104 protein-coding genes, 1 tRNA gene and 1 other RNA gene are annotated in these 107,384 nt (G+C 45.9%); 83 read left to right on the top strand and 23 right to left on the bottom strand.

The genetic code is table 11. The features are described from left to right. The coding region (locus DXA57_RS11775) for a nucleotide sugar dehydrogenase (protein ID WP_117767576.1) at positions 1 to 1,085 on the bottom strand (1,085 nt) is incomplete at its 3' end. 280 nt (positions 1,086 to 1,365) lie between these two features. Here DXA57_RS11775 and DXA57_RS11770 point away from each other — a divergent pair. The 8 genes from DXA57_RS11770 (at position 1,366) to DXA57_RS11740 (ending at position 8,131) form a co-directional block, all read left to right on the top strand. Further along, entirely contained in the window at positions 1,366 to 2,622 is a 1,257-nt protein-coding gene (locus DXA57_RS11770; protein WP_117767570.1) for an AAA family ATPase, read from the top strand. Positions 2,623 to 2,625: 3 nt separating this feature from the next. Further along, the gene (locus DXA57_RS11765) at positions 2,626 to 3,276 is read left to right on the top strand and encodes an RloB family protein (protein ID WP_117767569.1); all 651 of its coding nucleotides are present in this window, start codon (positions 2,626 to 2,628) and stop codon (positions 3,274 to 3,276) included. Positions 3,277 to 3,305: 29 nt separating this feature from the next. Next, on the top strand, positions 3,306 to 4,295 hold the full coding sequence (locus DXA57_RS11760) for a hypothetical protein (RefSeq protein ID WP_117767568.1): 990 nt from the start codon (positions 3,306 to 3,308) through the stop codon (positions 4,293 to 4,295). 33 nt (positions 4,296 to 4,328) lie between these two features. Continuing rightward, positions 4,329 to 4,493 (top strand): hypothetical protein, encoded by a 165-nt coding sequence (locus DXA57_RS17230; protein WP_158571312.1) that lies wholly within the window; start codon positions 4,329 to 4,331, stop codon positions 4,491 to 4,493. Between the two features lie 195 nt (positions 4,494 to 4,688). Continuing rightward, complete coding sequence (locus tag DXA57_RS11755; protein ID WP_117767567.1) at positions 4,689 to 6,059, top strand: PIN domain-containing protein; 1,371 nt, start codon at positions 4,689 to 4,691, stop codon at positions 6,057 to 6,059. Positions 6,060 to 6,075: 16 nt separating this feature from the next. Further along, a complete protein-coding gene (locus DXA57_RS11750) occupies positions 6,076 to 6,288 on the top strand; it encodes a hypothetical protein (RefSeq protein ID WP_117767566.1) in 213 nt (70 codons plus the stop codon). Next, complete coding sequence (locus DXA57_RS11745; RefSeq protein WP_147345689.1) at positions 6,285 to 6,722, top strand: hypothetical protein; 438 nt, start codon at positions 6,285 to 6,287, stop codon at positions 6,720 to 6,722. The genes DXA57_RS11750 and DXA57_RS11745 overlap by 4 nt, the downstream gene beginning before the upstream one ends. Positions 6,723 to 6,913: 191 nt before the next feature. Then, complete coding sequence (locus DXA57_RS11740; protein ID WP_117767564.1) at positions 6,914 to 8,131, top strand: ATP-binding protein; 1,218 nt, start codon at positions 6,914 to 6,916, stop codon at positions 8,129 to 8,131. Positions 8,132 to 8,223: 92 nt separating this feature from the next. Here the strand turns inward: DXA57_RS11740 and DXA57_RS11735 are convergent, their stop codons facing one another. Then, the gene (locus DXA57_RS11735; protein WP_117767563.1) at positions 8,224 to 9,714 is read right to left on the bottom strand and encodes a nucleotide sugar dehydrogenase; all 1,491 of its coding nucleotides are present in this window, start codon (positions 9,712 to 9,714) and stop codon (positions 8,224 to 8,226) included. Between the two features lie 302 nt (positions 9,715 to 10,016). Here DXA57_RS11735 and DXA57_RS11730 point away from each other — a divergent pair, with 302 nt between their 5' ends. Beyond that, the gene (locus DXA57_RS11730; protein ID WP_243005782.1) at positions 10,017 to 10,589 is read left to right on the top strand and encodes a DJ-1/PfpI family protein; all 573 of its coding nucleotides are present in this window, start codon (positions 10,017 to 10,019) and stop codon (positions 10,587 to 10,589) included. 100 nt (positions 10,590 to 10,689) lie between these two features. Here the strand turns inward: DXA57_RS11730 and DXA57_RS11725 are convergent, their stop codons facing one another. After that, positions 10,690 to 13,122 carry a GH36-type glycosyl hydrolase domain-containing protein gene (locus DXA57_RS11725; RefSeq protein WP_117767562.1) on the bottom strand — a complete coding sequence of 811 codons (2,433 nt, stop codon included), beginning with the start codon at positions 13,120 to 13,122 and terminating at the stop codon, positions 10,690 to 10,692. A 214-nt stretch (positions 13,123 to 13,336) separates the two neighbouring features. Here DXA57_RS11725 and DXA57_RS11720 point away from each other — a divergent pair, with 214 nt between their 5' ends. Together DXA57_RS11720 and DXA57_RS11715 are read left to right on the top strand one after the other, a co-directional pair. Then, positions 13,337 to 14,356 (top strand): LacI family DNA-binding transcriptional regulator, encoded by a 1,020-nt coding sequence (locus DXA57_RS11720; RefSeq protein ID WP_117767561.1) that lies wholly within the window; start codon positions 13,337 to 13,339, stop codon positions 14,354 to 14,356. A gap of 37 nt (positions 14,357 to 14,393) precedes the next feature. Further along, positions 14,394 to 14,882: a dihydrofolate reductase gene (locus DXA57_RS11715; protein WP_117767560.1), complete on the top strand. Its 489-nt coding sequence runs from the start codon at positions 14,394 to 14,396 to the stop codon at positions 14,880 to 14,882. A gap of 43 nt (positions 14,883 to 14,925) precedes the next feature. On the opposite strand, the gene DXA57_RS11710 is transcribed toward DXA57_RS11715, so the two are convergent. The 3 genes from DXA57_RS11710 to DXA57_RS11700 all read right to left on the bottom strand — a co-directional run bounded on the left by DXA57_RS11710 (position 14,926) and on the right by DXA57_RS11700 (position 18,109). Next, positions 14,926 to 15,951 carry a branched-chain amino acid aminotransferase gene (locus DXA57_RS11710; RefSeq protein WP_117767559.1) on the bottom strand — a complete coding sequence of 342 codons (1,026 nt, stop codon included), beginning with the start codon at positions 15,949 to 15,951 and terminating at the stop codon, positions 14,926 to 14,928. 74 nt (positions 15,952 to 16,025) lie between these two features. Next, the gene (locus DXA57_RS11705; protein WP_117767558.1) at positions 16,026 to 17,375 is read right to left on the bottom strand and encodes a sensor histidine kinase; all 1,350 of its coding nucleotides are present in this window, start codon (positions 17,373 to 17,375) and stop codon (positions 16,026 to 16,028) included. A 2-nt stretch (positions 17,376 to 17,377) separates the two neighbouring features. Further along, positions 17,378 to 18,109 (bottom strand): LytR/AlgR family response regulator transcription factor, encoded by a 732-nt coding sequence (locus tag DXA57_RS11700; RefSeq protein WP_158571311.1) that lies wholly within the window; start codon positions 18,107 to 18,109, stop codon positions 17,378 to 17,380. Positions 18,110 to 18,278: 169 nt separating this feature from the next. Here DXA57_RS11700 and DXA57_RS11695 point away from each other — a divergent pair, with 169 nt between their 5' ends. The 37 genes from DXA57_RS11695 (at position 18,279) to glgA (ending at position 58,119) form a co-directional block, all read left to right on the top strand. Then, positions 18,279 to 19,016 (top strand): hypothetical protein, encoded by a 738-nt coding sequence (locus DXA57_RS11695; RefSeq protein WP_117767556.1) that lies wholly within the window; start codon positions 18,279 to 18,281, stop codon positions 19,014 to 19,016. A 105-nt stretch (positions 19,017 to 19,121) separates the two neighbouring features. Continuing rightward, complete coding sequence (gene ispG, locus DXA57_RS11690; RefSeq protein ID WP_330423257.1) at positions 19,122 to 20,192, top strand: flavodoxin-dependent (E)-4-hydroxy-3-methylbut-2-enyl-diphosphate synthase; 1,071 nt, start codon at positions 19,122 to 19,124, stop codon at positions 20,190 to 20,192. 8 nt (positions 20,193 to 20,200) lie between these two features. Further along, positions 20,201 to 24,763, top strand: coding sequence for a PolC-type DNA polymerase III (locus tag DXA57_RS11685; protein WP_117767554.1), 4,563 nt, complete (start codon positions 20,201 to 20,203; stop codon positions 24,761 to 24,763). Positions 24,764 to 24,776: 13 nt separating this feature from the next. After that, positions 24,777 to 25,994 (top strand): aminotransferase class I/II-fold pyridoxal phosphate-dependent enzyme, encoded by a 1,218-nt coding sequence (locus DXA57_RS11680; protein WP_117767553.1) that lies wholly within the window; start codon positions 24,777 to 24,779, stop codon positions 25,992 to 25,994. Between the two features lie 24 nt (positions 25,995 to 26,018). Further along, entirely contained in the window at positions 26,019 to 26,516 is a 498-nt protein-coding gene (locus DXA57_RS11675; RefSeq protein ID WP_117767552.1) for a YqeG family HAD IIIA-type phosphatase, read from the top strand. A gap of 147 nt (positions 26,517 to 26,663) precedes the next feature. After that, positions 26,664 to 27,221: an elongation factor P gene (gene efp, locus DXA57_RS11670; RefSeq protein WP_117767551.1), complete on the top strand. Its 558-nt coding sequence runs from the start codon at positions 26,664 to 26,666 to the stop codon at positions 27,219 to 27,221. A gap of 248 nt (positions 27,222 to 27,469) precedes the next feature. Continuing rightward, positions 27,470 to 28,234, top strand: coding sequence for a hypothetical protein (locus DXA57_RS11665; RefSeq protein WP_117767550.1), 765 nt, complete (start codon positions 27,470 to 27,472; stop codon positions 28,232 to 28,234). A gap of 295 nt (positions 28,235 to 28,529) precedes the next feature. Continuing rightward, complete coding sequence (locus DXA57_RS11660) at positions 28,530 to 29,414, top strand: DUF5688 family protein (protein WP_147345688.1); 885 nt, start codon at positions 28,530 to 28,532, stop codon at positions 29,412 to 29,414. 225 nt (positions 29,415 to 29,639) lie between these two features. Then, positions 29,640 to 29,712 (top strand) — tRNA-Arg (locus DXA57_RS11655). Between the two features lie 125 nt (positions 29,713 to 29,837). Continuing rightward, positions 29,838 to 30,842, top strand: coding sequence for an SH3 domain-containing protein (locus tag DXA57_RS11650; RefSeq protein ID WP_158571310.1), 1,005 nt, complete (start codon positions 29,838 to 29,840; stop codon positions 30,840 to 30,842). Between the two features lie 66 nt (positions 30,843 to 30,908). Further along, complete coding sequence (locus tag DXA57_RS11645; protein ID WP_243005781.1) at positions 30,909 to 31,733, top strand: pseudouridine synthase; 825 nt, start codon at positions 30,909 to 30,911, stop codon at positions 31,731 to 31,733. Further along, entirely contained in the window at positions 31,709 to 33,718 is a 2,010-nt protein-coding gene (ligA, locus tag DXA57_RS11640; RefSeq protein ID WP_117767546.1) for an NAD-dependent DNA ligase LigA, read from the top strand. The genes DXA57_RS11645 and ligA overlap by 25 nt, the downstream gene beginning before the upstream one ends. Further along, positions 33,696 to 35,309 (top strand): cardiolipin synthase, encoded by a 1,614-nt coding sequence (gene cls, locus DXA57_RS11635; protein WP_117767545.1) that lies wholly within the window; start codon positions 33,696 to 33,698, stop codon positions 35,307 to 35,309. The genes ligA and cls overlap by 23 nt, the downstream gene beginning before the upstream one ends. Before the next feature lie 83 nt (positions 35,310 to 35,392). Beyond that, a complete protein-coding gene (gene metA / locus DXA57_RS11630; RefSeq protein WP_117767544.1) occupies positions 35,393 to 36,328 on the top strand; it encodes a homoserine O-acetyltransferase MetA in 936 nt (311 codons plus the stop codon). 329 nt (positions 36,329 to 36,657) lie between these two features. Then, entirely contained in the window at positions 36,658 to 37,596 is a 939-nt protein-coding gene (gene arcC / locus DXA57_RS11625; RefSeq protein WP_117767543.1) for a carbamate kinase, read from the top strand. A gap of 993 nt (positions 37,597 to 38,589) precedes the next feature. Continuing rightward, positions 38,590 to 39,531, top strand: coding sequence for a stage III sporulation protein AA (gene spoIIIAA, locus DXA57_RS11620; protein ID WP_117767542.1), 942 nt, complete (start codon positions 38,590 to 38,592; stop codon positions 39,529 to 39,531). Then, positions 39,525 to 40,040: a stage III sporulation protein AB gene (locus DXA57_RS11615; protein WP_117767541.1), complete on the top strand. Its 516-nt coding sequence runs from the start codon at positions 39,525 to 39,527 to the stop codon at positions 40,038 to 40,040. Before spoIIIAA ends, DXA57_RS11615 begins: the two co-directional genes overlap by 7 nt. Positions 40,041 to 40,054: 14 nt before the next feature. Further along, on the top strand, positions 40,055 to 40,249 hold the full coding sequence (gene spoIIIAC / locus DXA57_RS11610; RefSeq protein ID WP_117767540.1) for a stage III sporulation protein AC: 195 nt from the start codon (positions 40,055 to 40,057) through the stop codon (positions 40,247 to 40,249). A gap of 14 nt (positions 40,250 to 40,263) precedes the next feature. Next, positions 40,264 to 40,656 carry a stage III sporulation AC/AD family protein gene (locus DXA57_RS11605; RefSeq protein ID WP_117767539.1) on the top strand — a complete coding sequence of 131 codons (393 nt, stop codon included), beginning with the start codon at positions 40,264 to 40,266 and terminating at the stop codon, positions 40,654 to 40,656. Beyond that, positions 40,653 to 41,795 carry a stage III sporulation protein AE gene (locus DXA57_RS11600; protein WP_117767538.1) on the top strand — a complete coding sequence of 381 codons (1,143 nt, stop codon included), beginning with the start codon at positions 40,653 to 40,655 and terminating at the stop codon, positions 41,793 to 41,795. The genes DXA57_RS11605 and DXA57_RS11600 overlap by 4 nt, the downstream gene beginning before the upstream one ends. Before the next feature lie 12 nt (positions 41,796 to 41,807). Next, positions 41,808 to 42,317, top strand: coding sequence for a stage III sporulation protein AF (locus DXA57_RS11595; protein ID WP_117767537.1), 510 nt, complete (start codon positions 41,808 to 41,810; stop codon positions 42,315 to 42,317). Then, a complete protein-coding gene (locus tag DXA57_RS11590; protein ID WP_117767536.1) occupies positions 42,314 to 42,865 on the top strand; it encodes a stage III sporulation protein AG in 552 nt (183 codons plus the stop codon). Before DXA57_RS11595 ends, DXA57_RS11590 begins: the two co-directional genes overlap by 4 nt. A gap of 13 nt (positions 42,866 to 42,878) precedes the next feature. Then, positions 42,879 to 43,550 (top strand): SpoIIIAH-like family protein, encoded by a 672-nt coding sequence (locus DXA57_RS11585; protein ID WP_117767535.1) that lies wholly within the window; start codon positions 42,879 to 42,881, stop codon positions 43,548 to 43,550. 127 nt (positions 43,551 to 43,677) lie between these two features. Continuing rightward, on the top strand, positions 43,678 to 45,267 hold the full coding sequence (locus tag DXA57_RS11580) for a peptide chain release factor 3 (protein WP_117767534.1): 1,590 nt from the start codon (positions 43,678 to 43,680) through the stop codon (positions 45,265 to 45,267). Positions 45,268 to 45,354: 87 nt separating this feature from the next. After that, complete coding sequence (locus tag DXA57_RS11575; RefSeq protein ID WP_117767533.1) at positions 45,355 to 45,738, top strand: Asp23/Gls24 family envelope stress response protein; 384 nt, start codon at positions 45,355 to 45,357, stop codon at positions 45,736 to 45,738. Between the two features lie 89 nt (positions 45,739 to 45,827). Further along, positions 45,828 to 46,235, top strand: coding sequence for a transcription antitermination factor NusB (gene nusB, locus DXA57_RS11570; RefSeq protein WP_199612724.1), 408 nt, complete (start codon positions 45,828 to 45,830; stop codon positions 46,233 to 46,235). After that, on the top strand, positions 46,232 to 47,446 hold the full coding sequence (xseA, locus tag DXA57_RS11565) for an exodeoxyribonuclease VII large subunit (protein WP_278309148.1): 1,215 nt from the start codon (positions 46,232 to 46,234) through the stop codon (positions 47,444 to 47,446). Before nusB ends, xseA begins: the two co-directional genes overlap by 4 nt. Then, positions 47,447 to 47,659, top strand: coding sequence for an exodeoxyribonuclease VII small subunit (gene xseB / locus DXA57_RS11560; RefSeq protein WP_117767532.1), 213 nt, complete (start codon positions 47,447 to 47,449; stop codon positions 47,657 to 47,659). It abuts the gene before it with no gap. Further along, positions 47,649 to 48,536 (top strand): polyprenyl synthetase family protein, encoded by an 888-nt coding sequence (locus DXA57_RS11555; protein ID WP_117767531.1) that lies wholly within the window; start codon positions 47,649 to 47,651, stop codon positions 48,534 to 48,536. The genes xseB and DXA57_RS11555 overlap by 11 nt, the downstream gene beginning before the upstream one ends. Positions 48,537 to 48,572: 36 nt before the next feature. Beyond that, positions 48,573 to 50,450: a 1-deoxy-D-xylulose-5-phosphate synthase gene (dxs, locus tag DXA57_RS11550; protein WP_117767530.1), complete on the top strand. Its 1,878-nt coding sequence runs from the start codon at positions 48,573 to 48,575 to the stop codon at positions 50,448 to 50,450. 21 nt (positions 50,451 to 50,471) lie between these two features. Then, complete coding sequence (locus DXA57_RS11545) at positions 50,472 to 51,281, top strand: TlyA family RNA methyltransferase (RefSeq protein WP_117767529.1); 810 nt, start codon at positions 50,472 to 50,474, stop codon at positions 51,279 to 51,281. 5 nt (positions 51,282 to 51,286) lie between these two features. Continuing rightward, positions 51,287 to 52,147 carry an NAD(+)/NADH kinase gene (locus tag DXA57_RS11540; protein ID WP_117767528.1) on the top strand — a complete coding sequence of 287 codons (861 nt, stop codon included), beginning with the start codon at positions 51,287 to 51,289 and terminating at the stop codon, positions 52,145 to 52,147. Positions 52,148 to 52,159: 12 nt separating this feature from the next. Beyond that, positions 52,160 to 52,621 carry an arginine repressor gene (argR, locus tag DXA57_RS11535; RefSeq protein WP_117767527.1) on the top strand — a complete coding sequence of 154 codons (462 nt, stop codon included), beginning with the start codon at positions 52,160 to 52,162 and terminating at the stop codon, positions 52,619 to 52,621. Positions 52,622 to 52,623: 2 nt separating this feature from the next. Beyond that, positions 52,624 to 54,300: a DNA repair protein RecN gene (gene recN / locus DXA57_RS11530; RefSeq protein WP_117767526.1), complete on the top strand. Its 1,677-nt coding sequence runs from the start codon at positions 52,624 to 52,626 to the stop codon at positions 54,298 to 54,300. 78 nt (positions 54,301 to 54,378) lie between these two features. Beyond that, a complete protein-coding gene (gene spoIVB, locus DXA57_RS11525) occupies positions 54,379 to 55,596 on the top strand; it encodes a SpoIVB peptidase (RefSeq protein WP_117767525.1) in 1,218 nt (405 codons plus the stop codon). Between the two features lie 204 nt (positions 55,597 to 55,800). Continuing rightward, positions 55,801 to 56,601, top strand: coding sequence for a sporulation transcription factor Spo0A (spo0A, locus tag DXA57_RS11520; RefSeq protein ID WP_117767524.1), 801 nt, complete (start codon positions 55,801 to 55,803; stop codon positions 56,599 to 56,601). Between the two features lie 75 nt (positions 56,602 to 56,676). Beyond that, positions 56,677 to 58,119: a glycogen synthase GlgA gene (gene glgA, locus DXA57_RS11515; RefSeq protein WP_117767523.1), complete on the top strand. Its 1,443-nt coding sequence runs from the start codon at positions 56,677 to 56,679 to the stop codon at positions 58,117 to 58,119. A gap of 85 nt (positions 58,120 to 58,204) precedes the next feature. Here glgA and DXA57_RS11510 read toward each other — a convergent pair whose 3' ends face one another. After that, complete coding sequence (locus DXA57_RS11510; RefSeq protein WP_117767522.1) at positions 58,205 to 58,921, bottom strand: N-acetylmuramoyl-L-alanine amidase family protein; 717 nt, start codon at positions 58,919 to 58,921, stop codon at positions 58,205 to 58,207. 78 nt (positions 58,922 to 58,999) lie between these two features. After that, positions 59,000 to 60,556, bottom strand: coding sequence for a polysaccharide biosynthesis protein (locus DXA57_RS11505; protein ID WP_117767521.1), 1,557 nt, complete (start codon positions 60,554 to 60,556; stop codon positions 59,000 to 59,002). Positions 60,557 to 60,687: 131 nt separating this feature from the next. Here DXA57_RS11505 and DXA57_RS11500 point away from each other — a divergent pair, with 131 nt between their 5' ends. The 3 genes from DXA57_RS11500 to nifU are packed head-to-tail and all read left to right on the top strand — an operon-like array spanning position 60,688 to position 62,819. Beyond that, positions 60,688 to 61,170 carry an RrF2 family transcriptional regulator gene (locus tag DXA57_RS11500; RefSeq protein ID WP_117767520.1) on the top strand — a complete coding sequence of 161 codons (483 nt, stop codon included), beginning with the start codon at positions 60,688 to 60,690 and terminating at the stop codon, positions 61,168 to 61,170. Further along, positions 61,167 to 62,348, top strand: coding sequence for a cysteine desulfurase NifS (gene nifS, locus DXA57_RS11495; protein ID WP_117767519.1), 1,182 nt, complete (start codon positions 61,167 to 61,169; stop codon positions 62,346 to 62,348). Before DXA57_RS11500 ends, nifS begins: the two co-directional genes overlap by 4 nt. Positions 62,349 to 62,375: 27 nt before the next feature. Next, positions 62,376 to 62,819: a Fe-S cluster assembly scaffold protein NifU gene (gene nifU / locus DXA57_RS11490; protein WP_117767518.1), complete on the top strand. Its 444-nt coding sequence runs from the start codon at positions 62,376 to 62,378 to the stop codon at positions 62,817 to 62,819. Positions 62,820 to 62,882: 63 nt separating this feature from the next. Here nifU and DXA57_RS11485 read toward each other — a convergent pair whose 3' ends face one another. Then, a complete protein-coding gene (locus DXA57_RS11485; RefSeq protein ID WP_117767517.1) occupies positions 62,883 to 63,692 on the bottom strand; it encodes a histidinol-phosphatase HisJ family protein in 810 nt (269 codons plus the stop codon). Positions 63,693 to 64,018: 326 nt separating this feature from the next. On the opposite strand from DXA57_RS11485, the gene gap reads away from it, so the two are divergent. The 14 genes from gap to ssrA all read left to right on the top strand — a co-directional run bounded on the left by gap (position 64,019) and on the right by ssrA (position 78,654). Then, positions 64,019 to 65,038: a type I glyceraldehyde-3-phosphate dehydrogenase gene (gene gap / locus DXA57_RS11480; RefSeq protein ID WP_117767516.1), complete on the top strand. Its 1,020-nt coding sequence runs from the start codon at positions 64,019 to 64,021 to the stop codon at positions 65,036 to 65,038. 93 nt (positions 65,039 to 65,131) lie between these two features. After that, positions 65,132 to 66,328 carry a phosphoglycerate kinase gene (locus DXA57_RS11475; protein ID WP_117767515.1) on the top strand — a complete coding sequence of 399 codons (1,197 nt, stop codon included), beginning with the start codon at positions 65,132 to 65,134 and terminating at the stop codon, positions 66,326 to 66,328. Between the two features lie 74 nt (positions 66,329 to 66,402). Next, positions 66,403 to 67,152, top strand: a complete 750-nt coding sequence (tpiA, locus tag DXA57_RS11470; RefSeq protein WP_117767514.1) for a triose-phosphate isomerase — start codon at positions 66,403 to 66,405, stop codon at positions 67,150 to 67,152. 139 nt (positions 67,153 to 67,291) lie between these two features. Beyond that, positions 67,292 to 68,713, top strand: a complete 1,422-nt coding sequence (locus DXA57_RS11465; RefSeq protein ID WP_117767513.1) for a TldD/PmbA family protein — start codon at positions 67,292 to 67,294, stop codon at positions 68,711 to 68,713. Then, entirely contained in the window at positions 68,713 to 69,984 is a 1,272-nt protein-coding gene (locus DXA57_RS11460; RefSeq protein WP_117767512.1) for a metallopeptidase TldD-related protein, read from the top strand. Before DXA57_RS11465 ends, DXA57_RS11460 begins: the two co-directional genes overlap by 1 nt. 80 nt (positions 69,985 to 70,064) lie before the next feature. After that, positions 70,065 to 71,354, top strand: a complete 1,290-nt coding sequence (locus DXA57_RS11455) for a homoserine dehydrogenase (protein ID WP_117767511.1) — start codon at positions 70,065 to 70,067, stop codon at positions 71,352 to 71,354. A gap of 241 nt (positions 71,355 to 71,595) precedes the next feature. Beyond that, the gene (gene gpmI, locus DXA57_RS11450; RefSeq protein ID WP_117767510.1) at positions 71,596 to 73,137 is read left to right on the top strand and encodes a 2,3-bisphosphoglycerate-independent phosphoglycerate mutase; all 1,542 of its coding nucleotides are present in this window, start codon (positions 71,596 to 71,598) and stop codon (positions 73,135 to 73,137) included. A 90-nt stretch (positions 73,138 to 73,227) separates the two neighbouring features. After that, on the top strand, positions 73,228 to 73,545 hold the full coding sequence (locus DXA57_RS11445; protein WP_158571309.1) for a DUF3837 family protein: 318 nt from the start codon (positions 73,228 to 73,230) through the stop codon (positions 73,543 to 73,545). Positions 73,546 to 73,580: 35 nt separating this feature from the next. Beyond that, the gene (eno, locus tag DXA57_RS11440; protein ID WP_117767508.1) at positions 73,581 to 74,891 is read left to right on the top strand and encodes a phosphopyruvate hydratase; all 1,311 of its coding nucleotides are present in this window, start codon (positions 73,581 to 73,583) and stop codon (positions 74,889 to 74,891) included. A 32-nt stretch (positions 74,892 to 74,923) separates the two neighbouring features. Continuing rightward, on the top strand, positions 74,924 to 75,160 hold the full coding sequence (secG, locus tag DXA57_RS11435; RefSeq protein ID WP_117767507.1) for a preprotein translocase subunit SecG: 237 nt from the start codon (positions 74,924 to 74,926) through the stop codon (positions 75,158 to 75,160). 107 nt (positions 75,161 to 75,267) lie between these two features. Continuing rightward, complete coding sequence (gene rnr, locus DXA57_RS11430; RefSeq protein WP_117767506.1) at positions 75,268 to 77,415, top strand: ribonuclease R; 2,148 nt, start codon at positions 75,268 to 75,270, stop codon at positions 77,413 to 77,415. 12 nt (positions 77,416 to 77,427) lie between these two features. Next, positions 77,428 to 77,895, top strand: coding sequence for an SsrA-binding protein SmpB (gene smpB / locus DXA57_RS11425; RefSeq protein ID WP_117767505.1), 468 nt, complete (start codon positions 77,428 to 77,430; stop codon positions 77,893 to 77,895). 30 nt (positions 77,896 to 77,925) lie between these two features. After that, the gene (locus DXA57_RS11420; protein WP_117767504.1) at positions 77,926 to 78,174 is read left to right on the top strand and encodes a kinase; all 249 of its coding nucleotides are present in this window, start codon (positions 77,926 to 77,928) and stop codon (positions 78,172 to 78,174) included. Positions 78,175 to 78,306: 132 nt separating this feature from the next. Continuing rightward, positions 78,307 to 78,654: a transfer-messenger RNA gene (gene ssrA / locus DXA57_RS11415) on the top strand. A 192-nt stretch (positions 78,655 to 78,846) separates the two neighbouring features. On the opposite strand, the gene DXA57_RS11410 is transcribed toward ssrA, so the two are convergent. After that, entirely contained in the window at positions 78,847 to 79,101 is a 255-nt protein-coding gene (locus DXA57_RS11410) for a hypothetical protein (RefSeq protein ID WP_117767503.1), read from the bottom strand. A 437-nt stretch (positions 79,102 to 79,538) separates the two neighbouring features. On the opposite strand from DXA57_RS11410, the gene DXA57_RS11405 reads away from it, so the two are divergent. Genes DXA57_RS11405 through DXA57_RS11390 form a run of 4 tightly spaced genes read left to right on the top strand, consistent with a single transcriptional unit; the run spans position 79,539 to position 83,785 of the window. Next, positions 79,539 to 80,744 (top strand): Ig-like domain-containing protein, encoded by a 1,206-nt coding sequence (locus tag DXA57_RS11405; protein WP_117767502.1) that lies wholly within the window; start codon positions 79,539 to 79,541, stop codon positions 80,742 to 80,744. A gap of 11 nt (positions 80,745 to 80,755) precedes the next feature. Then, positions 80,756 to 82,318, top strand: a complete 1,563-nt coding sequence (locus DXA57_RS11400; RefSeq protein WP_117767501.1) for a CpsB/CapC family capsule biosynthesis tyrosine phosphatase — start codon at positions 80,756 to 80,758, stop codon at positions 82,316 to 82,318. 45 nt (positions 82,319 to 82,363) lie between these two features. After that, positions 82,364 to 83,053, top strand: a complete 690-nt coding sequence (locus DXA57_RS11395; RefSeq protein ID WP_243005780.1) for a YveK family protein — start codon at positions 82,364 to 82,366, stop codon at positions 83,051 to 83,053. 12 nt (positions 83,054 to 83,065) lie between these two features. After that, entirely contained in the window at positions 83,066 to 83,785 is a 720-nt protein-coding gene (locus DXA57_RS11390; RefSeq protein WP_117767499.1) for a CpsD/CapB family tyrosine-protein kinase, read from the top strand. A gap of 56 nt (positions 83,786 to 83,841) precedes the next feature. Here the strand turns inward: DXA57_RS11390 and DXA57_RS11385 are convergent, their stop codons facing one another. Continuing rightward, positions 83,842 to 84,699 (bottom strand): quinate/shikimate dehydrogenase, encoded by an 858-nt coding sequence (locus tag DXA57_RS11385; RefSeq protein ID WP_117767498.1) that lies wholly within the window; start codon positions 84,697 to 84,699, stop codon positions 83,842 to 83,844. A 106-nt stretch (positions 84,700 to 84,805) separates the two neighbouring features. Then, positions 84,806 to 85,732 carry a serine hydrolase gene (locus DXA57_RS11380; RefSeq protein ID WP_158571308.1) on the bottom strand — a complete coding sequence of 309 codons (927 nt, stop codon included), beginning with the start codon at positions 85,730 to 85,732 and terminating at the stop codon, positions 84,806 to 84,808. Positions 85,733 to 85,961: 229 nt separating this feature from the next. Between DXA57_RS11380 and DXA57_RS11375 the strand changes: the two genes are divergently transcribed. Then, the gene (locus DXA57_RS11375; RefSeq protein WP_117767496.1) at positions 85,962 to 87,056 is read left to right on the top strand and encodes a phosphotransferase enzyme family protein; all 1,095 of its coding nucleotides are present in this window, start codon (positions 85,962 to 85,964) and stop codon (positions 87,054 to 87,056) included. Between the two features lie 56 nt (positions 87,057 to 87,112). Here the strand turns inward: DXA57_RS11375 and DXA57_RS11370 are convergent, their stop codons facing one another. Together DXA57_RS11370 and DXA57_RS11365 are read right to left on the bottom strand one after the other, a co-directional pair. Further along, entirely contained in the window at positions 87,113 to 87,844 is a 732-nt protein-coding gene (locus DXA57_RS11370) for a restriction endonuclease (RefSeq protein WP_243005779.1), read from the bottom strand. Continuing rightward, on the bottom strand, positions 87,841 to 88,140 hold the full coding sequence (locus tag DXA57_RS11365; protein WP_117767495.1) for a GNAT family acetyltransferase: 300 nt from the start codon (positions 88,138 to 88,140) through the stop codon (positions 87,841 to 87,843). Before DXA57_RS11365 ends, DXA57_RS11370 begins: the two co-directional genes overlap by 4 nt. 501 nt (positions 88,141 to 88,641) lie before the next feature. On the opposite strand from DXA57_RS11365, the gene DXA57_RS11360 reads away from it, so the two are divergent. Next, positions 88,642 to 94,770 carry a SpaA isopeptide-forming pilin-related protein gene (locus DXA57_RS11360; protein ID WP_117767494.1) on the top strand — a complete coding sequence of 2,043 codons (6,129 nt, stop codon included), beginning with the start codon at positions 88,642 to 88,644 and terminating at the stop codon, positions 94,768 to 94,770. A gap of 248 nt (positions 94,771 to 95,018) precedes the next feature. Further along, positions 95,019 to 95,570 carry a metallophosphoesterase gene (locus DXA57_RS11355; RefSeq protein ID WP_147345687.1) on the top strand — a complete coding sequence of 184 codons (552 nt, stop codon included), beginning with the start codon at positions 95,019 to 95,021 and terminating at the stop codon, positions 95,568 to 95,570. Between the two features lie 119 nt (positions 95,571 to 95,689). Here DXA57_RS11355 and DXA57_RS11350 read toward each other — a convergent pair whose 3' ends face one another. From DXA57_RS11350 to DXA57_RS11320, 7 genes are all read right to left on the bottom strand, one after another. Then, positions 95,690 to 96,289, bottom strand: coding sequence for a manganese catalase family protein (locus DXA57_RS11350; protein WP_117767492.1), 600 nt, complete (start codon positions 96,287 to 96,289; stop codon positions 95,690 to 95,692). Further along, a complete protein-coding gene (locus DXA57_RS11345) occupies positions 96,276 to 97,715 on the bottom strand; it encodes a recombinase family protein (RefSeq protein WP_117767491.1) in 1,440 nt (479 codons plus the stop codon). Before DXA57_RS11345 ends, DXA57_RS11350 begins: the two co-directional genes overlap by 14 nt. 245 nt (positions 97,716 to 97,960) lie before the next feature. Further along, on the bottom strand, positions 97,961 to 98,506 hold the full coding sequence (locus DXA57_RS11340; RefSeq protein ID WP_117767490.1) for a Uma2 family endonuclease: 546 nt from the start codon (positions 98,504 to 98,506) through the stop codon (positions 97,961 to 97,963). 186 nt (positions 98,507 to 98,692) lie between these two features. Then, on the bottom strand, positions 98,693 to 99,256 hold the full coding sequence (locus DXA57_RS11335; RefSeq protein WP_117767489.1) for a hypothetical protein: 564 nt from the start codon (positions 99,254 to 99,256) through the stop codon (positions 98,693 to 98,695). Positions 99,257 to 99,318: 62 nt separating this feature from the next. Beyond that, positions 99,319 to 100,374, bottom strand: coding sequence for a hypothetical protein (locus DXA57_RS11330; RefSeq protein WP_117767488.1), 1,056 nt, complete (start codon positions 100,372 to 100,374; stop codon positions 99,319 to 99,321). Between the two features lie 117 nt (positions 100,375 to 100,491). Then, complete coding sequence (locus DXA57_RS11325; protein WP_117767572.1) at positions 100,492 to 100,923, bottom strand: ImmA/IrrE family metallo-endopeptidase; 432 nt, start codon at positions 100,921 to 100,923, stop codon at positions 100,492 to 100,494. Positions 100,924 to 100,928: 5 nt separating this feature from the next. After that, complete coding sequence (locus DXA57_RS11320) at positions 100,929 to 101,366, bottom strand: helix-turn-helix domain-containing protein (RefSeq protein WP_117767487.1); 438 nt, start codon at positions 101,364 to 101,366, stop codon at positions 100,929 to 100,931. Positions 101,367 to 101,506: 140 nt separating this feature from the next. Here DXA57_RS11320 and DXA57_RS11315 point away from each other — a divergent pair, with 140 nt between their 5' ends. After that, entirely contained in the window at positions 101,507 to 101,743 is a 237-nt protein-coding gene (locus DXA57_RS11315) for a helix-turn-helix domain-containing protein (RefSeq protein ID WP_243005778.1), read from the top strand. Positions 101,744 to 101,819: 76 nt separating this feature from the next. Continuing rightward, entirely contained in the window at positions 101,820 to 102,005 is a 186-nt protein-coding gene (locus DXA57_RS11310) for a hypothetical protein (RefSeq protein ID WP_117767486.1), read from the top strand. 20 nt (positions 102,006 to 102,025) lie between these two features. Here DXA57_RS11310 and DXA57_RS11305 read toward each other — a convergent pair whose 3' ends face one another. Further along, the gene (locus DXA57_RS11305; protein ID WP_117767485.1) at positions 102,026 to 102,304 is read right to left on the bottom strand and encodes a hypothetical protein; all 279 of its coding nucleotides are present in this window, start codon (positions 102,302 to 102,304) and stop codon (positions 102,026 to 102,028) included. A 116-nt stretch (positions 102,305 to 102,420) separates the two neighbouring features. On the opposite strand from DXA57_RS11305, the gene DXA57_RS11300 reads away from it, so the two are divergent. Continuing rightward, the gene (locus tag DXA57_RS11300; RefSeq protein WP_117767484.1) at positions 102,421 to 102,690 is read left to right on the top strand and encodes a hypothetical protein; all 270 of its coding nucleotides are present in this window, start codon (positions 102,421 to 102,423) and stop codon (positions 102,688 to 102,690) included. Positions 102,691 to 102,705: 15 nt separating this feature from the next. On the opposite strand, the gene DXA57_RS11295 is transcribed toward DXA57_RS11300, so the two are convergent. Continuing rightward, the gene (locus DXA57_RS11295; RefSeq protein WP_117767483.1) at positions 102,706 to 103,110 is read right to left on the bottom strand and encodes a DUF2513 domain-containing protein; all 405 of its coding nucleotides are present in this window, start codon (positions 103,108 to 103,110) and stop codon (positions 102,706 to 102,708) included. A gap of 102 nt (positions 103,111 to 103,212) precedes the next feature. Between DXA57_RS11295 and DXA57_RS17225 the strand changes: the two genes are divergently transcribed. The 8 genes from DXA57_RS17225 to tnpA form a co-directional block, all read left to right on the top strand. Then, positions 103,213 to 103,386, top strand: a complete 174-nt coding sequence (locus DXA57_RS17225; protein ID WP_158571307.1) for a hypothetical protein — start codon at positions 103,213 to 103,215, stop codon at positions 103,384 to 103,386. Between the two features lie 31 nt (positions 103,387 to 103,417). Further along, on the top strand, positions 103,418 to 104,113 hold the full coding sequence (locus tag DXA57_RS11285; protein WP_117767481.1) for a BRO family protein: 696 nt from the start codon (positions 103,418 to 103,420) through the stop codon (positions 104,111 to 104,113). 390 nt (positions 104,114 to 104,503) lie between these two features. Continuing rightward, a complete protein-coding gene (locus tag DXA57_RS11280; RefSeq protein ID WP_117767480.1) occupies positions 104,504 to 104,722 on the top strand; it encodes a hypothetical protein in 219 nt (72 codons plus the stop codon). Next, complete coding sequence (locus DXA57_RS11275; protein WP_117767479.1) at positions 104,697 to 105,005, top strand: hypothetical protein; 309 nt, start codon at positions 104,697 to 104,699, stop codon at positions 105,003 to 105,005. The genes DXA57_RS11280 and DXA57_RS11275 overlap by 26 nt, the downstream gene beginning before the upstream one ends. Before the next feature lie 161 nt (positions 105,006 to 105,166). Then, complete coding sequence (locus DXA57_RS11270; RefSeq protein ID WP_117767478.1) at positions 105,167 to 105,937, top strand: rolling circle replication-associated protein; 771 nt, start codon at positions 105,167 to 105,169, stop codon at positions 105,935 to 105,937. Continuing rightward, positions 105,918 to 106,370: an RNase H family protein gene (locus DXA57_RS11265; protein WP_117767477.1), complete on the top strand. Its 453-nt coding sequence runs from the start codon at positions 105,918 to 105,920 to the stop codon at positions 106,368 to 106,370. Before DXA57_RS11270 ends, DXA57_RS11265 begins: the two co-directional genes overlap by 20 nt. Then, positions 106,358 to 106,726 (top strand): hypothetical protein, encoded by a 369-nt coding sequence (locus DXA57_RS11260; protein WP_243005777.1) that lies wholly within the window; start codon positions 106,358 to 106,360, stop codon positions 106,724 to 106,726. Before DXA57_RS11265 ends, DXA57_RS11260 begins: the two co-directional genes overlap by 13 nt. A gap of 326 nt (positions 106,727 to 107,052) precedes the next feature. Continuing rightward, the coding region (tnpA, locus tag DXA57_RS11255; RefSeq protein ID WP_117767475.1) for an IS200/IS605 family transposase at positions 107,053 to 107,384 on the top strand (332 nt) is incomplete at its 3' end.

Genomic DNA, 107,384 nt, shown 5'->3' with positions numbered 1-107,384 from the left:
GAAGCGGAATGGCGCTCCGTTCCTCTGGAACGGATGCGCAGTTCTTGCGTAATATGCACAGCCATCTGCAGAACACGATCTGCAATGAAATCCTTTCTTGTTCTGTTACTCTCAACGATGGCAGACATCATATTCTGAGGTACATCGTTATAGTTTGCAAGGAGCTGCTTGGTATCCTTTGGCAGGCAGTATCCGCCATAACCGAAGGAAGGGTTGTTGTAGTGTGTACCGATACGAGGATCAAGACAAACACCGTTGATAATCGCCTGTGTGTTCAGTCCCTTCATCTCTGCATAAGTGTCCAGCTCGTTGAAGTAGGATACACGAAGAGCAAGATAAGTGTTTGCAAACAGCTTGACAGCTTCTGCCTCGATGAATCCCATGAACAGAGTGTCGATACCTTCCTTAATCGCTCCCTGCTGCAGAAGTTCTGCGAAGGTATGAGAAGCAGCAACCAGACGTTCATCGGATTCATCTGTGGAGACGATGATTCTTGAAGGATACAGATTATCATACAGAGCCTTGGACTCACGCAGGAATTCCGGGCTGAAGATGATGTTCTTTGTGTTGTATTTCTTTCTGACACTTTCGGTATAACCAACCGGGATTGTGGACTTGATGACCATGATGGCATTCGGGTTTACCTTGAGAACCAGTTCGATGACAGCCTCAACTGCGGAAGTGTCGAAGTAATTCTTCTTGCTGTCGTAGTTGGTCGGAGCAGCGATAACAACATAATCAGCGTCTTTGTAAGCAGTTTCGCCGTCAAGAGTTGCGGTCAGATCCAGATCCTTTTCTGCCAGATACAGCTCAATATAATCATCCTGAATCGGAGATTTCTTGTTGTTGATGAGTTCTACTTTTTCCGGGATAATATCAACTGCAGTTACATGGTTGTGCTGTGCAAGAAGAGTAGCAAGGGACAGACCAACATATCCGGTACCGGCTACAGCAATGTTCATCGGCTCATGCTGTTTTTTCTCTCCTGTAGTACCATTTACAAACAGATCAGTTGGTTCAAAGCCCAATACTTCTCCAAGTGCCTCTAATTGCGGGATGGACGGCATGATGTTTACAGATTCCATGCGGCTGAGAAGTAAAATGTTTTGTTAGATCGCGAAGCGACTGCGTTCATGAGCAAGTAGCGAAGCGGATTGCGAATGTCCGCTTTACCGAATTTACTGAGGTCCTGATGAGTTAATTGGATAATGCATACCAGCCTCATTTTTTTGGTTTTCTTGTTAAAATTTTCAGAAACGGAATTGTATATACAGTTAAATGTGATAAGTTCTCATTTTAAAGTTGATTTTTAAAAGAAATTGAGTATAATAGTAATATAAGAAACATGAAAGGATGGAGTGTAATATGCTTATACAATTCAATTTTAGGAATTTTAACTCTTTTCGTGATGAAGCAACATTAGATTTATCAGCAGCAAAAATGACAGAGTTTTCAGAAAGAGTTGTCTCAGTGGGGGGTGAGAAGATCCTGCCTGTTGCAGCTGTATATGGTGCAAATGCAAGTGGAAAATCCAATGTCTATGGTGCATTCGAATATATGACAGACTATGTAGTAAATTCTTTTAAATATGGTGATGAGGTTAAGAATTTTGATGAAATCAGGCCACATCCGTTTATGTTTGATGTTGAATCAGAGCAGGCAGATACCAGCTTTGAAGTTTATTTTACAGTGTCGGGAGATAAAGCAGAGAAAAGCTATAATTATGGTTTCTGCGTTGGAAAAGAAGGAATTACAGAGGAGTGGTTAAACTATAAGGCTAAAACTGCGAGAACGTATAAATCTATTTTTTATCGTGATGAGAAGACCTTGGATTTAGCAGGAATCCCGAAAGCAAGTCGAGAGAATATTTCGGTTGCGTTGGAGAAGCAGGTTCTAATCGTATCATTGGGGGCAAAATTGCGAATTTCTAAGTGCAAACTGGTAAGAGATTGGTTTTTAAACAACGAATTTACAGATTTCGGAAATGCTGTAACGAATTTCTTTATGTCAAGAGTGCTCCCGGTAGGATTCGTGGATGACGAAAAGGTAAGAGAAAAGGTTGTTAAATTCTTTGCTTCATTTGATGAAACAATCAAGGGATTTGAAGTTACCAGACTTCCACAACAGGATGATTCAAAAGATGAGCATTATCAGATTGATGCTCTTCACAAAATGATTGGTTCGGATGAGCTTGCAAAAATTCCATTGCAGAATGAGTCTGCAGGAACATTAAAGATGTTTGCGTTGTATCCGGAACTGCAAGCGGTCTTAGACCAAGGAAGCGTATTCTTTATTGACGAATTAAATGCCAGATTGCATCCGCTTCTTGTTCGAAACTTCATATTGACTTTCTTAAATCCTGAAATCAACGTAAATCATGCACAGCTTGTATTTACGACACATGATACTTGGCAGCTGTCAAATCAGTTATTACGACGTGATGAGATTTGGTTCACAGAAAAGGATGTCAATGGATTGTCAACACTCTATTCACTAGCTGATTTCGTTGATGAAGATGGAGTAAGAATTAGAAAAGACGAAAGCTATGAAAAGAATTATCTTCTCGGAAAATATGGAGCGGTTCCATCCTTAAAGACAATCGATTTTTTTAAGGAGGAGTAGTCTATGGCAAGAAAAGATCGGATGGGAAACCGCAAGACCAGGGATCAACGTAGTAAACGAAGAGTTCCGGAAATGGGATATTATCTTGTGGTTACAGATACCGAAGCTACAGAGAGATGTTTCTTTGATGGGTTACATGATAGTCTTCCTGAGGACACGCAGAAAAAGCTTGTGATTAAGGTAGTGGAGACAAAGACACAGAACCTTATTCAAAAGTGTATAGAGCTGACTGCATACGAGGCACAGTATAGAATTCCGTGGATCGTTTTTGATCGAGACCAAGTAACAAATTTCAACAAAATTATTCAGGAAGCCGAAAAGGCAGGCATTCATGTCGGATGGTCGAATCCATGCTTTGAGATATGGATGTTTGCGTATTTTGGAAATATGCCGGCAATTCATGATTCATGGGTATGCTGCTCTAAGTTTGAAGAACTGTACAAGAATAAAACTGGACAGAGCTATTCTAAAGCAGATACAGATATGTATAAAAGATTGGTTGAGTGCGGTGAAGAAGAAAAAGCTTTGGCAGTAGCAGAGCAAAAATATCAGCAATGCCTAAGAGACGGAAAAACTATTCCATCGGAGATGTGTCCTGCTACGAGGGTACATGAACTGGTGGGAGAAATAAGGAGAAAGACATTAAAAATATGATGTAAGATTAACAAGAAGGTCGTGATAAAATGAACTACCACAGCAACGCCCTGGAAACGGTACAGTGGTCTCTGGAGATAGATCTGAAAAAAGACTTGGAGTCTTTCATGGAAAAACAGATGCGGAAAATGAATATCCCTCCATCCGGGACAAGAAGTATTATGTATGAATATTTCAATACGCAGAAGAGAGTGATCTTTGAGACTCCAAGAAAGGTTGTCTATTCCAGAGAATTTCAGTGCCCGGAGGAGTATCAGGAAGCTCTTTCGCAATTTGAACAGAGCGCCCGAGAGGGGAAAAACTTAAATGCATATCTGAGTGACCAGATCCGGAAACCAGAAAAATCGGACGATCTTCTGAATGACTGGAATATCTACCATTTTCATCTGACCAGGCGTTTTCGGGAGGATGGTTTTGCGAAGCGAAGTGATTATCAGATTTTCGCTTGGGTGACGGCTGACTGCATCTATATGATACAGATTTATCCGCACAGAGAAGAGTATCTGTATTGCAAGCAGGAAATGTTAAAAATCCTGGAGGAGAACTGGCCGGAGCTTTTGGAGATTTATAGATTTAAAGGAGTGACCTGTCTGACTGAGCAGTTGAATGATGCACAGTATGGAAAAATACGGGAAGTACATGTAACGTCGGGGGTTCAGCTTGGAGAAAATAAGGTATATGGCCTTATTGGAGGCGGTTATATGTCAGACGGTTCTTCAGGGGAGGCGGTTCGCCGGGAGCAGTTCTGGCATAATCGGTTAAAACTCTGTGAAATGGTGATAAGGGACAATATGCCGTTCATTTCCTCAGTGATCCACACGCAGCGTGGCCTGGAACCGCCGGTTTATAAATTTCAGCTGTTATGGATTTCGAATTCTGCAGACAGTCTCCGGCTGATCGAATGGAATTCACATATGGGAGTTGAGTGGTTTCCTAAGAAAGGAAAATTAAGAATTTTTACCATGGAAGAAGAACTGGATTTCGGAGGGGCATTCGAGGGAGGAATCCGGCTTCTATAAGAAGCAAATTTATGGGAGCGGCAGCAGTGTTTTATGGAAAAAGTAAAAGAATGGAACACAGCAGCGGAGGATGAACCGGACACGGATAAGGTTTTCTTTGATACAGGAAAATTCCGTGCGTTTGCCAAGGGCTTTATTCAAGAAACGAAGGATCTTTTGACAGAGGTAGAATTGGAGTCTGGTGCAGTAATTTTTTGATGGCAGTGTATAAGGTGATGAGTCGGAAAGCATGAGACAATCAGATGGCGAAAGATCGCGAAGCGACTGCGTTCATGAGCAAGTAGCGAAGCGGATTGCGAATGTCCGCTTTACACAAAACCACAATAGTCATAGAAAATGCAACTTTTTGATGGTAGTATGTAAGTATTACCATGAGGCTATGGAGGGTAAGAAATGATTTATATTTCACTGGATACAAATTTTTTGAATATTTCAAGATATAACAATCTGGAAAGATTTGAGCTGAATTCAGATTTTTATGAGATATATGATGTCTCAAAAAATAAGGAATGCATTGATAAATGTGAGGTGTTGCTTCCTGAACTGGTATACCGGGAATTGCTGCAGCATGAGATAGAAGCGTATCGAAAGATATACGATGCGGTAGAACAATATGCGATGCAGTTAAAAGATCTTTTTTCATATAATTTTCAGCACACTCCGGAACAATATGCCATTGAGCTTTCCAGACTGGCAGATCAGTATCTTACAAAGGAGAAGATTAAGATATTACCAGTTTGCAGTGATGATCAGTTCCTAAATATACTTGAAGCTTCTATAAAAAAGCAGCCTCCTTTTGAAGGGATAAAGGGGAAAGCGGATAAAGGATTTAAGGATGCTGTAATTTGGTTTTCTTTGATGGATTATGCGAAAGATCATCCTGGAAAGTATATTTTTGTGACAAAGGATAAGATTTTTCTGGATAATAAAAATAAACTTTATAATTCTTTTGAGGAAAAAACAAGGCAGAAGGTAACTTTTTATCGTGATCTGGAAGAAGTACGCCAAAATATTATAGAATTTTCTGCGAAAAGTGAATTGCAGGAAGTAGAAGTCTCTGTTCAGGAAAAAGAATGGGAAATCTATGATAAAGATCGGGTGATGATAAATACAGCCTGGACATTACCAGTGGTGAAAGCAGCAGGTCGGAATGAAGAACCCCATGCTTTGAAATATATCAATCATTGCATTCGTAATTATTATGAAGATGTAAAACAAGAATGGATTAGCTGGAAACAAGAGTTGGCAAAATCAGAAGAAACAACGACAGACGGTGAAAAAGAACCGTATTCTGACGGCATAGCTTTTGAAATCTTGCTAAATCAGGCATCGATTCTTTGTATTCGTTTTTCTCGGTATCGGTATACAGGCGGCTGGCATGGACTTCCAATATGGAATATCATGACATTTGATCTGTCTACAGGGCGGCAATTGGAACTGAAGGACGTGATGAATCTGTCAGAGGATAAGATATTTGAACTTGCTGCCAGAAGGCTGAAAGAAGAACAGGCTATATGTAAAAATACGAATAGAAGACCATATATAATGGAAGACTTTACTTTAAAATATTACCATAATAGCAGGGAGTTAAAATGGTTTGTGGATTTGAAGGGAGTACATATTTATTTTGATGTATATGAAGCGTCTTCTTATTCGGAAGGATTTATTGATATTCTGCTGAGTGATAGGGTATATAAAAAACAAGGAAAAGGAAAAATTCTGTTAAAATTGGAAAAAGAATTAAATTATGAGATAAGATCATAAATCTCATAAAGATAAGATGTCAGATTCAGCTTGTCAGGTATTGAGAAAAATGACCGGTGTTGGAGTGGATCATCAGCGATGTGAGAAATCAGCTGGAAGATTGAAAGTAGGGGGAGAAGCGTCAGAAGGAGTGGCAATTATGTGTAAAGCTATGGAAGATATGAGAAATGAAGCAGCAAAAGAAGCTGAAAGAATGAAAGCAATTCGTATGGCTCGTTTAAAGGAGTGACCAGTCTGACTGAGCAGTTGAATGATGCACAGTATGGAAACATACGGGAAGCACATATAACGTCGGGGGTTCAGCTTGGAGAAAATAAAGTATATGGTCTCATTGGCGGCGGTTATATGTCGGATGGTTCTTCGGGGGAAGCGGTTCGCCGGGAGCAGTTCTGGCATAACCGGTTAAAACTTTGTGAAATGGTGATAAGAGGCAATATGCCGTTCATTTCCTTAGTGACCCGAAGACAGCGTGGTCTGGAACCGCCGGCTTATCGATTTCAGCTGTTATGGATTTCGAATTCTGCAGATAGTCTCCGGCTGATTGAATGGAATTCTCATATGGGAGTCGAGTGGTTTCCTAAGAAAGGAAAATTAAGAATTCTCACTATGGAAGAAGAACTGGATTTCGGAGAAGCGTTTGAGGGAGGAATCCGGCTTCTGTAAGCAGCAAATCAACCCCAACGCATAACAACACCAAAAGGTACACGCCCCGAAAAGGGGCTGTGCCTCGCATCTGATATGTTTCTGAAATTGGAAAATATTAAGCTGAATAAAATAAAAGTTTCCGAAATGGGAAAATAATTTGATATTCTTCGTATAATATGCTATATTGAGGAAAAAGGAGGAATGCAGATATGGTTGAACGAAAAGAATATCTTGACCAGCTTTGGGCATGGAAAGACGAGCAGCAGATCAAGGTCGTGACCGGAATCCGCCGCTGTGGAAAATCTGTACTTCTGGAACAGTATCAGCAGAGACTCTTAGCGAATGGAGTCACACCAGAACAGATTATTTTCATCAATTTTGAAAATCTGGATTACGAACCTTTAAAAGATTATATGAAGCTGTACAATTACCTCAAAGAACGTTTGTGTGCAGATAAGATGACATACATCTTTTTGGATGAGGTTCAGGAAGTTCCATCATTCGAGAAAGTGGTTGACAGCCTTTATATCAGAGACCATGTGGACGTCTATATCACAGGCTCCAATGCATATATGCTGTCAAGTGAGCTTGCAACGCTTTTGTCAGGAAGGTACACAGAGATCAAGATGCTGCCGCTTTCTTTCCGTGAGTATATGGCGGTGACAGGTATGACAAAAGAGGAAGCTTTTGCAGAGTTTATGAAAACTGGTGGAATTCCGTATGTGGCAGTAATGAACCGCACGGATGAAAAAATAGATCAGTATTTAGAGGGAATCTACAATACCGTTATTGTAAAAGATATCGAGCAGCGGCAGGCAAGAAGAGAAAAAGAAGGTGGAAAACGAAAAATCACAGACATTGCGTTACTAAAGACAATTGCCAGGTATCTGGCAAGCGTTATCGGCAGCCCGGTGTCAATGAAAAGTATAACCGACTATCTGACCTCAGCGGGCAGAAAAGTATCCCAAAACACAGTCAGCGATTATGTGGAAGCACTGACAGAGTCTTTTATTTTTTATCCTGTGGAGCGGTTTGACATTGTGGGGAAGCAGCTCTTAAAGGTCAACAATAAGTTTTACATGGTAGATATGGGAATCAGAAACCACATTCTTCCGAGAAAACGATATGATCTTGGATTTACCATTGAGAACATTGTGTATCTTGAACTTTCACGAAGGGGCGGCAAAGTCAACATCGGAAAATATGGTTCTGCTGAGGTCGACTTTGTGACACAGAAGGAAGGTGTGCTTACCTATTATCAGGTAACTGCTGATATGACAGCGGAAGAAACCTTTGAGAGAGAGATGAGACCGCTGCGGAGCATTCAGGATAATTATGAAAAGATTGTTCTGACACTGGATCGTTTTTCACTCGGAAATTATGATGGCATAAAAGTTGTGAATGTCATCGACTGGCTTTTGGGATGATTCAAGTTTAGCATTTCACATTTCATTTTAGGGTTGGCTGAAGAGGTTGCTTACCGCCGGCTGGACCCCAATGCGCATGCCTGTCTGGCTGCTCAGTCGCGTTTGAAGATATCGCGGGTATATACTTTTTCGCTTACATCATCAAGGCAGCTGTCATAGCGGTTTGCAATGATGGTTTGGGAGATGTTTTTGAATTCTTTCAGATCTCCGATCACACGGCTTCCGTAGAAGGTCGATCCGGCAGGGAGTGTCGGCTCGTAAATGACAACGGTGGCGCCTTTGGCCTTGATCCGCTTCATGACGCCCTGGATGGAAGACTGGCGGAAGTTATCAGAGTTGGATTTCATTGTCAGTCGATATACGCCGATTATGCATTCTTTTTCCTGGTCCAGAGAATACTCGCCGCGGCTGAAGTAGTCGTAATAACCGGCCATATGCAATACCTGGTCTGCGATGAAGTCTTTACGCGTTCTGTTGGACTCAACAATGGCGGACATCATGTTCTGGGGAATATCCTGGAAGTTGGCAAGGAGCTGTTTCGTGTCTTTGGGTAAGCAGTATCCGCCATAACCAAAGGATGGATTGTTGTAGTGACTGCCGATACGGGGATCCAGGCAGACACCATCGATGATCTCCCGGGTGTTTAATCCCTTTGTTTCGGCATAGGTATCAAGCTCGTTGAAATAAGACACACGAAGAGCAAGGTAAGTGTTGGCGAAAAGTTTGACTGCTTCCGCTTCAGTGAAGCCCATGAAGAGGGTGTCGATATGTTCTTTAATGGCTCCCTGCTGAAGGAGAGAAGCAAAAATATGTGCTTTTTCAGAAGAATCCTCATCACAGGAAACGATGATACGTGAGGGATAAAGGTTATCATAGAGAGCCTTTGATTCACGGAGAAACTCGGGGCTGAAGATGAGGTTTTTTGTATTGAATTTTTTGCGGACGTTTTTTGTATAACCGACCGGAATGGTGGATTTGATGATTATCATCGCATTCGGGTTGGTTTTGGTGACAAGATCGATAACCGCTTCTACAGCGGAGCAGTCGAAGAAGTTTTTCCTGCTGTCGTAGTTGGTGGGTGCGGCAATGATAACGAAATCCGCATTTTTATATGCGCTTTCTCCGTCAAGAGTAGCCGTGAGGTCCAGTTCTTTTTCTGCAAGATATTTTTCGATGTAATCATCCTGAATGGGAGATTTTTTATGGTTGATCAGATCTACTTTTTCAGGGATGATATCGACAGCGGTTACATGGTTGTGCTGGGAAAGAAGAACCGCAAGAGACAGGCCGACATAGCCGGTTCCGGCAATGGCGATGTTATACTTTCTGGCTACAGAAACGTGTTCCTCGGTTCTTTCTGCTGCAGGGGCGTCATCAATGATGACATCTGTGATCTCGAAACCAAGTGCCTCGGCTAAAGCCTGGAGCTGATCAATGGTGGGAATGTATTCCTCGTTTTCTATCCGGCCGATCATGGAGCGGTTGATGCCGGTCATCTTGGAAAGCTGCTCCTGAGTGATTTTCTGTTCTTTTCTTTTTGCGTTGACAAGTTCAGCGATTAATTTTGTAGAAATTTTCTTCATGTTTACCTCCGATGGATCCTGAATGACGAAAATGTATGATATAGTAGAATTTTGTTAAAAATCAAAATGTTTCATTGATTGCAATATGCTTAATAGTATCATTTAGACATAGAAAAATCAATAGGAATAAGGGAAAAGAATAAAATTCTGTTTTTAGTAGCAAAATAGCATCTGCATAGATGAGAAAGCGGAAGACTGACACCTTGCTATTTATCTTTTCGGATGGTAAAATGAGGAGAGTGAATTTTTTTATAAAAAGAGATGTAAAGTTATAGTTAAAAAACAATTGGTGGAGGAGATGAATGATGGTAGTCAATATTTTTCTGTTTGATGATTTTGAAGTGATGGACGCTTTTGGACCGGCGGAGATTTTCGGGCAGGTGTCGGAGCGTTTTTACATACGTTATATTTCACTTCGTGGCGGTCTGATCACTGGAAAACAGGGTATAAAGGTGTGGACAGAACCGCTGAATCCGGCTGAGATCGAAGATATATTCCTGATACCGGGGGGAAAGGGAGTCAAGACATTTTTGCATACAGAAGAGGAAGGGCAGAAGTTATTAAAGCAGGCTGTGGAGGAAGCAGATTTCTGTTTGATGGTCCAGAATGCTTCTGCGATGCTGGCACGAACAGGGCTTCTCTTTCACCGGCAGGTGTGCGACTATACGTACAGTGAAAACTGGAAACGGATGTTTACCGTAGGAATTGATTATATCAATGGTGAAAAATGGATTTCTGACGGGAAGTATTATTCCTGCAGCAGCACGATGGCGGCACTGGATATGACACTGGCACTGATCAGTGATACACTGGATATCGATATCGCAGAAAAGATTGCGGAAGATATCGGGTATTCTTCCTGCTGTCTGGAATGACAGATTCTTTTAAATTGAAAAATACGAAAAAAACTGACATAAGAATCCCCCGCCGTTTGGTTAGTTCCGGTGGGGGATTTTTAAAGGAAAGGATGTTGCCTTACAGGATGATCTCGACCTGATACTGTTTCTTGGCCGGATCGTAGGGGATTACATGGCCTTCAATGGCCTTTCCGTCTACCAGGAAGGACTGGATGCCTTTCTGGGCGTGATCTTTGTTGGTGACTTTGATCTCGTAGGATGCACCTCTGTACTGACGGGTAACGGTGAAGCCTTCCATATCAGAGGGGATGCAGGGATCTACGGACAGTCCGTTCAGGGTAGGATAGATGCCCAGGATGTGCTGGGAAACATTGACAAAGGTCCAGGCTGCCGTACCGGTGAGCCAGCTGTTCTTCGCTTCGCCGAAGTTTCTGGCATCCTTTCCGGCTACCATCTGAGAGTAAACATAAGGCTCTGTCCGGTGGATCTCACTGATGTTTTCAATGTAGGCCGGGCAGGTCTTCTTATATACTTCGAAAGCACGGTCTCCGTGGCCGATGACAGTCTCGCCGATCGAGATCCAGGGATTGTTGTGACAGAAAATACCGGCATTTTCCTTGTATCCGGGCGGATAAGAGGAAATTTCACCCAGGTTGAGGTGATAGGTAGCATAAGGCGGCTGCTGAAGGACAACGCCGTATTTGGTGTCCAGCCGTTCTTTGACGGAGGCCATGGCTTTTTCTGCATAACCCTCCTTGACACCGACACCGGCCAGTACACAGAAGCCCTGGGGCTCGATGAAGATCTGACCTTCTTCACATTCCTTGGAACCGATCTTTTCACCGAATGCATCATAGGCACGAAGGAACCATTCGCCGTCCCAGCCTGCGGTGAGGATGGTCTGATACATGGTTTCGGAAGCCTGATAAGCCCGCTCTTTTTCTTCTGCATTGCCGAGGAGCTCGCACAGATCACCGTATTCCTTTGCATATTTGACAAACATGCCTGCGATGAAAACAGACTCTGCCTTGTGGCTCTCATAGTTGGCACAGGTCTGGAAAGATTCTCCCGGAGTATCGGAGAAGCAGTTCAGGTTCAGACAGTCGTTCCAGTCGGCACGGCCGATCAGAGGAAGTCCGTGAGGTCCGAGGTGTTCCAGTGTATAGTTGAAGGAACGTTTCAGATGCTCCATCAGGGGAGCAGCCAGTTCTTCTTTGTTGTCGAAGGGAACGTTTTCGGAGAGAAGAGAGGTGTCTCCGGTCTCTCTGACGTAAGCGGAGGCTGCGGCAATGAGCCACAAGGGGTCATCGTTGAAACCGCTTCCGACATCCAGATTTCCTTTTTTCGTAAGAGGCTGGTACTGGTGATAAGCACTGCCGTCCGGGAACTGGGTGGCTGCAATATCCAGGATCCTTTCTCTGGCCTTGTCCGGGATCAGATGGAGGAAACCGAGCAGATCCTGGCAGGAATCACGGAAGCCCATGCCGCGGCCGATTCCGGATTCGTAGTAGGAAGCGGAACGGGACATGTTGAAGGTGACCATGCATTGGTACTGGTTCCAGATGTTGACCATACGGTTGAGCTTTTCGTCCGGACTCTGTACGGTGAAACGGGAGAGGAGTCCGGTCCAGTATTTTTTCAGTTCTTCAAAAGCGGCGTCTGCCTTTTCTGCAGTATCGTAGCGGCTGATCATGGCAAGGGCAGGAGCTTTTTTTACGACACCTAAGGCTTCCCATTTGTCATCCTTGGGATTTTCGACATAGCCAAGGAGAAATACATAGGTTTTTGCTTCGCCCGGCTTTAAAGTGACCTTGAGATGATGGGAGCCGATGGGATACCAGCCGCTGGCTATGGAATTTTTGGATTCGCCGGCCAGGACAACATCGGGTCTGTCCGCACCGTTGTAAACGCCGAGGAAAGAGTCACGATCGGTATCAAAGCCATCCACCGGAGCGTTGACATGATAGATGGCATAGTGGTTGCGGCGTTCTCTGTATTCGGTCTTGTGGTAGATGGTGGAACCATGAACTTCCACTTCGCCGATGCTTAAGTTTCTCTGGTAGTTGGTCATGTCATCCATGGCGTTCCAGAGACAGAACTCCACATAAGAGAAGAGAGAAACCTGTTTTTCCTGATCGGAATCATTGGTCAGGGTCACACGGCTGATCTCGCAGCTGTCTTTTACGGGAACAAAAACAAGATCTTCGACTTTCAGACCGTTTTTCTCAGAAGTAAAGCGGGTATAGCCAAGACCGTGGCGGCACTCATAGGAGTCCAGCTCTGTTCTGGTGGGCTGCCAGCCGGGGTTCCAGACGGTATCACCGTCTTTGATGTAGAAGTAATGGCCGTTGCTGTCGAGCGGTACGGAATTGTAGCGGTAACGGGTCAGGCGGAGCAGCTTTGCGTCTTTATAAAAGCTGTATCCTCCGGAAGTATTGGAAACCAGAGAAAAGAAGCCGTCCATTCCCAGGTAGTTGATCCAGGGAAGCGGTGTTTTCGGTGTCTGGATGACATATTCTTTATTCACGTCGTCAAAATGTCCAAATTGCATGCGTTTTAATCTCCTTTCTGTTTTACGAAAACGATTAAGAATCTTAACTCCAAGTATAGTTGATGTATGGAAAATATGCAAGCGGGCAAAGAAAAAAACGGAAAAATTCACAAAAATGAACAAAAGATTTTGTGTATAAATCAGAACTTGCACAAAAACAAAAAACGCGATAATATATATACGAAAACGTTTAAGAGAGAAAGCAGGTGATGAAATGGCATCTTTGAAGGATATTGCCAGAGAACTTGGGGTATCGACCGCAACGGTGAGCAAAGCTTTGAACGATCTTCCTGACATCAGTGAGGAAACCAAACAGCTGGTGAGGGAGAAAGCAAAAGAGATGGGATATTTTCCCAATCTGGCAGCGAGAGCACTGAAGACACACAGAAGTTATAACATTGGCGTTCTTTGTGTAGATGATAAAAACAGTGCCCTGACGCATCCTTTTTTCTCAAGAGTACTGGAGAGCCTGAAATCCGAAGCGGAGGCGCAGGGATATGATATTACGTTCATCGGCCAGAGACTGGGGAAGGAAGACATGTCCTATGTGGAGCATTGCCGTTACCGGGGGGTGGATGGCGTGGTGGTAGCCTGTGTGGATTTCAATAAACCGGAGGTAATGGAGCTCATCACCAGCGGTCTGCCGGTCGTGACGATCGACCATATTTTCAGCAATGCGGCATCCGTAGTATCGGATAATGCAGAAGGGATAACGGAGCTTATGGAGTACATCATCTCCATGGGACACCGCCGGATCGCCTATGTCTACGGAAGAGATTCTGCTGTTACCAAAGAACGTATGGTAAATTTTTACCGGAGCATGGAGCACCATGGGATTCCGGTGAAGGAGGAGTATGTCGTACCTGGAGAGTATACGGATCCGGTAGCTGCAGCGAAGGCGACAAAGCAGCTTCTTAAGCTGAAGACTCCGCCGACCTGTATCCTTTATACGGATGATTATGCCTGTATCGGAGGCATGGGGGCCATAGAAGAGGCAGGTCTTTCGATCCCGGATGATATTTCAGTGGCCGGTTATGACGGGATCCCCATGAGCAGTGTGGTCAAGCCGAGACTTACCACGGTACGGCAGGATACGGAGCAGATCGGCAGGCGCACGGTGAAGAAGCTGGTGGCACTGATCGAAAAGCCGAAGACCACCGGCGTGGAAATCCAGTGTGTTCCTGTTACGCTGGAAAAGGGCAGATCCGTGAAAAATCTCGTTGAGAATCCGTGAGAAACCGTGTATACTGTCTCATTGAGGTGAAAAACATATGAATATGATTGTTGCAGCAGACAAGAACTGGGCGATCGGAAAGGACAATTCGCTTTTGGTGGTGATACCGTCAGATCAGAAGACCTTCCGCAGTATGACGCTGGGCCATCCGGTAGTCATGGGAAGAAAAACTTTTGAGAGTCTTCCGGGAGGGCTTCCTCTGGATCTTCGGAAGAACATCGTTCTTACCACAAATCCGGAGTTTCATCCGAAAGGGGTGACGGTGGTACACAGTCTGAAAGAGCTTTTTGAAGAGCTTGGAGAGGAAAAAGAAGAAGCCTTTGTGATCGGTGGTCAGAGCATTTATGAGCAGCTTTTGCCCTATTGTGATGTGGTTCATGTGACCAGGATCGACCAGGCCTATGAGGCAGATACGTATTTTCCGGATCTGGATCAGAAACCAGAATGGGTGATCACGGCAGAGAGTGAAGAACAGACCTATTTTGATCTGGAATATACCTTCGTCCGGTATGAGAAAAAGGCATAAGAAAAACGGCAGCCGCGTGGACTGCCGTTTTTTATGCCTTTTTTTACTCGACGACTTTGATCCAGCCTTCCGGAGCCTGGATGCGGCCCATCTGGATGCCGGTAAGGGTTTCGTAAAGCTTCTGGGTGACCGGACCCATTTTCTCCATGCCGCTGGGGAAGCAGATCTCTTTGCCGTGGTCATTGATCTTTCCGACCGGAGAGATCACGGCGGCAGTGCCGCACAGACCGCACTCTGCGAAGTCTTTTACCTCATCAAAGAAGACTTCTCTTTCCTCTACTTCCAGACCGAGGTAATCCTTTGCCACTGTGACAAGGGAACGGCGAGTGATGGAGGGAAGGATGCTGTCAGACTTCGGAGTAACGACTTTTCCGTCTTTGGTAACGAAGAGGAAGTTGGCACCTCCGGTCTCTTCTACCTTGGTTCTGGTGGCAGCATCGAGATACATGTTTTCATCAAAGCCCTGACGATGTGCTTCCATGATGGGGTAAAGGCTCATGGCATAGTTCAGACCGGCTTTGATATGTCCGGTTCCGTGGGGGGCTGCACGGTCATAATCGGAGACACGGATAGTGATGGGTTTTGCGCCGCCTTTGAAGTACGGTCCGACCGGAGTGGTGAAGATACGGAACTGATATTCATCAGCCGGTTTTACACCGATCACGGCACTGCTTCCGAACATGTAGGGACGGATGTATAAGGTTGCTCCGGAGCCAAAGGGCGGAACATAAGCGGCATTGGCTTTGACTGTCTGTACGACTGCGTCAACAAAACGCTCCTTCGGGAATACCGGCATTTCCAGACGGCGGCAGGAATCCTCCATACGTGCACCGTTCAGATCCGGGCGGAAGATAACGATATGGCCATCCTCGGTGGTGTAGGCTTTCATTCCTTCGAAGCAGGTCTGTGCGTACTGAAGAACACCTGCACACTCACTGATAACGACTTTATCATCGGTGGTGAGGGTACCTTCATCCCAGCTTCCGTTTTTATAATTGGAAACAAACCGCTGATCGGTCTCATGATAACCGAAGCCTAAGTTTGCCCAGTCAATGTTTTTCTTTTCCATTGCTTAGTCCTCCTCATATGTAGATATAAAAACGATTGATTTTTAGTTTACGCCTGCTTTGATACAGTGTCAAGCTAAAGTTTTCCGGTAGTAAGCTTCAGCATGATGCTGGCAGAAAATTCCTGTTCTTTGTACTCGAAAAGAGCAACACCATGATATTTTTCTGCGGTGGCACGGATCGAAGAAAGGCCGATGCCGTGACCGTTTTCTCTGGAAGAGAGGATCGTGCCGTCACGCTCCTGGATAAAACCGTCGAACCGGTTTGTGAGGAGAATGTAGAGCTCTCCGGGATCTTCCATATCGATGGAAAGGCGGATATACCGGTCGGCGGGCGGGATGGTGAGAGAACCCTGGATGGCATTTTCCATCAGGTTTCCGAGGATCACGCAGAGATCCACGTCTGATACGGAAAGGGAGGATGGAAGGTCAGCTTCGCAGAGGAAAGGGATCCGTTGCTTGGCGGCAATGTCGCCGTAATATGCCAGGACGGCATTGGCAGCCAGGTGAGAGCAATAGCAGAAACGGGAGGCATCAGAATCCGTAAGCTGCCGGTTGTAATCATTCAGATATTCCAGAAGCCGGCCGTATTCCTTCTGTTCGGCAAGAGCGGTGATGGTCCGGACGGTATGGCGGAAATCGTGGCGGAGTCTGCTGGTCTGTGTGACATAGGACTGAAGGCTCGCATACTGGCTTGCCTGCATTTCCAGCATCTGGTTTTCTTTTTCCATCTCAGCCCGTTCTGTAACGGCATGGGCAGTTTTCAGGAAGAGTGCCTGGTAGAGGAAAAACAGGATCAGGAGCGTTCCTTCAATAAAAAGCGTGACATAAAAAACACGGCCTACGTGCATGGTAGAATATTTCAGAGGTACCATATAAATATTGCAGGCAGCGATGATGGCCGGAAAAAGCCAGACGGTCCGCCAGACGGAGCGCTCATGGAAGTGGTCGATAACCCAGGTAAAGCGCCGGGAAAAAAGAAGGAGAAAGAGCCCCATTCCAAGGAGGATTGAAAACCATTGGACAGGGAGTCCGAGGCTGGATGGAGCCAGATAACTGCCATCCGGCTTCAGCATGGCTTCTGTCATATAATTGGCCATCCCGGAGAAGGAAAAAAGTGCAATGGCACAGGTAAACACATAGAACAGCTTCAGCTTGTCTGTCTGGACAAAGTAGAAATAGAGAAGAAGAGCGATGGCAAAGACAGGAAGCATGGAGGTATAGTGGGATTCCAGCTGGGTATGAAAGCTTTGCCAGGTTCCAAGAAGCAGACAGGTGATCACAACGCCGGCAGAGACTGCTCCGAGAAACAGAGTGGGGGAAAGACGGGTCTTCAGATGACTTCTGACCGGGAACAGACAGAAAATAGCAGCAGGCAGAATGACACCGTATTCACCGGCAGAAAAGAAGATATAAGGCCAGTCCATAGTCAACTCCTCCTTTGCAGTTTTTCTTTACGGCGCCGGAACCGGTGCTCGATGAGTGCCTGCTCCAGCTGGGTATGCTTGCGGGTGTTGAGGGGAAAGGTACGTTTGTCCTTCATCAGGCAGATCAGTCCGTCCATGGATTCCGCATAGTCCAGATTGATGAGGACGCCCCGGTTGATGGTCAGAAAACGACCGTCTTTTTCAAGAAGCTTTTCAAACTGGGAAAAGGACATGCGGCAGCGGTATTCTTCCTTTGTATAGACCATGCAGTAGTTGGAACTGGCCAGAACATAACGGATATCGGAATAAAAAATAGGAACGTTCTGCTTCCGGACGGGAAGCTCCAGATATTCTTCTTTTTCCGGGAGAAAAGCCAGTGCATCCAGGATTGTTTTTCTCAGCCGCTCGTTGTCAATGGGCTTGATCAGATAGTCAAAGGCATGGCAGTGAAAGGCATCCGGCATATGCTCCGGACTGCTGGTAAGAAAGATCAGGATCGCCTGGCTGTCATATTCGCGAAGCTTTGAAGCGGTCTCAATGCCTCCGGGCGGTCCCATATAGATGTCCATGAAGACCAGGCTGTAACGCCTGTCTTTCAGGGTATCCAGAAAAACGGCGCTTTCATGAAAGACAGAAACGGAGAAGTTCAGGTGGTGTTCTTGTGACCATTCAGCCAGAAAAGCAGTCAGTCGTTCCGTATCTTGCAAATCATCGTCTATAATAGCAATGTTCAAATGGATCACCTCGTTTGTCGTTTTTTTCTTCCATTATACTAAAAATAAAATCTGTTTTCCAGAAAAACACCAGACATTCATCCCATAAATTTTACGTTCATCCCTGTGATATTGATTTTTTTGAAAATTCAGATAAAGTAGAGAAAAAAGATGCAAAGGAGAAAACATTATGAAGAAAAAATTGTTGGCACTCATTTTGGCAGCAACCATGGCTTTTCCGGTAGCTGCATTTGCAGCTGATGCAGAGGAAGAAACAGCAGCAGAAACAGCAGCAGAAGAGGAAACAGAAGCTGCCAGTACGATCCTGGTGATGCAGGGAAGCGATGAGAACAATATCGTATGGACCATTGCTATCAATACGGAGAATGCGAAGGGCTGTGTTTCTCTGACTCCGGCAGAGGGGGAAACCACTTATGTGACCGGTCCTATCACCTTTGATGAAGGAAGCTTTACCATTGCAGACGAGGAAGACGGACAGGATTATGTTTTCGGATATGAGGATATTTCCGAGACAGAGACCATTCTTACCTATGAGCCGACCGGAAGTGAAGTGAAGCTGACATATGTAGATCAGACCGCTCTGGCAGATGCGGATGTAGACGATTATATGATCTATGCGGGAACGGATGAGGAAGGCAACCAGCTGACCTTCGTTTTCGACACGGAAAACACAGCGCTGGCGATCAACCAGAAAAAACCGGACGGAACCAGCGAGACTCTGGCAGGTACCTTTGAAGAAACCGAAGGAGAAGACAGCACAACGCTTCATTTTACCAGCGAGGCAGGTGCAGAGTCTGACATCGTTCTGGCTCCTGTAGACGGTACTGTAAAAGAGCTGGACATCACGGTAGAGGGTGAGACTCTTCGCGTATCCATGGTAGATACGGCTGTTCTTCAGGCAGAGTAAAAATAAAAAAAACGAAAAACGATCATGGCCGGGCTGAAAAAGCCCGGCTGTTTTTGTTGCAATCGGGGAAAAGAACGATTACAATAGTAGATAAAAAAAGAAAGGATGAATCAAATGTATCGTGACCATACAAAAGTGATCCATATCGGAGACCGGGTCATCGGTGGGGGAAATCCCATCCTGATCCAGTCCATGACGAATACAAAGACAGAGGACGTGGCAGCTACCGTGGAGCAGATCCGGAAGCTGACAGCAGCGGGCTGTGACATCATCCGCTGTGCCGTTCCAACACAGGAGGCTGCTGCTGCCATCCGCGAAATCAAAAAGGAAATCAGCATCCCTCTGGTGGCAGATATCCATTTTGATTATCGCCTGGCTATTGCTGCCATGGAAAACGGGGCAGACAAGATCCGTATCAATCCGGGAAATATCGGCAGCAGAGAGCGTCTGAACGCTGTAGTGCAGACTGCGAAGGAGCGGAATATCCCCATCCGAGTAGGTGTCAACAGTGGTTCTCTGGAAAAAGACCTGGTAGAGAAATATCATGGTGTTACGGCAGAAGGGATCGTGGAGAGTGCGCTGGATAAAGTGCACATGATCGAGGAAGAGGGCTATGACAATCTTGTGATCAGCATCAAATCCTCGGACGTGCTCATGTGTGCCAAAGCGCATGAACTCATTGCATCGAAAACGGTCTATCCGCTTCATGTGGGCATTACGGAGGCAGGAACGCTTCTGTCCGGTAATATCAAGTCTGCGGTAGGTCTGGGTATGATCCTTTCGCAGGGGATCGGTGATACCATCCGTGTCTCCCTTACTGGTGATCCGCTGGAGGAAGTGAAATCAGCCAAGCTCATTCTCCGTACACTCGGTCTTCGAAAGGGCGGCATCGAGGTGGTTTCCTGTCCTACCTGCGGCCGTACCCGTATCGACCTGATCGGTCTGGCAAATCAGGTGGAAAATATGGTAGAGGACATTCCGCTGGATCTCAAGGTAGCCGTCATGGGCTGTGTGGTAAACGGCCCGGGTGAGGCAAAAGAAGCGGATATCGGAATTGCCGGAGGCGTAGGAGAAGGCCTTCTGATCAAAAAAGGAGAGGTTGTCCGCAAAGTGCCGGAAGCAGAGCTTCTGTCTGTGCTCCGTGAAGAGCTTCTTCACTGGAACGACGAGAAGTGAGGGAAAGCATGGAAAAACCTTTTTTTGATGTGTTTCCCACGCTGGAGATGAATACAGAGCTGAAAAATCTCTTTTCGGTCACGAAGGTCACACGGGTGGCGATGACCAGAACAAGGGATTTTCTCAAGATCTATCTTTCCAGTGAAAAACTGATCCGGAAAAAGGACATCTATCAGGTGGAAAATACCATACGGGAGCAGCTTTTTTCCGGTGTGCCGATGACGGTAAAGATCATCGAAAAATTTTCCCTGTCCCGCCAGTATACGCCGGAAAAACTCATGGATGCCTATAAGGACAGCATTCTTCTGGAGCTGAAGGAGTACAGTATTTTTGAATTCAACCTGTTCCGGAAAGCGGACTGTGTTTTTGAAAATGAGGATACGCTGCATCTGACGCTGGAGGAAACAGTGATCTCCGAGGGAAAAGGGGAAGAGCTGATTCGGATCCTGGAAAAGATTTTTACCGAGCGCTGCGGGATGTCCCTGAAGATCCATGTCGATTATAAAGAGGCAGTGGAAAGCAAGGCACGAAGAAACGGAGAACTGAAGATCCAGCAGGAAGTGGAGGCGATCTTAAACCGTCTTCCCAGAGCTGCAGGCGGGGAAGAGCAGAACTTTTCCGGGACCAAAACGGAAAAAGCAGCGGCAGCAGAGAGCAGCAGCCCGAAGGAGGCGGTATCCAAAGACGCATCCAGAGAGAACGGAGGCTTCAGCAAGGGTGGCTTCAAGGGCAAAGGACGTTTTGGCGGAGGAGACTTCAACCGTCCGGTGCGCCGTTCCGACAATCCGGATGTGGTTTATGGAAGAGACATCGAGGAGGAAGCCATTCCGATCGACCAGATCCAGGGAGAAATGGGTGAGGTGGTCGTTCATGGACAGCTCATCAACCTGGAAACCCGTGACATCCGGAACGAAAAGAGTATTCTGATCTTCGAAGTGACGGATTTTACAGACACGATTATAATGAAAATGTTTGCCAGGACTGCACAGGTTCCGGAGATCCTGGAGGGAATCCAGAAGGGCAGATTTTATAAGATCAAGGGTGTCACTACGATCGACAAATATGACAGCCAGCTGACCATCGGTTCCATCGTGGGCATGAAGAAGATCCCGGATTTCCGGCCTGTCCGCATGGATAACAGTCCGGAGAAGCGGGTAGAACTCCACTGCCATACGAAAATGAGCGATATGGACGGAGTGTCCGATGTGGAGGATATCGTGAAAAGGGCTTATGCCTGGGGGCAGCCGGCCATTGCCATAACCGATCATGGTGTGGTACAGTCCTTCCCGGCGGCAAACCATACACTGGACAGCATCGACGATGCCTACCGGAAGCAGTATCAGAAAGAGCACCCGGATGTGAGCAAGGATGAACTGAAGAAGCTTGTGAGCCCCTTTAAGATCATTTACGGAGTGGAGGCTTATCTTCTGGATGACCTTCGAAAACCGGTGGAAAATCCGCAGGGTCAGAGTCTGGACAGTACGTATGTGGTTTTCGACCTGGAGACGACCGGCTTCAGTCCGGTGGAGAACCGGATCATCGAGATCGGTGCCGTGAAGGTGGAAAACGGCAGGATTACAGAGAAGTTCAGCACTTTTGTCAATCCGGAGGTGCCTATTCCTTTCCGGATCGAGGAGCTGACCGGTATCAGTGACAATATGGTATTGGATGCACCTGTCATCGAAAAGATCTTGCCGGAATTTCTGCAGTTCTGTGAAGGAGCAGTGATGGTGGCACATAATGCCTCCTTTGATATGAGCTTTATCGAGGAAAATTGCAGAAGACAGGGGCTGGGAAGAGAGTTTACCAGTGTGGATACCGTAGAACTGGCCCGTTTTCTCCTGCCGAACCTTCACAATGCCAAGCTGGATACGGTGGCAAAGGCGCTGAACATCTCTCTGGAAAATCATCACCGGGCGGTGGATGATGCGGGCTGTACGGCAGAGATCTTCGTAAAATTCCTGCAGATGCTGAGAGAGCGGGAGGCTTTGGATCTGAATGCAGTAAACTGTCTTTGCAAGCCTTCTGTGGATCAGATCAAGAGGCTCCGGTCCCACCATGCCATCATTCTGGCCCTGAACGATACCGGCCGGACCAATCTTTACCGGCTCGTTTCCATGGCTCATCTGAAATATTTCAGCGTGGGAAAATCCAGCCGTCCCTGTATTCCGAAGAGTGAATACATCAAACACCGGGAAGGCCTTCTCATCGGCTCGGCCTGTGAAGCCGGAGAGTTGTACGAAGCCGTCCGGGAAAAACGGCCGGAAAAAGAGATCATCCGTCTGGTAAATTTTTATGACTATCTGGAGATCCAGCCTCTTGGAAACAACCGTTTTATGATCGGAAATGAAAAGCTGGGGATCAAGGATGAAAAAGATCTGATTGAGATCAACAAACGGATCGTCCGGCTGGGAGAACAGTTCCAGAAGCCCGTTGTCGCTACCTGTGATGTCCATTTTCTGAATCCCGAGGATGAGGTTTACCGGCGGATCATCATGGCAAGCCGGGGCTTTTCCGATGCGGATAACCAGGCACCTCTGTATCTTCGGACAACGGAGGAAATGCTGGCGGAATTCTGGTATCTGGGCAGTGAGAAGGCGGAAGAGGTGGTCATCACCAACACGAAGAAGATCGCCGATATGGTGGAACGGATCGCTCCGGTACGGCCAGATAAGTGTCCGCCGGTGATCCCGGATTCCGACAAGACGCTTCGTGAGATCTGCTACAACAGTGCCCATGCCATGTACGGGCCGGAGCTTCCGAAGGTCGTTACCGAGCGTTTGGAGAGAGAGCTGAACTCGATCATTTCCAATGGTTTCGCCGTGATGTATATCATTGCGCAGAAGCTGGTATGGAAATCAAACGATGACGGTTATCTGGTGGGTTCCCGAGGTTCGGTTGGTTCTTCTTTTGTGGCAACCATGGCGGGAATCACGGAGGTTAATCCTCTGAGCCCTCATTATTACTGTGAGGAGTGCCATTATTATGATTTTGATTCGGATGATGTAAAGGCCTATGCGGGCCGGTCCGGCTGTGACATGCCGGACAAGGTCTGCCCGGTCTGTGGTGCAGATCTGAGAAAATCCGGTTTTGATATTCCTTTTGAGACCTTCCTGGGATTTAAAGGAAACAAAGAGCCGGATATTGACCTGAACTTCTCGGGAGACTATCAGGGTAATGCACACCGTTATACAGAGGTTATTTTCGGAAAAGGCCAGACCTTCCGTGCAGGTACAATTGCGACGGTGGCGGAAAAGACGGCTTTCGGTTATGTAAAGCATTATTTTGATGATAAGGGAGAGCAGAAGAGGAACTGTGAGATCGGTCGTCTTTCCCAGGGCTGTGTGGGGGTACGCCGTTCTACGGGACAGCATCCAGGAGGAATCATTGTTCTTCCACTGGGAGAAGAGATCCATTCCTTCACACCGGTACAGCATCCGGCGAATGATATGAAAACGGATATCATCACGACGCACTTTGACTATCATTCCATTGACCATAACCTTCTGAAACTGGATATCCTGGGACACGATGATCCGACTATGATTCGCATGCTGGAGGATTTGACAGGACTGGATGCGAAAACCATTCCTCTTGATGATAAAGAAGTGATGTCCCTTTTTCAGGATACACATGCACTCGGGATCACGCCGGATCAGATCGGCGGCTGTCCTCTGGGGGCTCTGGGTATTCCGGAGTTCGGTACGGACTTTGCCATGCAGATGCTTGTGGACACAAAACCGCAGAGCTTTTCGGATCTGGTCCGGATCGCCGGTCTGTCCCATGGTACTGACGTATGGCTGGGAAATGCCCAGACACTGATCCAGGAAGGAAAAGCAACGATTTCCACAGCGATCTGTACCCGTGATGATATCATGAGTTATCTGATCCAGCAGGGACTGGAAAGTGAGCAGGCCTTCACCATCATGGAGAGTGTGCGAAAGGGAAAAGGACTGAAGCCGGAATGGGAAACAGAGATGAAGAAGCATGATGTACCGGACTGGTATATCTGGTCCTGTAAAAAGATCAAATACATGTTCCCGAAGGCACATGCGGCGGCTTACGTTATGATGGCTTACCGGATCGCTTATTGTAAGGTGTTTTATCCGCTGGCGTATTATGCGGCCTATTTTTCCATCCGTGCATCGGCTTTCAGTTATGAACTGATGTGCCAGGGACAGGAGAAACTTCTGTTTTACATGTCTCAATACGAGAAAAATATGGATCAGCTTTCCAACAAAGAACAGGATGAATATAAGGATATGAAGGTTGTCCGGGAAATGTATGCCAGAGGCTTTGAGTTTCATCCGGTGGATATCTACCGGGCAGATTCTTCCAGATTCCGTATCCTTGAGGGGAAACTGATGCCGGCACTCAACACCATTGAGGGCATGGGCGGAAACGCAGCGGAAACACTGGCAGAAGCGGTCAAACACGGAAGATTCCTTTCCAGGGATGATATCCGTCAGCGGACGGCAGTCAATGCCAAAACAGTAGAACATCTGGCAGAGATGGGGCTCTTGGGCGACCTGCCGGAATCCAATCAGTTGTCAATCTTTGACTTTGCATAAGGAGACGAGAACAATGCGGACATTTGAAAAATCAACGAAACTGGATAACGTGTGCTATGACGTTCGGGGACCCGTAGTGGAAGAAGCGGACCGGATGATTGCGGATGGCATCCATATTTTGAAACTGAACATCGGAAATCCGGCTCCTTTTGGTTTTACAGCACCGGAAGAAGTGATCCGGGATATGATGCACAATCTTCCGGAAACAGAAGGCTATTCTGATTCCAAGGGGCTTTTTCCGGCCCGGAAAGCGATCATGCAGTACTGCCAGCTGAAGAAGATCCCGAATGTGGGGATCAATGATATCTACACGGGAAACGGAGTCAGCGAGCTGATCACCATGTCCATGCAGGGACTTCTGAATAATGGAGATGAGATCCTGATGCCTTCTCCGGATTATCCGCTCTGGACGGCGGCGGCCAATCTGGCAGGTGGCCATCCGGTCCATTATATGTGTGATGAGGCAGCCAACTGGTATCCGGATATGGACGATATCCGGAGCAAGATCACAGACAGGACAAAGGGGATCGTGATCATCAATCCGAACAACCCTACCGGTGCCCTGTATCCGAGAGAGGTTCTGCAGGAGATCGTGGATATTGCCAGAGAACATCAGCTGATCATTTTTGCCGATGAGATCTATGACCGCCTGGTTATGGATGGCGAAGAGCATATTTCCATTGCTTCCCTGGCACCGGATCTTTTCTGCGTCACATTGAACGGACTTTCCAAATCGCATCGGATCGCCGGTTTCCGTGTCGGCTGGATGTGCCTGAGCGGAGACAAATCTTACGCAAAGGGTTATATTGAAGGGTTGAATATGTTGGCATCCATGCGGCTTTGCTCCAATGTGCCGGCACAGTCCATCGTGCAGACGGCTCTGGGTGGTTATCAGAGCTCTGATGAGCTTCTGCTTCCGGGCGGAAGGATCTATGAGCAGCGGGAATTCATTTATCATGCGCTGAACCGGATCCCGGGAATCTCCGCGGTAAAACCGAAAGCGGCTTTTTACATTTTCCCGAAGATCGATACAGCCATGTATAACATTCATAACGATGAGCAGTTTGTATTGGATTTTCTCAGAAAGGAAAAGGTGCTGCTGGTCCACGGAGGCGGTTTTAACTGGCCGGAACCGGATCATTTCCGGGTGGTATATCTTCCGAGAGTGGGAGAACTCGAGGAAGCAATGGAAAAGCTGGAGCATTTCCTGAAGCATTACCGGCAGAAATAAAGACATACGAGGCTAAGACAAGAAATGTTTGAACGTTTTTTTCCCGATGCATATATGGAATCCACGTATGCCATCGATTTTGAAAAATTATATCAGGAAGGGATCCGGGGTGTTATTTTTGATATCGATAATACACTGGTACCCCATGGAGCACCGGCGGATGAACGGGCGGTAAAGCTTTTTGAACGGCTTCGGGCCATCGGTCTTGATTACTGCCTGATCTCCAATAACCAGCTTCCGAGGGTGAAACCCTTTGCAGATGCGGTGCAGGCAAAATTTGTGGAGGATGCGCATAAGCCTTCCAGAAAGAATTATCTGAAAGCCATGGAACTGATGCATACGGATCTGAATTCCTGTATTTTTGTGGGAGATCAGATCTTTACGGATGTCTACGGAGCCAGGCGCTGCGGCATGCGTACGATCCTGGTAAAACCGCTTCATCCAAAGGAGGAGATCCAGATCGTTCTCAAGCGTTATCTGGAGAAGATCGTGCTTTATTTTTATCAGAAAGAAAAAAGATAAGTGTGTTTTTTCGAGAAATGATAAAAAATAGTTGAAAAAGAGGATAACATAGTATAAAATAGGGTAGATTGAGTTACAAGCAAGAACGTAGCTGCAAAGTGTCGAGCAGTTACGGAAGAACGGATTTTGTAAGGAGGAAAAAATCAGATGATTTCAGCAGGAGATTTTAGAAACGGCGTTACACTGGAGATTGAGGGCCAGATCTTTCAGATCATTGAGTTCCAGCATGTAAAACCGGGAAAAGGTGCCGCATTTGTCCGCACAAAATTAAAAAATATCATCAACGGCGGTGTGGTTGAGAAAACCTTCCGTCCGACTGAAAAATTCCCGACCGCACGTATCGACCGTGTAGATATGCAGTATCTGTACAGCGATGGTGATCTGTATCACTTCATGAACGTGGAGAACTACGATCAGATCGCACTGAATGCAGATGCCATTGGTGATTCTCTGAAATTTGTAAAAGAGAACGAGATGGTAAAGATCTGCTCCACCAAGGGTGAGGTTTTCGCAGTAGAGCCGCCTCTCTTCGTAGAGCTTGAGATCACCGAGACTGAGCCGGGCTTCAAGGGCGATACCGCACAGGGCGCTTCCAAGCCGGCAACAGTTGAGACTGGTGCTACCGTAAACGTTCCGCTGTTCGTTGAGATCGGCGACAAGATCAAGATCGATACCAGAACCGGTGAGTATCTCTCCCGTGTTTGATTGATCTCATATGTAAAAATGGCAGCCCCGGCTTTTTGCCCGGGCTGTTTTTTAACCGATACGCTGCAAAGCAGCATTCGGTTATGAGCAAGTAGCGAAGCGGATTGCGAATATCCGCTTGACTAGAATAAAAAAGCTTAATCGTTTACGAAAAAGGCTTGACGAGAGTAAAAACAGTGTTTATAGTAAAGTTATCAACAGGCACTGCAAGAAGGCTAAAAGAGAAAAAGTAAAGGAGAGGAAAATTTATGAAAAAGAGAAAAAAGCTTTATTTTGCTGTACTGATGGCACTGTTTACCATGGCACTTGGAATGAATGCTATGGCAGCGACGAAAGTGGTAACCATGAAGCCGAACAAACTCTATACTGTGAACCGGACAAGCTATGATGATCTGACTTATCATAAATTTAAAGTTTCCAAACCGGGATATATTACGGTATATGGCTATAGTTACAGCATGTACAGTAACAATAAATATTCTTTGAGGGTTCAGCTTTATAACAGCAGAAAGAAGCCGTTGGAACAGTACGCAACTTCTATGAGTGAATACAGTAAACCGGCATATAAGACCTTTTATGCTGTGAAACAAGGAATTTACTACCTTGGAGTCAAGGATAAGAATTACAAGCTGAAATACAGTTTTACACCGGTAAAAGACAGAAGCGGTGCAAGCCAGGCAAAGGCTGTGAATGTAAATAGAAACAAAAAGGGGATTGGTCTTTTGGTTGCGGGCGAAAAAGGAACGAAGACGGACTGGTTTAAAATCCGCCTTACCAGAAAACAGAAAGTAACTTTTACTTTCACTGCAAGAGCTAATGATCACCTTCGTTTACAGATTGTTCCGGCAAATCCTAAACTGTTCATCTGGGGCTCTTCGATATATGCGAAGAGTACAACCGAAAAAGTATCGACAAAGGATGCGTTTCCGGCAGGAACTTATTACATCAAAATCAGCCGTATGCTGACCGGGGATAAGGATACTTCCGGATATTACAGCTTCAGCTGGAGATAAAAAACGAAAAATGCAGTACCTGTGAAAAATGACGAAATGATACACGAGAGAGCAGAAGAATGGTGAGAGCCGCTTCTGCTTTTTTGTATGTTTTCACTGAAAAAATCACTTTGTTTTCCATGGCGGGAAAATGATCTTCGGCAGCATGGAGCCTTGCATCGAATGGAAAATTATGCTATCCTTATCCCATCATATCTGAATGAATTCTTTTTTTATCGGTGCGTTCGCACACACATTCCAACAGCAGCTGATAACTTGGCACATCGTTTTTACGATCAGAAGAAAGGATGATTTTTTGAACGACAACACATTTGGCAATGAGGTAAAACAGGAAGTGGAGAAGCTCCTGGGTTCAGAGGTGCGTGTGGAACTGCGCCGGATCACCAAGAATAACGGGATCATACTGGAAGGGCTCTGCATTCTTGAGAAGGGAAGCTATGTATCTCCGACGATCTATCTGGAGGATTTTTACCGGGAATATAAGGATGGAATGAGCCTGAAGGAGATTGCCGGCAGAATTTACGATATTTATGAGAAACGCTGCAGAAACATTCCTTTTTCACTGGAATATTTTCTTGATTTTGAGAAGATTAAAGAGAATATCTTCTGCAAGCTGGTCAACAGGGAAATGAATCAGGAACTTCTCAGGGATGTACCGAATGTTTCCTTTCTGGACCTTTCGGTGGTTTTTATCTGTGCCGTGAAAAATGAAGAATTTGGAAACGGCAGTGTACTGATCCGTGAGGAGCATCGGAAACACTGGAAGGTATCAAAAGAGCTTCTCTATGAATATGCCAGAGAAAATACATTCCGCCTCAGACCATTCGAACTGAAAAGTATGGAAGAATTGATCGAAGATCTGGTAGAACCGGAAGAACGAAATCTTTTAAAAGAAATTCCGATGTATGTGCTTTCAAACAGAGACCGGGTTTTCGGGGCGGCGGGGATCCTGTATGACCGGATCTTAAGCAGTGCGGGGGCAAGGCTTGAGGAGGACTTTTACGTGCTTCCCAGCAGCGTCCATGAAGTGATCCTTGTCCCAGGGCATGTGGCAGGGAGTGAAAAAGAACTCCATGCAATGGTCCATGAAGTGAATCACACACAGGTGGAAGCGGAAGAAGTGCTTTCAGAAAATGTATATCATTATGACAGGAAGAAACACTGTCTTTCTATTTGTTGAACGCAGATAAGCATTCCCCCGCTTCAAGTGTGCGGAGCACTAAGCGGCGAGTGAACACTTTACATAACAGGCTTTCCGGCTGTTTTGAACAAAATCGAAGAAATTTCACATAAAAATTTGACATTTTCCAAAAGGTGTGGTATGATAGCATCGTTGTTGAGCCGGAGAGAATGATCCGGATAAATCAATAATGTATGCAGGGAAAAAACTTGCATAGCTGTATGCGCACTCGTAGCTCAGGGGATAGAGCAGTGGTTTCCGGTACCACGTGTCGGGGGTTCGAATCCCTCCGGGTGTGCTTTTTTGTATATGTAAATTTATTTCCGTAAGCAACGAGTCAAGCAGCCTGAGGTACAGGATTTTGCCGGCATTTTTGATTTTACCGGCTTTTCTGCGAAACAACACCGAATGGAGGTATGTACAGTGGATGACTTTAGAGAATGGCTTTCAGATAATCTGAGATATATCTTACTGGGTCTGGCGATCATCATTGTTCTGGTAATTGCGTTTTTTGCAGTAAGATTTGTGTCTGACCGTCTGGGAGACAGCAGTGATAACGGACAGACGGAGGCAGTGACAGAAGCACCGGCATCTGAGACGACGGCAGCGTCCGAAACAGAAGCAGCGACGGAGGCAGAGAGCACAGCAGCAGACAGCAGTGCTGCACTGCAGACAGACAATGCCGCTGTCCAGGAAGCAGTAACCCAGTATTATAATGCAGTGGCAGCCAAGGATTTTGATGCACTTCAGACTCTTGGAGATGTGGTTGGCGATACGGACAGAGATAAGATCAATTCCAATCCCATTGAAAGCTATAATAATATTTCTGTGTATTATAAGCAGGGACTTACGGATGGCTCTTATAACGTCTATGTTTATTATGAGGCCAAGCTTCCGAACATCGAACAGCTGGTACCCAGCCTCGGAAATCTTTATCTGTCAACGAAGGAGGATGGAACCCTTTATGTGGTAAATCCCAGCTCCGATCAGCAGGTTTCCGATTTTATGGAACAGGCGAAGAATGACAGTAATGTGCAGGAACTGATCGCGAAGACCAACAGTGAGTATCAGGCGGTACTGGATTCCAACAGCGATCTGCAGGCTATGATCGCCAAGATGAAGCAGCCGGAGACGGAGCTTGATATCCCGGATGCCAGTTCTGTAGATACGGATGTCAGCACTTCAGTGACGGTTACAGGAGACTTGAATGTACGGGCAGATTCCAGAGCAGATTCTGATCTGGTTGGAGTTCTGATCCCTGGTCAGACGGTGACGAGACTGGCAGTTCTGGATAATGGCTGGTCAAAGATCCGTTTTGATGACGGAGCAGGAACGGTAGTAGAGGGATATGTGCTGAGTGAGTATCTCCAGGCAGATGGTGGGGCATCGGCTTCCTCTGATGCAGGAACAGGTAGTGATCAGCAGTAAGAATGTTAGAACGCCGTGCAGGTTTGCACGGCGTTTTTTTCCAAAAGGATTATGGAAGGAAAGAAAATGGAACAGGAAAAGAGCCGTTTGGAACAGGAATTTCAAAAGAGAGAAAAAGGCCAGCTGGTAAGGCTGAATAAATTCATCAGCGAGTCCGGTCTCTGCTCCAGAAGAGAGGCGGACCGGCTGATCGAGGCCGGTCGTGTCCTGGTAGATGGATCAGTGGCTGTGTCCGGTCAGAAGGTTTCGGAAAAACAGGAGGTTCTGGTGGATGGAAAGCACATTTCGAAAGAAGAAGAAATGGTGCTTCTGGCGGTAAATAAACCCAGAGGGGTTGTGTGTACAACAGATAAACGCTGGGGAGATCAGACCGTCGAGGAACTGATACATTACCCGAAAAGAGTTTTTTACATGGGGCGCTTGGATAAGGATTCTCAGGGGCTGCTTCTCATGACAAATAATGGAGAGATCCTGAATAAAATGATGAGAGCAGGAAATTATCATGAGAAAGAGTATCTGGTCCGTGTGGACCGGACCGTGACTGCCGGGTTCCTGGATGGAATGGCAAAAGGCGGAATACCGGTGCAGGATCAGCTGACAAGACCCTGCGAAGTGGAAAAAACAGGTGAAAAGACATTCCGGATTGTCCTGACTCAGGGACTGAACCGGCAGATCCGCAGAATGTGTGAATATTTTGGCTATCAGGTTGTAAAACTGAAAAGGATCCGCATTATGAACATCACACTTGGAGACCTTCCATCAGGAAGTTACCGGGAGGTGAGCCGTGAGGAACAGGAGGAGCTTTACAGAAGGATCCAGGGCTCCACAAACCAGCCCTTTGGAAAAAATAAAGGCAGGAGAGAAGAATGGAAGAAAAGAGACAGCGAATGAGAGAACTGGTCGGACTTCTGAGAGAGGCTTCAAAAGCTTATTATCAGGAAGACCGGGAGATAATGAGCAATTTTGAATATGACAGACTATACGATGAACTGGACGCACTGGAAAAGGAAACTGGTATTGTGCTTTCCGGAAGTCCCACCCAGACCGTTGGCTATGAATCGCAGGATGAGCTTCCGAAGGAACGTCATGAAAAACCGATGCTTTCTCTGGATAAGACAAAAGATGTGGAAGTGCTGAAGGATTTTGTCGGAGAACAGAAAGCGCTGATGTCCTGGAAGCTGGATGGCCTGACCATTGTTCTTACCTATCAGAATGGAGAACTCAGCAAGGCAGTTACCAGAGGAAACGGTGAGGTTGGAGAGGTCATCACACCCAATGCACGGGTCTTTTCCAATCTTCCGTTGAAGATTACTTATCAGGGAGAACTTATCCTTCGTGGAGAAGCGGTGATCTCTTACAGTGATTTTGAAAAGATCAACGAAGAGATCGAGGATGTGGATGCAAAATATAAGAATCCAAGAAATCTCTGCAGTGGTTCGGTGAGACAATTGAACAGTGCGGTCACTGCAGGAAGACATGTTCAGTTTTTTGCGTTTTCCCTGGTGAAAGCAGACGGGGTGGACTTTAAAAATTCTCATGCCTGTGAGTTTGAATGGCTGAAAGAGCAGGGTTTTCAGGTGGTGGAACATAAGGAGGTCACAGGAGAGACCGTAGAAGAAACTGTCCGTTTTTTTGCGGAGAAGATCCGGCATTTTGATATTCCATCGGACGGCCTGGTAGTTCTCTATGATGATATCGCTTATGGAAGATCACTTGGAACGACGGCAAAATTCCCGAGAGATTCCTTTGCTTTTAAATGGGAGGATGAGATCCGGGAAACCCGTCTTCTGGAAATAGAATGGAGTCCGTCCCGTACAGGGTTGATCAACCCTGTGGCGATTTTTGAACCGGTGGAACTGGAAGGGACTACGGTAAGCAGGGCGAGCGTCCATAATCTGAGTATTTTAAAAGGACTGCAGCTGGGCATTGGTGATGTGATCCGGGTGTACAAGGCGAACATGATCATCCCTCAGATAGAAGAAAACCTGACGAGGAGTGGAAATCTGGAAATTCCGTCTGTCTGCCCAGTCTGCAGTGGTGCGACGGAAGTCCGTTCTGCCAATGGCATTGAGACATTAAACTGCACCAATCCGGAATGTCAGGCGAAAAAGATCAAATCATTTACCCTGTTTGTGAGCAGGGATGCCATGAACATTGAGGGACTCTCAGAGGCAACTCTGGAAAAGTTCATCGGCATGGGCTTTATTCATGAGTTTGCGGATATTTTTAAACTTAAGGAACACAGGGAGAGTATCCGGGAACTGGAAGGATTTGGCGAGAAGTCCTGTGAAAAGCTGCTGAAAAGCATTGAAACGGCCAGAAATACCACACTGGTCCGGCTGATCTACAGCCTTGGGATTCCGGGAATCGGTCTTGCCAATGCCAAAATGCTCTGCCGTGCGTTTTCCTGGAGCTGGGAAAAGCTGAAAGACAGTACGGTAGAGGAGTTGACGGGAATTGATGGAATCGGTGAGGTCCTGGCCGGAGGCATCGTGGCTTATTTCCATGATGAAAAGAAGATGGAGGCTTTTGCACATCTGCTTCTGGAGGTGCATATGGAAGAACTGGAGGTGCAGAATACCGAACAGGTACTGGCAGGAAAAACCTTTGTTATCACCGGCAGTGTGGAGCATTTTGCCAATCGGAATGAGATGAAAGTCTATATCGAGGAACGAGGCGGAAAAGTGACCGGTTCTGTGACTTCGAAAACGGATTATCTGATCAACAACGATTCCGCTTCCGCGTCTTCAAAAAATAAAAAAGCAAAGGAACTGGGGATCCCCATTCTTACAGAGGAAGATTTTTTGAAGCTTGCAGGTGACGGGGAGGAAGCAAACGAAAGGGATAAAAACGATGGAGAAATGGAAGAAAAATGAGCTGGTCAGAAAGATAGAAAGCAGCCAGACTGTCCAGAAAGGTAAAAATGGAATTTCTTCGGTGGTTTTCGGAAGAACCTTTATGGTATTTTTATCTCTGTTTCTGCAGCTGATCTTTATGATCTGGGGATATTACTGGCTGGCATCCAAATGGTATTTTGTCAATGGATTTGTGACGGTGCTTGGTGTGCTGGAAGTGGTCTATGTGGCGAATGAACGGAGCAATCCGGCTTTTAAACTGGCCTGGACGATCGTGATCCTGGCGTTGCCGATCTTTGGAAGCCTTTTGTATCTCTTTGTAGAAACCCAGCCGGCTACGAAATGGATCAACGAGCGTCTGCAGAGTATGCACGCCTACAGTAAAAAATACTGGAAACAGGACAAAGAGGTCCTGGAAGAGTTGGAAAAGACAAATGATCAGGTGGCGCACCTGAGCCGTTATGTGAATCATTACGGAGGTTTTTCCGTGTACAAGAATACTTCCGCCAGATATTTTCCCTCCGGAGAGGAGAAATTTAAAGAACTGCTCATCCAGCTGAAAAAAGCAAAGAAATTTATCTTTATGGAATATTTCATTGTGGCAGAAGGCTATATGTGGGAGAGTGTTCTTGAGATCCTGAAGGAGAAAGTCAAAGAAGGAGTGGAGGTCCGTTTCCTTTATGACGGTATGTGCTGTCTGTCTCTGCTGCCCTATCATTATCCGCAGGAGCTGGAAAGCTATGGCATCCAGTGCCACATGTTTGCTCCCATTGTACCGGCTCTTTCAACCCGGCAGAATAACCGGGATCACCGAAAGATCGTGGTCATTGACGGAAAGGTGGCCTTCACCGGAGGTGTCAATCTGGCAGATGAATACATCAACCAGAAGGAACGCTTTGGCCACTGGAAGGATACGGCCATCATGATCGAAGGTGAGGCGGTCCGCAGTTTTACCATCATGTTTCTGGAAATGTGGAGCGTGGATAAAAACCTGAAAAACACGCCTATGGAGCTTTTTGAAAAGTATCTGGATATCATACCGGATAAAGAAAGTGAACCGGGAGACGGTTTTGTCATGCCTTACGGGGACAGTCCTCTGGATAATGAAACGGTGGGAGAACAGGTGTACATGGATATTCTTTATACAGCCAGGGATTATGTACATATCATGACTCCTTACCTGATCCTCAGTAATGAGATGATCACAGCTCTTACCTATGCGGCAAAGAGAGGCGTGGATGTAAAGATCATCATGCCGCATATTCCGGATAAATGGTATGCCTTTGTTCTGGCAAAGACGTATTATAATGAACTTCTGGATGCCGGTGTGAAGATTTATGAATATACGCCGGGTTTTGTCCATGCCAAGGTTTTCACTTCGGATGATGAGAAGGCGGTGGTAGGCACCATCAATCTGGATTACCGCAGCCTCTATCTTCATTTTGAATGTGCGGTCTACCTTTATCAGAATGCGGAGATTCCCCGCGTGGAAGCCGATTTTCAAGAAACGCTTGCCAAATGTCAGGAAGTCCTTCCTTCAGATTACAGACGTCAGAAGCTTTTTGACCGGATGGCAGGCAGGGTCTTACGGATCCTGGCACCACTGATGTGATCTTATGCTTTTCAACAGTGAGGGAAAGCAGGGAACAGACAGAAAATAAACAGAACAGACAGAAAATAAGAAGGTGAAAAAATATGCCGATTAAAACACAAAGTGATCTGCCCGCAAAAGAGATCCTGGAGCGGGAAAATATATTCGTTATGGAGGAAGGCAGGGCCATTCATCAGGACATTCGTCCGATCCAGATTGCGATCCTGAACCTTATGCCGTTAAAAGAGGATACAGAACTTCAGCTTCTCCGTTCTCTTTCCAATACGCCACTGCAGGTGGATGTGACATTTGTGCGTGTCAGCAGCCATGAAGCAAAGAATACGTCAACCAGCCATCTGAACAAATTTTATGTCACCTTTGACGACATCAAAAAGCATTATTATGACGGTCTGATCATCACCGGAGCTCCGGTGGAACAGATGGAATTTGAAGAAGTCGATTACTGGGATGAACTGGTGAAGATCATGGACTGGAGCAGGACGCATGTGACGTCCACTTTGCATCTGTGCTGGGGAGCACAGGCGGGGATTTACCATCACTTCGGATTGAAAAAACGGATGCTGAAGGAAAAAATGTTCGGCCTTTTCTGGCACCGGGTATCCAATCGGAAGATCCCTCTGGTCAGAGGGTTTGATGATCTTTTCCTTGCACCGCATTCCCGCCATACAGAGGTGTCCTCTGAGGATATTCATAACTGCGAAAAACTGATGGTACTGGCAGAATCAGATGAGGCGGGCGTCTTTCTCTGTATGACGCTGGACGGGCGTCAGATCTTTGTTATGGGGCATCCGGAATATGACAGAGTGACGCTGGATACGGAATACTGGAGAGACAGGAACAAAGGGCTTTCCATCGAGATTCCGAAAAATTATTATAAGAATGATGATCCGAATAACCGGCCGGCGCTTATGTGGCGCTCCCATGCCAATAACCTTTATACCAACTGGCTGAACTATTATGTATATCAGGTGACTCCCTATGATCTGGACGGGACTCCTGATTTTCAGGGAAAACAGTAAATTTTGCAGTGTTTTGGAGATAACTCCGGACAATTACGAAAATTTCGCTTGCAGGTGTCTGTGACATCTAGTATACTTAAAAAAAGGGTAACTGTTCAGAGCCCACCTCCAAAGGGCTTTGCATTTCGTCGGTGTGGCGTATCCGCCAAATAGATTTCAATGAAAAAGTGTTCATTCATGCAAGCATGATTCACACTTTTTCACAGAAATCTGCTTGGCTCTGAACAGTTGCAAAAAAGGTTTTATTTCCGCTACCATTCAGTTACTCTCGTGAGAGGAGGACTGAATGGATCAGGATAAAGAATACGACAGATTGTGAGGGATCTTGTATGAAGAAAAGAATCGTGGTGGCATTAGGCCACAAAGCACTGGGGACAACATTGCCGGAGCAGAAGAAAGCAGTCAAGCGTTCTGCGGAAGTTCTGGCAGATATCGTGGAAGAAGGCTACCAGCTGGCAGTTTGCCACAGCAATGCGCCGCAGGTAGGCATGATCCATACAGCCATGAATGAATTTGGAAAAAAACATCCGGATTATACAGAAGCGCCGATGTCTGTCTGCTCAGCCATGAGCCAGGGTTATATCGGATATGACCTTCAGAATGCTGTTCAGACAGCTCTTCTGAAAAAAGGCATTTATAAAGGTGCCTGCACGGTTCTTACACAGGTGACCGTAGATCCGTATGATGAGGCTTTTTATCATCCCATCAAAGTCATCGGCCGTTACATGACTGCTGAGGAAGCAGATGCAGAAGAGAAGAAAGGAAACTACTGCATCGAGGAAGCCGGAAAAGGTTTTCGCCGTATTGTAGCTGCTCCGAAACCCAAGGATATTGTTGAGATCCAGGCAATCCGGGCTCTTCTGGATGCAGATCAGGTAGTTATCGCAGCAGGCGGTGGCGGAATCCCTGTTCTGAAGCAGGGCATGGAGCTGAAAGGCGCCAGTGCCATCATCGAGAAAGATTACGCCAGCGGCCGTCTTGCCGAGATGGTAGATGCGGATATCCTTCTGATCCTCACCAAAGACGAAAACCTGTGGTTGAACTATGAGACAGAAAAAGCAAGAGCTCTTCACGAAGTTACCGTAGAAGAAGTGAAAAAACTGATCGCTGACAATGAATTCCCGAAAGCATCCAAACTGCCGAAAGTACAGGCAGCTGTAGACTTCATCGAAGAGAAAAAAGGCAGCGGACGCAAAGCGATCATCACCGATCTTGCTCATGCCCTGGACGCACTGGCAGGAAAAACAGGAACGATCATTACAGAGTAAAAAAGCAAAAGACATACATCACATCAGACTGTGATATAAGATCAAATCAGCGGCTGTACTGCATACAGAATGACAAACCATATGGTAAGAAATTCTGTATGCAATACAGCTGCTTTTCTATAAGTCTGTCTTCGGATCCGTAGGGCATGATAGCAATTCATTTTTGTCTTTCGCACTTTGCCAAATCGCCCTGACTTTAACTTCAATCTCAATTTCCGCCCAAAAGTGTTTGTCTCATGTAAGCAGGACTCACATTTTAACAGAAAATCTCTCTGATTCCGAATAGTTACATTTATGAAACACTGTACCAGTCAGACGTACGCCCCCTATGTTTAAAAGCGGGCCCAGAAGGGGGAGTGCGAGGGGGACGGCGGGCTCGCTGACTCGGAGCTGTCCCCCTCGTATCCTCAAAAGTGTTTTCCACCGCTTTCCCCAAAAGCGAACAATCAAAATTTCGAAAATATTCACACAATTCAATAGAAAGAAAAACAAGTTCAAAAAACTAAATTTTATTTCAAAAAACCACTTGACAAATCAAAAGATATACACTATAATGATGTCAACAACAAAAAAAGAGAAAAGAAAACAAAAAACTCACAACCTCAAAAGAGGAGGCGATTCCAGTGGGAAGCAAAGGAATCACATCATTCAGAACCTAATCCACTATTCAATCTCTAGTGAATGAGAAGGCGAATAGATCGATACAGGAATACAAAAGAAAGGAAGGTACGGACCACCGAAGGATTAATTTTTCATCCCTGAATCAAATAAATCGTTCAGATGGATGACAGGACAAAAGAATAGGTTAGAAAAAGAGGTATAGTCCAATGGAAACGTTTCATTAGAAGGGGATATGATCAGAATCAGTCATCATATCCCCTTTCTTTTTGTGTTTTTTCTCTTTCAGAAATGCTGGGAGTTTTATTTTTGAAAAAATCCGGAATGAAAAAGCGGACAGCTTCATATATACCTATAAGAGTGTGGAGGTAGGATATGAACAGAGAAGAACTGATGGATCTGTTCTCTGAAAGAATCAGGGAACTTCTGGTACGTTTGCCGGTGAATTATGAAGAAGTGCAGGAGATCCGGCTGCGGGCGGAAAAACCGCTGCTGATCCGGTATGGGACCGGAGAATACTTTGTGACCGAGGAAGGAACGCTTTCCAAAGAGGAATCGAAAGGCTTTCTGGTAGACAAAAAAGAACTGATGGAGACGATGGAGTACATTGCCAATTATTCCCTGTATGCCTATGAAGAAGAGTTGAAACAAGGGTATCTCACAGTCAGGGGCGGTCATCGGATCGGTGTGGCGGGAAAGATCATCATGGATGGAAACCGGATATCCAGCGTCCGCTATATTTCGTTTCTGAATGTCCGGCTTTCTCATGAAAGAAAAGGCTGCGCAGATCCGATCATGCCTTATGTTTTTGAAAATGGGGAACTTTGTCATTGCATGATCATTTCTCCGCCGGGCTGCGGGAAGACCACTCTTTTAAGGGATCTTGTCCGCCAGGTATCCAACGGCAGTACCTGGTGTGAAGGACAGACCGTAGGGGTCGTGGATGAACGTTCTGAGATTGGAGGTTCTTATCTTGGAGTTCCGCAGAATGATCTGGGGATCCGTACCGATGTATTGGACTGTTGTCCAAAAGCTGCAGGAATGATGATGCTGATTCGTTCCATGTCGCCAAGAGTCATTGCCGTGGATGAGATTGGTGATTATGAAGATATTCGTGCCATTGAAGCAGTTTTGAACTGCGGCTGCCGGATCCTGGCCACTGTCCATGGGAATTCCATTGAGGATATTGAAAAAAAGCCGCTTCTGAAACGGTTTCTCACAGAAAAAATCTTTCAGCGTTATGTGATTCTGGGAAGCCGGGAGGCTGTCGGGAGTCTGAAAGGCATTTTTGATGAACGGGGGACTCGCCTATGCTGAAGGCAGCTGGTCTCTTTCTTCTGTTTTCTGCCTGCCTGTCTTTTGGTTTTGGAAAAAGTCATGCGCTGAAAAAGAGGCTGGAATTTCTGCGGGAGCTCAAAAAAGCGCTGCTCCTGCTCTCCGGAGAGATCCGCTGTGCAAAAACGCCGCTTCCGGATGCATTCCGCAAGATCGGTGGAAAGCTAAGAGAACCTCTGCGGTTTTTTTTTCAGTCTGTTGCAAAGGAACTGGAAGGGGAAGGAAGAAAACTGCCGGAAATCGTTTTTCAGGATCAGCTGGGCTGCCTTGGTGAAAGTGCATGGAACCGGGAAGACCGGGCGTTTCTTCTGGAACTCGGAAAACAACTGGGGTGTCCGGATCTTTCTGTTCAGCTTCAGACACTGGAGCTTTTTGAAGAAGGTCTGAGGGAACTCATAAAAAAAGCATCGGAAGACTGCCGGGAAAAGGCGAAGATCTATCGATATCTCGGAGCTCTTTCCGGTCTTTTTCTGGTGGTCCTTCTGTTGTAGAGGAGGTGCGGACCGTGAGCGTCAACCTGATTTTTAAAATCGCAGCGGTGGGGATCCTGGTGTCCGTACTCACTCAGGTTCTGAAGCACAGCGGAAGAGAGGAAGAAGCCTTTCTGACGAGTCTTGCCGGACTTTTGCTGGTGCTTTTCTGGGTCATTCCTTATATCAATGAACTGTTTGTCAGTGTAAAGGAACTCTTTTCTCTTTAAGGAGGCGCGTGAGGATGACAAAAGTGGCGGTTCTTGGTCTGACGGGCGTATTGCTTGGGCTTCTGATGAAAGAGGCAAATCCTTCGTTTTCTGTTTTTGTCAGTCTGACGGCCTGCATCCTGATTTTTTTCTGCGCAGTGAACCGGCTGGGCTTTCTTGCAGACCGGATGCAGGAGATCCGGCAGGCAGTTCCGGTGGATGAAGCCTGTCTGAAAATCCTGATGAAAATGCTCGGTGTTACTTATCTGGCAGATTTCACAGCAAATCTCTGCCGGGATGCAGGGTATTCTGCCATTGCGGGACAGGTGGAGTTCTTTGGAAAGCTTTCTCTGCTCACGTTAAGCCTGCCGGTACTTGCGGCATTGATGGAAACGGTTAGCCAGATGCTTTTACAGGGGGGCTCATGAAGTGGGTCCGGATGCTGGCGTTCTGCCTGTTCTTCTGCTTTTTGCTGAAAGAAACAGCTTTTGCAGGGGAAACGGAAAAAGCAGGGCTGCTTTCAGAAATGGAGAAGGAACTTCTTTCAGAACTCAAACTGGACGAGCTCGACGAAACGTTGAAGACCTATCAGGAAAAGACCGGACTGAATTTTTCTGAAACAGTAAAGATGCTTATAAAGGGAGAACTTCCATGGTCAGGAGAGACTGTAAAAACACTGATCTTCCATGCTTTTTTCGAGGAGATCGCTGATCAGAAAAAACATGCGGCGGCAATCCTTCTTCTTCTTGCAGGAGCGGCGGTCTTTTCGGGGGCTGCCGGCATCTTTGAAAAAAATCAGGTTTCAGAGGTCAGTTTTTACATGATCTATCTGCTTTTGCTCTCTTTTCTGGTACAGGCATTTTCAGAAATGAGCCGGGTGGCAGAAACGGCACTGGAGGAGCTTCTTATCTTTATGAAGCTTTTGATGCCTTCCTGTCTTCTGGCTTCTGTTCTGGCAGGAAAAAGCGCCGGAGGAACGGCTTTTTGCGAATTGATCCTTGGGACGCTGACGGTTTTGCAGTGGCTGGTAAAAACATTTCTTTTGCCGGGAGTGCAGTTTTATTTTCTCCTGACACTTCTGGATCATATGTTTGACGAAGCCTATCTTTCTAAAATGGCGGGACTCATCAAAAGTTTTGTGGAATGGACATTGAAGACGCTGACCGGAACTGTGGCAGGGCTGCAGGTCTTTCAAAGTCTGATCCTTCCGGCTGTGGATGCTCTGAAAAACACAGTGATCCAAAAATCAGGAGGGAGTATTCCGGTAGTGGGAGGTCTTTTTGATCAGGTAACGGAAATGGTTCTGGGAGCGGCCCTGCTGATCCGTAATGGTGTGGGAGTGGCGGGACTCCTGGTCCTGGTGATCCTTTGTCTGACACCATTGGTAAAACTTCTGGCAGGGGGCTGCCTTTACAGAATCCTGTCTGCAATAACACAGCCAGTGGCGGATAAACGACTGACAGAATGTGTGGACGGGTTGGGGCAGAGTGTCCTTTTGCTGCTGAAAATATTCCTTTTTACCGGGATCCTGTTTTTTCTTTCTCTGGCACTGGCTCTGGCTGCATAGGGAGGAGTGGTTATGACGGAGATTTTATCCTGCCTGCAAAGTTTTCTTTGCTTTTTGTGTTTTTTTCAGGTTTTTCTTCAGCTGGCACCCAAAGAAAATGACAGGAAATATCTGAAGTTATTTGGAAACCTGGTGCTGGTCCTTCTGGTGCTGCGGCCGGTAACAGCTGTTTTTGGAAAAGCGGATTCTCTGGATCAGATTTTGAAACTGGAATCTTTTCGCAACGAATACAGCGAACTTCAGATGCATATGGAAGGACTGGAGGAACTGAAAAATACGGTGGTAGAGAAAAATTTTCACCGGGAGGTGGAAGAACAGCTTGGGAAAATCCCGGAAGCACTTGGCCTGTCTGTGCTTTCGCTTACGGTTTCTTATGATGACACGGGAGCACCGGAAAGCGTGGAACTGACACTTCTGGGTTCCTCAAAAAAGGATCGGGAAAAAGTACAGGAAGAGCTGGCAAGGATCTGTGGGCTGTCGGAAGAAAACGTGCGGATCACGGAAAAGGAGGCGGAGCAGTGAAGGAGCAGCTGGAAAAATGGAAAGAACTGCTGAAAAACAGCGGAAAGAACCGCTGGGTTGTTTTTCTTCTGGCAGGTCTCCTTCTGCTGGTGATCTCCATTCCGAATGGAGGAGAACAAAAACTTCCGGCAGCCCAGGCAGAAGTGGCAGATGAAAAAACACTTGATCAGGCAGAAACACTGGCTGCAGGGCTGGAACGGGTTTTAAGCCGCGTGCATGGCGTAGGGAAAACAAAGGTCCTGGTGACTTTAAAATCCGATGGAAAACGTCTGGTGGAAAAGGACAGTTCTGCCAGGAACAGTTCTTCAAAAGAGAACAGCGGGAATACGGATGCGGAAAATACACAGGAAGAGAACACGGTATATGAAAAAAATGGCTCCGGTCAGGAAATTCCTTATGTTTCCGAGGTCCTGGAGCCGGAAGTGGCAGGGGTTCTGGTGGTGGCAGAGGGAGGAGGTGATCCGGTGACAGTCCGCGAGATCACGGAAGCAGTTCAGGCATTATTTGGCATTGAAGTGCATAAAATCAAAGTAATGAAGATGGATTAAGGAGGAACATTCTTTGAAACGTCGCCTGAAAAAGAATCAAGTAGTAGTTACCGCACTGGCAGTCATGGTTGCCGTGGCAGGATATCTGAATTACTCCGGAATGGAGTTTGGAAAGGAAACAGCTGCCCTTGGAAAAGGACAGGAGGAAACGGCAGAAGCCGGAACGGTGAACACTTCGCTCATTGATATTCCAAGTCTGGACGAAGATGTGAGCAGCGTGGAAGAGACAGGAGAGATCAGCGTCGCCTCTGACGGGGCAGAAGCGGAAAACGGAGCAGGGGAAGAAAACACGGATACGCCGGGAGAAGCCGTACTTACCAGTGTAACTGCAGGGAGCACCTTTGCTGCGGAAGCAAAGCTTACAAGAGAACAGGTCAGAGCCAAGAACAAAGAAACGCTTCTGGAGGTCATCAACAACGACAGCATTTCCACGGATCAGAAGCAGTATGCGGTAGACAGTATGAATGCCATGGTGGATGCGGCAGAAAGAGAGGCTTCAGCAGAACTCCTTCTGGATTCCAAGGGTTTTCTGGATGCAGTGGTCAGTATTTCTGACGGAACCGCAGATGTTGTCATCAACCAGGCCGAGATCAGTGAGGCAGAGCGGGCACAGATCGAGGACATTGTCAAGCGTAAAACGAACATTTCCGGTGAAAATATCATCATCACTCCGAGACTCTCCTGAGGAAAGAAAGAATCCCGTTGACAGAGCTCTTTTTCGTTGGTAAAATAGCGAAGGTATAAAAATAAGAAGATGAACGAAAACAGATAGAGGCAGCCTTGGCAAGGCTGCCTGTTTGGAGGAAAAAGCTTTGGCTGATAAAACAAATGAAATTCTAAAAAGGCGTACCTTTGCCATTATTTCCCACCCGGATGCAGGAAAGACCACACTGACAGAGAAATTCCTGCTTTACGGAGGTGCGATCAATCTGGCAGGTTCTGTAAAAGGAAAAGCAACTGCCCGTCATGCGGTTTCCGACTGGATGGAGATCGAGAAGGAGAGAGGTATCTCTGTTACTTCTTCTGTACTGCAGTTTAATTATGACGATTATTGCATCAATATTCTGGATACACCGGGACATCAGGACTTCTCTGAAGATACTTACCGGACGTTGATGGCGGCAGATTCCGCAGTGATGGTCATCGATGCTTCCAAGGGTGTAGAGGCGCAGACAAGAAAGCTTTTCAAGGTCTGTGTGATGCGCCACATCCCTATTTTTACTTTTATCAATAAACTGGACCGGGATGCCAATGATACCTTTGATCTGCTGGATGAGATTGAAAAGGAGCTGGGGATCGCAACCTGTCCGATCAACTGGCCGATCGGTTCCGGTAAACATTTCAAAGGTGTCTATGAGCGTGGAAGCAAGGAGATCACCGTCTTCTCAGATACGGAAAAAGGTACCAAAGAAGGTGAAATGCGTGAAATCCCTCTGGATTCTCCGGAGCTGGATGAGATCCTGGACTATGGACAGAAGGATAAACTGATGGAAGAGATCGAGCTTCTGGATGGTGCCAGCGCAGAGTTCGATCAGGAGCTGGTAGACAAAGGAGAGCTGACTCCAGTCTTCTTCGGTTCTGCCCTGACCAACTTTGGTGTGGAAATCTTCCTGAAGCATTTCCTGAATATGACGACCTCACCGCTTCCGAGAAAGGCAGATGTCGGTCTGATCGAGCCGACCAAAGAGGATTTTTCCGCTTTTGTGTTTAAGATCCAGGCAAACATGAACAAGGCACACAGAGACCGTATTGCTTTCATGCGGATCTGTTCCGGCGAGTTTGATGCCAATATGGAGGTTTATCATGTGCAGGGTGACCGGAAGATGCGCCTTTCCCAGCCACAGCAGATGATGGCTCAGGAACGTCATGTGGTGGACAAGGCTTATGCCGGCGATATCATCGGTGTGTTTGATCCGGGCGTTTTCTCTATTGGAGATACGATCTGTATACCCGGAAAGAAATTTGCTTTTGAAGGGATCCCTACCTTCGCACCGGAGCATTTTGCCCGTGTCCGTCAGGTGGATACCATGAAGAGAAAACAGTTCGTAAAAGGGATCAACCAGATCGCCCAGGAAGGTGCGATCCAGATCTTCCAGGAGTTCCATACCGGTATGGAGGAGATCATTGTGGGCGTTGTCGGTGTCCTGCAGTTTGAGGTGCTGAAATACCGTCTGAAAAATGAGTATAATGTAGATATCATTCTGGAGAATCTGCCTTACGAACATATCCGCTGGATCGAAAACGAGGAGATCGATCTGGATAAACTGGTTGGAACCTCTGACATGAAGAAGGTAACGGATCTTAAGGGAAAACCGTTGCTGCTCTGGGTGAACCCATGGAGTGTCGGCATGACTCTGGATCGGAACCCGGGACTGAAGCTTACCGAATTCGGCCGCTCTTAAAGTAGATTTCCCTTTGCAAAACGGGTAAAGTCTGTTATAATGGAAAAGAAGATTTTCGCATTACAGAGCCGTAAGGAGGATTGGAGCATGAAAGAGGAAAATCAGAACAGTTATACGATTCAGTCTGACGAGGCCATCGGACAGGTTCAGATTGCGGATGAGGTAGTTGCGATCATTGCAGGTCTCGCTGCCACAGAGGTGGAAGGCGTTGCCAGCATGGCTGGAAATATTACAAACGAACTGGTCAGCAAGCTTGGGATGAAGAAGCTTTCCAAGGGGATCAAAGTCAGTGTAGAGAATGGCGAAGTGGCTGTAGAAGTAGCGATCAATATCGATTATGGTTACAGCGTTCCCAAGACCAGCCGTATGGTTCAGGAAAAAGTGAAAGCATCCATTGAGAACATGACAGGGCTTACCGTTTCTGACGTGAATGTGACGATTGCAAGTGTCTGCATGGAGAAGCACGATTGACCAGGAGAGCGGAAAACTCCCTGAATGAGGAGGGATGCCCCAGGCGGGCATCCCTTTTCGGCTATAAAAACATCTGAGAGGAAAAAAGAATGACAAGACGAGAACTGAGAGAAGAAATTTTTAAACTTCTGTTCATGGTGGAATTTTACAGTAAAGACGAAATGAAAGAGCAGGTAAAATCCTACTTCGAAGATTTCCCGGAGAAGGAGATCAGTGAAAAGGACCATGCCTATATTGAAGAAAAATATGAGAATATCTGCGCTGTGCTTCCGGAGATCGATGAGAAGATCGCCAGTGCTGCAAAGGGCTGGAAGCTGGAGCGTATCGGTAAATCCGATCTCTCGATCCTTCGCCTTGGTGTATATGAGATGTTCTATGATGAAGATATTCCCGTTGGAGTAGCGATCAATGAGGCCGTGGAGCTTGCCAAGAGCTTCGGTGAGAACGAGAGTTCCTCCTTTATCAACGGAATCCTCGGAAAACTGGCCCGGCAGTGAAAACACAACGGAATGTTTACAGCGTCGGCCAGGTAAACACGTATATCAAAAATATGTTCACTCAGGATTTCCTTTTGCAGAGGATCTATGTCCGTGGAGAGGTTTCCAACTGTAAATACCATCCCTCCGGTCATATTTACTTTTCTCTGAAGGATGAGACCGGTACCATGCCCTGTGTGATGTTTTCCGGCTCCAGAAAAGGTCTGCGTTTTCAGATGGAAAACGGGCAGTCGGTGACGGTCCTCGGAAGCATCAGTGTCTATGAAAGGGATGGGCGTTATCAGCTCTATGCTTCAGAGATCATCCGCGAGGGGGCAGGGCTTCTCTATGAAAGGTTCGAGCAGCTGAAGGAGGAACTTTCCGAAATGGGGATGTTTGATCCGTCCTATAAAAAGCCCATACCGGCCTTTGTGAAGACACTTGGTATCGTGACTGCATCCACAGGAGCGGCGATCCGTGATATCATGAATATCTCCAGACGGAGAAATCCTTTCGTTCAGCTGGTGCTCTACCCGGCCCTGGTCCAGGGCGAGGGAGCTGCAGACAGCATCGCAAAAGGGATCGAGGTGCTGGACCGGTACGGTGTGGATGTGATCATCGTCGGCCGCGGCGGCGGTTCCATGGAAGATCTTTGGGCGTTCAATGAGGAAAAGGTGGCCAGGGCTATTTTTGCCTGTGAGACTCCTGTGATCTCTGCGGTGGGTCATGAGACCGATACGACGATCTCAGATTTTGTGGCGGATCTGCGGGCTCCGACACCTTCAGCAGCCGCTGAACTGGCGGTGGCAGATCTTGGCAGTATCCTTCAGAGTCTGCGGGGGTTTGAGGAACGGCTGGACCGGCTCATGGAGCACAGGCTTCAGGAAAAAAGAGAAAAGCTTGAGACGTTTTCCTGGAAACTGGAACGTTTAAGTCCCAGACAGCAGCTTTTGGAAAAGCAGCAGCGGCTGGCGGATCTGGAGGAACTGTTCAGAAAGCAGATGGAAGGAAAGCTCCAGGAGGAAAGGCAGAGGCTTGCTCTTCTGATCGAGCGCCTGTCCGGTGCTTCTCCGTTGAAAAAACTGAACCAGGGTTATGCATATGTGGCCGGGGAGGACGGAAAACGTCTGACAAAAGCAGGCAGTGCAAGGATCGGAGAGCGGCTGACGTTATATTTTGCAGACGGCAGGCTTTCCGCCAGGGTGGAAGAAAAGGAGCAAGAGGAACGATAAATGGCAGAGCAGAAAGAACAGACACTGGAAGAGATTTTCAAGGAGATGGAAGGCCTTCTGGAAGCCCTGGAAAGCCGTGAGATCTCACTTGAGGATTCCTTTGAAAAATATAAAGAAGGCATGGAGCTTTTAAAAGCTGCAGGCGAGAAGATCGACACGGTGGAGAAGGCCATGCTGGTACTGAATGATCAGGGAGAAGCAGATGAATTTTGAGGATGAACTGAAACAGAAAGTACAGGAAACAGAAAAAACAGTTTATGGATTTTTACCTCGGGAAGAAGGCTTTCAGAAGACGATCCTTGAGGCAATGAATTACAGTATGCAGGCCGGTGGAAAAAGGCTCCGTCCGCTTCTGATGGCAGAAACCTACCGGATGTTCGGCGGAACCGGAGAGGTGATCTGGCCTTTTATGGCGGCTATGGAGATGATCCATACCCATTCTCTGATCCACGACGATCTGCCGGCACTCGACAATGATGAGTACCGGCGGGGGAAAAAGACGACTCATGTGGTATATGGGGAGGCCATGGCGATCCTTGCAGGAGACGCTCTTTTAAATTATGCTTATGAAACGGCAGCCCGGGCTTTTTCCATCGAACCGGGAAATGAGCGGATCGGAAAAGCATTTCAGATCCTGACCGGAAAAACGGGAATTTATGGAATGTTGGGCGGTCAGTGTGTGGATGTGGAATATGAAGGGAAGACTCTGGAAAGAGAGAGACTGGATTTTATCTACCGTTTAAAGACCAGTGCGCTGATCGAGGCCTCTATGATGATCGGAGCAGTCCTTGCCGGGGCTTCCGATGAAAAGACCGCTCTTCTTGAGAGAGTAGCAGGCAAGGTAGGACTGGCTTTCCAGATCCAGGATGACATTCTGGATGTGGTGAGTACTACGGAAATGCTGGGAAAGCCTGTGGGAAGCGATAAAGAAAACAACAAAACGACTTATGTGACTCTGGAAGGAATTGAAAAAGCAGGGGAAGATGTAAAACGGCTGTCTGATGAGGCGGTCGGAGAGCTTGATACGCTGGAAGAAAAAAATCCGTTTCTTATGGAGCTTCTGAAAAGTCTGATCAACCGGAAAAAATAAGAACGGTGAAAATACAGTACAGAGGGTGAAAAACAGATGTATTTGGAAAAAATCAGTCAGGCAGGTGACATCAAAAAGCTGAATGGAGAAGAACTGGCAGCTCTGGCACAAGAGATCAGGGAGTTTCTGATCGAAAAGATCAGTAATACCGGCGGTCATCTGGCTTCTAATCTCGGGGTTGTGGAACTTACCATGGCTCTTCACCTGGTTTTTGATCTTCCGGAGGATAAGATCGTCTGGGATGTTGGTCATCAGGCGTATACGCATAAGCTGCTCACCGGCCGGAGGGAAGGGTTTGATACTCTGAGGAAATACGGCGGTATGAGCGGTTTCCCCAAGCGGAAAGAGAGTGACTGTGATGCCTTTGATACAGGCCACAGTTCCACTTCGATCTCAGCTGGTCTGGGCCTTGTACGGGCGCGGGAGATCCTGGGGGGAGATAATTATGTGATCTCTGTCATCGGAGATGGTTCCCTTACCGGCGGAATGGCCTATGAGGCGATGAACAATGCAGCCCGCCTGAAAAGCAATTTTATCATTGTCCTGAATGACAATAATATGTCTATTTCCGAAAATGTGGGAGGCATGTCAAACTATCTGGGGAGTCTCCGTACAGCGGACGGCTATCTGAATCTGAAAACAGCGGTCACGGATTCTCTGAACCGTGTGCCGGTCTACGGCGAAAAGCTTGTGAGCCGGATCCGCCGGACCAAGAATGGCCTCAAGCAGCTTTTTATTCCAGGTATGCTTTTTGAAAACATGGGTCTTACGTATCTGGGACCTGTGGACGGACATGATCTCCATCAGGTGATGAGGGCTCTGGAAGAGGCCAAAAAGGTGGAAGGGGCAGTGCTCCTTCATGTATTTACAAAGAAGGGCAAAGGCTATGCTCCGGCAGAACGCCATCCGGCGCGCTTCCATGGGGCAGAACCCTTTGAGATTGCCACGGGTCTTCCGAAAAACAAACGCGTAAAAGCAAACTGGACGGACGTTTTTTCCACGATCATGCGGAAGATGGGAGAGCGGGATCCCAAGGTGGTGGCTGTGACAGCCGCTATGGAGGTCGGAACCGGCCTCAAACGCTTCCATAACAACTTCCCGGATCGCTTTTTTGATGTGGGGATCGCAGAGGAACATGCAGTAACCTTTGCTGCCGGCCTTGCGGCTGCCGGTCTGAAGCCGGTGGTGGCCATTTATTCCTCTTTCCTTCAGCGGGCCTATGATCAGATCCTGCATGATGTCTGTATCCAGAACATGCATGTGGTCTTTGCCATTGACCGGGCAGGACTTGTGGGAAGCGACGGAGAGACGCATCAGGGAATTTTTGATCTGTCGTTCTTATCGACGATCCCGAATCTGTGTATTATGGCACCGAAGAATAAATGGGAACTTTCGGATATGATGAAATTTGCGGTGAACTATGATGGTCCCATTGCCATCCGTTATCCGAGAGGCGAAGCTTACGACGGGCTTCAGGAATTCCGTGCTCCCATTGTTTACGGAAAAAGCGAAGTGATCTACGACGAGGAAGACATTGTCCTTCTGGCGGTAGGAAGCATGGTGAAAACTGCAGAAACGGTGCGCCATGAACTGCGGGAAAGAGGTTTTTCCTGTACACTGGTCAATGCCAGGTTTGTAAAGCCTGTTGATAAAGACCTGATCCTGACACTTTCCAGGGATCACAGGCTTTTTGTGACCATGGAGGAAAATGTAAAATGCGGCGGTTTCGGAGAACATGTTCTGGATTATTTAAATGAGATCGGAAGCGAGGCTTCGGTACTGAACATTTCTCTGCCGGATGATTATATTGAACATGGAAATGTAGAGGTCCTGAAGGAAGAAACCGGTATCAGTGCCTCGATTATTCTGAAGAAAGTAATGGCGGCAGCCCTGGGACAGAACCCGGAGAGATGAGCGCCGGGGAAGGAAAAAGAAATGAAAGAACGTTTGGATGTGCTGCTGGTGCAGCAGGGCTATGCTTCATCAAGAGAGAAAGCGAAGGCCATTATCATGGCCGGTCAGGTCTATGTGGACGGGCAGAAGGAAGACAAAGCCGGAAGTATGTTTAAGGAGGAGGCAAAGATCGAGGTCCGGGGAAATACTCTGAAATATGTCAGCCGCGGCGGTCTGAAGCTGGAGAAAGCCATGAGCCATTTTGCCGTGACTCTGGAAGGGAAGGTTTGTATGGATGTAGGCGCTTCCACGGGCGGTTTTACAGACTGCATGCTTCAGAACGGGGCAGTGAAGGTGTACTCTGTGGATGTGGGTCATGGGCAGCTGGACTGGAAACTCCGGAATGATCCGAGAGTCGTCTGCATGGAGAAGACCAATATCCGTTATGTGACACCGGAGGATATTCAGGAGCCGGTGGCATTCTCTTCCATCGATGTGTCCTTTATTTCTCTTACAAAAGTGCTCCTCCCTGTAAGAAATCTTCTGACAGAAGACGGAGAGGTTGTCTGCCTGATCAAACCGCAGTTTGAAGCTGGCAGGGAAAAAGTAGGAAAAAAAGGAGTCGTCCGTGATAAAGCGGTTCATGAGGAAGTGATCCGCATGGTCATTGATTATGCCGGAAGCATTGCTTTTGAAGTGAAGAATCTGGAATTTTCTCCGATCAAGGGGCCGGAAGGAAACATTGAATATCTTTTGCATATCCAAAAACAGCCGGAAGGCTTTGTTCAGACAGAACTGCCGGTGGATGTGCATGCAGTGGTAGAGGAAGCGCACAAGACGCTGGACCGGTAAAAAATATGGACAGTTTTTATATCATAACCAATAAAGACAAGGATCCGGGATTTCAGACTACCCGTTTCGTAAAAGAGTATCTGGAAAAGCGGGGAAAAAAGTGCACGATCCGGGAAAACATGGTGGAAAGCGGTGGAAATTATAAATATACCGATGCCGCCGGTATTCCGGATGATGTGGACTGCGTACTGGTACTGGGCGGGGACGGAACGCTCCTGCAGGCTTCGCGAGATCTGACCGAGAGGGATCTCCCTCTTCTTGGGATCAACATGGGAACGCTCGGATATCTGGCTGAGGTGGATCGCAAGGGCATTGAACCGGCTCTGGAACGGCTTCTTGCAGGAGAATACCAGATCGTGAGCCGGATGATGATTTCCGGTGAGGTCTATCATCAGGGAAAAAAAGTCATGGAGGATCTGGCACTCAATGATATCGTGATCGGCCGGTATGGCAGGCTTCGGATCATTGATTTTAAAATCTATGTGAACGGAGAATATTTAAACCGTTACAGTGCGGATGCCATGGTGATCTCTACACCGACCGGCTCCACGGGTTACAGTCTGTCAGCCGGCGGACCGATCGTCTCACCGGAAGCATCCATGCTTCTTATGACACCGGTTGCACCGCATACACTGAATACCCGCAGTATCATTCTGCCGGATGACGCAGAGATCACAGTGGAAATGCTTCCGGGACACAGCCGAAGCGGTGATGATGCCGAAGTGACGTTTGATGGAGATACATCCGTACGGCTGACCTGCACGGATAAGGTTGTGATCCGAAAGGCAGTGAAAAAGACGCGGCTGATTAAAATCAACCAGATCAGCTTTTTGGAGGTCCTTCGGACCAAAATGAATGGACAGTAGGAGGTGCCGGCAATGAAAATTGCAAGACATGCAAAAATTATTGATCTCATCAGCAGAAACGATGTGGAAACACAGGAAGAGCTGGCAGATCTTCTGAACGGCGAAGGTTTCCGTGTGACTCAGGCCACTGTATCGAGAGATATCCGGGAACTGAAGCTGACCAAGATCTCCCTGAATGACGGAAGGCAGAAATATGCAGTCATGCAGGCTTCCGGGGAAAATATGAACGAAAAATATCTGAGGATCCTGAAAGACGGTTTCCTGTCCATGGATATGGCCCAGAACCTTCTGGTGGTAAAGACGGTATCCGGAATGGCCATGGCTGTGGCGGCATCTATCGATGCCATGCAATGGCCGGAAGTAGCCGGATGCATTGCGGGGGATGACACCATTATGTGCGCCAACCGGAGCGTAGATGATACACTGATCGTTATGGAGAAGATCCGTAAGATCGTAGGAGAGCCGAACAACTAATTATGCTTTTAAACATTCATGTAAAAAATATGGCCCTCATTGATGAGGCTGATATTGATCTGACCGAGGGCCTTAATATCCTTACCGGAGAGACCGGTGCGGGAAAATCCATCATCATCGGTTCCGTCAATGTAGCACTTGGACTGGCGGGCTTTAAAGGCTTTGCCAGAGAAGATGCCGCTTTTGCCCTGGCGGAGCTTGTCTTTTCCGTAGACAATGAGAAGCAGAGAAAAGCACTGGAAAAGCTGGATCTTTCGTTGGAGGACGACCAGATCATCATCAGCCGGCGTCTGGTGAACGGTCGCAGTGTCAGCAAGGTAAACGGGGAAACGGTGCCGGTATCTCTGGTCCGTCAGGTTTCTGAAATTCTGATCGATATCCATGGACAGCATGAGCATCAGGCACTGCTCCATCAGAAAAATCATCTGGCAATTCTGGATGCTTTTGCAGGAGAAGTGCTTTCGGGACCGGCAGGAGAAGTAAGAACGCTTTACCGGGAGTATGATGCGCTTGATAAAAAATTAAAAGAAACCGATCTTTCTGAAACAGCAAGAGCCAAGGAGATGGATTTCCTGGCTTTTGAAGTGGGAGAGATCGAAGATGCAGCGGTGAAGCCGGGAGAGGATGAAGCCCTGGAGCAGGCCTACCGCCGGCAGGTAAACAGCCAGAGGATCATGGAGGGTGTCACAGAAGCGGAAACCCTCACAGGTTCTGATTTTGGCGGGGCAGCAGAACTGGTATCCAGAGCTTATCGAAGCCTTTCCACTGCTTCCGCTTATGATGAAAAACTGGAAAGCATTACCGCAGAGCTTGCAGATATTGATAATCTTCTGAATGATTTTCACCGGGAACTGAAAGACTATCAGGAGAGCATTTCTTTTGATGCGGAAAGTTTTCAGCAGACGGAAGACCGCCTGAATCTTTTGAACCACCTGAAAGCAAAATATGGCGGCAGTATTGACAAAGTTCTTTCTTACAAAAAAGAGAAAGAAGAGCGGCTGGAAGAGCTCGCTCATTATGAAGCTTACCGGCAGCGGCTGAAAAAAGAACTGGAACAGAAGAAAACGGAGCTTTTGAAGGCTTGCGGTAAAGTGAGCGAGATCCGGAAACAAGCGGCGGAGCTTCTTGCCGGAAAGATCACGGCTGTTCTTCAGGATCTGAATTTCCTGGATGTGCAGTTTTCCATTGATTTCCAGGAAACGGCGCCGGGACCGGAAGGCTTTGATGAGATCTGTTTTCTGATCTCCATGAATCCCGGGCAGCCTCTGCAGCCGTTGCAGAAGGTGGCTTCCGGCGGAGAGCTTTCCCGTGTCATGCTGGCGATCAAAACGGTCCTGGCAGATAAAGATGCTGTTGGAACTATGATCTTTGATGAGATCGATGTGGGTATCAGCGGACGGACGGCACAAAAGGTGTCAGAGAAAATGGCAGTGATCGCCAGAAGCCGTCAGGTGATCTGTATCACACATCTGGCTCAGATCGCCTCCATGGCAGATACGCATTTCTGCATTGAGAAAAAGCTTGTCGGGCAGGAAGCCAAAACCTTTATCCGCAGACTTTCGGATGAGGAAAGCATTGAGGAACTGGCAAGGATCCTTGGCGGAGCGGAGATCACGAAGACCGTTCGTCAGAGCGCCCGGGAAATGAAAGAATTGGCAGTTTGTACAAAAAAATACTAGTGTGGATGGAGCAGATTTTCACATACTAAAAAGGGATGTACCATAAGGTGCATCCTTTTTACATGAAAGGATGTGAAAATGATGAAAAGATGCAGGGGAAGATTTTCTTTTTATTTCTTTCTGGTGTTTTTTGCAGGAATCCTTGTTCTTTCCTTTGGCCTTATTTCCGGAAGGATACCGGACCATTATCTGATCTGTGAGGGTGAGAGTGCCAGGGATCTGATCCGCCTTCCTTTGGTGGAGGAAGAACTTCTGGAGGCGGACAGCCAGCTTTCCTCCAATATTCCTTCCGGAAAAGTGAAAATACGCTGCAGTCTTCTCGGGATGATCCCCTTAAAAAATGTGGAAGTGACCGTGGTGCCGGAGACCAGGGTGTATGCCGGCGGAATGCCGGTTGGTATTTATATGAAGACCAGAGGGATCCTGGTGGTGGGGACGGGGAGCGTGGAAAAAAACGACGGCAGTTTTTCTGACCCGGCGGAAAATATCCTGCGGTCCGGAGATTACATTGTGGCGGTCAATGGTACTGCGGTAATGCGAAAAGAAGAGCTGGTACAAGAAGTGAAGGAGTCTGACGGAGCGCCGGTGGTCCTGAAGGTAGACAGAGACGGGAGTCTGACAGAGCTTCTGGTACAGCCGGTACTGGATAAGGAAGAAAGCTATAAGCTGGGACTCTGGGTGCGGGATGATACACAGGGGATCGGAACGTTAACCTATATGGATGAAAATGGAAGGTACGGTGCGCTCGGCCATGGGATCAGCGATGTGGATACGGGGACTCTCCTGAATTTAAGCGGCGGAAGTCTTTACCATACGGATATCCTTTCCGTAGTCAAAGGACTCAGGGGAACACCGGGGGAAATGACAGGAGTGATCCGTTATCAGTCCTCCGAGATCCTGGGAACCATTGAAAAAAATACTTCATCAGGGATCTTTGGACGGATCACAGAAAACAGGGGGCTTTTCTGTCAGGGAGAACTGGTGGAAACAGCCTACAAGCAGGCTGTGGAAACCGGTCCGGCTGTCCTCCTGTCTGCTGTTGGAGGTATGGTAAAAGCTTACTCCATCCAGATCGAAAAAGTGAACCTGGCAGGCTCTGATCCCAACAAAAGTATGGTGATCTCTGTCTCTGATCCGGAGCTTCTTGCGATCACCGGCGGTATCATTCAGGGCATGAGCGGTTCTCCGATCCTTCAGAACGGGAAGCTGATCGGTGCGCTGACCCATGTGTTTGTCAATGATCCGACAAAAGGATATGGGATTTTCATCGAGAATATGATCGGTGTCGAATCCTGACGAGAAAGGGAGATAACTTCTGGTTGCGATTTTCAGAGGGCCTTATTATAATATTTTTGTGGCTATTTGAACGCAGAATAAGCATTCCCCCGCTGATAATCGCGAAGAGACTGCATTCACGACCAGGTGGCGAAAGCGGATCGCGAATGTCCGCTTTGCCAAATAGTCACAGAAAGACAAAAAAGGATTTGGAGGAAAAACCAGATGGAAAAGCTGAATGTGGCCATTGCTGACGATAACGAGCGGGTTGTGGAGCTTCTTGACCGGATCGTGAGCAGTGATGAAGAGCTGAACGTTGTAGGAAAAGCCGGAAACGGAGAAGAACTTTACGATATCATCAAGACAAAAGAGCCGGATGTGGTCCTTCTGGATATTATCATGCCGAAGGTGGATGGACTGACGGTGATGGAACGGGTGAATGCAGACAAAAGCATGAAAAAACACCCTGCCTTTATCGTGATCACTGCTGTGGGGCAGGAAAAGATCACGGAGGATGCTTTTGCACTGGGAGCCAATTACTATATTTTAAAGCCATTTGATAACGATATGGTGATCAGCCGGATCAAACATGTGAGAAAAAGCCGGAGTGAGAAGAATTTTCAGGAAGTCCGTAAGGTGAATGCCTATGAAAGCAAGGCAGAATACATGGAACGGAACCTGGAGACGGATGTGACAGAGATCATTCATGAGATCGGTGTGCCGGCGCATATCAAGGGTTATCAGTATTTGAGAGATGCCATTATCATGTCAGTGGGAGACATGGATATGCTGAATTCCATTACCAAGATTCTCTACCCCACCATAGCGAAGAAGCATCAGACAACGCCGAGCAGGGTAGAACGGGCGATTCGTCATGCGATCGAAGTGGCATGGAGCCGTGGAAAGATGGATACGATCGAAGAACTCTTCGGATATACGGTCAGCGGAGGGAAGGGAAAACCTACCAATTCAGAGTTTATCGCTCTGATCGCAGACCGGATCCGGCTGGAATATAAAAACAGATAAATTGTTGGCTTTTTCCGGAGAATGCGGTATAATATCTTTTATAAGCAAGAACTATCAGAAACAGGAGGATGAAGTATGAAGAGGGTATTATTTATCGCTTCCGAGTGTGTTCCGTTTATCAAAACGGGAGGATTGGCGGATGTGGTCGGGTCTTTGCCAAAGTGTTTTGACAAAAAATATTTTGATGTCAGAGTGATCCTTCCCAAGTACATGTGCATGAAGGAAGAATTCAAATCAAAACTGGAATACATTACTCATTTTTATATGGATCTTGGCTGGAGAAGTCAGTATGTGGGTGTATTGGGAATGAACTATGATGGGATCCAGTACTATTTTATTGACAATGAATTTTATTTTGCCGGTCCCAAGCCCTATGGAAACATTTATGAAGATATTGAAAAATTTGCATTTTTCTCGAAAGCAGCTCTTTCCATTCTGCCGGATATTAACTTCCGACCCGACATTATCCACTGCCATGACTGGCAGACAGGTCTGATCCCTGTTTTCCTGAAGGATCAGTTCAGCGACAATGAATTCTACCGTGGCATCAAGTCTGTAATGACGATACATAACCTGAAGTTCCAGGGCGTCTGGGATGTAAAGACCGTGCGGAACATCACCGGCCTTCCGGCTTATTATTTTACTCCGGATAAGCTGGAAGCTTATGGAGACGCGAACTATCTCAAGGGCGGTCTGGTTTATGCAGATGCCATTACAACCGTAAGCAGCACTTATGCGGAAGAGATCAAGACTCCGTTTTACGGAGAGCATCTGGACGGTCTTCTCAATGCCCGTTCCAATGATCTTCGAGGAATCGTAAACGGAATTGATTACGATGAATACAATCCGGAAACGGATGCTTTCCTTACGAAGAATTATAACATTAAAAATTTCCGTAAGGAAAAAGTGAAAAACAAACGGGCTCTGCAGGAGGAACTGGGACTGGAGCAGGATGATAAGAAATTTATGATCGGTGTGGTTTCCCGTCTGACAGATCAGAAAGGCTTTGATCTCATTGCCTATATGATGGATGAGCTCTGTCAGCAGGATGTTCAGCTGGTCGTTCTGGGAACCGGTGAAGAGCGCTATGAGAATATGTTCCGCCATTTTGCCTGGAAATATCCTGGCAAGGTGTCTGCAAACATTTACTATTCAGAACCGATGTCTCATAAGATCTACGCTTCCTGTGATGCATTCCTAATGCCGTCTCTCTTTGAGCCCTGTGGACTGAGCCAGCTGATGAGTCTCCGCTACGGAACACTTCCCATCGTTCGTGAGACCGGAGGATTAAAGGATACGGTAATTCCTTATAATGAGTATGATGGAACCGGAACCGGTTTCAGCTTTACCAATTATAATGCGCATGAAATGTTCAATACCATCAAATATGCCATGTCTGTTTACTATGACAAACGGAGAGAATGGAATAAGATCATTGACCGTGCCATGGCAGCGGACTTCTCCTGGAAGGCTTCTGCAAAGAAATACGAAGAGATGTACAACTGGCTGGTACCCTGAAGAAAATAAATATCAGCTTCACACAAAAACTCCGGAGCGGATCTTCCGCACCGGAGTTTTTTCGTGAAAAGTTTTTTGATTTCGTTTAATTGATATTCACTACGGGACTGGAGGAACCGGAGGAAGAGGATTTGATCCGGATCTTCTTTTTCATTCTTCCGTCTGCACCGTAGTAATATTTGTAATTTCCGATCTTTACCCATTTATTGGTGACCATTTTGCCATTGATCCCTACATAATATCTGCCGAGCTTGGTACGCCGTGCCATATAGCCACTGGAATAAAAATAATACCAGGATCCTTTGATACACTGCCAGGTCTTCCGGGAATACGTGCCATCGAGATTACGGTATCGGAACCCCTTGGAATCCTTGATGAATTTAGCGGGACGGGACTTGGAATAATTTTCTACCGGGGTACCGTCTTTTCCGACATAGACGCGCCCGGAAACATCTTTCACATACTGGTTGACAGCCATACGGCCATTGGAGAGAAAATAGCGGTTTGCACGCCATTCACTTCTCAGCATGGCGCCGGTGCTGTCAAAGTAGTAATAAAAACCGTCGATTTTAGTAAAACCGGTGGCTGCGTAGCCGTTCTTGTCAAAATAATACGTATAGCCCTTGATCTTTTTGAACTGGGATTTCAAAGGTTCTCCTGTAGTCGTATTCACATACTGGATCCGTGCATTGAGTGTATCAGTCACCCATTCATAGGCATCTGCTGCCTGTCCCTTCACCGGGAACAGAAGACAGAATGCCGCAGCCAGAAGACAGAACGTGGTTTTAAATTTCTGTTTCATGAATCATCCTCCTGCCGGAACTTTTTTCCTTTTTTATCATCATCGCATAGAAAAAAAGTTCTGGCAAGGGAAAAATTCTTATTTTTGTCTGAACCTTGCAGGGAAAGAAAAGCCAAAGGTGTTTTCCAGGCGGATAAAAGCGGGGAGTGTATAGGAGGCTGCAAAAATACCTCCCCGCAGAAAAAGCAGGAACGGAGCCGTGCCGGAGCCCGGAGAAGGTACAGAAATGATAACGGGCAGGATCCGGTCGGCCAGCATGACAAGGAACAGGCTCCATCCCAGAAAAAGCAGTGGAAGCAGCAGATCCTTTGTGGATAATTCAAATTCCGGTACGGCTTTCAAAAGCGTTCGGAGAGACAAAAGTGCCGTTACAAGCTGGGAAATGAGAAGCCCAAGAAGGCAGCCTGAAATTCCGGATCGTGGAATGTAAAACCAGACAAAAAAAATCCGGATCAGAATTCCCAGAAGATTCTGAAAGAAGACGGCCGTCGTTTTTCCGAGGCTGTTCAGGATGCTGGCGAGAGTGGTTCCGAGATATAAAAAAGGACAGATCCAGCCAAGGATCCGGATATAACTGCCGGCTTCTTCACTCTGAAAGAGAAAAAGACCGAGTTCTTTCCCGAACAGAAAAAAGCCGCCGGTACAGAAAATACCCAGATACAGGCAGCCGGAAACGGTATTTCTGGCCGTACGCAGGATCGCCTGCCGGTCATTTAACGCATCTGCCTCGGAAATCTCCGGGATCAACAGCAAAGAGACAGCTCCGGTGATGGCAGAGGGAAAGAGAACCAGAGGGAGAGCCATGCCTGTGAGCGTGCCGTAATGACGGTAGGCTTCTGTGGCGGTATAGCCGAAAAGGCGAAGTCTCAGCGGGATCAGAACAGCTTCCACGCTTTGAAAGATCCCAAGGATACAACGATTCATACTGACAGGGAGTGCAATTTCCGACAGCCGTTCCATATTTCTTTTCATAACAGCAGGAGATGGCAGTGGAAAAACAGGACTCTGAAGAAGAAGCAGGAGAAGAGTGAAAAGACTGGTCAGAACTTCAGAGGCCAGTATGCCGCCTACGGCAATAAGCGGGCTTGGTGAGAGCTCTTTTTTCAGAAAAATCTGCCAGAGCAGCAGGGAAGAAAGGATGCGGACCGCCTGCTCAAAAAGCTGAGAGAGGGCTGGAAGACCTGCTTTTTTCCTTCCAATAAAACAGCCTGTGACGATGGAATGGAGAGAGGCGAAGGGCAGAGAGAGCGCCAGATATTTCAGAAGCTCTTCACAGCGGATATCCTTCAGGAAAGTTTCTGCCAGAACTCCTGCACAGCGCCAGAGCGATCCTGCTGCAAAACCGGAAAGAAGGAGAGAGAGTACGGCCCCTGTGAAAAAAACTTCCCAGACCCCTTTTTTATCTCCGAGGGCATTTTTTCTGGAAACCTGATGAGAGACGGCGGTATTCAGACCGGCAGAGGTAAAAGAAAGAGCCAGAGCAAAGACGGGAAAAATCATCTGGTAGAGTCCGAGGCCGTCTGCACCAATGCTCCTTGAAAGGAATATTCTGTAGAAGAAGCCCATGATCCGGCTCAGAAAGCCTGCGGCAGTGAGAAGGAAAGCACCACGCAGGATGGCTTTTTTATGTTTCATGGAAAACCAACCGTTTTCTTTCAGTTTATGCAGTATGGGGGCTTGACAGAACCGGATGGTAGTGCTATATTTTTAATGCAAAACCTAGCAAAATAGTTGGAATTGAAAAGTGCTGACGGAGGGAAGATGCCATGAAGTTGTCAACAAAGGGCCGTTATGGTTTAAGTGCCATGATCGATCTGGCTGTCTACAGTGAAAACGAAGCGGTTTCCCTGAATAGTATAGCAGAACGACAGCATATTTCCGAGGGCTATCTGGAACAGCTTATGGCAAAACTGAAAAAGGCCGGTCTGGTGACCAGTATCAGAGGCGCCTCCGGAGGATATTATCTGGCAAAGCCTGCCAGTGAGATTTCCGTGGGAGATATCCTGCGGGCTCTGGAGGGAAGCTTAAAAGCAGTGGAATGTCCGGGAGAGCGGGCGGACGGCTGTGAGGAATCTTCGTTCTGTGTGACTAAATATGTCTGGGAGCGGATGAATGCAAGTATTCAGAAGACTGTAGATGAGATCCGTTTATCCGATCTGATCAGAGAAAGCAGACGTGTGAAGAAGACGACACAGATCCATACGGCAGATAAAACCAATGAGCCATGTGCAAGGAGTGAAAAATCATGAAAAAATTAATTTATCTTGATAATGCGGCTACGACAAAGACCGCACCGGAAGTAGTAGAGGCAATGCTTCCTTATTTTACGGAATATTATGGAAACCCGTCCAGTGTCTATGAGTTTGCAGGAAAAAGCAAACAGGCAGTGGATGCTGCAAGAAAGACCATAGCTGATTCTCTCGGGGCAAAACCGGAGGAGATCTACTTTACTGCAGGTGGTTCCGAGTCTGATAACTGGGCATTGAAGGCGACTGCAGAAGCATATGCTTCTAAAGGAAAACACATCATCACCAGCAAGATCGAGCATCATGCGATCCTTCATACCTGTGAATATTTGGAAAAACGCGGTTTTGAGATCACATATCTGGATGTAGATGAAAATGGTGTGGTAAAACTGGATGAGCTGGAAAAGGCTATTCGTCCGGATACCATCCTGATCTCTGTCATGTTTGCGAACAATGAGATCGGAACGATCCAGCCGATTGAAGAGATCGGAGCCATTGCAAAAGAGCATGGAATTCTTTTCCATACAGATGCCGTTCAGGCATTTGGCCAGCTGCCCATCCATGTAGATGCCTGTCATATCGATATGCTCAGTGCCAGCGGACATAAATTAAATGGTCCCAAAGGGATCGGATTTCTTTATATCCGGAAGGGCGTAAAGATCAGAAGCTTTGTACATGGCGGAGCCCAGGAGAGAAAACGTCGTGCCGGTACAGAAAATGTTCCTGGTATCGTAGGGTTTGGCAAAGCAGTGGAACGTGCCATGAACAGCATGGAAGAGCGTACCGCAAAAGAGAGAGAAGTCAGAGATTATCTCATTGAGCGTGTGCTGACAGAAATCCCGTACTGCCGTCTGAATGGTGACCGTACGAAGAGACTGCCGAACAATGCCAATTTCAGCTTCCAGTTCCTGGAGGGAGAATCCCTTCTGATCATGCTGGATATGAAAGGAATCTGTGGAAGCAGCGGGTCTGCCTGCACGTCCGGTTCTCTGGATCCCTCTCATGTGCTGCTGGCCATTGGGCTGCCTCATGAGATCGCTCACGGCTCTCTGCGCCTGACTTTGAATGAAGAGATCAGCAAGGAAGATATGGACTATGTTGTGGATTCCCTGAAAGAGATCGTTGACAAACTCCGCAGCATGTCTCCGCTTTACGAAGATTTTATCAAGAAACAGAAGTAATAGAAGATCATTTTGGAGGAATAGAAAATGTACAGTGAAAAAGTAATGGATCATTTCCAGCATCCCAGAAACGTAGGAGAGATCGAGAATGCAAGCGGTGTGGGTACCGTAGGAAATGCCAAATGCGGTGATATTATGAGAATTTACCTGGATATTGATGAGGATGGCATCATCAGAGACTGTAAGTTCAAGACCTTTGGCTGCGGCGCAGCAGTAGCCACCAGCAGTATGGCAACCGAGATGGTCATGGGTAAGAGCATTCAGGAAGCTCTTCAGGTGACCAATAAAGCCGTAATGGAAGCTCTGGATGGACTGCCGCCTGTAAAAGTGCATTGTTCTCTGCTTGCAGAAGAGGCGATCCATGCAGCACTCTGGGATTATGCAGAGAAGCATGATATCAAGATCGAAGGACTGAAGAAACCCAAGTCAGACATCCATGAGGGTGAGGAGACAGAAGAAGAGGAATATTGATCTTTATAAAAAATCCCGCAGAAGGGCCGGAAATGAGACCGGCAACCGTCTGCGGGATTTTTGTCAGAATGTTTCCACCGGGTAAAAGACTGGCATTCGTTCCTCGAATACCGTATAATACCGGAAACCGCATTCTTTCAGAAGAGAGGGGATTTTCCGGAAATCCCAGGCCAGCTGTTCCGGAGCATGGCCGTCGGAACCGATGGTAAGGATTTCTCCGCCCAGCTCTGCATATCTTTTCAGAACCGCTTCTGTGGGATTCGGATGTCCAAGTCCGTATTTATAGCCGGCAGTGTTGAGTTCCAGACCGATATTCTTACGGATCAGTGCCTTCAGGATCTCATCCAGAAGCTCCCGGTAAGCTTCATAAGAATAATATTGATTTTTATTTGGACCATAACGGACAACATAGTCGATATGTCCGTAGACATCCATTTCATCAAAAACAGCCAGGTTTTCCAGGATACTTTCAAAATATTCCCGATAGGCCTGTGCTTCTTCTTTTCCTTCATAAAAAGCAGGATAGTAGGGATCCTTTCCGTGAACAACATGGGAGGAACCGATGACGAAATCAAAGGGCCATTCATTCAGATAGTTCCTGTGAGTTTCGGCAAGATGAGGCTGGAGTCCCAGTTCAATACCGAAAAGCAGCTCGATCTGGTCCTGGTATTTTTCTCTCATCTGAAGAAATTTTTCACGGTAGCTTTCTGTATTTACTTCAAAAAGTCCCGGCTCTTCCGGGTAATCCAGATCCATATGCTCCGTGAAACACATGGTCCGGAGCCCGCGCCTGATCCCTTCCAGGATCATCTGCTCCATAGGAGCTTCAGAATCTCCGGAAAACGCGGAGTGCAGATGAAAATCAACTGCCATGACAAACCTTCTTTCCTTATAATGATTTGCTGATTTACTGCGTAAATCGCTGCTTTCGAATGTTTGGCGGGTCCCAAGGTCAAAACCCTTATCGTGCAAGCACGAACGGTTTTTGCACCTTTGTACCCTGGCATCATCATATAGAAAAATGGAAGGAATGTAAAGCGAAACTCTAAAAAGAGAATAAAATTTGAAATGGGACTTGAATTTTCTGGATGAATTAGGTAAAATAAAAACAAGTTGATGTATCTTTAACAATCTGCTGAAAGAGACTTGAAGACGCATTTACATGAAACTATCAAATTACTTTTAGGAGGAATATTATCATGGCAGTAAAAGTAGCGATTAATGGATTCGGACGTATTGGACGTCTTGCATTCAGACAGATGTTTGGCGCTGAAGGTTTTGAGGTTGTAGCAATCAACGACCTTACTTCCCCGAAAATGCTTGCTCACTTACTGAAATACGATTCCACTCAGGGTAAATATGCACTGGCTGATACTGTAACCGCTGGTGAGGACTCTATCACTGTTGATGGAAAAGAGATCAAAATTTATGCAAAAGCAAACGCAGCAGAGCTTCCGTGGGGAGAGATCGGTGTTGATGTAGTTCTGGAGTGTACCGGATTCTACACCTCCAAAGCAAAAGCACAGGCTCATATCGATGCAGGCGCTAAGAAAGTTGTTATTTCCGCTCCGGCTGGTAATGACCTTCCGACCATCGTTTACAATGTAAACCATGAGACCCTGACCAAAGATGACAACATCATCTCTGCAGCTTCCTGTACCACCAACTGCCTGGCTCCGATGGCAAAAGCTCTGAACGACCTGGCTCCGATCAAATCCGGTATCATGTGCACCATCCATGCATACACCGGTGATCAGATGACTCTGGATGGCCCGCAGAGAAAAGGCGATCTGAGAAGATCCCGTGCAGCTGCTATCAATATCGTTCCGAACAGCACCGGTGCTGCAAAAGCAATCGGACTGGTTATCCCGGAGCTGAACGGCAAACTGATCGGTTCTGCTCAGCGTGTACCGACCCCGACCGGTTCTACCACCATCCTGACTGCTGTTGTTGAAGGAAATGTAACCAAAGAGCAGATCAACGCTGCTATGAAGGCTGCTGCTAATGAGTCCTTCGGTTACAACGAGGATGAGATCGTATCCAGCGATATCGTTGGTATGAGATTCGGTTCTCTGTTCGATGCAACTCAGACCATGGTTCTTCCGCTGGAGAATGGTACTACTGAGGTTCAGGTAGTTTCTTGGTATGACAATGAGAACTCCTACACAAGCCAGATGTGCAGAACAATCAAATACTTCGGTAAACTGCTGGAGAAATAAGAATTTCTGTAAACTAAGGCTCATAAAAGGGTCCGGTCGATTTGGACCGGACCCTTTTTTGCGAGAAAACAAAGAATTAAGGAGGGTATTCCCATGCTTAACAAAAAATCTATTGATGATATCAATGTGAAAGGAAAACGTGTCCTGGTTCGCTGCGATTTCAACGTTCCCCTTCAGGACGGAAAGATCACTGACGAGAACCGTCTGGTAGCAGCTCTTCCGACCATTAAGAAACTGATCGCTGACGGTGGAAAAGTGATCCTTTGCTCCCATCTTGGAAAACCTAAGGGAGAGCCGAAGCCTGAGCTGTCTCTGGCACCGGTAGCTGTACGTCTTTCTGAGCTTCTTGGTCAGGAAGTAAAATTTGCTGCTGATCCGGAAGTGGTAGGTCCGAACGCAAAAGCTGCTGTAGCTGCAATGAAAGATGGAGATGTGATCCTTCTGGAGAACACCCGTTATCGTGCAGAAGAGACCAAGAATGAGGACAAGTTCTCTGAAGAGCTGGCTTCCCTTTGTGATGTATTCGTAAACGATGCATTCGGTACCGCTCACAGAGCGCACTGCTCCAATGTTGGCGTTACCAAATTTGTAGATACCTGCGTAGTAGGTTATCTGATGCAGAAAGAGATCGATTTCCTTGGCAATGCTGTAGAGAATCCGGAAAGACCTTTCGTTGCTATCCTGGGTGGTGCTAAGGTTTCCAGTAAGATCTCTGTGATCGAGCGCCTTCTTGACAAAGTTGATACTCTGATCATCGGCGGTGGTATGGCTTATACCTTCTCCAAAGCTCTGGGCGGTCACATCGGTACTTCCCTCTGCGAGGATGATTATATGGAGTATGCTTTAAACATGCTGAAAAAAGCGGAGGAGAAAGGTGTAAAACTTCTTCTTCCGGTTGATAACCGTATCGGTGACAGCTTTTCCAACGATTGCAACATCCAGGTTGTAAAACGTGGCGAGATTCCTGATGGTTGGGAAGGAATGGATATCGGACCGGAGACGGAGAAGATCTTTGCAGCAGCAGTGAAAGATGCGAAGACCGTTGTATGGAACGGACCGATGGGATGCTTCGAGATGCCGAATTTCGCACATGGTACCGAGGCTGTTGCCAAGGCACTGGCTGAGACCGATGCTACTACCATCATCGGTGGCGGTGATTCTGCAGCAGCAGTAAATATCCTTGGCTATGGCGACAAGATGACTCATATCTCCACCGGCGGCGGCGCTTCTCTGGAGTTCCTGGAAGGAAAAGAGCTTCCGGGCGTAGCAGCAGCTAACGATAAAGACTGAGTATAAAAAATGATATGGGAGCCGGTTTCACCGGCTCCTGAAAACATAAGAATTCGATAGGAGATCGATTAATCATGGCAAGAAAGAAAATTATTGCAGGCAACTGGAAAATGAACATGACTCCGAGTGAGGCAGTTGCTCTGGTTGAGACCTTAAAACCGCTGGTAGCTACTGAGGATGCAGATGTAGTATTCTGTGTACCGGCTATCGATATCGTACCGGTTGTTGAGGCTGTGAAAGGCAGCAACATCCAGGTAGGTGCTGAGAATATGTACTTTGAGGAGAAAGGTGCATATACCGGAGAGATCGCTCCGAACATGTTGGTTGATGCCGGTGTGAAATATGTTATCCTTGGTCATTCTGAGAGACGTGGTTACTTTGGTGAGACCGATGCAGATATCAACAAAAAGATGAAAAAAGCTTTTGAGCATGGTCTGACTCCGATCATGTGCTGTGGTGAGTCTCTTGAGCAGAGAGAGCAGGGTGTTACCATGGATTTCATCCGTCAGCAGGTTAAGATCGGTTTCCAGGGACTGACTGCAGATCAGGCAAAAGAGGCTGTTATCGCTTATGAGCCGATCTGGGCAATTGGAACCGGAAAAACTGCTACTACCGAGCAGGCTCAGGAAGTTTGCGGAGAGATCCGTAAATGTATCGCTGAAATCTATGATGAGGCAACTGCAGAGGCTATCCGTATCCAGTACGGCGGATCTGTAAATGCAGCAACCGCTCCGGAGCTTTTTGCTCAGCCGGATATCGATGGTGGTCTGGTAGGCGGAGCCGCTCTGAAACCGGATTTCGGAAAGATCGTTAACTACAAATAATCGATAAGTAATGCATAAAAGCCGTTGAATGGGGAAAAACCAACATTCAGCGGCTTTTTTTCGTTCCGTACTTGCCATGGAAAGCAGAAAGCTTTATTATGTAATAGAATAATGGGACGATAGTAAGGAGGAAAAACGCATGCAGGTGAAAATGTCGGAATACCTGACAGCGGTAAAACCGGATATGCAAAGGCTCATCGGGCTTTTGAAAAAGGAATTTGCCTATGTCAGCGTACTGTGTACGGATGTCACCGGTACAACTTATCTGGTGGGGCAGCGTCAGACCAGCGTCGGCGATTATGGGTTCAATGAACGCGGGTTTGTGGTTCGTGTATACGAAAACAGCTGCTATATGGAATACTCATTTAATGAATACGAAGAAATTGAGGAACTGGCAGCCAAAATCACGGGTACTCTGAAGAAAGAGCTTTCTGCAATGGAAGCACTTGGAATGGAAAAAATGGAAGCTCCGCTGATCCATGAAGAAAAGATGGAGAAGACCATGAGTGGAGAGATCGGAGAGGATCCGATGGCTGTTTCTCCGGAAGAAATCCTGGCGCGGCTGAAAAAGATCAGTGATACGGGAGCAGCAGGAAAGTTTGTTATTGATTTCCGGGTGGCTGCCCAGTTTGCACATGTGAACAAACTGTTCCTTTCAGAAAAAAAGGACCTTATGCAGACGTATGCTTTTGCAGAAGGCATGGCAGCGGCCATTGGTGCCGACGGGGAAAAGCAGGATATGATCTTCCGTGGCTTTTCCGGTCTGAAGGGAGCAGAACTCCTGGATGAGATCGGTGGTACCGTAGATGAACTCTTGAAACTTCTGGATGAGAAGCTTCATGCAGATCCTGTAGTTCCCGGCATGTATGATGTCATCACTGCTCCGGAGGTCACCGGTCTGATCGCACATGAGGCTTTCGGTCATGGCGTGGAGATGGACATGTTTGTAAAGGAACGGGCTCTTGCAAAAGAATATCTGGGCAAAAAAGTAGCTTCTGATATTACTTCCATGAAGGATGGCGCTGCCAGTGCTGCAGAAGTCAGCAGTTATCTTTTTGACGATGAAGGAACACTGGGAACAGACACGACGATTATTGAAAACGGAACACTGGTGACGGGTATCAGTGATCTTCTGAGTGCACTGCGTCTGGGAACCGCTCCGACCGGAAACGGCAAAAGAGAGAGTTTTGAGAGAAAAGCCTATACTCGTATGACAAATACATTTTTTACCGCAGGGGAGAATACTCTGGATGAGATGATCGCTTCCATCAAGGAAGGTTATCTTCTGGAGGGAGCCCAGTCAGGGATGGAGGATCCCAAGCACTGGGGAATTCAGTGTATGGTTTCCATGGGAAGAGAGATCAAAGACGGAAAGCTTACCGGAAAAGTAGTCGGTCCGCTGACACTTACCGGTTATGTGCCGGATCTTTTGAAGAGTATCACCATGCGTTCTGAAAAGGTGGAACTTTTCGGAACAGGAGCCTGTGGAAAAGGGTACAAAGAATGGGTGAAGGTCAGTGACGGCGGCCCATACCTGAAATGTAAAGTGAGGTTGGGATAATGGATAAATTGTATGAGATTCTGGAAAGAAGCGGAGCCAGTGATTTTTTGATCCGTGAGACGACTACCTGCTCCAGAGAAGCCTTTTTTATCGGACGGAAGCTGGATATGGGCAGAGCCAAAGAAGTCTGCCATACCTTTGTGACGGTCTACGTAGACAGTGAAGACGGCAAATTCCGTGGAAGCGCCACAAAAGAGATCCATCCCTCCAGTACGCAGGAGGAGATAGAGCATGAGATCCAGGCGGCACTTTTTGCGGCAAAATTTGTAAAAAATCCCTGGTATCCGGTGGTAACAGGCACCAGAGCTGAGGTGGCAGAAAAATCAGCGTCAGATTTGGATGAAGCTCTGATCCGTATCATCAAAACTCTTCAGGCAGTACGGACAGAAACGGATGAAAAAGTGAATTCCTGTGAGGTTTTTGTCAATCAGAAAAAGACCCGCATCCGTAATTCCAGAGGAGTGGATGTGAGCTTTTCTGGCAGTGACTGTCAGACAGAACTGGTGATCAATGTAGAGAAAGACGGACATGAGATCGAGCTCTTAAGGGAAATCTGTTTTTCAGCAGAGGATGCCGCAAGAGTTACAGAAGAGGCAAAAAAACTGTTTCTCAGTGGACATGACCGGTTGAACGCAAAGCCCACTACACAGCAGGAGCATGGAACGATTCTTCTGACCGGAGACGATGTGGCGGAATTTTTCCGTTATTTTACAGCACATTCCAATGCTTACAATCAGTACATGGGCGTAGCGAAGGCCAGGATCGGTGAAAAAATGACAGGAGAAGAAGCGGATCCACTAACCATCCGTCTGGTTCCTGAAATGGAAGGCTCCACAAGAAAGGAACCTTATGACAGCGATGGAAATCCGGTGAAGGAACGACTGCTCTTTGAGGATGGTGTCTGCAGGAATTTCTGGGGAAGTACACAGCATGCTTATTATATGAAAATGGATCATACCACTTCTATGAATAACATGATCGTTTCCGGTGGTGATCTTTCGGAAGCAGAACTCAGAAAAATCCCGCATCTGGAGATCACAGAATTCAGCTGTTTTGATATGGATCCGGTGTCCGGAAGCTTCGGAGGAGAGATCCGGCTGGGTTACGAATCCGACGGAAAAACGAGACAGTCTGTGACTGGCGGTTCTCTCTCCGGAAATTACGGTAAAATTCTGAAGAATATGAAATTTTCAAAGGAAACCAGACAGATCAACAACTTTATTGTACCTTGTGCTGTCCTGCTGGAGGATGTGAGCATCGCAGGCTGCTAAAGGGTGTATAGGGAAACGTTTTTGGGGATAAACAATAAAAAGAGAAAACTGTTGGGTTTACCAGGAAGGAGACAAGAAAAATGGAAAATGTTCAGATCGCATTGCTGGGACTTGGAACGGTGGGTACCGGTGTCTATAAAGTATTGAAAGCACAGAAAGAAGAAATTTCCCATAAGGTAGGTACGGAAATCCAACTGAAAAAAATTCTTGTACGGAACACAAAAAAAGCGGCAGAAAAGCTGGATGATCCTTCTGTCCTTACCACAGAATGGAAGAGTATTCTGGAGGATCCAGAGATTTCTGTTGTTGTGGAGGTCATGGGCGGCATTGAGCCTGCCAGAAGCTATATTCTGGATGCCCTGCATGCCGGAAAAAGTGTGGTGACAGCCAATAAAGATCTTTTGGCATCTCACGGAAAAGAACTGATGGATGCCTCAGCAGAAGCAAAAGTTGACCTTCTCTTTGAAGCTTCTGTAGCAGGCGGAATCCCTATCATCCGTCCTCTGAAGGAGTGTCTGGCCGGAAATCAGATTTCTGAGGTGATGGGAATTGTCAACGGAACCACCAATTTTATCCTGACGAAAATGGCAGAGGAAGGAATGGAATTTCAGGAAGCTCTGGCACTTGCCACGGAGCTTGGTTATGCGGAGGCTGATCCTACCGCAGATATTGAAGGCCTGGATGCAGCCAGGAAAATGGCGATCCTGGCGTCCATTGCCTTCCATTCCCGTGTGACATTTGATGATGTCTATACGGAAGGTATCACCAAGATCACAGCGACAGATATCCGTTATGCCAAAGAAATGGGCTGTGACATCAAGCTTCTGGGTATGGCGAAAAACACACCGGAAGGTATTGAGACCAGAGTACAGCCCATGCTGATCCCGAGTACACATCCGCTGGCTTCTGTGCGGGATTCCTTCAATGCAGTTTTTGTCCATGGTGATGCAGTGGATGATACCATGTTTTACGGAAGAGGTGCAGGCGAACTTCCGACCGCCAGCGCAGTAGTCGGAGATATCCTGGATGCTGTCCGTAATATGGTCTTTCACTGCAGAGGCCGGATTGGCTGCACCTGTTATAAAGAGATCCCCATGAAGAAAATGGAAAATGTCTCCAGTGCATATTTTCTCCGTATGCAGGTGGAAAACCGCAGTGGCGTTCTGGCTAATATTGCAGGCGTTTTTGGCAATAACAATGTCAGCATTTCCCAGATCATCCAGAAGAGTAAAAAGAAAAACAGGGCAGAGATCGTGGTCATCACGGATGAAGTAAAGGAGAAAAATTTCCAGGATTCACTGGCAGTGATCTCCGGTATGTCTGCAGTGGGGGAGATTTCTTCCATGATTCGTGTGTACGGCCAGATATAACTTCGTGAAAGTATTGACGGAAGGAAGAAAATCAGTTAAAATATGGACGATGCAAAAGGAGTCGCTATGGGATCTTTTGCATCGCACATTTTATGTGATTCGGGTTCAAAAGCCTTATCGTGCAGACGAGGAGGTTTTTTGAACTTTTGACACTGGTGCATACGGATTGCGCCGCTGCAAGGCAGCTTCCGCGATCCTGCATCATCAATAGGAAAAAAACAGAAAGATAAGGAGAATTCAAATGAGTAAGAAACCAACTGTATTAATGATTCTCGACGGTTACGGACTCAACGATAGAGTAGAGGGAAATGCTGTAAAAGAGGCAAATACTCCGGTAATGGATCAGCTGATGGCAGAGTGCCCTTATGTAAAAGGTCTTGCAAGTGGAATGGCAGTAGGCCTTCCGGAAGGTCAGATGGGTAACTCTGAGGTAGGTCATCTGAATATGGGTGCAGGCCGCATCGTATATCAGGAGCTTACCCGGATCACCAAAGAGATCCAGGACGGTGATTTCTTTAAGAATGAAGCTCTTCTTCATGCAGTAAAGAATGCAAAAGACAATGGTACGGCGCTTCACCTGTTCGGTCTTCTTTCCGATGGTGGTGTACACAGCCATATCACCCACCTGTTCGGCCTTCTGGAGCTGGCAAAGAGAGAGGGGCTTGAGAACGTTTATGTACACTGCTTCCTGGATGGCCGTGATACACCGCCCCAGTCCGGTAAAGGCTATGTACAGGAGCTTACGGACAAACTTGCAGAACTTGGTGTCGGCAAGATCGCTACGGTTATGGGCCGTTATTATGCAATGGACCGTGATAACCGCTGGGATCGTGTAGAGCGTGCTTATAATGCACTGACAAAGGGAATGGGTATTCCGGCCGAGAGTGGTGTGGCTGCTGTACAGAATTCTTACAACAATGGCAAGAACGATGAGTTCGTAGAGCCGGCTGTTGTTATGGAAAACGGAAAACCGGTAGCGACCATCGAGGATGGTGATTCTGTGATCTTCTTCAATTTCCGCCCGGACCGCGCAAGAGAGATTACCCGTGCATTCTGCTGTGACGATTTCAACGGTTTTGCAAGAGAGAAGAGAATCCAGACCACTTATGTCTGCTTCACCGATTATGACGAGACCATTCCGAACAAAGAAGTGGCCTTCCATAAAGTGGCAATCACCAATACCTTTGGCGAATTTCTGGCAGCACATGGTCTCAAGCAGGCAAGAATTGCCGAGACTGAGAAATATGCACATGTTACCTTCTTCTTCAATGGTGGTGTGGAAGAACCCAACGAGGGAGAGGATCGTATCCTGGTAAAATCCCCGAAGGTAGCCACCTATGACCTGAAACCGGAGATGAGCGCACCGGAGGTATGCGAAAAACTGGTTGATGCGATCAAATCTCAGAAATATGATGTGATCATCATCAACTTTGCAAATCCGGATATGGTAGGTCATACCGGCGTGGAGAAAGCAGCCATTGCAGCAGTGGAGACTGTAGACAGCTGTGTAGGAAAAGCAGTAGCAGCCATTAAAGAAGTGAATGGCCAGATGTTCATCTGTGCAGACCACGGTAATGCGGAGCAGCTGATCGATTATGAGACTGGTGCACCTTTTACGGCTCACACCACCAATCCGGTTCCCTTTATCCTGGTAAATGCAGATCCTTCTTATACCTTAAGAGAGGGTGGCTGCCTGGCAGATATCGCTCCGACACTGATCGAGCTTATGGGAATGGAACAGCCCAAAGAGATGACAGGAAAATCCCTTCTGATCAAGAAATGATGTAAAACGATTCAGTAACCATTGTCCAACGGGGCATTTTGGCATGGATCTGTCAAAATGCCTCTGGTGTGGACGGAAGGGAGAACGTTTATGGTTATCGACATCGTCAGACAGGCAGTTCAGTATAAGAAAAAATGCAGCACCGAGAGTCCACTGATCTCAGAAGGTGAGTATTGCTGCGCCTGTGGAGAAGCACTTCGCATGCTTGGGGATCCGGATGGTCTTCTGGAACAGGTAAAAACCATGGCTACAGTAAAAGAGGTGAAAGATCTGGTACTCCCGGTTTTTGAAAAAGCATTGGAAGAGGCATCGGAAAAGCCGGAAGAAAAGCGGCTTCTTCATCTTCTCATCCATAGCCGTGTGATCGGAGAAATAACGGATGAAATCCGGGTATTATTTGAGGCATGACAGGACACACTATCCAAAAGGAGGTGTGTCTTTTTATGCATCAATATTCAGAAATCCTGGATGTATACGCAAGAGAGATCCTGGATTCCCGGGGAAATCCAACGGTTGAAGTGGAAGTCATGACGGAAGATGGTACCGTGGGACGTGCTTCCGTTCCATCAGGAGCCAGTACCGGCCGGTATGAAGCGGTGGAGTTACGGGACGGAGAGGAACGTTACGGAGGAAAAGGTGTTCAGAACGCTGTGGCTCATGTCAATACGATCCTGGCAGACTGCATCATCGGGGAAAATGTCTATCAGCAGGCGGAGATCGACCGGAAGCTGATCCGTGCGGACGGAAGTGAAAATAAGGCAAGGCTGGGAGCAAATGCCATTCTGGGAGTTTCCATGGCTGTGGCTCATGCGGCAGCAAGATCACTGGAGCTTCCGCTTTTCCGGTATCTGGGCGGTTCACAGGCCGTGAGACTTCCGGTTCCTATGTTTAACGTCATCAACGGAGGCTGCCATACCAGAAGTGCTCTGGATTTTCAGGAATTTATGGTGATGCCGGTAGGGGCAGAGAACTATGGTGAAGGACTGAGGATGGCGGTGGAGATCTATCATCAGCTTCGAAAACTTCTGGATGAAGCCGGTTTATCGGTGGCTGTTGGAGACGAAGGCGGTTTTGCTCCGGATCTTTCCGGGGCAGAGGAAGCGTTGGAGTATCTCAGCCGGGCAGCAAAAGCAGCCGGTTACCTGCCGGGAAAAGAAATCCGTTTTGCCATGGATGCAGCAGCCAGCGAACTCTGGGATGAGGCGAAAGGCGGCTATTATTTTCCGGGAGAAAGCCGGATGAAGGGAAAAGAGATCATCCGGGATACAAAAGAAATGATCCATTATTATCAGACTCTGGCAGAAGAATTTGCCCTTTGGTCTGTTGAAGACGGACTGGACGAAAATGACTGGGAAGGCTGGGGGCATTTAAACGCAGCCCTGGGGAAAAAACTGCAGCTGGTAGGGGATGATCTTTTTGTTACCAATGAAAAACGTCTGAAAAAGGGTATCCGCCTGGGAGCAGCAAATGCGGTGCTGGTAAAAGTCAATCAGATCGGTACTTTAACGGAAGCTTTTGAGACCATGGAACTGGCGTGCAAAAACGGTTATCGCTCTGTGGTTTCCCACCGGTCCGGAGAAACGGAAGATACGACCATTGCGGACATAGCAGTGGCTTCCGGCGCAGGACAGATCAAGGCGGGGGCACCCTGTCGTGGAGAACGGACAGCGAAATATAACCGGCTTCTCCGAATCGAAGATTTCCTTGGAAACACAGCAAAATACGGGATTGACAATCGATCTCTCCTATGCTAAACTGAACATGTTTGGTATAGGAGGTGTGACTCGTGGCAGTATTAAGAACTATCTTAACGGTTATCTTTGTTATTATTTGCATTGCTCTGACCGTTCTCGTATTGATGCAGGAAGGAAAATCTCAGGGACTGGGAAGTATCAGCGGTATGGCGGATACTTACTGGGGAAAGAACAAAGGACGTTCCATGGAAGGTGCGCTGGTTAAGATCACCACCGGACTGGCAGTTGGTTTTATGGTACTGGCTGTTGTTCTGAATCTGAATTTCTAAACGGACATGTCGCCTGGCGGTGACATCCCTATGTTAAAAGGCCGAAGCACTCTTGCAATATTGCGAGGGTGCTTTTTTACCATACAGGAACAGGAGACCACTCATATATGGAAAAAGAACAGTTTGAACGACGGAAAAAAGTAATCAACGACCTGATGCATGACAAAACCTATGTCCCCATGAAGATCAAAGAACTGGCCATGGTTCTTGGTGTGAGCCGCGAGAAACGAGGCGAGCTGGAGGCAGTTCTTGATGAGCTGGTCGTTGAAGGAAAAATCGAAGTATCCAGGCGGGGAAAATACCAGATCGCCAAGAGCCATCTTCTTACCGGAAAATATACGGCTCACGTAAAAGGTTTCGGTTTTGTTGAAATAGAAGGTCAGGAAGAAGACATTTTCATACCGGAAGAAAGCACAGGAGGTGCTTTTGAGGGAGATATGGTCCAGGTGGCAGTGACACCCGGACGTACAGGCAGAAGAAGAGAGGGAAAGATTGTCCGGGTGCTGGAACGGGGAATTACCGAGCTTATCGGTACGTATCAGCAATCGAAAAATTATGGCTTTGTGGTACCGGATAATCTGAAATTTTCCCGGGATATTTTTGTCCCTATTGAAAAATCAAAAGGAGCTGTCAATGGCCATAAGGTGCTGGTACATCTGAACAGTTATGGTGATCAGAACCGCAGTCCGGAAGGGGAAGTGGTGAAGATCATTGGTCATATCAATGATCCGGGAGTAGATATCCTTTCCGTGGTCTATGCCCACGATCTGCCCCTGGAGTTCCCGGAACGGGTATTAAATCAAGCAGAACGAATGAATGTGCCTGTTTCCGAAGCAGATACCTTGGGGCGAACTGATCTTCGAGATCTTCTCATGGTGACGATAGATGGTGAGGACGCCAAAGATCTGGATGATGCCGTATCTCTTACGAAGGATGAAGCTGGATGGCATCTTGGAGTCCATATCGCGGATGTGGCCAATTATGTTCAGGAAAACAGTGCACTGGATCGGGAGGCTTTGAAGCGGGGGACCAGTGTTTATCTGGCAGACCGTGTCATTCCCATGCTGCCGCATGCCCTTTCCAACGGAATCTGTTCGTTGAATGAGGGACTGGATCGTCTGGCTTTAAGCTGTCTGATGGATGTTGATGAAAAAGGTCAGGTGACCGGTCATCAGATCGTGGAGAGTGTGATCTGTACAAACCATCGCATGAGTTATACACAGGTGAAAAAGATTTTGGCAGACGAAGATCCGGAACTTGCTGAAACCTATCAGGATGTGGTTCCCATGCTGAAAGAAATGAATGTGCTGGCAAAACTTCTCCGGGAGCAGAGAAGAAAACGCGGTTCCATCGATTTTGATTTCCCGGAAGCAAAAATCCATCTGGATGAGAAAGGTCATCCGACGGAGATCCTTCCTTATGAACGGAACGATGCCACGAAGCTTATTGAGGACTTTATGCTCATAGCCAATGAAACGGTGGCAGAGGATTTCTACTGGCAGGAGATCCCGTTCCTTTACCGGGTACATGAAACACCTGATCCGGAGAAGATCCAGAGCCTTCAGCGCTTTATCCAGAATTTTGGCTATTACATCAAAGGAGACCGGGAAGAGATCCATCCCAAGGAGCTTCAGAAGCTTCTGGCAAAGATCGCGGATTCACCGGAGGAGGATCTGATCAGTCGTCTGACTCTCCGGAGTATGAAACGGGCAAAGTACAGTCCGGACTGTACCGGTCATTTTGGTCTGGCATCCCGCTATTATTGTCATTTTACATCGCCAATCCGGCGCTATCCGGATCTTCAGATCCACAGGATCATCAAAGAAACCATCCGTGGCCGTATGGGAGAAATCCGGCGGACGCATTACGAGGAAATCCTTCCCTCAGTGGCAGAGAAGACCAGTGAAGCAGAACGCAGGGCGGATGAATCGGAACGTGAGACTCTGAAGCTGAAGAAAGCGGAATATATGGAAGACCATATCGGGGAAGAATTCGATGGTGTGATCTCCGGTATCACCAACTGGGGCATCTATGTAGAGCTTCCAAATACGGTGGAGGGACTGATCCATGTATCACGGCTTTATGACGACCGCTATTATTATAAAGAAGATACCATGGAAATGTACGGTGTGGATACGGGAAGAGTCTTCAAGCTGGGACAGCCCATCCGTGTGCGGGTGGCAGATGCAAGCAAAGAAGAACGCACCATCGATTTTGAATATCCGCTTTACCTGGCATATGACAGCGAAGATTAAGGGGAGAAAAGAATGGGAAAATCAAGTATCAAACTCATTGCAAACAACAAAAAAGCGTATCACGATTTTTTTATTGACGATACCTTTGAGGCCGGCGTTTCTCTTCATGGTACGGAGGTAAAATCTCTCCGTATGGGAAAATGCAGCATTAAGGAAGCTTTTGTCCGGATAGAAAATGGAGAGGTTTTTGTTTACGGGATGCATATCAGCCCTTATGAAAAGGGTAATATTTTCAATAAAGATCCGCTCCGGGTGAAAAAGCTTCTGATGCATCGCTATGAGATCAACAAACTTATGGGGAAGATCAAAGAAAAAGGCTTTACGCTTGTCCCGTTAAAAGTCTATTTTAAAGGAAGCCTGGTCAAAGTGGAGATCGGTCTTGCCCGTGGTAAGAAGCTTTACGACAAACGGGAAGATATTGCCAAGAAAGACCAGAGAAGAGAAGCAGAAAAAGAATTTAAGATCCGTAATCTCCGGTGAGAAAGCCGGAGAACAAAGGGGGGAAGAAAATTGCGCCTTGTAAAAGCACAGGAATTATTAAAAGAACATAACTGTGAATTTGATTATGCAGAAGAAGACGGTTTGGGAAGTATTGATCTGATCTACCGGGGAGTCAGTTATCACATCTGGGAATTTGCCGATGAACAGGAAGAAGGTGTGGAGACCAATCTCCATAATGCCGGCCGCAGCGAAGATCTGACAGGAAGTGATTACGAAGAAAAGCTTCTGGAACTGCTGAAATGGAGACTGGCATCCTGAGAAGAGGAAACGTTGGAATATCGGATTGCGAATGTCTGTTTTGCGATTACAAAAAAAACTTGACAAAAAAACAGAAATCAAATACAATATATACACGTTTGCGAACCAGCATAGATCAATCGATCACAACCCGGGGTTGTACTGGTTTCGACGGGGATTTTGAAGTTGGGGAAGCCATCCGCGGGCCGGGACCGCGTAGTAAACCGGAACTTAAAATTAAACGCAAACGATAATTTCGCGTTAGCAGCTTAACTGCTGCTCGTCGGCCTCGGGCTGCTCACCACTCGAGTCACCGGCGTCAAATCGGTGAGGCACTTTTTTTCCAAAGCTTTGCGGGATAAAAAGAACTTATGAAGCTACTGAAGTCAGCAGCCTGTCATTTGGCGTCTGATGGAGGGAATGTCAAAGAAATGACTGTGATGGGAGATGCCGCAATGGAGAGGTTTTCGGACAGGGGTTCGATTCCCCTCAGCTCCATAAAATGGAATTTTTTTATGTAAAATGCCTGAAATGCTGGATGAGATCATTCAATGTTTTGGGCATTTTTGCTATATTTAAACAAGAAAATACGAGAAAAAAATGAGGCCAGAAGCACATCTTCCAGAAGTTCCTTTACATAAAAAATGTGAAGCTCTGATAATATACCAGGCTTCACACGATTCAGACGATTATTTATTGTGCTTTGGGCAGCAAACCTTTTCCCTGCAAAACAACAACTAAAGTTTCGCTTGTATCCTGTAAATGCTTAATGTCTTTCCGGATCTCTTTTTCTGACCATTTTACATCAAGAGACAGATCATCCAGTTTTTTACGGTTCGTATCGCATTTAAAGTCTACGACTTCGAGCTTTTCAATGATTGCTTTCTGCGTTTCCTTGACTTCTTTGAGTTCGTTTAACAGTTGTTCCAATAATTCCCGATCACTCATTTTCGTTACCCTCCTTATCTGAGGATTTACAGGTTCTCATGTATCTATTGTAGCATATACAGAAAGTGAAGTCCAGTGAAATGTTAAGAAATAGATTGCAAAACATGGTAAAAACATAATTAGAACATCACTGTGAAAGAAGGAAAACTTTCGTAAAATAGTGTTTTCTTGTATTTTTTTTAGTACAAAAAGAAAACTCTGTCAAGGCTCTTTTGAAGACAAAAAAGTGCATTTTTTCTGGGAAAATCGAGGAATAAGCAATCGCTCGAAGAGAAGAAAAGAGCGGATTTTATAACAAATATATAAAATTATGTGTTATTAGGTAAGAAATCGTTGAGAATTAACATGGAAAATTTTTTTAATGTGTGCTATAATGCAAAACATGGTGGGCGATTGTGCGCACCGCCAAATAAAAATATTTAAGGAGGGAAAAGAGAATGAAGAAGTTTGTGAAGACCTTTGCAGTTGCTGCTTCCATGACCATGGCTCTGGGTATCAGCTCACAGGCAGCAGTAAAGAGTGTTTCCGTTGCTGAACCGGTTCGTTCTACCATTTCCAAAGTACACACTGTTAACAAGAAGGTACCGTGCTACCATATTTACAGAGGAAAAGGGGCTGTTAACAGCCTGACTCTGAAACCGGTCGTAACGGTTACCAAAGGTAGCAGCAAAGCAGTTACCTTTAAGAGCAACAATCCTAAAGTTGCTACAGTAAGTGCTTCTGGTAAGGTATATTTCAAAAAAGCCGGTAATGTAAGAATCACAGTTACTTCCAAAGCCGATGCAAAGAAATCTGCTACCGTTCGTTTCGTTGTAAAAGATATCGAGAAAAAGATCACTTCTCTAAAGACATCTACCAACAACGTAACCATGGCAGTTGGCCAGAGACTGAAAGTGACCACCAAGATCACTCCGAGTACTGCTACCTGCAAGAATCTGAGATATGATTCTTCCAACTCCAGCATCGTTACTTTCCAGAATGGTGTTCTGAAAGCGAAAAAGCCGGGAACTACTACTGTTAAAGTAAAAGCTGTTGACGGAAGTAAAAAAGTTGCTACCATCAAAGTAACTGTAAAAGCTGCTCAGGTAAGCAAGGTTGACGACGACAAGACTGTTGATAAAGTAGCTGGTAAGAGCTATATCAAATGGTCTAATCCGGAAAAAGCAAAAGATCAGATCAATGCTCTGGTAGCCGGTGTTGAAAATAACAACGTGATTCCGGAGAGCAAAAAGACGATCGAGTTCAGCGAGTTTACCGTTAAAGTCCTTGACCAAGGCGGTCTGAGAATCTATGACAAAAACGGTAACCGTATCGAGTCTGAGATCTATGCCGGTAAAGAGTTCGAGAACCTTGGCATCAATGAGAATGTTGACGCTCAGGCTATGAAAGCCGTTCTCAGCGGACTTGCAACAGCTACCGAGAATCTGAAATCTGTACACAGATTCACAGGTACTCTGACTCTGGCCTGTGGTGATGTAAAAGTTACCCTTTCCAACATCAGAGTATCTAACAGCGCAATCCGCTTCACTTCTGAAGGTGCAGCAGGAAGCGTTATCTTCACAAAGAACGGTGCGGTTCGTTTTGCTAACTGCCCGACTCTTGCTAAATACTTCAGCACTGTCACCAATGGTGCGATCGGCTGAGTAGTGCCTGCATGACAACAAACACAGAGACGCCCCCAAAAGCGTCTCTGTATTTTGGTAAAGAGGCGGTGAAAAATACGATTCGAAAAAACATGCGTACACTGTGCTTCACTCTGGGAATCCTCTTTTTGATACCGGCTATGCCGACACAGGCAGGTGGAATCAATGCAGAAGAACAGAGGCTGATCAATGAAGCCAGCGGACGCTTTACATATGAAGGAAAGACATACAAAGCCAAAGACAGCTATCTGGAGCTTCTGAAAGAAAAACTTTCGGAAGAAGATATGGATCTTACGGCAGATGAAGTAGATCAGTATCTGACTACCATGTATGCCAGTGTGCAGACCGGACTGGAGCAGGGGCTTCTGGAAGAAGTAACAAGTGGAGAACCTAGGAAAGAGACAGAGGCACCAGGAATCGCTGCAGGGAGTAATCAAGCCGGCAATCATACACAGAAGACAGCAGATACGGAAACACCGACGGAACTGGAGGAAAGGAAATCTACTGTATCGGAAAAAGCAGAAGCCTCCGTGCAGAAAACAGAGACTTTTTCCAGGAAACAAACGGAGGCGGAATCGGAAACAGTTCGTGAGAGCGAGTCGAAAAAGAAAGCTGCTTCTGAAGATAAAACTTTTTCAGAAACGGAATCCGCAACTGTTAAAGAAGAGAAAAAGGCTTCTTTGAAAGGAAAGGATCCAGTAGGAAAGACAAAAGAAACGAAGAGCAGTGACAGCAGGGAAATGAAAAATATCTTTTTACCGGTACTTTTGATCCTGCTGGCAGCAGCGGCAGTGTTTTTTACTGTTATTATGCTCCGAAAAAGAAAGAAGCAAAAAGAATTTGGAAAATTAGCGGCAGAGACAGAGGAAATCACGGATCTGCACTGCCATATCCTTCCAGGCGTGGATGACGGATCGCGGGATATGGATATGACATTAAAAATGCTGGATATGGCTTATACTCAAGGGGTCCGCAGAATCATAGCCACGCCGCATTATCATATGGGATATGTCCAGAATGAGCCTGAGAAACTTTTGAAGGTTTTGAAGGAAGTCCAAGAAAAGATCAAGAAGAAATATCCAGATCTGGAACTTCTGCCTGGAAATGAGATTTTTTACAGCGATGGTGTTGTTGATCTTCTGAAAGAAGGAAAAATACTGCCGCTTGGCGGTGAGAACAGCAGATATGTGTTGTTGGAATTTTCTCCGCATGATACGTACAGCAGGATCCAGGAAGCTGTGACAAAATTGATGCGTGCCGGTTATCGCCCGGTGATCGCTCATGTGGAACGTTATCAGTGCCTGCATAAGCAGAAGGCTCGTCTGGAAGAGTTTCAGGAACAGGGAGTGCTGTTCCAGGTCAATTATAACAGCATTAAGAAAAATAAGTGGCTTTTCCAACAGGGATTTGTGGATCTGCTTTCCACAGACTGCCATAATGAGGAAGAGCGTGCGCCGAAAATTCAGGAAAATTTGAAAGACCTCAATACATGCTGCGACAGAACACAGATCGAGAGAATCCTGAGGGAAACTCCGGATCTTATCTGGAACAGTGGAAAAGAGAAGGAAAGGTAAATATTGATGGAAGTGAATACGCAAATACAAAATGCAGATGATGAGATGGAAATCGATTTAAAAGAACTCTTTTTTGTATTGCTTCAGCGTTGGTGGATCATTCTTCTGGCAGGAATCATTTGTGCAGGAGCAGCAGGAGTATATACAAAAACCATGGTGACACCACTTTATAAGTCTTCTTCAACAATCTATATTCTGAGTAAGGATACCGTGGTTTCTCTTTCTGATATTCAGCTTGGTTCCCAGCTGACGAAGGATTACACGGTACTGGTAAAAAGCCGTCCGGTCATCGATCAGGTAATTGAAAACTTGGATCTTGATATGACTTACGAACAGTTTTTGAGTCGACTGGAACTGACAAATCCTTCAGATACCCGTATGATCACGATCACCTTTACGGATGAAGATCCGGAGATGGCAAAAAAAGTGGCCGATGAGGTTGCAAAGGTTTCGAAAGCCCGTGTAAAAGAAATCATGAACACACAGGAACCGACCATTGCAGAGGAAGGCTATGTTCCCGAACGGCCGTCCAGTCCCAGTACAATGAAAAATGTAGTGATGGCAGGTCTTCTTGGTGTACTGCTGGCTATGGCAGTGATCGTTGTGATTTATCTGATGGACGATACCATCAAGAGCAGTGATGATATTGAAAAATATCTGGGTCTGACCACATTGGGTGTTATTCCTATTGAGTCAAAGAAGAAGAAACAGAAAAAAATGATTCTTGGAAAGTAGGAGGAAGAAAAGATGAAGAAACTGAATCTTGGAGAATTGCGCCCTCTGAATTTCCAGGGCAGCGAGAGTTATAAATCTCTGCGTACGAACATTCAGTTCTGCGGCGATGATGTAAAAGTGATTGCTTTTACCAGCAGTATTCCGAATGAAGGAAAGTCGATCCTGGTGTACCGTACTTCCTGTTCCATGGCAGAGACCGGAAAAAAAGTCCTGATGATCGATACAGATATCCGTAAATCCGTGCTGGTAAACCGTCTGGGTATCGATAAACCGGGAAAAGGACTTTCTGAGTATCTTTCCGGGCAGTGCAGCCTGGATGAGTGTCTGTATGAGACCAATGTGGAAAATCTCCATATGATCCTTACCGGACCGGTTGCCCCAAATCCTTCGGAACTTCTTGGCAGTGACCGTTTTAAAAAGCTGATTGCAAAGGCCAGAGAGACCTACGATTATGTTTTGATCGACTGTCCTCCGCTTGGAAGTGTGATTGATGCGGCAATTGTAGCTTCTGCTGCAGATGGTGCCATCCTTGTTATTGAGAGTGATGTCATCAGCCGGAGATTTGCCCTGAATGTCAAGCAGCAGCTGGAGAGAAGCGGATGCCGTATCCTGGGTGCTGTACTGAATAAGGTAGAGATGGAAGGAAAAGGCTATTACGGTCATTATTACGGAAAATATTATAAGAAATATTACGGAAAATACTATGGAGATAAGGAACACGAAGAAAAATGATCCAGATATTTTCTGAGACAAAAATACCGCCCTGGTTTGCAGGACGGTATTTTTTGTTATAAAAAGAATTTTTTCTTGATCAGTTCTACAGGCATTTCTTTTCCGGTCCAGATTTTAAAGGCCTCTGCTCCCTGATAGAGGAGCATATAAAGACCATTGAAATGCGGACAACCAGTCTCTTCAGCCATCTGAAGCAGTCGAGTTTTTCTGGGATTGTAGATAATGTCAGAAACAATCAGATCTTTATGAAGAAAAGAGGCATCCGGTAAAATACAGCCTTCTTCATAAGGTGCCATTCCAAGATTGGTTCCGTTGGTAAGAATTTGGCTGTCTGCCAGTTCCCGGCGTAAAATCTCTTCATCTTCATAGGAAAAAAGCCGGATCGTACAGTTTGTCCGTTCACGCAGAGAAGAAACAATCTTAAGTGTATGTTCTCTTTTCGGATCTCTGGTAAAAAGAGAAATCTCACGGACACCATCCAGAGCAGCCTGGACTAAAATAGCAGTCGCGGCACCACCGGCACCGAAAAGCGTCATTTTTTTCCCGATGATGTGAAAACCTGCGTCTTCACAAGCTTTCATATAACCAATCCCGTCCGTTGTGTAGCCGGTGAGTACTCCATTCTCATTTAATACCGTATTGACGGACCCCGAAATTTCTGCAGCGGGGCTCAGACGGTCGCAGAGTGTGCACATTTTATTTTTGTCCGGCATGGTCAGGTTAAAGCCGCGGACATTCATTTCTTTTAAGGCTTCTACAACGGAAGCCAGTTTTTCTTCGCCTACGTCAAAAGCAAGGTAAGCATAATCAAGATCATGATACTGAAACGATGCGTTGTGCATGGCAGGGGAAATACTGTGAGCCACAGGACTGCCAAGCAGGCAGACAAGGCGGGTGGAACCGGAAATGTTCATATAAAAAAACTCCCTTCAAATAATCTATGAACACTTTATCACAGGAAACAGAGAAAGTAAAGGTGAGAAAATATTGACCATATGGGAGCCGGGAGGATACTGCATATCATCCATTCAGATATTGATAGACCATAGAGGAAAGTCTGCGGATATGGGAAATGCTGTAAGCATGACTGTCCTCTGAAAATATACAGATCACATAAGGCGTTTTCTGACCGTAGACAATGGCGGCATCGTGCTGGAATTGCTCAAATTCACCGGTTTTGTTTGCGACAGTCACACCGGAAGGAACACCTGCCGGAATCTTGTAGCGATAGGTTTGTTGTTTCAGAAGAGAGAGCATGGCATCGGAAGCGCTTTTTGATGCCATCGTTCCCCGGTAAATTTTTTCTAGAAGCATTCCACAATCGGCAGCACTGGTATGATTAACTCCGTTCACCCGTGTGGAGCTCAAGTACGGATGACTGCCGGGACCGATCCCATGATACTGGGCAGTTCTGGTGAACTTCTGCCTTTTCAGAAACTGGTTCATTTCTGCAGGACCGACATAATCCGCCACAATAGAATTGAAAGAATCATTGTCGCTGTAAACGATCATATTCCAAAGCTTCGTGGAAAGATCAGAAGTCATGGTGAGCTGTTTTCGCTCAATCTTATCGTAAGCGGCAGCCATGGCAAAAAGCTTGATGGTACTGGCAGCAGTGAAGGATCTTGAACAGGTGGAAATACTCTGATTGGTTTTCAGATTTTTCACATAAATGCTCCAGTTCGCAGAGGAAAGCCCATTGTCGGAAAGATAGGAGAGTATCTGTTTCTTTAAAACGATCATTTCCTGCTGCTGGATGGACCGGCGGATCAGAGCTCTCAGTTTTTTCTTTTTTACCCGGAGAATACGCATGCGTTTTACCGTGGCGGCTGTTGAAGCCTTATGACTTGTTTTGGATGACCTGGCTGAAGCCTGTGCGGGCAGTGTCGGTTCTGCAAAAAGAGAAGCTGCCAGAACAAGAGCCAGTAATCTCTTTCCATATTTCATATACACACCCCCAAAAGTCTGTGATGATATTGTAATCATTATAATAAATCTTTAAAGAAAAAGATAGCACATTCCAAAAATCTTATAGGAAAATGCTTTGAAAACAGAATTTTAACAGGAATCCAAACTTGCCATAATCTCGATTTCTTGGTATGATAGGAAAGATAAGAATAAGACAGTATGCAAGATAAAAATAGCTAGTACAGTGAAAATAAAGGAGAATAGAAAAATGTTTGAGACCATAAAACTCATTGGAGAGAAGTTTCGTCTGCAGGGAGAGCTGTATTCCTACAGTGTGATCACAGTTGGAAATATCAACTCAACCTATAAGGTGACTTATGCGGTAGGCGACAATAAGTATAAAGCATATCTTTTTCAGCGGATTAATACGCATGTGTTTAAAAATCCGGTGGAGATCATGAAAAATATCGATCAGGTAACTTCTTATATCCGGGAAAAATATCCGGAGCAGCTGGCTCTTCATTTCCATCATACGGAGGATGGGGTCAATTATTTTATCAGTGATGAAGATTCTTTCTGGAGAGTCATGAATTATGTGGACTCTCTGACACTGGATACGACAGATGATCTGGCTGTGATCGAGGCAACAGGCAAGGCTTTTGGTAATTTCCAGGCACAGCTGGCTGATTTTGACGGGTCTGTTCTTTATGAGACCATTCCGGATTTCCATAATACCAGAAAACGTCTGGACACTCTGTTTGAAGATGTAAAAAAGGATCCTTGCAATCGTGTTCATGAGGTGCCGGATGAGATCGCATATCTTTCTTTTGTCAGTGATAAGGCAGCAGAACTGAGTGTACGTTTTGCTAAGGGCGAGCTTCCTAGAAGGGTAACACATAACGATACAAAGGCCAATAATGTTCTGTTTGATAAAGTCACCAAGGAGCCGTTGGTAGTCATTGATCTGGATACGATCATGCCGGGAATGTCCATGTATGATTTTGGAGATGCCGTTCGTTTCATTGCCAATACTTCAGCGGAGGATGAACCGGATACCAGCAAAGTTTTCTTTGACACCGGAAAATTTCGTGCGTTTGCCAAAGGCTTTATCAGAGAGACCAAGGATCTTCTGACAGAAGCAGAACTGCAGAATCTGGTAAAAGCCAGCTTTTCCATTACTGTGGAGCAGGCAAGCCGCTTTCTGGATGATTATCTGACCGGCGATCATTATTTCAGGTATGAGTATCCGAAGCACAACCTGGTCCGTGCCAGATGTCAGCTTCAGCTTGCCAAAGACATTGAGAAAAAGTGGTCTGAACTGGAATGGATCATTCAGGATGTGATCGAGCAGCTGGAAAAATAAAAAAAGGGCTGTTGCAAAATAGATGAGGGATCATCCATGGAGCAACAGCCTCCTTTTTATCGTTCACTTTTTTCTGTTTTCTTAGGCAGAAGTTGTTGGGTATGTGTACGGTGTTTCAGCTTTCGACTGCGGAAAAGACTGAAAAAGAAGAGCAGGAGCGGAACCAGAACGATCCCGCCCATGTTGCCAAGAAGACAAAAACCGATTACAAGGGAGCTTCCAAGCAGCAATGTGGCAAGACAAGAAAGAAAAAAGCTTCCTTTTTCAAGAAAAAGCAGGAAGCTTCCAAGAAACAGGAAGGCACAAAACATACAGTCTGTCAATCTCAGTAAGTGGCGGATGGCTTCCAGACCCTCTGCAGAACAAAGAAAATAGAAAAGCCAGGCGCTCCCGACCATCCCCAGAAGTCCTGCCAGATTAAGAAGACGGGGCTTTTTGCATTTACGGAGTTCTTCCAGAACAGAACGGTTCCAGAGAAGGACATCTGTTTTTTCTGAAAGGGCAACAGCGGAATTGGTAAAGTACTGGTTAGTCAGTACGGCCGCTACATCACATTCATAAAATTTCATACCCGCATAGGCTTCCTGGATCGCTTTGTTTCCAAGATAATAAGAATAGCATTTACACTGGATGCCGTATTTTTTCCGATGCTTCCATGCAAGAATATCGATCCCCTGATCACCGCTTCCGCGTGTGACTTCCACATGATGAAAACCATTCTTGCGCAGCAGTCCGGCACAGTAATGTTCAAACGTGTGACCATCCATCCGGTCGTAAGCCTTTTTCATTGTATTGTTTCGTCTCCTGTAAGCAGAGTATCTTTTTCGCGATATCGTTCATCGTAGCACTGATTCAGCCATGCTACGGTCTCATTGAGACCTTCCGGCGAGTATTCAAAAAATGCAGTTTCCTTTTCGTCGTCCGGAGTGACTTCAAAACAGTAAGGACCTGGATAGATGGTGGCGGCAATCTGTCCGTCTTTCAGCTCCAGAAGGTAACGCATACTGTGAAAGGATCCGGTATAGCGGGACTTCTTGATATAAGCAAGAGAAAAAACACCGGAAAGATCTATTTTTTCATTCATAAAAAGCCTCCTGAGTTCTCAGCGTTTGGGTAAAAGACCTTTTGACCCTGGCATCATCATAGCATAAGATAGATAAAAAATCCAGACAAATGCGAAAGAAAGGATTGCATTTTCAAAAAAAGTGTAGTATGATGAAAAAGACAAATCTGAAAGGGAACAGATAAGTTCTCGTTTTATCTTTTATTGATCATTTTGGATCGGTTCTGATCCGCAGAATCCACTATTTTTTAAAATATCATTCAAAGCATCATTCTATTCTATTGTCATTTAAATCCTCATCTCTTTTTTTCTTTGAATAAAAGTAACTGTTCAGGACGTTCAAAACAACAGGCCACAGGTCTCCATTCCATTTCGCTGATGTTCTGAACCGTTACAAATAAAAAATCTCTAGTCATAAAATCCATCGTGAAAGGAGTTCTGTATGGGACATAAGAAGCGATGTCGGGATCCTACCGGAACATTTAACAACTGAATATTGGAAATCAGGAGGAGATGATTGATATGAAACATAAGATCAGGAGCTGTTTTGCATGGATGCTGGCAGTGTCCACATTGGTGACGTCTGTTCCGGCAGGAGCATTTGCCTCGGAGCCTGCCATGACAGTGAAGGAAGAATCTTCGACATCCGGGGCGGAAGAAAATCTGATAGATTTTTTGGAAACAGAAGCAGCAGAAAGCGAACCCGTTCAGCAGGAAGCAGCAGAAACGGAAAAAGAAACGATAGAAACCGATACGGAAAAGGAACTTTCGGAATCGGAAAGTGCAGAAACTGCTGTTACGGAAACAGAGGAGGAAGAACAAGAAACGGTTCAGGAAACAGTTCAGGAAACAGAAACAGACATGCCGGAAGAATCGGAGGAAGCTCCGGAAAATGAAGAAACTTTAAAAGAACCGGATGATTCGACAGAATCGATGGAAACTCAGGAAAATGCAGAGGTTACAGAGTTTTCTGTTCTGGGAAATGGAAGCGTTTATATTTATGCAGACGGTCAGAAAGTTACAGAACTATATGGAAATATGGCTTCAGAAAGACTGGAAGATTTGGATGGAAAAAATCTCACTTATACGATGCTTCCGGATAAAGATAATTTCGCATATTCTGTCAGCAGGAATGAAGAACTTGTTGCAGAAGAATGCTGGAAGGACTGTGGAGCAGATGCCGTTTTTTCAGGACGTCTGTTACGTTCGGGCGGAAGTTATGTGTTTTGTTTTATGACAGAGGAAGAGCTTTCTGCCATGCCGGTGCCTCTGGGAGATGGTTCTCTTTTTCCGGGAGGAAGGAATGACCATCTTCTTGGTTTTGGCGTTACGCCGGGTTCCAACATAGACAACCCCAAAACAGGTGAATATTATACGGCCAGGGCTGTTTTTTATCCGGCCATCGGAGATTATAATGTCCATAATTATTTCAATCTGCAGCAGGGTTATGTTTATCCGGCTGAAGATTCGGAAGTTTATCAGAAATTCGGAAGTGCTTTTCGAATGACTACCTGCGGTTCTTCGGCAGCGCAGATCTGTCCGCGGCCGGGAGCCACAGGAATGCTGTATATTTATATTGACCAGGTGACAGAAAACAGTGTCGTATATCAGGCGGCCTGGAAAAATGATAACGGGACACAGCAGAATGTTTATGGAAATTTCAAGATAACGATCAAAAGATCACAAGGCGGGATCGTGCTTCATAAGCGGCTTTCCAATGCGGACCGGGCGGTGACAGATGTTTATCAGCTGGATGCGGTTTTTGATGTTCTGAACGCTTCAGGAGAGAAAGTGGGAAGTATTTCCACAGACCCGAAAACAGGAGAAGGTCTGATAGATGATCTGCCTCCCGGAAACTATACGCTGAAAGAAGTCAAAGCCCCGAAATATGCCACCATATCGACTGCTTCCTGGAACTGTAAAGTGAGTACGGGAAAACAGGCAGGCGTAACTGTAAAAAATCATCCTTATCTTGGAATTGTTTTTTTAAACAAGAAGTCTTCCAAAGGAGCGTGGGACGATTCCATGAAGGGTGCCGTATACGGGATCTGGAACAACAAAGATTGTTCCGGTGAGCCGCTTGTAAAAACGGTTATTACCGGGAAACGCACAAAGATCAATCGTTTTCTGGCCTTTGATCAGACGTATTATATTAAGGAGATCAGTGCGCCGACCAGCGGAAAATGGGGACTTTCCGGAAAAATCTATTCTGTAAAATTCACAGAAAAAGAGCTTCCGGCTGTGGTAAAAAAAGACACAGACCAATTTGTTGAAAAGGATCTGACTGTAACGGAAGATGAACCTTCGAATGTAAAAGTCCGGGTGAATAAGGTTTCTTCGCTCAGTCGAGCCGATTTTGACTGGCTGACCAGGTTTCCGAACTATTCTCTGGCAAATGCAGCCTATACCTTTTACTGGGATGCAGGCTGTACAGATGTTATCGGAACCGTGTATACGCATACGCTGGAGAACGGGTTTTATTCCAAATATCTGGAAATTCCGGGGCTCCAGGCAGGAGAAAGCAAAACGATCTATTATCAGGAAACCAGGCAACCCGGTGGGCATGCAAGGAATCTGTCAGTAAGATCTCTGAAGGTGACGGCGCCGCAGACAGATGACAAGGATGATGCGCTGTATACAGTAAGGGATGAAGATCTGTATGTGTATGGTTCTTTAAACAACCTGTTAAAAAAAGTAGGAAGTGACGGAAAAGAGTATCGTCCGCTTGCCGGTGCACAGTTTGAATTGAAGCTTTATGATTCCCCACAGGGCGGAGAAGAACTGATGGCCTGGCTTTTTGAAACAAACGAAGAGGGAAAACTGAAGCTTCGAAATCCTTTAAAGGGAGAAGTTTATATTTCCAAAGTGTCGGATCTGACCTGGTTTCCCATGGGATATTATACGATTCAGGAAATCAAGGCTCCGGAGGGGTATATCTGTGATCCGACCATCCGCTGGTTTTCTCTGCTTCCGGAAAATGGAAATGCTTCCGGAGATGGAAAGACGACTAACCGGGTCTGCACCATGAGTGAAAGCTGGCCGGAACTGGTAAATCAGCAGGAAACAGGAGATCTTTCGGTTAAAAAAAGCTCAACAAGACCGGAACTGACGGATGAAAACAGCATTTATTCTTTTGAAGATGCAGAATTTGGTATCTATGAAAAAGAAGAATTTTCTGCTGAACCGAAGGCTGTTTTAAAGACAGGAGCATCTGGAGAAACGAATACGGTCACCTTGCCGGCAGGAATTTACTATGTGAAGGAAAGAAAAGCTCCTGCGGGTTACCGGCTCAGCCAGGAAGTGAAAAAAGTTGTTCTGACAAAGGGACAGCATCAGCAGGTGATTTTTGAAGACGAACCGTTCTACCAGTCTGTTGAGACAGCCGTACAAAAAAAGATCAAAGGAGGAACTGATCTTTCAAGGGAAGGAGCAGAATTTACTCTGTGTTATTATGGCGGAGAGAAGCTGCTTCGTACCTGGGTTTTGAGAACCGATGCAGAAGGGTATGCAAAATTTGAAGACAGCTATAAGATTTCCGGAGATCCGTTTTATCAGGTAAACGGAAAAGCGGTGCTTCCGCTTGGACGCCTGACCATAGAAGAGACGAAAGCTCCGGCAGGACTTTTAAAAGATCCGGGGATCCGCACATTTGTCTCAGATGAAGAAGGAAAGTACCAGGGGGAAACTGGAAACAGCTTTACCAACGAAGGGATTGTGGTGACGGATGAGCCGGTTTACGGCAGTGTGAGAATCTGTAAAAGGAGTCAGGATCTGCCGGAAGGAACAGAGGGAGATGCACGGTTTGAAGGCGCAGTTTTCGGTATTTATAATAAAAACAGTTATTCTGTGACCCGAAAGGATCAGGAGAACTGTTCTTATCTGCCGGACGAAGAAGTGCTGCAGATCACAACAGACGCTTCCGGACTGGCAGAAACCGATGCAGTGCTTCAGGCAGGCACATATCTTATAAAAGAACTGACTGCACCGGAAGGCTATCTTTTAAGTGAAGAGACACTTACCTTTTCCATTCCGGAAGACCATCCGGGGGAGATGGTTGATCTGACAGAAACGCCGGTAAAGGATTCCGTGATCCGGGGCGGCTTTGCACTTTCTAAATGGGATCTGGAACGGAACGAAGCTGGAAAAACACAGGGAGATGCTGCTTTGGAAGGAGCTGAATTTACACTCAGCAATGAATCCGAAGGAGCCGTGTACGTAAACGGAAGGAAAATCGCAGAAGGAGAGATCATCGACACCTTTAAGACCAACGCAGAAGGCAAGATCGAAACCTCGGAAACACTGCTTCCTTATGGAACCTATAAGCTGGAAGAAACCTGTCCGCCGCCGGGATATACCAGGGAAGGCGAGAATCTTACCAGAATCTTTCAGATTCGTGAAAACAAGAAAATCTGTCGTTTTGACGGAGAAGAATCTGCGGCAAAAAACAGAGTCAGCCGCTTTGATCTCACACTGGTGAAATTTAAAGATACCCTGAGCAGTGAAGAGCCGGGTGAAGAACTGCTCCCTCTGGAAGGCTGTAAATTCGAGGTCCGTCTGAAATCCACAGGAGAATTATATACGGTTCTGACAACGGATAAAGAAGGTATGGCAACTACCAGAGACCCGGAACAGTTTCCGGATGGCAGACTTCCCTATGGAACATATGTGGTGACAGAGACAGAGCATCCGGCTTCTGTAATGCCGATAACACCTTTTGAGATCAAAGGAGAGGTGGATCGGAAAGAGTATACGGGAATTTATCTGAATGACCGTCCCATAGAGATGCCGGTAACACTGATAAAAAGAAGCACGGATCAGAAACTGATCATTCCGGAAAAGGGAACGGCATTTCAGGTTCTGGATGAGAAGAAAAATCCGTTGACCTTCCACGTTTACTATCCGCATAGTGAGGAGCTCACCGTTCTGCAAACCGATGAATCAGGAACGATCACCATTCCGGAAAAACTGCCATATGGAACCTACTATCTCCGGGAAATACAGGCTCCGGAAGGTTATCTGCGGGGCGAAGATCTTAGCTTTACAGTAGATAAATGGGGAAGCTGGACCAAACCTCTGGAAATAAGCTTTTATGATGAACCGGTAAAGGGACAGATCAGGCTGGTTAAAATGGATGCCGAAACGAAGGAACAGCTGACAGGGGCCGTATTTTCCGTGTTTGCAGCAGAAGATATTGTGACACCGGATGGATATCGCCATTATGCCGCAGAGGAATTTGTGGAAGCGGTGACTGTTGGAACGGATGGAACCGGTATAACAGGGAAACTTCCTCTTGGAAAATATAAGATCCGGGAAACAAAAGCACCGGAAGGCTATTGTCTGGATACCGGAAGTTATCTTGTGAATCTTACCTGTAAAGATCAGGAAACAGAAGTGGTCACAGCAGAGCTTATGCTTAAAAACCATCCGACGACCTGGAAACTTTTTAAGACGGACACGACAGGAAAAGCACTGGATGGCGTGACTTTTTCTGTAAAGAAGTACGATCTTCCGGAAGAAGAATCCGGAGAAAACAAAGGACAGCAGGATATGACCAATGCCGCATCAGAAGAAAAAACCGTGACAACGGCAGATGGTGGAAGTGTGGAATTAAAATATCTGACGCCAGGTGTATATCAGGTGCAGGAAACAGAAACTCTTCCGGGCTATATTCTGGATACAGAAGTACGGTATGTTACCGTGGATAAAGAAGGCTTTATTTTTGAATCCGATCCGGAAGGAAAGCCGCTGGACGAAGACCGCGCAAAATCTGATACAGAAACTTTGAGATGGACGAATGACTTTACCAAATGGGATATTTCCAAGACAGATATTACAGGAGATCAGGAACTGGAAGGTGCAGTTCTTGAAGTGCGAAATGATAAGAATGAGCTGATCGAGACATGGATATCAGGAAAGAGTCCGCATCGCATAGAACGTCTGATACCTGGAAAATATCTTCTCACAGAAAAAACAGCGCCGGCGGGGTATGTGACGGCCAGTACCATTTCTTTTGAAGTGACGGAAGACGGGAAAGTCCATTCGGTTGTCATGATCGATCAGGTTACCCGTGTAAGGATTTCCAAGCTGGATATAACCGATCAGAGAGAAGTTCCGGGCGCACATCTTGAGATTCTGGATGAAAAAGGAGAGATACTGGAAAGCTGGGTTTCCGGAAATGAGCCTCATTATGTGGAAAAACTTCCGGTAGGCACCTATCATCTTCGTGAGACACTTGCACCGGAAGGCTATGAAAAAACAGAAGATGTCATTTTTGAAGTAAGAGATACTATGGAAATTCAGTCTGTGTTCATGTATGACCGTCCGGTCAAAGAAACAGAACCGGTACCGACAGAAACAGAAACACAGGAGACCGAGACCGAACCTCCGGAAACAGAGCTTCCGGAGACACAGTCTTCAGAGACAGAAATGGAAACAAAAATGACAGAAACCACATCTACGGAAACAGAAACGTTTATGTCTGAAACAAACACATCTGAGACATCCTCATCAACAACTACCCAGGAAACAAAAGCTCCAAAAACCGGAGATCCGACCAACCGTACGGCGGAAGTATGTATGTTCCTTCTTTCTGGAATGACACTCCTGTTTGTCTGGAGAAGAAACAGAAAAGTAAGAAAAGAAAATAAATAAGCAGTAGTCTTCTGACGGCTTCCATGGATGGTCTGAGAAAAAACATTTCTGAAAAACAGATCATCCATGGAAAAAATGTCCATTGGTATTTATAGCAATTCTGCAAAATACAGCATCCCATCTGATTCATCAGAGCGTAAAATACAGCGTCGGTATTGGAAATGTATTGATATGGAAATGAAGTTGTATTAAAATAAAACGATAAAGCAAATCGTAAGAGATATTTTCTTTTTTAAGGAGATGATCAGGTGATTTTGACATTGTATGAACCCTTTCGGCATTGGTCGGAAACAGGTTCGGTATATCTTTTATCAGATCCTCATTTTGGAGATACGGATTGTAAATTAATGGATCCCGGATGGATCGAGCCTGAAGAACAGGTAAACAGGATCAATGCTTTGGCTATGCGAAATGATGCATTTGTTTGTCTTGGTGATGTCGGTGATGCGGCTTATGTGGAACAGATAAAAGCAGGGAAGAAGGTTCTGCTTCTCGGAAATCATGATAAAAAGAAAGCTTATAAAGGATTATTTGATGAAATTTATGATGGGCCATTGTTTATTGCAGAAAAGCTTCTTCTCTCTCATGAACCAGTGTATGGATTATCCTGGTGCTTGAATATTCATGGACATGACCACAGTAATAGAGAGGCATATAAAGAAGGATGCAAACATTTGAACCTGGCTGCAAATGTCTGTGACTACACTCCGGTAAGCCTGGGAAGACTGATCAAGGATGGAATACTGTCAGATATCAGAAGTATCCATCGTATGACGATTGACAGAGCAATTATAAAATAGGATCGATCAGCACGCAGAAACTGATCGATCCTATTCTTTCATTCTATATGGGCGCTTTTTACAAAAACTGAAGAAAATTTCAATATATCAGTTAATAGCCATGGAAGCAACAGATGCTGTTATTTTTTTGTACAGGAGGGACAGGAGCAGCTTACAGGTGCATCGAAACTTGGATTGAAGGCATAAAAATTTTTAGAATCAAGCTGATCCTGGACGGTCCGGAGTGCTTCGCCGAAGCGTTGAAAATGAACAATCTCTCTTGCACGGAGGAAGCGGATGGGCTCGACAACATCAGGCTCCTTGACAAGCCGGAGAATGTTGTCATAAGTGCTGCGGGCTTTCTGCTCTGCTGCAAGGTCTTCATGAAGATCTGTGATAGGGTCTCCCTTAGATTGAAATTCACAGGCGTTAAACGGAATACCGCCGGCTGCTTGTGGCCAGATTCCGATTGTGTGATCCACATAATAAGGAGCAAAACCGGCTTTCTGGATTTCTTCCGGAGAGAGTCCCCGTGTCAGCTGATGAATAATGGTAGCCACCATTTCCAAATGAGCCAGCTCCTCGGTGCCGATATCATTTAAGATTCCCATAGCTTTTCGGTTCGGCATGGTAAAACGCTGGGAAAGGTAACGCATGGAAGCACCCATTTCTCCATCCGGTCCACCGGAGTGCAGTAACCTATGAAAGCCGGAAACCCCAGTAAAATCAAGGGTTTCCAGGCATGTAGAGGTGAAAGGACAGCGTGTTTTCGGCTCGGTTCCATACGATTTCTTCCACGACGGAGCGGATGAAGGTTCCTTTCACTTTGTAATCAATATCAGGACTTTTTATCACATCATATACGGTCTGGATCTTTTTCATCAGTTCCAGCCGGTCTTTTGTCTCATCATTTTTCGGTGCTTTTTTTACCGAAAGGATAAGATCGTTCAGTCGTTCTCTTTCTGCTTGGAGCTGTTGCTTCCGGGCTTTGTATTCTTCCAGTGTATCAATTTCATTTTCATAGGCCTCACGGATCCGGATTTCACGGCTGTTCAGCTTCTCCAGCTCTTTTTTATAGATAAGTGTCGGATCTTCCTCAACCGCAGTGGTGGAAGAGTGGTATGTAAATGAAAATTCCTGTCCGGCCAGGAGCTGCTCAAAATATTCCAGGACGGCATTTTCCAGAGCCCTTTGGGTGATCCAGGAACTTCCCGGATGCATGCCCTTGGCATACTTCCAACATTGGAAAAAAGGATCCTTGGCATTGTTGAATCCCAGGGAAGCCCCACAGGTGGAGCATTTCACCAGTCCGGAGAGCCAGTGGGCACAGGTAGAAACATTCCGGCGCTTTTTTGGCTGATAGGCAGCCTGAAGCCGAATGCTGGCTTCCTGGAAGAGCTCGTGGGAAATGAAGGTCTCATGGATCCCATCCCGCTCAATATCGTTCCAGATGATCTTTCCTGCGTAGAAGGGATTCTGAAGGATGTAGGTGATATTCCTTTTCTCAAAAACATTTCCTCTTTTGGTGTGCAGCTTCCGCCGGTTCAGACTCCGGGCAATGGCCGTGACATCCCGGTGGCAGCGAACATACTGGTCGAAAATATATTTGACGATCTCCGCTTCCTCCGGAACTACGGTAAAAGCTTCCCCGGGACGGGAAGACTCATATCCCAGCGGCGGCGTACACTGATAGCCGCCACGCATGGCTTTTTCTGTCATACCGCGGATCACTTCCGTGGAAAGATTGATGGAGTAATACTCATCCATCCACTCAATGATACGCTCGATCAAGGTTCCAAATGGTCCATCGATCAGTGGCTCCGTGATGCTGACCACATCAACGCCGTGCTGTTTTTTCAGCATGGATTTGTACACGATGGATTCTTCCTGATTTCTGGCAAAACGGCTGAACTTCCAGACCAGGATCACAGAGAAAGGTGGCTCATCCGTTTTGGCCATGCCGATCATCCGTTGAAACTCCGGACGCTTATCTGCCTTCCGGCCGGAAATACCGTTCTCCGTGAAGATCAGATCTGGCGAAATGAAAATATTGTGGGAGTTGGCATAGTCCAGCAGGAGACGCTTCTGAGCATCGGGAGAGAGCTCTTCCTGTTTGTCAGTGCTCACACGGATGTAAAGTGCACCGTAACGCATTTTCTCATCCATACAGCACACCCCTTTCATAAGCCGGGATCTGTTCCAGAGTATGAAAGGGGAGATTGATTTTATGCTTTATAAGTGGTTTCATACAATCCTCCTTTGAAAAATGGGTACAAAAATAACGTCTGTACAAAATTCAAAGGATTGTGGTATAATCTTCTTGCTGAGGGAAAATTATGCAATCCTCTGGATTTGTATAGTTTTTCGTGGAAACCGTTCTGGTGCTGGTAACACCGGGGCGGTTTTTTCTTTTATTTCAGCAGCTCTGCAATATTGATGCTAAAGCCGGGATAAATTCCAACAGGAATGTCATCCGTGAAGGAATACAGATTGGAGTTTTCTTCGTTCTCAAAACAGTATGCATTCACAATTTCTTTCGCTGGGTTGACAATCCAATATTCCCGGACACCGGCAGTACGGTATTTAAAAAGCTTGATGCCATAATCTCTTCTTTGGGTTCCGGGAGATACGATCTCAATAATGAAGTCTGGAGCCCCGTCTACTCCCTTTTCAGTGATCTTGTTCGGGTCGCAGATGACAGAGATATCCGGTTCCACATAAGTTTTATCGTCGGCATTTAAACGAACGGCCAGCGGGGCCGGAAGCACCTCACATGGGCCACCATTTGAATCAATATAGTTCCCGATAATCCGGGTAAATTTGGATACCAGTTTCTGATGCTTATAATTTGGCGGTGACATCATGTAAAGCTGGCCATCGATCAGCTCCGCACGTTCTCCTTCAGGAAGAGCGTAGATATCTTCGATGGTGTAGGTACGTTCGTTGGGTAGTGGCATAAGATCAGCTCCTTTCATAAATAGTTTCATATCCCCAGACTGCATCATTGAAAATTATATGAAATAATGTTATTATAAGCATAGCTTATAATACAGGAGGAACTATGAAAAAAACATCATATAAACAGTCCAAAACCTTTTTGGGTGACGGGAAAATTTCTTATGGAACAATTTCAGCCAGCAAAGTTAGTATTTTTGCAGAGAAATCTTTTGAAAAAAGCAATTCGTATTCACAGAAGAATCAAGTTTTGCAACCTCGAAAATAGAAGATGTAAAAGGTTCTTCTATTGATTCCCAAGATTTTGAAGTGAAATTCTTTACAAAAATTTGGTCTCCATTGATGTTGTCTGGTGATAAAGTGGCATAGACAAAATCTTGAGCCGTGGGTTTTTGCTTGGTAATTTGCAGACCACTTGAAATTCCTGTGGCATCTAATTCGATTTCTCCATTGGAATTTATTCCGGCAATTATAAAAGAACATTTCCTTGGAGCTTGCAAATTGAGTAAATTAAGTCGCTGTTTTACTTGAGAAGATGCTGTCTCTACCGTCCAAAGAAATGATTCTTCAAAAGAAGAAAGTACGCTTTCACACAAAGCTGTTTCTCCAGCGAATCCAACAATCACATTCTTATTTATTTGTTTTGTTTTATTGTAGTATTCAGTCATAACACTACCGTCTTGATAAGTACAGCGCCCATCACTGGCAATAATAGCAAAATCAGGTGTGGCAAATCCAATAACAAAACTCATATAACTCTCCTTTGTTTCTGAAAGGTCTCTGTTTGCGGCAGGGGCCTTTTTGTTATTTTTGATCAATTAACGGCTTTTTTATAATTTCCCTGAAGAACGTTATCTAATGACGCTGTATATTTGCTTATCTTCCAGGTATTTCCTTTTTTGATCATATTTAATGATATTGTTGTTGTTTTGATTTCTCTCTTTTTCAAATATTTTCTGATGTATGAGCAAAAAATATTTTTCATTTTTTCATTGCTCGTTTCTGGGTGGTAGTAATAATATGCGTTCGCTTCCGACAGCGCCGTTTGAAATGCATCTGTTCCGTCCGGATACTGGCAGTATAGCTTCACTGTTGCCTTTTTGCCTTTTACTGATACGGATCTGATTTTAAAGCGTAGATACGCTTTCGTATATTTTCTCCAGGACGCTTGCAAACTTTTATTGGAAAAAGGTCTGATTTTTCCATCGGAAAAGCATTTTTTCATTTTCGATATATCATAATTTTTTGCGGCCGTGAAAAATGTCTTTAAGCTTTTTGATATTTGCTTTTCACTTGCCGTTTTTATTTTTGCTTCCGGCAGGAGAGGAAGGTTCTTTTTCTGTTCGTGCATGCATGTGTAGCACGTCCGCATTGAATACCCCTTTTTGAACGCTGTAGACTTTCTGACCGTGTGCCATTTCCCATAATTATGATAATTTTTATTTGCAGGAATTTTTTTGGTTTCTTCCTTTTCACAGACTGTACATATGCGATATTTTTCTCCATCGTTCAAGCAATCAGCCTTTTCTAATATTTGCCATTTGCCCCAAGTGTGATACCCTAGAGCCGGAATGCTTTCTTCTTCTTCTTTGTTACAGTATTCGCAATATCTAGTTTTTGAGCCTGGACTGAAGCAACTGGGCTCTTCGATATACCATTTGCTCCAGTCATGTTTTCCTGTAGCAGGAATATCTTCTGTATCTTCTTCGTAACATTCAGTACAATATCTTACTTTGACACCTTCGTAATTGCATGTGGCGGGACAAGTTACTTCCCAATCACTCCAGGTGTGCGTGTGTTCTGCTTTTACATGTAACGAAAAAGGTAATAGTGCAACCAAACAAAGTAATAACTTTCTACTTTTTTTCATACTTTCCCTCTTTTCTCTTCCTTTATGAAACACAAATGTATAATAGCTTTCCACATTCAGGGAATTTGATTAAAGCCATTTCTGTTCCCTTCTTTTTTAAACGTAAAATCATAACGATCATACTTTCAATCGTAGTTCAATCAGTTTCTTGTAATACCCCGTGATTCTCGCCACCTGCTCGATGGTATATCCGGATTCAATATAGTCATTCAGAATTTCATCCGGCAGTAGCAGTTCCATAGCAAATTTGTTTGCTTCGGATTCATACCCCGCGGTGTTGAATTGGGTTCTTGTGTCCATAAAAATAGCATTGGCATTTTTATGTAGAAACATATGCCCCAGCTCGTGAGCAAGCACAAAACGGCGTTCATTTTCAGAGAGCCTATCATCTAAATAAATTAGGTTGTTCCTCTGGAAATACTGGTAAAAGCCACGAACACCTTCCAACGGGTAATTGACAAGAATAACGTTCATTCCTTTTATCATTTCAAATGGATCTCTGGTCTTATAAAAACGCACCAGCTTATTTACTTTCGCCTTGATATTCATAGGCATCAGTCCTTTTTATACTTCTTGGGAGTGTATTTCTCCTTATTCTTTTTCTTGGCCAGTTCCATACCGATCTGCATGGCAGATAGTATAGATTCGATTGCTTCTGGGCTGGCGGGATCTCCATCAAACATCAGACCTTCCTGGGAGAGAAGCTGCTGTTTGGTCTGATCGAGGATTTTTTCAATATCCTTCTCGTCACGAGCAGTGAGAGAGGAATCATCATTTCTATCTTCAACCAGATCGGCTTTTGAAATGCCGAAGTAATTTGCCATCAGTTCGATTTTATCAATGCGAGGATAAGAATTTCCTTTTACCCAATCTGTGAAAGTTGTATATTTAACTCCTAAAGCTTCACACATTTCTTGCCGTGTCTTATTATATTTTTCCATATAATGGCGGATATTTTTAGCCATTATTTCTTTATTTCCAAGGTTTCCCATATTCATGACCTCCTTATGGTTTGATTATATGGTTATTCCGTAAAAAAATCAAGATAAATTTAAAAAATTACGGAAAAACCGTTGACATTACGATTAAACCGTAGTATAGTGAGCGTAGAAAGAGAAAGGAGGAAAGGAAAGTGCAAAAGGTAAAATCCCGTTTCACGTTAAAAACAGCTCGTGAGATGAAGCGTTATACACAGGAAGAAGCGGCAAAACTTATTGGAGTAAGCGTAGATACGCTCGGAAATTATGAGCGTGGCAAAAGTTATCCAGATATTCCAGTATTACGAAAGATTGAAGAGATTTATGGTGTTCCATATGAACAGCTTATTTTTTTACCCTTGGATTACGATAAAACCGTAAATATTATATAAAATCATGAAAAGGAGTGAAGAAGATTGTTACGTTGATGAAAAAATAGTGGAAAGCTGTGTAAAGGAGGCTTGAGAGATGGACAAGATGGTTTCTGAAATTGATAAAGCCATAGAGAGAAAATATCAGGAAATCAAAGAGAGCGGGAGAGTATACCGTGGGATAAACAAATTCTATGAGGATTTATGTTTTGAAAAAACGTATTTAGCAATGTATGTCAGACGAAAGATGATAGAGCTGGCAGAAGAAAAAGGCGATCTGTAATAAAACAGACCGCCGGAAAATTACTTGGATTCAATACGGACAATAGCTTTTGAATTATAAGCGATGTCAATATTCTGATTTAAGTAGAAAAAATCGCAGTTAGCAAAAGCTTTCAAAATGGATGGAATAAGTCCGTTATGAATATGTTCAGTCATTTCAATAGTGGTATTCACACTAGGAAAATTCAGTTCGTCTTTATCATCGGGCAAGGCTGACAAATATGTGATGGGAGTAATTCGATCACCTGCAGAAAGCTCTAGCGTACTATTGTTTGAAAAGTAAATGATGGCTTTACTCATAATATTCTCCTTTCTTTTGAACTCGGGCATGCCAGTGCCCTGTGAGCAAAGTATAGGAGAGATTCAACAGAAAAGCAAGATAAAGTAGAGAAAAAGAGAATTGAGAAGACCTGTATATGTCAGGAACAGCAGAAAGCCGGGTAATAGATCGACTACTTCAACGTGCCGATCGAGTATTTCCTGGAAGAGAAGAGGTGAGAAAAATGAAGAGAGATGAAATGCTCAAGATTGTTTCTGAATTATTAACTGTCCTGTATGGCAAAAATGTAACGCTGATGGAGGCTGAATCAATAGCCTACATGTTCAATGAGCGGGTTAAGAAAGAAATTGCTGCCGAAGGAGAGCATTATAAGAACACGGGAACTTTTAAAAAAGCCCCTCAGTAAGAGGGACTTAAAAAATTAAGAGCGCAATGCAGACTTGAATACATCCGGAAGAATAATGTCAGCAATTTCCATGATGCTTGTAAGGGATTTGTGACCGGTTTTTTCGGCTACAGCATAAATCTTATCCCATGTGTCTTTTGGCCGAATGGTTTCAAGAAATTGGTGACCTTGGTATGTGAGACGAATTACATCCAATTCGGAAATTTCATCACAGCCGTAGTCAATGACAGCTTTGATAAAGCCTGCTTCTTCCAGCATCACAAGCGTATAAGCGACATCTGGTTTGGTGTATTTCTGCATCTCAGCTGATTCCATGATCTCATTTAGGTCAAGAAAAATAAATTCAAGCTGGTCGTTTAATACAAGCCATTTTTCAAGAGTGAGGAGTGAATCTCGAACACAATTTAAATCCAATTTCATAAATAGCGCTTTCCTTTCTTTCGTACTCGGCTCTGGCGGGAGCCTGTAAGGACAGTATAGGAGAAACAAAAGGAGAAATCAAGAACAGGAGGGATGAGGGTAGTGCGAACGATAATCAAACTGGTTTTAGTCTGCGCAGCACTGGTGGTCAATTTGGTACTTTTGGCTTTCGCGATCTGGCAGGTCAAAAAGGAACCAGATGAAGTGGTGTTTTGGCCGATGATCGTATCGTGGATTGTCACGATAGTCAACATCGTAATCCAGATCGTGCTGTAAAAAACAAGATTGGTAGAAAGGAAGTGGTTAGATGAATGAATTACAGATTTTCAATTCAGAAGAGTTCGGAGAAATCCGGACGGTAAATATTAACGGGGAGCCGTGGTTCGTTGGGAAAGATGTGACAATGGCTTTGGGTTATAAAGATACGTCGGATGCTTTAAAAAAGCATGTTGAATTTGATGATAAGCTGACTCGGCGATTTGCCGACTCAGGTCAGAATCGTGAAATGTATATTATCAACGAATCCGGCTTATATGCCCTTATTTTTGGAAGCAAACTTGATTCGGCTAAGAGATTCAAACACTGGGTAACATCAGAGGTCCTTCCGACAATCCGCAAGACTGGTGGTTACCAGAAGCCTCTGACCCAGCAGGAGATGATGAGGATTCAGCTGGGAATGATTGACGATCATGAAAGCCGGATCGAGAATCTGGAAAATAACATGACAATCGACTATGGTCAACAGATAGTCCTTCAGGATGCTGTCAATAAAACCGTGGTTGAGTGCCTTGGTGGAAAAGGTAGCGAGGCATACCGGGAAATCAGTAAAAAGGTATTTGCCGAGTGCAACCGTGATCTGAAACATCGCTTCCAGGTCAATGCCCGGAACAATGTACCGAAGCTGAGATTTGAGGAAGCCGTGGAGTATGCAAAGAACTGGAGGCCCTGTACGAATACGCAGATTATGATTAAGGACTGCAATGCACAGGCGCGGATGCAGTAGAGGGGAAAAGTTAATGCTGTTATTTTCAAATAATGCAAGAAAAATGCATGGTTTACCACTACGCAGAAAAAGCAATAAAAGAAAGAGGTTTTATACAAGATGTGAGGCGTGGGAAGCAATTTGTACGTTTTTGGATTGGTGCGATCAGTAAGTAACCGGTAATCCATAAACCACATACCCTAAATTAGGAGGTGAGAATCACGAAAAAGCCTACGATTATAAGTAACCTAAAAATCAATGGTGAATGGGTCCGGCAGGAGGATGTTCCACCAGAAGTATTACACAGGATGGTAGAAGAGGTTATGATCCGGGCCGGAGGGAACATTGGCTTTGATGTAACGCCAACCACAAAAGTAAAAACCGCCTAAGGGCGGAGAAGGGAGGACAAGCATGGAAAATATGATGAGAAATGCTGTGACAACACTTGTATCGGTCACGGCAGCAGCCTGGGCGTCGACACAGGGAGATGTCAGCACAGGGTACCGGGTAGCCGGGACAGTTGGAATGTTCATTTTCCTCAAATGGCTGATGCTGGATGCTTGGGATGGTATTCGGGAACTGGTGACGGGAAGGAGAAGAGAAAATGAAAGAAGTAACCATGGAATATGAGGTCTCATTATTAAATGCTGGAGATGTGATCCAGGCCCTGCAGAATGGAATGAGCATGGTCTTAAATCATGACAATAAAAACATCCAGCGAATTACGGGATATGTGAAGTGCCTGAGAAATATGGGGCTGCTGAACGAAAAGATTTCATCTGTGGAACCGGATGTGATTCTTGTGGATAAAGATGCCATAATCCGGGCGTTGGTGGAATACATAAAGAATCCGGATGACGAATGGGCGGAGGGATATAAGCTCTGTCTGCACTATTTAGGCATAATCAAATAAAAAAAGAAGCACCAGTAAGGGCTGGTGCTTCAATGTCCGAAGACGAAAAAACATACAAATACATAATACGCCTTCGGACAGAAAAAGTCAAGAAAAATGCGGGGTTTCGCCCCGTTTCAAGCTCGATACAGCGATTAAACTTAGGATCCGGGGGTGAAAAAATGTACATAGAAAAGACAGTGATATGTGGATCTGTGAGGGAGGTCGAAAAATATCATACGAGCCGTTATAACCAGAAGGGAATCCGGCCAAAGAAAAAAGAGAAGCCGACCAGCGAACAGATGCAGAAAGTCAATGAACGAAACGCGATCAAGAGGCTTCGGCGTCTGATGAATACCAATTTCGGGCCAGGTGATTATCATACAGTTTTGACTTACACGAAGGACCAGCGACCGGATCCGGAAGGGGCAAGGAAATACCTGAAAAAGTTCCTGGGAGATCTTCGGAGGGAATACCGGAAGCGGGAACAGGTGTTGAAATACATCATTGTGACGGAATGGAAAGGGAAATCCATTCATCACCATATCTTACTGAACAATATTTCCGGGACGGACAAGCTGATCCAGAAGCACTGGCCCTATGGCAGACCACATAATACCTGTCTGGACGACTCAGGGAACTATGGAGATCTGGCGGCCTATTTTGTGAAAGAGATTCAGAAGTCCTTTCGGGAAGAAGATAATCCGAACCGTTTGCGCTATAGCTGTAGCCGAAACCTCAAAAAGCCTATAGAAAAAGTGAGGATCATCCGGGCAAATACCTGGAGAGAGGACCCGAAGCCGATAAAAGGCTATGAGCTGGTGAAAGACTCCGTGAAGAGCGGCATCAGCGAAGTGACCGGATATGGCTATCAGTATTATATGCTTCTCAGAGTAGATAAAGAGCAGGAACAGAAAGGGAAGAAACAGAAAAATGAAAGATTACAGCCTTGAGGGCTACATAACAACAACGGCCCGGGGACCGGCTCGGCAGACCGCCCAGTATGGCTGGGTTCTGGAATATGTTGACAGCCGGGGGAACCTCCGGACGAAGGAGGGGTTCGGCGAGGCCGAGGGGACGAAAAATGCGATAAACATTAAGGCTCTCGGAGATATGTTGTCACACCTGCGCCGCCCGTGTCGGGTACATATCCATACAGACTGCCGGTATCTGGAATCTGTATTCAAAAATAACTGGCTGCATTCTTGGAAGGAAAATGACTGGAAAAACAGCACAGGACAAGAGGTTAAGAACAAGGATGGCTGGGAAGTCGTCTGGGAGCTGGCAACAGCTCATGAATTGACCACGGCTTATGATCCGGTACATTCTTACCAGGGATGGATTTTGCGAGAAATCGAAGGGAGGGCAAAAACGTGTCAGATCTAATGTTTCCTAAAACTTCCGGGAAAAAGAAGAGGAAAAAGCATACGAAAAGTATTATGCAGCCAGACCGGGATAAGCATTGCTATCTGTGCATGTTACTCCACGATGATTATCACGAAAAAATTGTGGAGGAGCATCATGTAATCCCAGGGACCTGGGGTCGGCAGAAATCAGAAGAACTGGGCCTGAAAGTATATCTGTGCGTGGAACATCACCGCACTGGCCCGGAGGCCGTCCATCGGAATATAGAGATGAGTCGGATATTACAACAAAAAGTCCAACAAACCTATGAACAGACCCATTCACATGCGGAATGGATGCAGGAGATCGAGCGGAATTATGACATAAAAACAATTTAGGCACGTGGGACTGTCCTAGATGTGGGGTATCATACGAAATAGACTATGACCACTATGACTATTGCCCAAACTGCGGTCGGAAAATAGACTGGAGTGACGAAGATGAAAAATAAGGAGAGAGTAAAATGAAACCATTGAAAGAAATTTTAGGAAAATAAGCGGGAATCCTCGGTAATTTAATTGCCGAGATGAAAGCGAATACTGTGCATATCTGCACATGGTAAATAAGAAATATATGTTCTAAAACAGCTGTATCCAACTTTACAAAGAGAAAATATGTTCGATATCCTATTGCAATATTATTCGCGTTATGATATACTATATGTATGAAAGAAAATCTTAAACATTACCGCACTTGTGTGTGCAATATTAATTACCATATGGTATGGTCAGTAAAATACCGGCGGAAGATATTAAATGCAGAGATTGAAGCATATCTTCAGAAACTGGTACAGGAGATTGCGGAGGATAAGGGATTTACCGTTCATCTGTTTGAATGTGGTGAGGGAGATCATGTCCACTGTTTTGTATCAGCCCCTCCGAAATTATCCATAACTGCGATCGTGAAATACCTGAAGGGAATCACCGGCAGGAAGCTGTTCGAACGTTTTCCGGAAATAAGAAACCAGCTGTGGAAAGGAGAGCTGTGGAATCATTC

This window comes from Blautia sp. OF03-15BH (assembly GCF_003463065.1).
Classification (GTDB): Bacteria; Bacillota; Clostridia; order Lachnospirales; family Lachnospiraceae; genus Limivivens.
Note: the sequence above shows the minus strand (reverse complement) of the source record. Positions and strands in the feature narration are given on the sequence as shown.

Coding starts and splice junctions, on each gene's coding strand:
- DXA57_RS11770 (WP_117767570.1), top strand. CDS start 1,366: ATGCTTATACAATTCAATTTTAGGAATTTTAACTCTTTTCGTGATGAA.
- DXA57_RS11765 (WP_117767569.1), top strand. CDS start 2,626: ATGGCAAGAAAAGATCGGATGGGAAACCGCAAGACCAGGGATCAACGT.
- DXA57_RS11760 (WP_117767568.1), top strand. CDS start 3,306: ATGAACTACCACAGCAACGCCCTGGAAACGGTACAGTGGTCTCTGGAG.
- DXA57_RS17230 (WP_158571312.1), top strand. CDS start 4,329: ATGGAAAAAGTAAAAGAATGGAACACAGCAGCGGAGGATGAACCGGAC.
- DXA57_RS11755 (WP_117767567.1), top strand. CDS start 4,689: ATGATTTATATTTCACTGGATACAAATTTTTTGAATATTTCAAGATAT.
- DXA57_RS11750 (WP_117767566.1), top strand. CDS start 6,076: ATGTCAGATTCAGCTTGTCAGGTATTGAGAAAAATGACCGGTGTTGGA.
- DXA57_RS11740 (WP_117767564.1), top strand. CDS start 6,914: ATGGTTGAACGAAAAGAATATCTTGACCAGCTTTGGGCATGGAAAGAC.
- DXA57_RS11735 (WP_117767563.1), bottom strand. CDS start 9,714: ATGAAGAAAATTTCTACAAAATTAATCGCTGAACTTGTCAACGCAAAA.
- DXA57_RS11730 (WP_243005782.1), top strand. CDS start 10,017: ATGATGGTAGTCAATATTTTTCTGTTTGATGATTTTGAAGTGATGGAC.
- DXA57_RS11725 (WP_117767562.1), bottom strand. CDS start 13,122: ATGCAATTTGGACATTTTGACGACGTGAATAAAGAATATGTCATCCAG.
- DXA57_RS11720 (WP_117767561.1), top strand. CDS start 13,337: ATGGCATCTTTGAAGGATATTGCCAGAGAACTTGGGGTATCGACCGCA.
- DXA57_RS11715 (WP_117767560.1), top strand. CDS start 14,394: ATGAATATGATTGTTGCAGCAGACAAGAACTGGGCGATCGGAAAGGAC.
- DXA57_RS11710 (WP_117767559.1), bottom strand. CDS start 15,951: ATGGAAAAGAAAAACATTGACTGGGCAAACTTAGGCTTCGGTTATCAT.
- DXA57_RS11705 (WP_117767558.1), bottom strand. CDS start 17,375: ATGGACTGGCCTTATATCTTCTTTTCTGCCGGTGAATACGGTGTCATT.
- DXA57_RS11695 (WP_117767556.1), top strand. CDS start 18,279: ATGAAGAAAAAATTGTTGGCACTCATTTTGGCAGCAACCATGGCTTTT.
- ispG (WP_330423257.1), top strand. CDS start 19,122: ATGAATCAAATGTATCGTGACCATACAAAAGTGATCCATATCGGAGAC.
- DXA57_RS11685 (WP_117767554.1), top strand. CDS start 20,201: ATGGAAAAACCTTTTTTTGATGTGTTTCCCACGCTGGAGATGAATACA.
- DXA57_RS11680 (WP_117767553.1), top strand. CDS start 24,777: ATGCGGACATTTGAAAAATCAACGAAACTGGATAACGTGTGCTATGAC.
- DXA57_RS11675 (WP_117767552.1), top strand. CDS start 26,019: ATGTTTGAACGTTTTTTTCCCGATGCATATATGGAATCCACGTATGCC.
- efp (WP_117767551.1), top strand. CDS start 26,664: ATGATTTCAGCAGGAGATTTTAGAAACGGCGTTACACTGGAGATTGAG.
- DXA57_RS11665 (WP_117767550.1), top strand. CDS start 27,470: ATGAAAAAGAGAAAAAAGCTTTATTTTGCTGTACTGATGGCACTGTTT.
- DXA57_RS11645 (WP_243005781.1), top strand. CDS start 30,909: ATGGAACAGGAAAAGAGCCGTTTGGAACAGGAATTTCAAAAGAGAGAA.
- ligA (WP_117767546.1), top strand. CDS start 31,709: ATGGAAGAAAAGAGACAGCGAATGAGAGAACTGGTCGGACTTCTGAGA.
- cls (WP_117767545.1), top strand. CDS start 33,696: ATGGAGAAATGGAAGAAAAATGAGCTGGTCAGAAAGATAGAAAGCAGC.
- metA (WP_117767544.1), top strand. CDS start 35,393: ATGCCGATTAAAACACAAAGTGATCTGCCCGCAAAAGAGATCCTGGAG.
- arcC (WP_117767543.1), top strand. CDS start 36,658: ATGAAGAAAAGAATCGTGGTGGCATTAGGCCACAAAGCACTGGGGACA.
- spoIIIAA (WP_117767542.1), top strand. CDS start 38,590: ATGAACAGAGAAGAACTGATGGATCTGTTCTCTGAAAGAATCAGGGAA.
- DXA57_RS11615 (WP_117767541.1), top strand. CDS start 39,525: ATGCTGAAGGCAGCTGGTCTCTTTCTTCTGTTTTCTGCCTGCCTGTCT.
- DXA57_RS11605 (WP_117767539.1), top strand. CDS start 40,264: ATGACAAAAGTGGCGGTTCTTGGTCTGACGGGCGTATTGCTTGGGCTT.
- DXA57_RS11600 (WP_117767538.1), top strand. CDS start 40,653: ATGAAGTGGGTCCGGATGCTGGCGTTCTGCCTGTTCTTCTGCTTTTTG.
- DXA57_RS11595 (WP_117767537.1), top strand. CDS start 41,808: ATGACGGAGATTTTATCCTGCCTGCAAAGTTTTCTTTGCTTTTTGTGT.
- DXA57_RS11575 (WP_117767533.1), top strand. CDS start 45,355: ATGAAAGAGGAAAATCAGAACAGTTATACGATTCAGTCTGACGAGGCC.
- nusB (WP_199612724.1), top strand. CDS start 45,828: ATGACAAGACGAGAACTGAGAGAAGAAATTTTTAAACTTCTGTTCATG.
- xseB (WP_117767532.1), top strand. CDS start 47,447: ATGGCAGAGCAGAAAGAACAGACACTGGAAGAGATTTTCAAGGAGATG.
- DXA57_RS11555 (WP_117767531.1), top strand. CDS start 47,649: ATGAATTTTGAGGATGAACTGAAACAGAAAGTACAGGAAACAGAAAAA.
- dxs (WP_117767530.1), top strand. CDS start 48,573: ATGTATTTGGAAAAAATCAGTCAGGCAGGTGACATCAAAAAGCTGAAT.
- DXA57_RS11545 (WP_117767529.1), top strand. CDS start 50,472: ATGAAAGAACGTTTGGATGTGCTGCTGGTGCAGCAGGGCTATGCTTCA.
- DXA57_RS11540 (WP_117767528.1), top strand. CDS start 51,287: ATGGACAGTTTTTATATCATAACCAATAAAGACAAGGATCCGGGATTT.
- argR (WP_117767527.1), top strand. CDS start 52,160: ATGAAAATTGCAAGACATGCAAAAATTATTGATCTCATCAGCAGAAAC.
- recN (WP_117767526.1), top strand. CDS start 52,624: ATGCTTTTAAACATTCATGTAAAAAATATGGCCCTCATTGATGAGGCT.
- spoIVB (WP_117767525.1), top strand. CDS start 54,379: ATGATGAAAAGATGCAGGGGAAGATTTTCTTTTTATTTCTTTCTGGTG.
- spo0A (WP_117767524.1), top strand. CDS start 55,801: ATGGAAAAGCTGAATGTGGCCATTGCTGACGATAACGAGCGGGTTGTG.
- glgA (WP_117767523.1), top strand. CDS start 56,677: ATGAAGAGGGTATTATTTATCGCTTCCGAGTGTGTTCCGTTTATCAAA.
- DXA57_RS11510 (WP_117767522.1), bottom strand. CDS start 58,921: ATGAAACAGAAATTTAAAACCACGTTCTGTCTTCTGGCTGCGGCATTC.
- DXA57_RS11505 (WP_117767521.1), bottom strand. CDS start 60,556: ATGAAACATAAAAAAGCCATCCTGCGTGGTGCTTTCCTTCTCACTGCC.
- DXA57_RS11500 (WP_117767520.1), top strand. CDS start 60,688: ATGAAGTTGTCAACAAAGGGCCGTTATGGTTTAAGTGCCATGATCGAT.
- nifS (WP_117767519.1), top strand. CDS start 61,167: ATGAAAAAATTAATTTATCTTGATAATGCGGCTACGACAAAGACCGCA.
- nifU (WP_117767518.1), top strand. CDS start 62,376: ATGTACAGTGAAAAAGTAATGGATCATTTCCAGCATCCCAGAAACGTA.
- DXA57_RS11485 (WP_117767517.1), bottom strand. CDS start 63,692: ATGGCAGTTGATTTTCATCTGCACTCCGCGTTTTCCGGAGATTCTGAA.
- gap (WP_117767516.1), top strand. CDS start 64,019: ATGGCAGTAAAAGTAGCGATTAATGGATTCGGACGTATTGGACGTCTT.
- DXA57_RS11475 (WP_117767515.1), top strand. CDS start 65,132: ATGCTTAACAAAAAATCTATTGATGATATCAATGTGAAAGGAAAACGT.
- tpiA (WP_117767514.1), top strand. CDS start 66,403: ATGGCAAGAAAGAAAATTATTGCAGGCAACTGGAAAATGAACATGACT.
- DXA57_RS11465 (WP_117767513.1), top strand. CDS start 67,292: ATGCAGGTGAAAATGTCGGAATACCTGACAGCGGTAAAACCGGATATG.
- DXA57_RS11460 (WP_117767512.1), top strand. CDS start 68,713: ATGGATAAATTGTATGAGATTCTGGAAAGAAGCGGAGCCAGTGATTTT.
- DXA57_RS11455 (WP_117767511.1), top strand. CDS start 70,065: ATGGAAAATGTTCAGATCGCATTGCTGGGACTTGGAACGGTGGGTACC.
- gpmI (WP_117767510.1), top strand. CDS start 71,596: ATGAGTAAGAAACCAACTGTATTAATGATTCTCGACGGTTACGGACTC.
- DXA57_RS11445 (WP_158571309.1), top strand. CDS start 73,228: ATGGTTATCGACATCGTCAGACAGGCAGTTCAGTATAAGAAAAAATGC.
- eno (WP_117767508.1), top strand. CDS start 73,581: ATGCATCAATATTCAGAAATCCTGGATGTATACGCAAGAGAGATCCTG.
- rnr (WP_117767506.1), top strand. CDS start 75,268: ATGGAAAAAGAACAGTTTGAACGACGGAAAAAAGTAATCAACGACCTG.
- smpB (WP_117767505.1), top strand. CDS start 77,428: ATGGGAAAATCAAGTATCAAACTCATTGCAAACAACAAAAAAGCGTAT.
- DXA57_RS11410 (WP_117767503.1), bottom strand. CDS start 79,101: ATGAGTGATCGGGAATTATTGGAACAACTGTTAAACGAACTCAAAGAA.
- DXA57_RS11405 (WP_117767502.1), top strand. CDS start 79,539: ATGAAGAAGTTTGTGAAGACCTTTGCAGTTGCTGCTTCCATGACCATG.
- DXA57_RS11400 (WP_117767501.1), top strand. CDS start 80,756: ATGACAACAAACACAGAGACGCCCCCAAAAGCGTCTCTGTATTTTGGT.
- DXA57_RS11395 (WP_243005780.1), top strand. CDS start 82,364: ATGGAAATCGATTTAAAAGAACTCTTTTTTGTATTGCTTCAGCGTTGG.
- DXA57_RS11390 (WP_117767499.1), top strand. CDS start 83,066: ATGAAGAAACTGAATCTTGGAGAATTGCGCCCTCTGAATTTCCAGGGC.
- DXA57_RS11385 (WP_117767498.1), bottom strand. CDS start 84,699: ATGAACATTTCCGGTTCCACCCGCCTTGTCTGCCTGCTTGGCAGTCCT.
- DXA57_RS11380 (WP_158571308.1), bottom strand. CDS start 85,732: ATGAAATATGGAAAGAGATTACTGGCTCTTGTTCTGGCAGCTTCTCTT.
- DXA57_RS11375 (WP_117767496.1), top strand. CDS start 85,962: ATGTTTGAGACCATAAAACTCATTGGAGAGAAGTTTCGTCTGCAGGGA.
- DXA57_RS11370 (WP_243005779.1), bottom strand. CDS start 87,844: ATGAAAAAGGCTTACGACCGGATGGATGGTCACACGTTTGAACATTAC.
- DXA57_RS11365 (WP_117767495.1), bottom strand. CDS start 88,140: ATGAATGAAAAAATAGATCTTTCCGGTGTTTTTTCTCTTGCTTATATC.
- DXA57_RS11360 (WP_117767494.1), top strand. CDS start 88,642: ATGAAACATAAGATCAGGAGCTGTTTTGCATGGATGCTGGCAGTGTCC.
- DXA57_RS11345 (WP_117767491.1), bottom strand. CDS start 97,715: ATGGATGAGAAAATGCGTTACGGTGCACTTTACATCCGTGTGAGCACT.
- DXA57_RS11340 (WP_117767490.1), bottom strand. CDS start 98,506: ATGCCACTACCCAACGAACGTACCTACACCATCGAAGATATCTACGCT.
- DXA57_RS11335 (WP_117767489.1), bottom strand. CDS start 99,256: ATGAGTTTTGTTATTGGATTTGCCACACCTGATTTTGCTATTATTGCC.
- DXA57_RS11330 (WP_117767488.1), bottom strand. CDS start 100,374: ATGAAAAAAAGTAGAAAGTTATTACTTTGTTTGGTTGCACTATTACCT.
- DXA57_RS11325 (WP_117767572.1), bottom strand. CDS start 100,923: ATGAATATCAAGGCGAAAGTAAATAAGCTGGTGCGTTTTTATAAGACC.
- DXA57_RS11320 (WP_117767487.1), bottom strand. CDS start 101,366: ATGGGAAACCTTGGAAATAAAGAAATAATGGCTAAAAATATCCGCCAT.
- DXA57_RS11310 (WP_117767486.1), top strand. CDS start 101,820: ATGGACAAGATGGTTTCTGAAATTGATAAAGCCATAGAGAGAAAATAT.
- DXA57_RS11305 (WP_117767485.1), bottom strand. CDS start 102,304: ATGAGTAAAGCCATCATTTACTTTTCAAACAATAGTACGCTAGAGCTT.
- DXA57_RS11300 (WP_117767484.1), top strand. CDS start 102,421: ATGTCAGGAACAGCAGAAAGCCGGGTAATAGATCGACTACTTCAACGT.
- DXA57_RS11295 (WP_117767483.1), bottom strand. CDS start 103,110: ATGAAATTGGATTTAAATTGTGTTCGAGATTCACTCCTCACTCTTGAA.
- DXA57_RS11285 (WP_117767481.1), top strand. CDS start 103,418: ATGAATGAATTACAGATTTTCAATTCAGAAGAGTTCGGAGAAATCCGG.
- DXA57_RS11280 (WP_117767480.1), top strand. CDS start 104,504: ATGGAAAATATGATGAGAAATGCTGTGACAACACTTGTATCGGTCACG.
- DXA57_RS11275 (WP_117767479.1), top strand. CDS start 104,697: ATGAAAGAAGTAACCATGGAATATGAGGTCTCATTATTAAATGCTGGA.
- DXA57_RS11270 (WP_117767478.1), top strand. CDS start 105,167: ATGTACATAGAAAAGACAGTGATATGTGGATCTGTGAGGGAGGTCGAA.
- DXA57_RS11265 (WP_117767477.1), top strand. CDS start 105,918: ATGAAAGATTACAGCCTTGAGGGCTACATAACAACAACGGCCCGGGGA.